The sequence below is a fragment of the Hoeflea sp. TYP-13 genome (assembly GCF_040932035.1).
In the GTDB taxonomy this organism is placed as follows: Bacteria; Pseudomonadota; Alphaproteobacteria; order Rhizobiales; family Rhizobiaceae; genus Hoeflea_A.
This window is the reverse complement of the sequence record NZ_JBFRBB010000002.1, coordinates 281,731-397,073: the sequence shown is the minus strand read 5'-3', so window position 1 is coordinate 397,073 and position 115,343 is coordinate 281,731. Positions and strand designations below refer to the sequence as shown.

Sequence of the window (115,343 nt, the reverse complement as noted above, 5' to 3'; positions counted from 1 at the left end):
CGATGCCTGCTTCTTCGATTATCGTGCGTAGTTCGTCGAGGGATTTGAGGTGGCCATTTTCCGACAGGGAAAAGACCGGAATGTTGCGGGCGCCCGGCATATGGCCGGATCGCATGCCCTCGCGCGGCTCGGCTTCCGCGCCGGTAAAGCGGCCTGAACCGCGTGCATCGGCAATCTGGCTCGAGCCACTGCCGACAATCCGCTGCATTTCGTCCAGCCGGACAACGGCGTTTTCATCGAATGCGGGTTCGAACCGACCGGCTGCATAGTCCGGGAGGTCGGTCGTCACGGGGCGTCCGGAGTGCTTCCAGTCATCAATGCCGCCGTCGAGCACATAAACATGCTTGGCGCCCATCACACGCAGCATCCACCAAACGCGCGGAGCCGTGAACATGCCAAGACCGTCACATACGACAATGGTGTCCTCTGTGGATATTCCGAGCCCCGAAACGTGTTCGGCAAAGACAGCTGGGCTCGGCAAGGCATGCGGCAAATTCACGCCGGGTTCGACAACAGCATCCTGATCGAAGAATACAGCGCCGGGGATATGACCTTCCGCATATTCAGCCTTTGCGTCGCGCTGCTGCGCCGGCAGATACCAGGATGCGTCGACTATTCTGAGATGTTCCTGACCGATCTGCTGCTCCAGCCAGTCGGCTGAAACAACGAATGCGCTTTTCTTTGCCATGATCCCTTCGCGTTTCTCAACCGGGCAATTCGCCGAAGCGAATGCGGAACCGGCGGTTCTCGCGTCCCTTTTTTTCTATCTTGCCAATATGGATTGCGCCGACTTCACCCGTTTCCGTGACATGCGTTCCGCCGCATGGCTGACTGTCGACAGAGCCGGCATCGCCGATGCAGACAAGCCTTATGCGGCCGCTGCCGCGTGGCGGGCGAACATTCTTCGATTTGACGAGACCCGGGTTGGCTTCGAGCTCGGCTTCATCGATCCATTGCGTAAAAACCGGATGGTTGCCGTGGACAAGTTCCATCAGCTTTTCGCTGATCGTCGCCTTGTCGACAGCTTCGCTCATATCGAAATCGATGCGGCTTTCATTTTCACCAACCGAGGCGCCGGTAATGGGGTAGGGGCATGCGACGGTCAGAAGGTGGCAGGCCGTGTGCATGCGCATAAGGCGGTAGCGCCGCGCCCAGTCAATGTGGAGTGCCAGTCTTTCACCGATTTCAGGCACGGCCTGCTCGTTGGCAGGGACGTGGACAATTTCGGCCTTCGACTGACCGTTGACTGTTGCAGCGACTTCGATTTTCGATCCGTCTTCCCGCTCAAAAAACCCGACATCACCCGGCTGTCCGCCGGATGTTGCGTAAAAACAGGTCTGATCGAGCAGGATACCACCGCGATCGTTGATGGCCGTCACCTGGCCTTCGGCCGTCGAAAGATAGGCATCGTCGAGAAATAGCTGCTGTGTTTCCTGCAAGGTTCAGACCTCTTCGTAGGGCACCGAAATGTCGGGGGTCCTTTCCATCCATTCCGGCACGGGCAGTTCTTTTGAACGCAGGAAATCCGGATTGAACAGCTTGGACTGGTAGCGGTTTCCATAGTCGCAAAGCACCGTCACGATAGTATGGCCGGGACCCATGTCCTTTGCCATGCGAACGGCGCCGGCAATGTTGATTCCGGTCGATCCGCCGAGGCACATGCCTTCCTCTTCGATCAGGTCGTAAATGTATGGAAATGCTTCGGCATCAGGTACCTGATAAGCAAAATCCGGTGTGAATCCTTCAAGATTTGCGGTGATGCGACCCTGGCCGATACCTTCGGTGATCGAGCTGCCTTCGGCTTTCAATTCGCCGTTCTTGTAGTGGTTGTACAGCGCCGCGCCTTCGGGATCGGCGATGCCGATCTTGATGCCGGCATTCTTTTCTCTGAGGCCTGCGGCAACACCGGCAAGCGTGCCGCCGGAGCCAACGGCGCAGATGAACCCGTCGACCTTGCCGTCGGTATCGTGCCAGATCTCGGGCGCGGTGGTTTCAATATGAGCCTGCCGGTTGACGACATTGTCGAACTGGTTCGCCCAGATCGCGCCGTTCGGGTCTTCCCTTGCGATCTGTTCGGCCAGGCGACCTGAAAGACGGACGTAATTGTTTGGATTGCGGTAGGGAACCGCCGGCACCTGGACCAGCTCCGCACCGAGCAGGCGCAGGGCGTCCTTCTTTTCTTCACTCTGCGTTTCCGGAATGACGATGACCGTGCGGTATCCGAGCGCCTTGGCCACCATCGACAATCCGATACCCGTATTGCCCGCCGTTCCTTCGACAATGACGCCGCCCGGATTAAGCAGCCCCTTTTTCTCGGCGTCGCGTACGATGAACAAAGCCGCGCGGTCCTTGACCGACTGACCGGGATTGAGAAACTCGGCCTTGCCCAAAATGGTGCAGCCAGTCAGTTCCGATGCTTTTTTGAGTTTGATCAGCGGTGTGTTGCCGATGCCATCCAGTACAGATTGTAATACGGTCATGCGTAAGCCTCGATTATGTTGCTGCAACAGTATTTTGCCGGTTGTGGATTATCAACACGGGGTGAGGCAAGAAATGGTGTTTGTTTCCTTGGCGCATATGAAAAATAGATTTTCATCGCGCCAATTCAATGTGTTTACGGCGTCGACCGTTACCGCTGATAGATTATCTGCCGTACATTGATGTTCTCGGCACGAAACCCGGCCTCGCAATAGTGCAGATAGAACTCCCACAGCTTCTTGAAACGGTCGTCAAAACCCATCGGCCGGATGGTGGGCCATGCGTCCCAGAAGCGGTTGCACCATTCCGACAGCGTCCGCGCATAATCCTGCGCAAACGCACGGTGCCCGGCCAGCTTCAGGTTGGCCCTGTGACCGAGATCTTCGAGAATCTCCAGGGTGGGCAGCATGCCGCCCGGGAATACGTATCGCTGGATGAAATCCGGATTCCTGCGGTAGTTTTCATAGGCGTCTTCGTGGATCGTTATGATTTGAAGACCGGCCCGTCCGCCTGGCTTGAGGCAGGTGCTTAACTTGTCGAAATAGCCGGGCCAGTATTTTTCGCCAACCGCTTCGAACATTTCGATCGATGCTATGTGGTCGTATACGCCGCGCTCTTCCCGGTAGTCCTGGAACTTCAGTTCCACCCTGTCGGAAAGGCCGGCATCGTGTATGCGCTTTCCGGCATAGTCGAGCTGTTCTCGGCTTATTGTCAGCCCTGTGACCCGGGCGCCAATTTCGCCCGCCGCATATTCGGCAAAACCGCCCCAGCCGCAACCGATTTCCAGCACGTGGCTTTCGGGCGTTATGCCGATGGCATCGGCAAGAGCCTTGTATTTGGCTTTTTGACCGCTCTGCAGATCATTGGCTCCGGTCTGGAAGAGCGCGGACGAATAGGTCATGCTCGGATCGAGCCATTTTTCGTAAAACGCGTTGCCGAGGTCATAATGGGCGGCAATGTTCTTTCTGGCCTGAGACTTCGTGTTCGACCGGAAGAGATGGCGGAGCCGCTCGACAATGCTGGCAAGACCGCGTGCGCCGCTTGCCAGATGTCCGGCAATATCCGTGTTCACCAGAAAGAGCTCCAGGAAAGTCGGAATATCCGGGCTTTCCCAATCGCCGTCCATATAGGTCTCGGCGACGCCGATCGTGCCGCGGCGGAAGGCACTGTATGGCAGGTTCCAATTGTGCAGGATCAAATCGGCCTGGGGACCGGATTCCGGCCCCTCGATCCGTATGCGACGACCATCCGGCAGCATCAGGTTCAGTGCTCCGCGCCGCATTCTGGAAAGTGAGCGCAAGACGAGCTGTGCCTTGAATGGAAGTCCGTGCAGCTGGCTGGCAACATTGCCGGCGGAAATCAGTTCGACATCGTTACGATCGATATTATTCTGGTCAGTCCCGGTCATACCCATGCCTCCCAATGCATCTTATTGCACTGCTTGTCCCCTCATGTGATACCGCGCTGGGCGAGCGGCCACGTGTCTATTGTTCATGCAGATTCAATTATATGCAAGAGGCCAAAGGGACTGCTGGCGTGTTCTTGTGGTTGCATTGGGGATCAAACATGCTCAACCGGCCGGAGAATCTGCTTCACCGGCTAAGAAGCGATCAAGGGATTGCTTGCCGCTATACCCTCAGCTTACATGAGGCGGCCGCATTTCGTGTATCGCAGCACGGACCCGGCGCCAGTTTTCGGCGTCCTCCGTCTTGCCTTTCAGTTCAAGGTCGTTCGCCCTTTGGGCGGCTTCTGCTTCAGCCTTATCGCCATGCGCATCCAACAGTTGCCGCGCATGCTCGACAATCTTCGTTGCTTTCATCGTCTCCTCCGTCGCAAAGAGGTCATGATCGATGGAGCCGGCCTCCGGCTTCTTGATGCAATGTCCGGAGAACGAACTCCTGGCTCTACTGTTCAGAATATTAGGGCAGCACGGTGGACGTTACCAGTTGCGGAGGCCATTCTGTGATAAATGGCCGCATGGGTATGTCCGATTTCTGCAGGCTGCGACGCTGAGGAAATAGATCCAATGCCGGATTATGGTGCCGGTGGTGTTTTGTAAAACAGAGCTTTGCGTACATCGTACAGATCGTGGAAGAACTTCAGATCGAGCGCCTTTTTCAGGAAGGCGACACCCGATGATCCGCCGGTGCCCGGCTGCATGCCGATAACACGTTCTACCGCCGTCATATGATCGAATCGCCAGCGCTGGAACAACGTTTCGACATCCATCAGCTTTTCAGCGAGGCAATAAAGATCCCAGTATTTGCGGGTGTTGCGGTATACCTCTTCCCAGATTGCGACGATACGCGGATCTCCCGAATAGGGCTCGCGGAAATCACGGTTGAGAAGCTCCGCCGGCACACCGAAACCCTGACGCGACAGCAGCCGGATAACCTCATCATAGACCGAAGGTTCTTCGAGCGCTTTTTCAAGGAGTGCCATAACGTCCGGATCGTGCTGATGCACGCGCATTGTCGATGCATCCTTATTGCCGAGGATGAACTCGATCTGGCGGTAGCCGTAGCTTTGGAAGCCAGAAGAGTTGCCGAGGGCGTCCCGAAACAGCATGTAATCCGCCGGGGTCATTGTGAGCAGTGTTTCCCAGGACGTGATCAGTTGTTTCTGGATTGCCTTGATGCGGTCCGCATTCTTGATGGCCGGGCCGATTTCATCATTGATGAGATGGTCGCGGAACTGAATGATCTGGTAGTGCATCAACTTCAGCCAGAGCTCGCTGACCTGGTGGATCATGAGAAAGAGAAGCTCATCCGGCTGTGGCGGATCCTGAAATGTCTTCTGCAGATTGAGCAGTATTTTGAGCTGCAGGAAGTCTCCGTAACTGTTGCTTTCGCCATCCGAAAAATCAGTGACAACCGATTCTTCCACGTCGCGCTTCAAAGGCCGCTCGCCTGGTTTTCGTTCAGTCAATTTGTTTTCTCCAAACTGTGTGAGCGCCATGACCACCACGCAAAACTCAAGCTGGACCTTACGAAGAATTAATGCGGATTTCACGGTTTTTCCGCCGCATCGGCCGGCAGTCATCTGGAAGGGAAGTAAACGCGCACCTACGTCTGATCCGGTGCCGGAACAATCCGGCTGATGTTCGGAGTTTACATGATGAAATCGACATTCCTTGCCGCTGGAGTTCTTTTGCTCTTGGCACAGCCGGCGCTGGCGGACCGCCCAGTCACCGAAATGGAGCGGGCCAGCATACTCGCCGCCATTGCGCCTTTCGGATGCACGGCGACCAAGATGGAATTTGATTCCGACGACAATCGCTTTGAAGTCGATGATGCCGACTGCGGAGATCGCCGGGATTTCGATCTCGAACTGAATACCGCATTCGAGATTGTCGGAGGGGAGCGGCCGGTCACCAATGAAGAGCAGGCACGAATCGACGCTGCACTGGCACGCGCGGGGTGCAGTGGCGGCATCGCCGAGTTCGACTACGATGATGCGCGCTTCGAGATCGACAAGGCCCAATGCGGTGGTCAATTGTTCGAGATTGACCTCAACCGTGACTTCCAGATCGTAAAGAAGAACCTGGACGACTGAGACTATTCGCGCAACGGTGCGTGAATATTGAAAGTAATCAATCGCTTATATGAAAAAGTGGCTCCCCGGGCCGGATTCGAACCAGCGACCAATTGATTAACAGTCAACTGCTCTACCACTGAGCTACCGGGGAACGGTCCACAATGTGGTGTGGAGGGCGTATAGAAAAGAAATTCGCAGTTGCCAAGACATTTTGTCAAAAAAATTTTGCCGTCTTGCGCAAAGAACCCCAAATGGCAAAAGGAAGTATCTGTGTAGCCATCTGAAAACCGCGGCAATTGCGCGGAAATGAGGTGTAAATGGGGCTTATACGATCCGACCGCGAGACAGACAGCGAACCGCCGGTTCGTGTGCTGAAAATCGGCTCGCACATGATCAAGCTGCCGCGGAGCCAGCTGCTGCGGATGGGGCTTGGCGGGCTACTGGTGGTCGGAGGCATACTCGGGTTTTTGCCGGTGCTCGGTTTCTGGATGATTCCGCTTGGACTGCTTATTCTTTCGCATGACCTTCCTATGGTGCGTCGCTGGAGGCGCAAGCTTGCTGTACGTTTCGGTCAACGCGGAAGAAAGAAGTAGGCAGGCCGCACCTGCCGGGCAATTCAGTTCTTCGACACGACGACACCTGTTACAATCTCGCGGCGGGGACCGTGGAGATGCAAATGGAACTGCGACTGCTTAAAACGGATATTACAGCGCTCGAAGTTGATGCCATTGTCAATGCAGCCAACTCATCGCTGCTCGGTGGCGGCGGTGTGGATGGCGCCATTCACCGTAAAGGCGGCTCAGCCATTTTAAAAGAATGCCGAGCCATCATCAGCCGAATCGGCCAGTGCGCACCCGGCAGTGCCGTCATCACAACGGCCGGCGAACTTCCCGCCAGATATGTCATCCACACTGTCGGCCCGGTTTGGAACGGCGGAGCCAGCGATGAGTCGCGCATATTGGCCCGTTGCTATACCTCCAGTCTGCAGCTGTGCATCGACAACGGCATCCGCACCGTTGCATTTCCCAATATCAGCACGGGAATTTACGGCTATCCCAAGCAGCAGGCAGCAACAACGGCCCTTCAAGCGATCAGGGAATTTAACGCCAGCGGTATGATCGACGAGGTATTGCTTGCCTGTTTTGACAATGAAAACCACGAGATCTACCGGAAGCTGATGTGAGGGGCTGTGGCGCCTGTTGGTGCGACCACCGGCATAGGTGATCGCACTGATGATTCGGTGGATCTGCAAGGGGTCACTTTTCGGCAACCTTATGATGGAAAATCAATCGAAATTCCTTTGCGCCTCTTGCGCATCGTCACGTTTCAATTTAAGTGCGGGCGTCGATCGAGCAATTCGATCCTTTGGGGCCTCGTGGCGGAATGGTTACGCAGAGGACTGCAAATCCTTCTATCCCGGTTCGATTCCGGGCGAGGCCTCCAAAAAACAAGCGCTTAGCCGAAAAATTTGTTTGCGATATGCCAGGTCGGTGCGCCTCTTTCTGAGCCGACTGCCCATCCAATTCCGTGCCGCTTCATGGCCGATCCCGCAATGCTGATCGGTTGAATGCGTACTCCAGGAGCGCCGTGGAATTTGAAGATTTCGGCAAGGCACCGGACGCTGGATCGCGCATTGACCACGCCGGTCACTCCGCGCTGACGAATGACGACTGAATTTGTATCGAATCGGATATTGTTAACCGAGTGGGGAACGGTGCCGGCGCGAGGCGGTCATACCTTTATTTGAAGACGGTGTGCCGAAGTGCCGGGACGCCAAAAATTGTGTCCTAAAGGGCACGGTTGTGGGCCAATTGCCAAAATGGGCCGATGCGCCATTTCGTCGCTTGAATACTGCAGCCCGGCGCATTAAGACGCAGGACAGTTAAACCGGAGAGGTTGCATGACCATCGATTTTGAGCTGGCGCGAACCAAAATGGTGGACAATCAGATTCGTACGACGGATGTGACGTCCCACCCTGTGCTCGAGGCATTTTTGTCGGTCGCGCGAGAGGATTTCGTTCCGGGCGATGTGCGGGCACTGGCGTATATTGACGATGATATCCGGATTTCAGATGGCGGCGACGGACAGATCGACCGTTATCTTATGGAGCCGTCGCCGCTTGCGAAACTGCTACAGCTGGCCGACGTCAAAAAGAGCGATGTTGTCCTCGAGATCGGCTGCGGTACGGGTTACGTGTCGGCGCTTCTGTCGCTGCTGGCGGATTCGGTGGTCGCGCTCGAATCGGACACGGCGCTCGCCGAACAGGCCGGTGAAACACTTTCTAAACTTGGCTACGATAATGTAGCGGTCGTGACCGGCACACTCGCTGACGGCTTCAAGCCGGAGGCGCCTTACGATGTGATATTCATCGGTGGTGCGGTCGAGGAACTACCGCATGGCCTTTTCGACCAGCTGCGCAATGGTGGCAGGCTGGTCGTCGTTGAGGGCCATGGCAATGCCTCCAAGGCCAATCTTTATGTGCGGGATGGGGGCAATACATCGGCACGGCGTGGGTTTAACACCTCCGTCAAACCTCTGCCGGGCTTCGAAAAGGAGGCGGCGTTCGAGTTTTGAACACAAATACCGATCGCCACTGTGGTTTATGAGTAACAGAACACGTTATAGTTGGAGTGAATCGCGCCGAAGCATTGTATCCGGTGGGTAAATTCTTAAAATCAGCGTGTATCATGAGAGGGTATGGCCGCGCTAAATCATGCGGCCGCTTGAGGGGATGACCGAATTGTCCAGATTGCGTAGAACACTGTTGCTGACTGCGACCATGACTGTTGCAGCGATCGTACCCCTAACGGCCTCAGCCGAAACCATTCTCGGTGCCATGGCAAAGGCCTACGAAAACAACCCGGATCTCAATGCTGCCCGTGCCGGTTTGCGCGCAACGGACGAAGGTGTTGCGATTGCCAAATCCGGATACAGGCCCACAGTCTCGGCAACGGCCAGTTTGTCGGCAACATCCACCGAAATCGGAGGATTGCCGATAACGACCAACAGCCAGGACGGTTCCGTTGGCGTGTCTTTTACACAGTCGTTGTTTGACGGGTTCCAGACTCGCAATAATGTACGCGCAGCGGAAGCCAACGTTTTCGGCGGGCGACAGAACCTTCTCAACACGGAAATGACCATACTGCTTTCCGCGGCGCAGATTTACGCCAATGTCGTCCGCGATGCGCAGATCGTTCGGGTCCGCCGTCAGAACCTTGAGTTCTTGCGCGAACAGCGCAATGCCGCTCAGGCGCGGTTCGATGTCGGAGAGGGTACACGGACCGACATAGCGCTCGCGCAGGCGCAACTGGAATCAGCCCGCGCATCGCTTTTGTCCGCCCAGGCACAATACAAATCGAGTGTGGCTGTTTATGTGCAGATCATTGGCCAGGCGCCAAAAAATCTGAAAAGGCCCAGCCCGACACGCAAATCGATGCCATCATCATCTGCGCTTGCCGTCCAAATCGGCCTGCGTGAACATCCGAACATTCTGAGCTCTCAGTATACGGTTGATGCGGCCGGCTTCAATGTGAAAGCCCTGGAAGGGGCATTGCTGCCGAGTGTGTCGCTGACGGGGTCGGTTACCCACGCTGATGGCGGAACAACAGCAAGCACCGTTGCGGCAAACTTTACAGTGCCGATCTATCAGGCGGGAGCGGCTTCCGCGCGGGTCCGCCAGGCAAAGGAATCGCTCGGCCAGGCGAGAATACAGGTCGATTCGGCGCGGCGGGAAGTGGAACAGAACATCGTAACCGACTGGGCTCAACTTGAAGCCTCCAACGCTTCCATCGCAGCCAACGTTGCGCAGGTCGAAGCCGCCCAACTGGCGCTGAAAGGTGTTGTTGAAGAACGCAAGGTCGGTCAGGCAACGCAGCTTGACGTTCTGGAAACACAGTCGAATGTTCTATCCGCACAGGAAAGTCTGGCTCAGTCGCAGCGCGATGCCGTTGTCGCAAGCTACAGCCTGCTCAGCTCCATGGGTCGGCTGACGGTTCCCCGGCTTGGGCTGAGGGTTTCGCAATACCGTCCGGGACTTCACTACAAGGCCGTCAAGGACAAGTGGTTCGGGCTGAGAACAGTCGACGGCCGCTAGACAATACGCGAATTTCATACGGGCGCGGCTTCATCGATAAGCCGCGCCCGTTTTCTATTATCCTGTGAACCACAACCGGCAATTTTATGCGCGGGATTCTCATCTGCAATTCAATAGCATACACTTAACGTGTGATTCGGGTTTGACCACGGTGTGATCCGGATCCTGATGCGGCAGATTTCGAGGAACGGTATGGCACAGGCAAATGTGGCACGTGAGCCGAGTATGGAAGAGATATTGGCTTCCATTCGAAAAATCATAGAGAGCAATGACGACCCGGAAGCCGGGGACAGAGCAGATGCAATGTCAGCGGCGCAAGAAGATATCCCGGACGACGACCGGAACGAGGACGAGCCCCCGCTGACGGTCATCAAAGCAGCTAACGAGCAGGAGGCACCGGAGGCAACAGGCGCTTCGGGTGGTCTTTCCGCCTTTGCGGCCGGGGCGCCCAAAAAACCAACTCCTGAATCGTTGCAGGCAAGTCCCAGCCCGTTTGCACCGCCGTCCTATAGTGGTGAAGCGGGCACTTCCCGTCACGGCGCCGGCGCTGCAGATGCAACAGAGAAGCCGGTTTCGCTGGCCAGGTTTGCAGCTGAAGCCGAGTCGACATCAAAAGCAGCGATTGAAGAGGACGCCGAAGAGAAATCGGATGACGGTGTTATTGAAATTGCCGCTGAGGCAAAGTCCGGCAACAAGGTGAGGCCGGACCTCGTGAGCGGCAAACCGGAAGCTGATGTTCTTCATGTGCCGGGCAAACCCGGGCCGGATATCGATGCGGACAGGAGTGATGACCCGATGGCCACGCCCATGGAAAACGATCTTTCCGACGGGGAAGAGGCGCGCGCACTGATTTCCCCGGAGGCCGGCGCGAAGGTTGCAGCTTCGTTCGACAACCTCAATCATGCGTTGGTGAGCGGGCCCAACCGTTCTTTTGACGAAATCGCTGAGGACATGCTGCGCCCCATGCTGCAGCAATGGTTGGACGACAACCTGCCGACGCTCGTCGAACGTCTTGTGCGTGAGGAAATCGAGCGCGTTGCCCGTGGACGCTGACGAATAGAGCGCATCAAAACCCGTTCCCTGCATTTCAAACCCGGCCAGTAATTCAACTGGTCGGGGATTTGGCTTGAATGGCGCGGACAGTGAGGGTACACCGCACTGCGATAAACCCTTACTAGTGGCCGGATGAATGCTTGAAAAAAACTACAACGCTGCACAAAGCGAGCCGATAATTGCCAAGCGCTGGGAAGAAGCCGGCGCGTTTAAAGCCGGAGCAGGGGCAAAGGACGGCGCCGACTCATTTAGTATCGTCATCCCGCCACCCAATGTGACCGGCTCGCTGCACATGGGGCACGCGCTCAACAACACTCTGCAGGATATCCTTGTGCGCTTCGAGCGCATGCGCGGCAAGGATGTTCTGTGGCAACCCGGTATGGACCACGCGGGCATTGCCACACAGATGGTTGTGGAGCGCAAGCTCATGGAGATGCAGCAGCACCGCCGTGATATGGGGCGGGACAAATTCATCGAAAAGGTCTGGGAGTGGAAGGACGAGTCCGGCGGCGCGATCTTCAATCAGCTTCGCCGTCTTGGCGCATCCTGTGACTGGTCGCGCGAGCGCTTCACCATGGACGATGGCTTGTCCAAGGCGGTGCTTGAGGTCTTTGTCACCCTCTACAAGGAAGGGCTGATCTACAAAGACAAAAGGCTGGTGAACTGGGACCCGAAACTGCTCACCGCGATTTCCGACCTTGAAGTCGAGCAGGTCGATACAAAAGGCAATCTTTGGCATTTCCGCTATCCGTTGGAGGAAGGCGTCAGCTACGAACACCCCGTTGCCTTTGACGAGGATGGCAAACCCACCGAGTGGGAAACACGAAACTATCTGATTGTCGCGACGACGCGGCCCGAAACCATGCTTGGCGATACGGGCGTTGCGGTTCACCCGGACGACGCACGCTACGCTGCGATCGTCGGCAAGCATGTGATTTTGCCGTTGGTCGGGCGCCGTATTCCGATTGTCGCCGACGAGTATCCGGATCCAGAGGCAGGAACCGGGGCCGTCAAGATGACGCCCGCCCATGACTTCAACGATTTCGAAGTCGGCAAACGTGCGGGATTGCGTGCCGTCAACATCATGACCCGCGACGGTCATATTACGCTGAAAGGCAACGAGGATTTCCTCGAAGGTCTGCCGCAGAGCGACGCGCTTGCCACGACATTGGAAGATTATGATGGCGGCGAGCGGTTTGCCGTCCGCAAGAAGATCGTTGCGCGCATGGAGGAACTGGGCCTTCTGGACAAGGTCGAGGAGCATCGACACATGGTGCCCCATGGCGATCGTGGCGGCGTTCCGATCGAACCGTTCCTGACGGATCAGTGGTACGTCAATGCGGAAGTGCTGGCGCAGCCGGCGATCGCTTCTGTACGCGAAGGCCGCACGAACTTTGTGCCGAAGAACTGGGAAAAGACCTATTTCGAGTGGATGGAGAACATCCAGCCCTGGTGCATTTCCAGGCAGCTTTGGTGGGGACATCAGATTCCGGCATGGTATGGCCCCGACGGAACGGTGTTTGTCGAGCGTACGGAAGATGAAGCAAAAGCTGCTGCCGAATCACATTACGGCGAGCCGGCGGAACTGGTGCGCGACGAGGACGTTCTCGACACCTGGTTCTCTTCGGCGCTCTGGCCGTTTTCAACGCTTGGCTGGCCGGAAAAGACGCCGGAACTTGAACATTATTATCAGACCGACGTTCTGGTCACCGGCTTCGATATCATCTTCTTCTGGGTCGCGCGGATGATGATGATGGGCTTGCATTTCATGAAGGACGACAATGGAACGCCCATCGAACCGTTCCACACGGTCTATGTCCACGCGCTTGTCCGCGACAAGCACGGTGCGAAAATGTCCAAGTCGAAGGGCAATGTGATCGATCCGCTGGAACTGATCGACGAATATGGTGCTGACGCACTGCGCTTTACGCTTGCCATCATGGCAGCGCAGGGCCGCGACGTTAAGCTGGACCCACAGCGCGTTGCCGGCTACCGGAATTTTGGAACCAAGCTCTGGAACGCCGCGCGCTTTGCCGAAATGAACGGAGTTGCCCATCAGGATGATTTCGATCCTCTGGGTGTGGATCTGACGATCAACCGGTGGATTTTGACCGAGCTTGCCCGGACTATTCACGAGGTTACGGCGGGCATTGAAAGCTACCGGTTCAACGAGGCGTCGGCTGCAGCGTACCGTTTCGTCTGGAACCAGTTCTGCGACTGGTATCTGGAATTGCTTAAGCCGGTCTTCAACGGCGAGGATGACGCTGCCAAAAAGGAAGCTCAGGGCTGTGCGGCCTATGTGCTCGATGAAATCTACAAACTCCTGCATCCGTTCATGCCGTTCATGACCGAGGAGCTTTGGGATCAGACGCCCGGCCGCAAGGGGCTGCTGTGTCATGCCGCCTGGCCGACACCGGGTTACCTGGATGAAGAAGCAGCTGACGAGATCAACTGGCTTGTTGAGCTCGTGTCCGGACTTCGGTCCGTACGTGCGGAAATGAACGTGCCGCCGTCCGCTGTGGCGCCGCTGGTCGTTGTCGGGGCGGGGGATGAAACCTGCGTTCGTCTGCTGCGTCATGATCCGGCTATCAAGCGGTTGGCACGGGTTGAGGATATCGTTCTGGAACAGGACGCACCCAAGGGCTGCGCACAGATCGTTGTCCGCGAAGCAACTTATTGTTTGCCGCTGGGTGCGCTGATCGATCTTGTTGCCGAAAAAGCCAGGCTCGAAAAGGCACTTGGCAAGATTACGGCGGACTATGAAAAGATCGGCAAAAAGCTGCAGAATGAGAAGTTCGTTGCCAATGCCCGTCCGGATGTGGTTCAGGCGGAGCGGGAAAAATTGGGTGATCTTAAAAGCCAAATGGAAAAGCTCACCGCTGCAATCGAACGCGTTGAGGAAGCCGGTTAGATTTCAACCATTTGGCGAAACACGAAATGTTGAGAGGTCAGGCCCCGTTCTGACCTCTTTTTTTTGTCATAATTGGCCTAGGTGAATGCAAGTTGTGACGAATTGGCAACACTTTTTTTGCAAAGGTTTGCTATGACCGCAGTAGATGCTCGTTGCCAATTTCCCGCCACAAACCGGGAGCATCCGTGAACGCCGCGGGTGTGAACGGGCTGGTAGGTTCACGCAACGCTTTTTGAGGACCCTGATGGACGCCAAGACAATCGATAAATCCAGACTTCCGAGCCGTTATACAACGGTTGGTCCGGCACGCGCGCCGCACCGTTCGTATCTATATGCGATGGGATTGTCGTCTAAGGAAATTGCCCAGCCGCTGGTCGGCGTGGCAAGCTGCTGGAATGAAGCAGCGCCCTGCAACATCTCGCTGATGCGGCAGGCCCAGGTTGTCAAAAAAGGCGTTGCCGCCGCCAATGGCACGCCACGCGAATTTTGCACGATTACGGTTACCGATGGCATTGCCATGGGTCACCAGGGCATGAAGTCCTCGCTAGTTTCACGCGATGTGATTGCAGATTCCGTCGAGTTGACCATGCGCGGCCATTGCTACGACGCTTTGATCGGACTGGCGGGTTGCGACAAATCGCTGCCTGGAATGATGATGTCCATGGTGCGTCTCAACGTGCCCTCCATATTCATTTATGGCGGCTCCATTTTGCCGGGTACCTTCAAGGGGCGGCAAATCACGGTTCAGGACGTGTTCGAAGCTGTTGGCCAGCACTCGGTAGGCAATATGTCGGACGATGATCTTGCCGAAATCGAACAGGTGGCCTGTCCCTCGGCCGGTTCTTGCGGTGCACAGTTTACGGCCAACACAATGGCCACGGTCGCAGAGGCGATTGGCCTCGCGCTGCCCTATTCCTGCGGCGCGCCTGCGCCCTACGAAATTCGCGACCGTTTCTGTTACGCGTCAGGCGAAAAGATCATGGAATTGATCGCCCGTAATGTAAGGCCTCGCGATATCGTGACGCGTAAAGCCCTGGAAAATGCCGCCACAGTGGTTTCCGCCACCGGCGGGTCGACCAATGCGGCGCTTCATCTTCCGGCAATTGCGCATGAGTGCGGGATCGAATTCGATCTGTTTGATGTCGCTGAAATATTTGAGAAGACGCCCTATATCGCGGATCTCAAGCCGGGCGGCAAATATGTCGCCAAGGATATGTTCGAAGCCGGCGGCATCCCGCTGCTGATGAAGACGCTGCTTGAGCACGGATATCTGCACGGCGATTGCATGACTGTTACTGGCCGCACAATTGCCGAAAACATGGAATATGTCGAATGGAACGACCAGCAGGATGTGGTGAGGCCCGCGAGTGATCCGATCACGAAGACTGGTGGTGTTGTTGGGTTGAAAGGCAATCTTGCCCCAGAAGGTGCGATCGTAAAGGTCGCGGGCATGGCCAATCAGACCTTTTCCGGACCGGCACGTTGTTTCGATTCGGAAGAAGAATGTTTCGAGGCGGTGACGAACCGCGATTACAAGGAAGGCGAAGTCCTCGTCATTCGCTATGAAGGTCCGAAGGGTGGCCCCGGCATGCGCGAAATGCTTGCCACGACGGCTGCTCTATACGGTCAGGGAGTTGGCGACAAAGTCGCGCTGATCACAGATGGACGCTTCTCAGGCGCGACACGAGGATTTTGCATCGGGCATGTTGGACCGGAAGCTGCCGTTGGCGGTCCGATCGGTTTGCTGAAAAACGGTGACATCATCGAGATCGATGCCGTTGAAGGAACCATAAATGTCCGCTTGAGCGACGCAGAGCTGGCCGAACGGCGTGAAGCCTGGCAGCCGCGCGAAACGGACTACACATCAGGTGTTTTGTGGAAATACGCCCAGACAGTGGGAACCGCACAAAAAGGGGCGGTAACCCATCCGGGCGGAGCAGAAGAAAAACAGTGTTATGCAGATATCTAGTTTGATGGTAGGGCGCGTATTAGCCTGCATGCTGGCCATGACGATCGGTTCGGCGGGATCCGCATTTGCGTTTGATCCTGACGCTGGCGTTAACGAGAAATCGGGTCCGCTTGTCTTGTTCAAATTCGGCTTCTCGGCCTATAAGAACGGCCACAAGGATGACGCTGTCGAGGCCTACCGCCATGCCGCCGAGCAGGGACACCCCGGTGCCCGCTGGGCACTTGCGAACATGTATGCAGCCGGGGACGGTGTGGTTGAAGACGACTACGCCGCCTTCAAGATCTACGACCGTATCGCCCGTGAGGGTGTGGAGCCCGGTTCGAGCGAAACCGGTTACTTCGTCAATGCGCTGGTGTCGCTCGCAAGTTACTATCAGCGTGGCATTCCCGACAGCCCGGTCAAGGCAGACCCGGTCCAGGCAAGGCAGCTTTATTTCCAGGCCGCTTCCGCATTCGGAATTCCGGAAGCACAGTTTCAGCTCGGCCGCATGATGCTGGTGGGCGAGGGCGGCAGCAGCGACCTTCGCCAGGCCAAGAAATGGCTGAACCGGGCACGTAAATCCGGTCATCCCGGCGCTGCAGCGTTGTTTGGTGACACGATCTTCCAGGAAGGCCATACCGTTCGCGGGCTTGCCTATCTGACGGTCGCACTTGAACGCGCAAGCATCAATGACCGCGTGTGGATCAGGTCGATCCAGGAACAGGCATTTTCCGTTGCCGAAGAGGCTGACCGGCGCACGGCAATCGCTTTGGCGCAGGATATGCTGTCCAAGGGCAAGAACTGATCCAGGCAGTCGCTGCCTGGGCAGTGATCGATATCCAAAATTTGATGAATTTCAAAGGCCTAGAGCAGCGGGTTTTGCTGTTCTTCTGACCAGTTGCCTGCAGACGGACAGCCGTCCTGCAGGCGCTTCCACGATGTATTGTTCAAAACCCGTTCGCAGCGCGCCAGAAACTGTTTTCCCGATGCCGTCTTGATACAAAAGAGCTTGCCGAGAGCAACACGCTGGCCGTTGGCGACGCAATTGCAGTTCTCGGTCTCTCCGGCAATCGCGGGTGTGGCCGACATAATGGTTGCGAGCAATATCGCGCATCCGGCAATTGGTGCGAGGCGCTGGCGAAAAGTCCCAACGGTGCCAGCCGGACGATTCGAGCTGCAGTGTTCAGACATATGATCATGATGCACGCGTTCGCCGGCAACCGCAAGCGACCGCCGTTTTTTCTGGTTTCAATTGTTTTTGATGCAGCTAAGGACGTATTTCGGTGTCAGGCGGCTTGCGACCCTGCTACGGCTTCAAAGTCCAGTTCGACAATCGCCGGCACGTGATCGGACGGTTTTTCCCAACCGCGCACGTATTTTTCGATATCGGCGGATATCAACCTGTCGGCTGCTTCCGGCGACAGAAGCAGGTGATCGATGCGAATGCCGTTGTTTTTCGGCCAGGCGCCTGCCTGATAATCCCAGAAAGAGTAGACTTTATCGGCGTCGGTGGTGTTGCGGACGGCTTCCGTAAAGCCGAGATTTTCAAGGCGGCGGAATGCCGACCGCGTCTCCTCACGAAACAGCGCATCACCCTCCCAGACCGCCGGATCGTGACAGTCGAAGGGTTCTGGAATGACATTGTAGTCTCCGGCAAGAATCAGTGGTTCTTCCAGTGAAAGCCGATCGGATGCCCATCTCTCGAGGCGTTCCATCCATTTTATTTTGTACGGGAACTTCTCAGTATCTACCGGATTTCCGTTAGGCAGATAGAGCGAAACGACACGCAATACGCCACCATTGACGGAATAAACGCCCTCAATGAACCGCGCCTGCTCGTCCGGTTCGTCCGATGGCGCCAATAAAGGTAGGCCGCGATTGACCTCATCGGGCGCCATTTTTGAAACCAGCGCGACGCCGTTAAAGCCCTTCTGTCCGTGTGTTTCCACATGGTAGCCTGCTGCTTCGATCGCCTCGCGCGGGAAATTCTCGTCGACCGACTTTATTTCCTGCAGGCAGGCAATATCGGGCTGACTTTCCGACAGCCAGCTGACGAGGTTATCAAGGCGTGCCTTGATACCGTTGATGTTCCAGCTGGCTATTTTCATGAAAAATCCGTCAGATGGTGAAACTGGTGCCGCAACCGCATGATGCGATGGCATTGGGATTATTGATCTGAAAGGACTGTCCCATCAGATTATCGACGAAATCAATCTCCGATCCACCCATATAAACGAGCGAAAGCGAATCGATCAGCACACGCGCATCGCCCTTTTCGAGCACGAAATCGTCGTCTTCGGCCGCGTCCGCCAGGTCAAATTTGTAGGAGAAACCCGAACATCCACCACCTTCGACAGAGACACGCAGGGCGGATTTCCCCTTTTCCGCAGCCAATATGTCCGCAATACGGCTGGCTGCGGCGTCGGAAAGCGTCACTTCATTTACTTGCGTCATAGAACCTCCTAGCCGGGTGCAAGGTCCGGAGAGATTTTGATTGAACATAGTTGTCCTATAGGTATGAACAACAGCAAGCCGCGTCAACGGGGAAGGCGGAACAATGACTGTCGATGAAAGCGCGCTCGGTTTCGGCACCGGGGAGCGCGCGGTCTGGGCAAGCGATCCGAAATGCAGCAGAGGGCGGCTCCATCCAGAGCGGCCCAGCCGAACCCGTTCGGAGTTTCAACGCGACCGGGATCGCATAATCCATACGACGGCCTTTCGCAGGCTCAAGCACAAGACACAGGTTTTTGTAGCCCATGAAGGCGATCATTTCAGAACCCGGCTGACCCATACAATCGAGGTGGCGCAGATCGCCCGGGCACTGGCGCGGGCGCTCAGGCTTGATGAGGACCTGGCAGAAGGCGTGGCTCTCGTTCATGATTTCGGCCATACGCCGTTTGGCCACACCGGAGAAGACGCGCTGGACGAATTGCTGAAGGAGTTCGGCGGCTTCGACCACAACGCGCAATCCTTGCGGATCGTCACACAGCTGGAGCGCCGGTATGCAACATTTGACGGGCTCAATCTGACCTGGGAAAGCCTTGAAGGGCTGGTCAAACACAACGGTCCTTTGACCGACAGTGCCGGTGAGGGCCTGCACGGACCGGTTCCACGGCCCATCGTCGATTATTGCGCACTCCAGGACCTGCAGCTTGCGACCTACGCAAGCCTGGAGGCACAGGTCGCAGCCATTGCGGACGATATTGCCTACAACACACATGACATTGACGATGGTTTGCGCGGCGGGTTGCTGAGTCTGGAAATGCTGGAGGATGTTCCATTCCTGCGCGATCTGTTGAGCGATGTGCGCAAACGCTATCCGGATCTTGAGGAAAGCCGCATGATCCATGAGATCATGCGCCGGCAGATAACGCTCATGGTGGAGGATGTCATATCAGTCGCGCAAGAGAATCTCGCCCGGGTGCGGCCACAAAGCGCGGATGAGGTGAGGGCGGCTGACGCCGCATTTGCGCAGTTTTCACCGTCTCTGAAGGAGGCGGACAAGAGCATCAAGGCTTTTCTCTACGCGAATATGTACAGACATTCCGAGGTCATGCTGGTCCGCGAACAGGCTGCCAATATCGTGCGCGATCTCTTCAACGCCTACATGGACAAGCCGGCGCTGATGGGCGGTCACTGGACGGAGGGTGTCGAAAGCCTGGACCGCAGCGGAACTGCGCGCCGTGTTGCCGACTATCTGGCCGGCATGACGGACACTTTTGCCATAAAACAGCACCGCGCATTGTTTGACCGCACACCCGAATTGCGATAGTCAGCGGCCAACTCTTGCCGGTTGATTACGGTGTTATTTCCGCATATCGGCGCTTCCCGGATGGAATAAATGAATCTTTTCAAAGACTTTGAAGGGCGCGTTCTGAACGCACTTGAGGCCCTGGATAGAATCCAGGAAAAAAGGGACACAATCAGCCTGACACGCGTTGCGGTGGAGCCGCCGCGCGACCCCAGCCACGGGGATGTTGCAACCAATGCCGCAATGGTGCTTGCCAAGTCTCTGGGCACGAACCCGCGTGCGCTGGCCGATGAAATTTCCGTCGTTCTGGAGAAAGACGCAGACATAGACAGCGTCTCGGTGGCCGGTCCCGGTTTCATCAACATGAAGCTGTCCGCGGCCTATTGGCAACGCACGCTCGCGGAGATGATCGCAGCAGGCGAAACCTATGGACGCAGTGATCTCGGCGGCAACCGCAAGGTCAATGTCGAATATGTATCGGCCAATCCCACAGGGCCAATGCATGTCGGACACTGCCGCGGCGCCGTCGTTGGCGATTCACTTGCCAACCTGCTTTCGTTCGTTGGTTACGATGTGACAAAGGAATATTACATCAACGATGCCGGCGCGCAGATCGACATTCTGGCCCGGTCCGTGTTTTTGCGTTATCGCGAGGCCCTTGGCGAGGAAATCTCCGAAATTCCGGCCGGTCTTTACCCGGGCGACTACCTTGTTCCGGTCGGCAAGGCACTGGTTGACGAGTTCGGGTCCAAGCTGCGCGGCATGACGGAAGCCGCGTGGCTGCCGATCGTCAAGGAGCGTGCCATCGATGCCATGATGGAGGTGATCCGTGGCGATCTGGCCGCGCTCAATGTCGAGCATGAGATATTCTTTTCCGAACGCGAATTGCACGACAACGGCGCCAAGGCAATTCGAGAGGCGATCAACGACCTTACCTTCAAGGGTTATGTCTACAAGGGAAAACTGCCGCCGCCAAAGGGGCAGAAACCGGAAGAATGGGAAGACCGCGAGCAGACGCTGTTCAAGTCTACCGATGTGGGCGATGACATCGACAGGCCGCTGATCAAGTCCGACGGTTCATACACCTATTTCGCGGCAGATGTTGCTTATTTCCACGATAAGTTCGAGCGCGGATTTGAAGAGATGATCTATGTGCTTGGGGCCGATCATGGCGGTTACGTAAAGCGCATGGAGGCCGTTGCCAAAGCCGTATCGGAAGACAAATCGAAACTTACCGTGCTTTTGTGCCAGTTGGTGAAGCTTTACCGGGACGGCGAGCCGGTGCGTATGTCGAAGCGTTCGGGTGACTTCGTCACGTTGCGCGACGTGGTCGAGGAAGTGGGTCGTGATTCGGTCAGATTCATGATGCTTTACCGCAAAAGCTCTGAACCGCTGGACTTTGATTTTGCAAAAGTGACCGAGCAGTCAAAGGACAATCCGGTGTTCTATGTGCAGTATGCACACGCCCGCTGCCATTCGGTTTTCCGCCAGGCTGCCGAGGCTTTCGCGGATGTTGACCTCGAAAATATCGACTATTCGCAAGCCATCGGCGATCTTATTTGTGATGAAAGTGAAATTCAGCTGGTCGCAAAACTTGCGGAATTCCCCCGGATCGTGGAAAGTGCTGCTGTGGCTCATGAGCCGCACAAAATTGCGTTTTATCTATACGATGTTGCGAGCGCGTTTCACGCTCATTGGAATAGGGGTAAGGAAGCGGCAGAATTACGGTTTATTAACGATACGAAACCAAAATTGAGCATGGCCAGATTGGGGCTAGTGAAAGCTGTTGCTGCGGTGTTAAAGTCTGGGCTGTTAATCACCGGGACCAACGCCCCGGTAGAGATGCGTTGAGCGTCACCTTTTGCCCACAATGTACTGGCATGAGAGTATGCTCAATGCACGCGAGTGGACAGTATGGCCGACAACCGAATTTCTGAAGCACGCCAGCCGGCGGACACGGATCAAAAACACGATGATCCGCTGGCCGAACTGGCGCGTATCGTGGGATTTGAAGAAGAAGGAAACAACACGGCAGATAACGATGCGGAATCCGTTCAGGCGGAGACCGGATTCGATCTTGAAGCCGAGTTGATGCGCGAACTGCAAATCGACGTAAGCGATGACGGCGATCAAGCCGATTCAAATGCCGTGTTTGCAGCAACCGAGCCGGTTGATGAGCAGATCCAGCAAGAGGCTCAGGAGACGGCTTCAAAAATCGCCAATGAGCAGATTATACCGATTCATTCTGATGAGCGCGAAACACCGGCGGCAACCGCAAGTGGCCGTAAATCGGGCGACGCTTGGCCCCATGCGATGCCGGATGCCGCAGCTCAACTGACCAGTCTCGAAGCCGAACTGCAGGCAGCATTTTCAGCCCTTGAGGGCAAGAGCGCCAAGCCGGAACCGGTTGTAGAGCCGGAACTGGTACATGAGCCGAAGCCAGCACTTGAGCCGGAGCCGGCACCTGAGCCAGAGCCCGTTCAGGTTGAGGAAGTGGTGCAGGCTGATGAACCAGTCCAGGTTGAGGAACCAGTCCAGGTCGAAGAACCGGTTCAGGTTGAAGAACCCGTCAGAATGCCGGCGGCATCTGCCGGGCCGATTGATGCCATTGCGGAGAGCGATGAGCTGAAGGAAGCCTACGATAAGCTTCAAAAGGACATTGAGGCGGCAAAACCACAGGATGACGATCTGGGTGATGGAGGCAGCGACCTGACGGACATGCTGCTTGCAGAGATGGCCGAGGTCGAGGCGGAAGCGGCGGAGAATATTCCGGCGGCATCGGAAATTCCATTCGACCCCTCCGGCATTGCCGAGTCGGAAACAGCTCCGGAGACCATGGCTGCACTTGAAGTGCCGGATTACGAACCGGAAGTCGAGGCTGCTCCGCAGCCGCAGGATAACGATTTCGGTCTGCCTCTCGAGGACGAACTTGATGCGCTGAGTTCACCTGAGCCCGTGGCAGAGCCTGTTGAGAATCCGGTTCAGGCCGAGAACTATTCTGCTGCCAGTGTCGGTGCTTCTGACCCAAGTCTTGAGCCGACAGCACTAGACGCGGCCAATGCCGCCTATGCCGGTTCCGTTTCACAGCGGCCTCAGGCGCAGTATGATGACGAACCTGGTTCAGAGGGCTATCACGACGACTACGGGGATGACGATTTTCCCGGCGTAGATGATTTTACGCACGAGGACCTTGCTCCGCCGACGTTCGACGAATTCGAAGATGGCGACAACGAGCGGTCCGGACGCAGAGGTTTGGTTGCCGCGGCGGTCGTGCTGGGCATAGCCGTTGTCGGTGGCGGCGGTTTTTACTGGTGGAACAGCAGTCTTGGAGGCGGCGCTTCCGACGGACCGCTTATCATCGCTGCAAACAACGATCCGGTGAAGATCAAGCCCGAAAACCCGGGCGGAAAAACCGTTCCAAATCAGGATCTTGCCGTTTATGACAAGGTGGCCGGAACTGAGGCTCAGCAGGGGCAGGATCAGAACCTCGTAACAACGACCGAGGAACCGATTGACGTTGTTCAGCGGACACTTGATCCCGACACTCTGCCGCTGGAAGGGCGTGCCAATGCGACCAACGCGGCCGTAAAATCCGAAGAAAGGCTTGCCGCAACAAACACGTTGGATCCGGATCCGTCTGCCGATTCCGGCGCGAGCGGAATCGCTCCGCGCAAAGTGCGAACCCTGGTTGTTAAGCCCGACGGCACGATCGTCGCCCGCGAGGAGCCGGCAACAACTGCTTTGGCTTCCGGAACGTCGACCCTGAAGCCAACCGGTTCAGCCGCAAATTCCGCCACCGGCGCTACAGCCAGCACCGTTGGAACGGCGACATCAACCAACGCTGCTCCCGCTGCAACGACGACTCAGGTGGAAGTGGCTACGGCTTCAAAGACTATTCCCGTCGCTGAGGTTATGCCCAAGGCGGTTGTGCAGACTACCGGCACTGGCAGTGATGCCGGGGCTAGCACGGCGGCACTGCCGCCCATTGACGAAAACCTTCGCAATTCCGGCGCCCTGCCGTTGCCGGAGGCGAAACCTTCAGCTGTTGCGGCCTCGGAGGGCACGACAGTCGTGGCTTCAGCCGATACAAATACGGGCGGCTCGAGCAATGCGGTCGCAGCTCCCGTGCCGTCAACGCGGCCAGCTGAGCAACCTGTCAATATTGTAGAGGCGGTGACCGAGCGCGGGAATCTGGCGGGCGGCACAGCTGCAGCCAACCCGGGCGGTTACATGATGCAGATTTCATCGCAGCCCTCCGAAGAGGCGGCTCGCGCTTCATACCAGAATCTGTCTCAGCGATACGCATCGATCATCGGCGACAAGAACGTCGTTTACGAGCGCGCCGACATCGAAAACCGGGGCGTGTTTTACCGGGTACGGATTCCGGCTGGATCGAAAGATGACGCCAACAGCCTTTGCGCCCGATACAAGGCCGCCGGCGGCAGCTGTTTTGTGGCGCGCCGTTAATCATCAGGCCGCGCAAGAAGAGGACCGTGTCTGACGTATCACTGCGATATGTGTAGTGGGCTATCCTTTGTGAGACAGCGGTGTATGATTCGCCTATGACCGAATCAAAAGCGATGATCCTTGGATGCGGCGGATTAGAGCTAACGGATGAGGAGCGGGCCTTCTATAAGGCCGAACGCCCTTGGGGATTCATCCTGTTCGCACGCAACATCTCCGAACCGAATCAGATTGTCGATCTGGTTGCCGGTCTTCGCGACTGTGTGGGCCGTCCGGACGCGCCGGTTTTGATCGATCAGGAAGGTGGGCGTGTTCAACGCATCAAACCGCCTCTGGTACCTTCCTATCCGCCGGCGCGCGCGATTGGCGAAATTTACAGCAAGAACCCCGACAACGGATTGCGTGCCGCGTGGCTGATGGCCCGCCTGTATGCATTTGACCTGTCCGCATTCGGGATCAACGTCGATTGCCTGCCGGTGCTCGATATTCCCGTTGACGGCGGTCATGACGTCATCGGAAACCGGGCATTTTCGAACGACCCGCACACCGTAACGCGGCTGGGGCGCGAAGCGATCAACGGCCTGACGGCCGGAGGGGTTTTGCCGGTAATGAAGCACATGCCCGGCCACGGGCGCGCCATGGTGGACAGTCATCTAAGCCTGCCCGTCGTCGACGCTGCGCTTGATGAACTGGCGGCCAGCGATTTTGTACCGTTTACAGCCCTTGCCGACGTGCCAATGGCGATGACGGCCCACATTGTGTTTTCCGAACTTGATCCGGATCATCCGGCAACCTCGTCTAAAAAAATCATCAGCGAGATCGTCAGGGGGAAAATCGGGTTTGACGGTCTGCTTATGTCGGATGACGTGTCTATGAAGGCACTTTCTGGGGATTTCGCGTCAAAGACCGATGCAATCTTCGAGGCGGGATGCGATGTAATTCTTCACTGTAATGGTGTCATGGGGGAAATGACCGAAATCTGCGCCCACACGCCGGTGCTGCAGGGGGCTGCAGCCGACCGGGCCGGAAGGGTCGTGTCTCTTTTCACCGATGCCGATGATGCAGACGAAACGACATTGCGGGCCGAGTTTGACAGCCTGGTTGCCGCTAACATGTCGCTTGTCTGAACGCCGAAAGGGTCGCATGCCATGGTAAACGCGTTGCGCGAACAGCAAAAATCCAACGGGGAAAAAGCTCCGATGGACAAGCTGTGGGAGAACGCAGAAACAACGGACCGCGGTTTGAGCGAGCCGGCCCTGGTTGTCGATATCGACGGTTTCGAAGGCCCGCTCGATCTGCTGTTGCATCTTGCCCGCAACCAGAAGGTCGACCTGGCGCGCATTTCGGTGCTGGCACTGGCCGAGCAATATCTTGCATTTGTTGACAGCGCACGCCGGTTGAGGCTGGAGCTTGCGGCTGATTACCTGGTTATGGCGGCCTGGCTGGCCTTTTTGAAATCGAAGCTGCTGATACCTCAAAAAGACGACGGTGATGAGCCGACCGGTGAAGAAATGGCTGCGCAACTGGCGTTTCGCCTGAAGCGGCTTGAGGCCATGCGGGACGTAGCAACACGGCTGGTCAACCGAAACCGCATAGGCCGCGAAATCTTTGTTAGGGGAGACCCGGAACCTGTCGTAATCGAAAGAAAATCGGAGTTTGAAGCAACGCTCTACGATCTGCTCAGCTCCTATGCGGGTCTGCGCCAGCGGCAATCTGTCACTCAGGTTACGATTTCACGGCGGCGGGTGTGGTCGCTGGGCGACGCGCGCGTCATTTTGCAGCGTATGATCGGTGATATGCACGAATGGACTGCTCTCGACCATTTTCTGGTCCGCTATCTCAGCGATCCGGAAGAAAGGGCAACGGCCATTGCCAGCTCATTTGCGGCATCGCTGGAAATGGTCAGAGAGGGCCGTCTGGAAATACGGCAGGAAATTCCCTTTGCGCCACTTTATCTGCGGCGCGGGAAGCGGGATGCGGACCCGGACGGACTAGAGGAGAAGGCGCAAAATGTCTGAAGGAACTCAGGCGCAAATCGTGCCCTTTGACAAGGAGGTGGTTGACGCCTCCGAAAATGACGAGCGCGACGACGCGGCCAAGCGCGAAATGCACGAGGCGGAACGCATTGCCGAAGCGCTGGTTTTTGCATCGGCTGAACCGGTGCCCGAGCGTGTGATAGCGGATAAACTTCCCGAAGGCATGGACGTTCGTGCCGTCATGAAACGGCTTGCCGGTTTCTACAGCCTGCGCGGCGTCAACCTGCTGCGCGTTGATGAACATTGGGCCTTCCGCACGGCCGCCGACCTGTCGTTCCTCATTCACCGGGATCAGACGGATGTACGGAAACTGTCCCGCGCCGCCCTCGAAGTGTTGGCGATCATAGCCTATCACCAGCCGGTCACCCGTGCCGAAATCGAGGAAATCAGGGGTGTTGCCACATCGCGCGGAACACTTGATGTCCTGCTGGAATCGGGGTGGATCAAAATGCGCGGCCGCCGCCGTACGCCGGGACGACCGGTGACCTATGGCACAACACTGGATTTTCTCGATCATTTCGGCCTGGAAGAGTTGCGGGACCTGCCGGGCATGGAAGAACTAAAAGGGGCGGGGCTGTTGTCATCGCGCATCCCCACCAATTTCCAGGTGCCTGTTCCGCCGGCAAATGACGACCTTGCCGACGATGAGGATCCGATTACTGAAATGGATCTGGAAGAGCTGGGGCTCTTGACACCGCTGGGTGAAGAAGACGAGTAGTAGGCTGGCAGAAAGACCAGATTAGAAAGTAACCGGTGACACCAGCCTCCGCACAGTATCGCCCGCAGACAAGTGCCGGCGTAACCTTCGCCGCCGAATTGGCGTTTGAGAATATCAGGCACGACTATCAGGGCCAGTTCACGCTGGACGGCTTGTCATTGCACGCGGCACCTGGCGAAGTGCTGTGCCTGCTCGGACCGTCCGGTTCCGGCAAAACCACGCTTCTTCGTCTGGCAGCCGGGCTCGAAGTCCCGCGGGAAGGGCGCATTCTACTGAACAATCAGGAGATTTCGGGGCCGAGCGTCTTTGTTCCACCGGAGCGCCGTGGTGTCGGCCTGATGTTCCAGGACTTTGCGTTGTTTCCGCATATGAGTGTTTTTGAAAATGTTCGATTTGGATTAAACGCGCTTTCCGAAACGGAATCCAAAAACGAAGCCATGGTCGCGCTCGAGCGGGTCGGACTTGCTCATTATGCGGATCAGTTTCCGCATGCGCTTTCCGGCGGCGAACAGCAAAGAGTTGCACTTGCCCGCGCCCTTTCACCACGTCCGTCCGTCTTGCTGATGGATGAGCCGTTTTCCGGGCTGGATTCGCGTCTCAAGGACACCGTACGCGATGAGACGCTTGCCATATTGAGAGAAACCCGGGCAACGGCTCTCATGGTGACGCACGATGCGGAAGAGGCCATGCGAATGGCTGATCGCATTGCGCTGCTCAAGGAGGGCAAGCTGGTACAGGCCGGAACTGCGGAAGACCTCTATTATCGCCCGGTCGATCTTTTTACTGCTGCTTTTTTTTCCGAGCTCAATGTCTTCGACAGTATCGTGCAATCCGGCGTTGTCGAAACGCCGCTGGGAACGTTCAAGGCCGGTAAGGCGCGCGACGGCGACAAATTGGTTGTCGCGGTCAGGCTGCCAAGCGTCGAAGTCAGTGAAAAGGGTGGTGACATACCGGCCCGCATTGTTTTCAGGCGTTTTCTGGGTGTTGTTGAACAGCTTGGGCTCGCTGTACCGGGTACCGAACAGGTAATTCAGGCCCGTATTCGGGCAGGACTACTGAAGTCAGGATTGCGCGACGTGATGCTTTGCGTTAACGAGCATGACATAATGATGTTTGAAAGTAGGTAGAAACGACCTACATCAAGATGATGAGATCCTCAGGGAGACGCAGGTATGGGTAGTTTTAGCATTTGGCACTGGTTGATCGTGTTGGTCGTGGTGCTGTTGCTGTTTGGCCGTGGCAAGATTCCGGAACTTATGGGTGACGTTGCAAAGGGCATCAAGAATTTCCGGAAGGGAATGGGTGAAGACGACGCCGCAGACGCCGCCGATACTGCCAAGACGGTTGAACACAAGGCGGATGAAAAAACGGAAAAGAGCTGACCGGGGGCCAGCGGCGATATAATCTGTTTTTGTCACATGCATGTTGACCGCAGCGAACGCTGCGGGGAGGCGCATCTATGTTGGATCTAGGCTGGCCGGAGCTTCTGGTCGTAGCGCTTGTGCTGATCATTGTTGTCGGGCCCAAGGACCTGCCTGCAATGCTGCGTGCGTTTGGACGCACGACCCGCAAGCTGCGCTCCATGGCCGGAGAGTTCCGCAGCCAGTTCGATGAAGCGTTGAAGGAGGCAGAGCTTGACGACGTCAAGGATGTTCTCAACGAGGCAAGGCAGCTTAATCCAACAAATATTCTGAAAGATGTCGTCGATCCGATCAGGGATGCGGGCAAGGACATCAAATCCGACCTGGACAAGGCAATGAAGGAGCCGTCAAAGGAAACTTCGTTACCGGATGCAGCTGCGAGTGCGACAACACCGTCGAAAACTGAGCCGGCCGTAAAGAAAGCCAACCCCGCAAAACCGGCGGCTAAATCAACCCGCAAAACAACAGCGGGGTCGGTTTCAAATGGCAAGCCGGCCTCATCTACGACTGAAAAGAAAGCCGGTTCGCGAAAGAGCACTGCCAAGGGTACGACGCGGAAGACCGCTGCCACGAAATCCAATGGCGCTGCCAAATCAGCGGCAGCAAAAAAGACCGCCGCTGCTAAGAAGACTGCCGGCAGCGCTTCAACCGGATCCAAGTCCACAACGCCGAAATCGACCAAAACCAGTGGAGATACTGCGTGACCACAGAGGAACTGGACGATACGGCGCAGCCTTTGCTGGCCCATCTGATTGAGCTGCGCCAGCGCCTTCTGTGGGCGGTCGGCGGCTTTTTCATAGCATTCCTTGTTTGTTTTTTCTTTGCCAAGCAGCTGTTTAACCTGCTGGTCGTTCCGTTTTCCTGGGCAGTTGAATGGGCGGGTCTTGAGGGCCGGCAGATTGAGCTGATCTACACCGCGCCGCAGGAGTTCTTCTTTACCCAGATCAAAATTGCCATGTTCGGCGGACTGGTCATCGCTTTTCCGTTGATCGCGGCGCAGGTCTACAAATTCGTTGCGCCGGGTCTCTACAAGAATGAGCGTTCGGCATTTTTGCCGTTCCTGATTGCCTCGCCGCTGTTGTTCCTTCTGGGCGGCGCGCTCGTCTATCTGTTCTTTACGCCAATGGTGTTGTGGTTCTTTCTCGCCATGGAGCAGCCCGCCGAGGGCGGCAAGGTCGCGATTGAACTTTTGCCCAAGGTGTCGGAATATCTCGATCTGATCATGACGCTGATCTTTGCGTTCGGTCTTGTCTTCCAGTTGCCGGTGGTCACAACATTGCTTGCCCGCGTCGGGCTGGTTACCGCGGACGGGCTGGCGTCGAAGCGCAAATACGCAATTGTTGCCGCCTTTGTTGCCGCTGCAATCCTTACCCCGCCGGACCCTGCAAGCCAGATCGGCCTTGCACTTCCGACTATCCTTCTCTACGAGATTGCAATCTATGCAGCTCGACTCGTGGAAAGACGGCGCGCCGAGAGCCAGACTTCTGATGATGATGAAGATTCGTCGGAAGAGGACAGCGCATCCTCGGAAACGTCATCCCCATAGTGTCGAAGATCCGGTAAAAACACGACCGGTTTCGTCTGCAGGTTTTATTAATCTCGCTCTAGAGCTGGGCAACGACAATGCTTGATATCAAATGGATACGGGAAAATGCCGCGGCGCTTGATGCAGCCCTTGCAAAGCGTGGTGCGGATGCGGCGGCTGCCGAACTGATCAAACTCGATGAGGACCGCCGTCAGCACGTTCAAAGTCTCCAGGATATGCAGTCGCGCCGGAACGCGGCGTCAAAGGAAATCGGCGCGGCCATGGGGCGCAAGGACCTTGAGACAGCTGAAAGCCTGAAGGCCGAAGTTGCCCAGCTCAAAGGCGCCTTGCAGGCTTCCGAGGAAGAGGTGAGGGTGCTCGACGCGAAGCTGGAAGAAGCACTGGCCGCCATTCCTAATGTTCCACTCGACGATGTCCCGACCGGTGCCGACGAAGACGACAACGAACTGGTTCGTCTCGAGGGCGAAAAGCCCGGTTGGAACCACAAGGCCCTGGAGCATTTCGACATCGGTGAAGCGCTCGAACTGATGGATTTCGAGGCGGCCTCACGCATAGCCGGAAGCCGCTTTGTGGTGCTGCGCGGACAGCTTGCCCGACTTGAGCGCGCTCTGGGCCAGTTCATGCTGGACCTGCATACGAATGAGCACGGCTACACCGAAGTCGTGCCGCCCATGCTGGTGCGGGACGAAGCCGTATTTGGAACAGGGCAGCTGCCGAAATTTGCCGAAGACCTGTTCCGCACGACCGACGGGCGCTGGATGATCCCGACGGCGGAGGTGCCGCTCACGAATCTGGTTCGGGAGGAAATTCTCGACCACGACAGGCTGCCGCTGCGGTTTACGGCGCTGACGCCATGTTTCAGATCGGAGGCGGGATCAGCGGGCCGCGATACGCGCGGAATGTTGCGCCAGCACCAGTTCAACAAGGTGGAGCTCGTGTCGATCACGGACAGGGAAAACTCGCTCGACGAGCTTGAGCGCATGACAGCTTGTGCCGAGGAGGTTCTCAAGCGGCTCGGTCTGCATTACCGCGTCATGACGCTTTGCACCGGCGATATGGGGTTTGGCGCCCGCAAGACCTATGACCTGGAAGCCTGGTTGCCCGGCCAGAATACCTATCGGGAGATATCCTCCTGTTCTGTCTGCGGCGATTTTCAGGCCCGCCGGATGAACGCCCGCTACCGCCATGCCGGCGAAAAGGGCGTGCAATTCGTTCATACGCTGAACGGGTCGGGTGTTGCCGTCGGCCGCGCATTGATCGCTGTTATGGAAAATTATCTCAACGAGGACGGATCGGTCACAATACCCGAAGCGCTCTTGCCCTATATGGGCGGCATAACGCGTATTGAGCGGGCCGGGTAGCCGTGCGTCAAAAGGAAAGACGGTTTCACGATGCGCATATTGCTGACCAATGACGACGGGATCAATGCCGAAGGTCTGGCGGTGCTCGAGCGCGTTGCGCGGACGCTTTCCGATGATATCTGGGTCGTTGCGCCTGAAACCGATCAAAGTGGCCTTGCCCATTCACTGACCCTTTCCGAACCGCTCAGATTGCGGGAGGTCTCCGAGCGCCACTACGCATTGCGCGGAACGCCCACTGACTGTGTGATCATGGCTGTCAGAGATCTGATGGAAACGCCGCCGGACCTTGTCCTGTCAGGCGTAAACGCCGGCGTGAATATTGCTGATGGTATCACCTATTCCGGTACGGTTGCCGGTGCCATCGAGGGAACGCTTCTGGGGATCAGGTCCATTGCGCTCAGCCAGGGTTATAGCTGGTCTGAAGGGCGCATCGTCCCGTGGGAGACAACTGAGGCTCTGGCGCCGGAGCTGCTCGACAAGCTTATCGGGATCGATCTGCCGGACGGGTCGTTTCTGAACGTGAATTTTCCGTACTGCCGCCCGGACGAGACCGAGGGCGTTGTTGTCACATCGCAGGGTAAAGTCGTTCACGGTATCGACCTTGACAGGCGAGAGGACGGGCGAGGCTTTCCGTATTACTGGCTGCGGTTTTCCTATCGGACACCCGAACATGTGGAAGGCACGGACCTGGCTGCGCTTGCCACAAACAAGATCTCGGTCACACCGCTGAAACTGGATATGACCGATTATTCGATCCAGCAGCGTGTTGCGGAGGCGCTTGCTTGAACGGCGGACTTAACGAGAAGGAAGGTTTCGCGGCACTTGTCCTGAGACTGCGTGCCGAAGGGATTTCGGACAAGCAGCTCCTGATGGCGGTAGAAAATACGCCGCGGAGCCTGTTCACGCCGCCCGCCTATGCGGATGCCGCCTATTCTAGACGCACCGTTCCGATCGACTGCGGGGAATTTATGGAAGGCGCAGATCTGAGTTTGAAGATGCTGCACCATCTTCTGCTTCAACCGGGGCAGCGGGTGCTTGAAATCGGTACCGGCTCCGGATTTACGGCAGCGGTCATGTCGCGCATCGCCGAACGCGTGGTCACCGTCGATCGCTACAAAACACTGTCGAAACTGGCCGCACAGAGGTTCGCCCATCTGGGGCTGACAAATATCGTGGTCGGCTCCGGGGACGGTCAGAGCCACTCGTCGCAGGACGGCACATTTGACCGCATCCTGGTGACTGCCGCCTTCAGGGACATGCCACGCGCATTTGCAGAACGCCTTGTTTCCGGCGGCAAGATGATTGCCGCCATTGGCGAAGCGGAAGAACCGCAAATGCTTGTCCGGTTAACAAAGATCGGCAGCCGCTTCGAGCGCGAGGACCTTTTTCCGGTCCGCTTTCAGCCGCTTTTGTCGGGTGGTGCCGCAGTGCTTTGAACATTAGCCGGCGAGGGGTGCAACGGCTTAATATTACAGCGTTTCGGCAGGACAATCATGTCTCCGAAAAACTGTATATTTTTTAATGTTTTGCTTAACTCGCCAGTAACCTTAACACGTTTAAATGGGCTCACTTTGTTTTGCGTATGTGAGCTCGTATGATGCGTTTCAGGCTATCTGCCATCACCTCCAAATCCGCCGCCAAATTGGCAAGTGCGGTCTGTCTGGCAAGTCTTGCGGCAGGCTGCAGTTCGGGTGTCACCCGCTTTGATCATGGGTTGTTTACGGGCTCAGTGCCGGAGCCGGTGGAAAATGCACCGGCGTCCGCGGCGCCGCAAAGGACCGCGCCGGCTGCGAATGCTTCGGCTCTTGCACAGCCCTATCCGGGCGATGTGAGTGCCAGCGCCGCGCCGTCGGTGACGTATGACAGAACTTATACCGGTTCCATCGCCTCATCTTCACCGGCACTCGCACAGTCATATCCGGGTTCTCCCCAGACCGTTGCTCTGGCGCAGCCGTCGCGTAACTATTCCTCGCAGCAGACTGCTGTCGTTCGCCAGCCGCTGCGCCGCGCGCCTGTCGTCGAGCCGCCGGTTCAGGATATCGAGCTGGCTCCGGTTCCGGTTGTGACGCAGGTGGTTCCAACCGCCCGGCCAACCTCTGTAGCAATGACAGTTCCTGTGCCGGTTCAGAAGATTCCGACGCCATATTCGGCAACCCGCAGGCCGGTTCGTACCGCTTCCTATGCACCGCCTCGCTCGGCAATCATAGGCAGCGTCGTGCCGCCAACTGATCCCATTATCACCGGCACAACACCGACCAGCGCAGCCGCCCGCAGATCGACACATTCCGCTGATGGCTGGACGACGACCGGCGGAACCCGTGTGACGGTTGGTCATGGTGAAACACTCTACAATCTGTCGCGCCGATATGGCGTTCCTGCACGGGAAATCATGAAAGCCAACAATATCGCCGATCCCTCCAAGGTCGGTGCGGGGCAGGTCGTGATTATTCCGACCTATGTCTATTCCCGAAAGGCACCGATTTCAGCGCCTGACAACAATCCGAAAACGCGTGCGGCTCGCGCCAGCACGGGCTACCAGGGTGAAGCCCGTCCAGATAATGTGCCCGTTCCGGCACAGGCTCCGAACCGTCAGGTAGCGGTCCTGCCGACGGTACCAACAGCCAAACCGGCTGCGCCGTCTCAAAGCACAACAAGCACAGCCTCGCCCGTTCGCGCTGCCAATGCCGGGTCCACCTATACGGTGCAGTCGGGTGATTCCCTAAGCCGCATTGCTGCTCGTGCAGGCGTTACGGTATCCTCCCTCAAAGCGGCGAACGGTTTGACAAATTCGACAATTCGCGTCGGTCAGACATTGCGTATTCCAAATTCCCGCAACGATGTGGACACAGTTCAAACGGCGAGCGTTCCGCCAATACCGAAATCAAAACAGAGATCCTCAACTAGTGTCTCGGCCCAGGTATCCAGGCCGGCGACCGCGGTTGACGCCAGGACGCCAAAGACCACAGGGATCGACAAATTGCGCTGGCCGGCACGCGGTCAGGTCATGACAACATTTGGCGCGAATGATGACGGTGTGCGCAATGATGGCATCGATATTTCGCTGCCCAAGGGCACGCCGGTAAAGGCAGCTGAAAACGGCATTGTCATTTATGCGGGAAGCGGGCTGAAAGAATACGGCAAGACTGTCCTGGTGCGGCATGGCAATGGCCTTGTCAGCGTCTACGGGCACGCCAGTGAACTCATCGTCCAGCGGGGTGACAATGTCAGCCGGGGCCAGGTGGTTGCACTGTCGGGTATGAGCGGTCAGGCAAGCCGTCCAAAGCTGCACTTCGAGATCAGGAAAGACGCCAAGCCCGTCGATCCTCTGACATATCTCGAATAGGGACTTCCAGTCTCAGCAGAAAAAACCGGGCCCGTGCGTTCCCTTCGGGTCCGGTTTTATGTTTTGCAATCCTAAATCGACAGATTTCCGAGTTTTTTGCCTTTGTCCCCGCTGTGGACTGGCAGGATCGGAGATGGTATTTGGACCCAATGGCCGTGCGTGATGGGCGCTGTTCGGTAAAATAAACCCACGATTATAGCAGTATATTAGAAACTGTGTTGATGCCCATGAATTTATTACGCTTTTTGTAAGTATCGTTTCAGATCATCACCATATCCCCTTTCAATTTATCCCGTGCGGTCGAATCGTGCGGTTCAAAGGCAAGGGACCTCGGATTTCGATGAAGATCCCCCACAAAATATTTGGTATCGCCGCCCTGGTATTTCTGATCATGGGCTCGTCGATCGTCTTTTCCACGTACAAGCTCTACCAGGTGAGCAAGGAAGTGACGGACCTCGCCGAGGTGTTCATTCCGCTGTCAGACAAGATTGCCGAAATCGACCTGCAGATTGCCCAGCAGGGAATCCATGTCGAGCGGCTGGAAAAACACCTTACGAGCATCAAGCTGATCGATGAGGAATTGAAGGAACTGGCTGCCGGTATCGAGCCCGAACATTTGAGCTCTGGTGCTGAGACAAAAGATGAGAAAAAGACCCGCCTTGAAAGCGAACGAACTGAACTGAAAAAGATCGTTGCCGAGGAGGAAGAGGATTTCGAGACGCGTGAGGCACAGGTCGACGCAGCCATCAAAGAGGCGGAGCGTCTCGTTGTTGATGCCGTTACGCGCACAAATACCCTGGACGGGAAAAACACGCTGAACGCGCTTTTGCCGCATCTGCAGTCCGTTGATCAGCAGCATTCAAATCTTCACGGGAAACTCGGATTGCTGATTGAAGCGTTCAAGCAGGACAGTTCGATGCGGTTCGAGCTGGAAAAACTGATTGAAAAAGAAGAAGACCAGCTGACTGAATATATGCGGCAAACGTGGGAAAAGATCGCGCACTTTACCGAGAGCGCGGCCCTAAAAGCAGAAGAGCATGAACGCCAGGCGCTGACGATCAACATTGTCCTTGCGGCAATATCCGGTGTGGCGGCGCTGCTGCTTTCCAGCGTGGTTATCAAGGGTATGCTGAAACCTCTGCGGCAATTGATTGCCGGCACCGGTGAAGTGGAAGCGGGCGACCTGTCATGCGAACTCAGGGCGCTGACCAAGGATGAGATCGGCGACCTGACCCGCAGCTTCAACGGCATGGTTGTCGGATTGCGCAAGACCGAGGAGATCAAGGATAAATTCGGCCAGTACGTCGATCCCCGGGTTGTATCGGGATTGATCGGCGACACAAATTCGGAGCTGGTCAATGGCGAAAAGAAAGTGGTTTCCGTTTTCTTCGCCGATATTGCCAATTTTACCGGGATATCCGAGCGCTTTACGCCTGGCGGTCTGGTTACGCTGCTCAACCGCTATCTCGCTATGATGTCTGATCCGATCATCAAGAACCACGGGCTGATCGACAAATATATCGGCGATGCAATCATGGCGTTCTGGACGACACCATTTTGCAAGGACGGCAAACAGGCATCCCTTGCTGTTGCTGCAGCGCTCCAGGATGCCGCGCTTGTTGGCGCCTTGCGTGACGAGCTTCCGGATCTCACCGGATTACGGAGGGATCTGCCCGACTTCAATATGCGGATCGGCATTGCGACGGGCGATGCGGTTGTCGGATCGATCGGATCGGAAAAGACCAAAAACTTCACGGTCATCGGCGACACAGTCAATCTCGGGTCGCGGCTTGAGGGCGCAAACAAGGTCTACGGAACCGACATTCTGGTCTGCAGCCGCACCTGTGAAATGGCGTCGGGCGATTTTGCCTTCCGAAAGATCGACAACCTTATCGTTGCAGGCAAATCGGAGCCGGTGTCGATTTATGAGCCGCTTGGGCATGTTTCAGCGCTGACCGACGCCGAGATCGCGCTCCGCGACCGGTTCGAGGGAGCGCTGGAGGCGTTTCGCCTGGGAGACTGGGCACAATCCGAAGCGGAGTTCATGGCCTGCAAACAGATGAATGGCAGCGACACCGCAACCGATACCTATCTGGAAAGGCTGGCTATCATCCACCGTGAAGGTGCCCCGGAAAACTGGCAGGGCGTTTGGCAGCTCGACAGCAAGTGATCAGGTGTCGTTGAACCGCTTGCCTAAACGGCCACCGAGATCCTGGATGAATTGCCAGGCGACACGGCCGGAGCGGGCGCCGCGTGTTGTCGCCCATTCGAGCGCCTCGGCGCGCAGCTCCTCTTCGCCGATTTTCAAGCCGAAGTGTTTGGCATAGCCGGCGACCATTTCCAGATATTCATCCTGACTGCATTTGTGAAAACCGAGCCACAGGCCGAAACGGTCAGACAGGGAGACCTTTTCCTCAACGGCTTCTGACGGGTTGATAGCCGTCGAGCGCTCGTTTTCCATCATGTCCCGCGGCAGCAGGTGACGCCTGTTGGATGTGGCGTAGAAGACAACATTTTCCGCGCGACCTTCCAGGCCGCCCTCGAGAGCTGCCTTGAGCGATTTATAGGTCGTATCATCGTGATCGAAGGAAAGGTCGTCGCAAAACAGGATGAAACGCTCCTGACGATCCCTTAGGAGGCTCATGAGTTGCGGCAGGCTGTCTATATCCTCGCGGTGAATTTCGACAAGTTTCAACGGGTGTGCGTTGTCTTGCCCATCGGATGCGATGGCTGCATGCGTTGCCTTGACCAGAGACGATTTGCCCATTCCGCGCGCGCCCCACAAAAGCACGTTGTTTGCCGGAAGGCCGTCAGCGAAACGCTGTGTATTGTCGTGCAGGATATCGCGCACCCGGTCGACACCGCGAATGAGGCTGATGTCGATGCGATTTGGTTTTGCGACCGGCTGAAGACACGACGTGGATGGCTCCCAAATGAAACAATCGGCGGCCGTGAAATCGTTGTTTGCCTGTTTCGGGCCGGACAGCGATTCCACTGCGGAGGTGAGCCGCTGGATTTCTTTCAGCAGGTTTTGCAGCAGTGTATCGCTCACGACTTATCCTTTTGTTTTCGGCCTTTAAATGTGCGGTAGCACGAAGGAGCGGACACGAAAAGGGGCGTCTGATTGCGTCGGCAGTTGCAATACCGGTCCTGACACTATATCTGGCACTCCAAAGGGCCGGTTGTTGCCGCCTTAATGTCCGTTAGGTGATTGATTCCCAAAAGGAGCTACTCAATGTTTGTAACACCGGCTTATGCCCAGGCTGCTGGCGGAGGTGGCGGCGACATTCTCGTGTCGATAATGCCGTTCATCCTTATCTTCGTGATCATGTATTTCCTGATCATCCGGCCGCAGCGCCAACAGCAGAAAAAACGCCAGGAAATGCTGGGCAATATCCGCCGCGGCGATCAGGTCGTTACGGGCGGCGGTATCACCGGTAAGGTTACAAAGGTTGTCGATGACAACGAAGTCGAAGTCGAAATTGCCGAAGGCCTGAAAGTCAGGGTCATGCGCGCCATGCTTGCTGACGTTAAAGTGAAAGGCGAGCCGGTGAAAGAAACGGCGCAAAAGAAGTAAAATGCGGTTGTGGCGGCCCTTGAATCGCCGCCATGTGCTGATTAAACGGCAATTTCCGACTGCCCGATGAACTGAGAACAAAATGCTGTATTTTTCCCGCTGGAAAACCACACTGATCTGGCTCGCGATCCTGGCCAGCGTCGTCTTTGCTGCGCCTAATCTGCTGTCGCAGCAGCAACTGGCAGCGCTTCCGGACTGGATGCCGAAAAAGCAGCTTACGCTCGGCCTCGATCTGCAGGGCGGCTCCCACATTCTTTTGCGTGTCGAGCGCGAAGACATCGAAAAGGAGCGTCTGGAAACGGTCGTCGACGACATGCGGCGGCTGCTGCGCGACGAGGGTATCGGCTATACCGGCCTTTCCGGAAACGGATTGGTGGCGCAGGTCAGAATTCGCGATGCGGCCAATGTCGACCGCGCCAAGGAGGTGCTCGGCGAACTGACGCAGCTCGTTAACGCCGGTCTTTTGAGCGGTGGCACGATCCGCGAGGCAACGCTCGATGAGCCGCAGCCCGGCCTGTTGCAGCTTACGCTGACGGATGAAGGCATTGATCACCGCATTTCGTCTGCCGTGTCCCAGTCGATTGAAGTGGTGCGGCGAAGGGTTGATGAGCTGGGAACAACCGAGCCGGTTATCCAGCGCCAGGGTGCAGACCGTATCCTTGTGCAGGTGCCGGGTTTTGACGATCCTGAGCGGTTGAAGCTTATTATCAACCAGACGGCCAAGCTAACCTTTCATCTTGTCGACCGCACCATGTCGGCGGAGGAAGCCCTGAACGGGCGGCCGCCGATTGGGTCCGCGATTTTTGAATCCAGCGATGATCCGCCCATTCCCTATTTGCTGAAGAGCCGTGCCATTATCTCCGGCGACAGCCTCGTGGATGCGCAGGCCGGATTCGATCAGCGCACAAACGAACCGATTGTCACATTTCGCTTTGATACCGCCGGCGCCCAGCGGTTCGGTCAGGTCACGCAGCAAAATGTCGGTTATCCGTTTGCCATCGTGCTTGACGACGTGGTCATAACCGCGCCCGTCATCAATGAGCCGATCCTTGGTGGTTCCGGCCAGATCTCCGGCAATTTCACGGTGGAGTCGGCCAACGATCTTGCTGTATTGCTGCGCGCCGGCGCGCTGCCTGCAACGCTGACCGTCATTGAAGAGCGGACAGTGGGGCCAGGTCTAGGCGCCGACTCGATTGCGGCAGGTGAAACCGCCGGTATTATCGGTGCGATCCTGGTCGTTGCTTTCATATTCGCCGCTTACGGTTTCCTGGGCATTATCGCCAATCTGGCACTGATCTTCAATGTGACCATGATCATCGCGGTCCTGACCGTGATCGGTGCGACGCTGACCCTGCCGGGCATTGCCGGTATCGTTCTGACTGTCGGTATGGCGGTCGACTCCAACGTTCTGATCTATGAGCGCATAAGAGAAGAACGGCGAGGCGGGCGTTCGCTGATCCAGGCAATCGATGCGGGTTTCCAGCGCGCCTTCGGTACCATCCTCGACGCCAATATCACCACGCTGATTGCAGCCGTCATTCTGTTTTATCTCGGCTCCGGCCCTGTACGCGGATTTGCGGTAACGCTTGCCATCGGTATCGTCACCACGGTCTTTACCGCATTCACCGTAACACGCTGGATGATCGCCGAATGGGTGCGCCGACGCCGTCCCAAGGCTCTCCCCAAGGGGTTGCTTACCAATCTCTTCGGCAACGCCCATTACAAGTTCATGTGGCTTCGCAAGGCAGCATTTTCGCTCTCTGCCGCAGCCGCCCTTGGTTCACTGGTGCTCTTTGGCACAGTCGGCATGAATTACGGCATCGACTTTACCGGTGGCTCGGTTGTCGAGATCGAGGCAAAATCCGGAACTGCCGATATCGGCGACGTACGCGGCCGGCTGTCCAACCTCAATCTTGGCGATATCCAGGTTCAGGAATTCGGCTCTCCCGAACATGTGCTCATCAGGGTGCAGTCACAGGAAGCCGGGGAAAATGCCGAACAGACCGCGGTTGCCAAGGTCCGTGCCGATCTCGAGAGCGACTACAACATCGTGCGTGTGGAAGCCGTTGGCCCGGTTGTGTCGGGCGAGCTTGCACGGGCGGGTTCGATTGCACTTTTGGCATCGCTGTTCGCTATCCTCATCTACATCTGGTTCCGGTTCGAGTGGCAGTTTGCGCTGGGCGCGATTATTGCGACCGTCAACGATGTGGTGCTGACGATCGGCATGTTTGCGATCACACAGATCGAATTCAACCTGTCGAGTATCGCGGCCGTGCTGACCATTATCGGCTACTCACTCAACGATACGGTCGTGGTCTATGACCGGGTCAGGGAAAACCTGCGGCGATACAAGAAGATGGCGTTGCCAGACCTGCTTGATCTTTCTGTCAACCAGATGCTGTCGCGTACCGTCCTGACGTCCGTGACCACGCTTCTTGCACTTCTTGCGCTCTATATATTCGGCGGTGAAGTGATCAGTTCCTTCACCTTCGCCATGATCTTCGGCGTTCTGATAGGCACATTCTCGTCGACGTTCATTGCGGCGCCCGTCCTTATCCTTTTCAAGCTGCGTGGCGAGAGCTTCCAGGCCGGTATCGGCAAGGATGAAGGCAAGGACAAAACGGAAGACAAGGGGCCTGCGCCAGACGTGGCGTAGGGGTTGAGCGATGCGCAAAGGTATTGAGATACGCAATGCGCATTTTCCCGATCGCGCTCCGATAGATGCCTACGGCGACGGCGGATTTCGGTTTGCCGACATGTCGCATCGCGGCTCGCTGCTTTGCCTGCCATCCGGCATATACGGCTGGGACGTTACGGAAGACAGCCCACTTGAAATCAGCCTCTTTTCCAAGGTGTTTGACGAGGCGAAGGATATTGAGGTCCTGCTTGTCGGCACGGGCATTGACATCCGCCCCTTGCCGCAGGAACTCAAAATCCGACTGCGCGATGTTCAAATTATCTCGGATCCGATGAATACCGGTGCAGCGGTACGCACCTACAATGTGATGCTGGCGGAATCGCGCGCCGTTGCGGCCGCTCTCATAGCCGTTTGAGCTTCACCCGTGGCTGAAGCTCTGGATTCCATATACGATATCTGCCTGTCGGCGCTGCGCGAGGGTGACCGTGACCGATATCTGTGCGCTCTGCTGACACCGGATCATGCCAGAGGTGCAGTATCGGCGCTTTACGCCTTCAATCTCGAGATCGCCCGGGTCCGTGACAATATTACCGAACCGATGATGGGGGAGGTGCGTCTGCAGTGGTGGCGGGATCTATTCGATGGCAATGCGCATGGTGAGGCGCATGCCAATCCTATTGCCGCCGCAGTCATGGAAACGGTCGAGCGGTACGATCTTTCGCCGGTGCCGTTCCGGAACATGATCGATGCCCGTCAATTTGACCTTTACGACGACCCGATGCCCGACAGGAACGCATTCGAGGGATATGCCGGCGAAACCGCCTCAGCACTTATCCAGCTCGGCGCAAACGTGCTTTCTGCTGATGGCGCATTACAGACTGCCAATGCGGCAGGTCATGCCGGTGTCGCCCAGCTTGCTGCCGGAACGCTATTGCTTCTGCCGGTACACCGGGCAAGGGGACAGGTTTATGTGCCCGCCGATATTCTAGCGGCATGCGGGCTGGATAGGGAGGCGTTTCTGGGCGGTGAAAAACGCGATGCCATAAACCAGGCGATATCCGGATTTGTGGCGCTTGGCCGCGAGCATCTTGCCGCCGCCCGGGCGAACATCGAAACGATAGTGCCCGAGTGTCTTCCCGCATTCCTGCCGGTGGCCGTTGCCGGGCAGGTGTTTGACCGGGCTGAAAAGCTCGGTGCGGGCCTTATGGATCAGCCGTTGCAGGTTCCCCAGTGGAGGAGGCAGTGGCGCTTCTGGCGTGCGGCAAACCGCGGGTCGATCTGACGCAATTGTCATTCCCGGGCGGGGGACGCATAATCTGCCTGATTTCGATCAGGAGTCGGGATAAAGGCATTGCCGGAGGGGGTCTGGCTATTTTTGGCGGTTATCGTCGCAGGCGGCGTTCTGTTCGTCTATCTGCGATGGCGGCGACGCAGTGCTGTCCCATCAGGCGCGATCGAGGATGCCGGCTCCGCCATACTTGTTTTTTCCCAGGCTTACCCGGAACTGCCCATCCGAGACGTGATCATCACAAAAGACAAGGAGTGTGCCTTTCTGAGACTTGCCGATGGCAAGGTCGGCTTTGTGCAGCAATCGGCACGCCATGCCTCCGCAAGGCTGCTGGAGCCGGAATCAATGACAATCGGACAGTCGGCCGGTGATGAGACGATCAGCGTCAATTTTCCGGGTTCAGGACATGCGGACGGACAGTTCGTTTTCGATACTGTTCACGATGCCGCCGAGGTTTCCCTGTGGCTTTGCGGTGAATTTGCATCCGTTGCATCGGACCAGCCTGAAGACGACGATGAGGGCGGGTCAGATCGCCAGTGATTTTTCCGATAACAGATCCGCAAAGACGGCTTCCTTTTTGGCCATCGATGCCTGCACGGCCTTCATGAGGTCTTCTGCCCGCAGCATGCCCGCATTCCAGGTGGCCATATAGTCCAAACCATCCGCAACGCCGTGGTCGCGACTATAGGAAAGGTTGCGCTTGACACCGGCAATCGCAAGTGGCGATTTGGCGCAAATCTGTTCGGCGAGCGCGAATGTATCCGCCATCAACTGTTCGCGCGTTTCACACACCCGGCTGAGCAGACCGAGGCGCAAGGCCTCTTCGGCGCTAAAGCGTCTCCCGGTATAGGCAAGCTCGGCAACGATCGCCGGTGAAACCAGTTTGGGCAGTCTTTGCAGCGTGCCGACATCGGCAGTCATGCCGATATTGATTTCTTCTATAGAGAAATAGGCGTCGCTGCTTGCAAGGCGCATATCGCATGCTGAGATCATGTCGATGCCGCCGCCGATGCAGGCGCCGTGAATGGCGGCGATCACGGGAAACCGTGCCTGTTCAATAGCCGTGAAAGCGTCCTGGAGCTGCATGATCTTCTTGCGCAGCGCGTAAGCTGCACGACCCGGCTCCTGTTCGAAAAGCGCCGCGATCGATCCGAAGGCCGCGAGATCCATGCCGCCGGTGAAGTGCTTTCCTTTGCCGCTCAAAACGACCGCCCGCACGGCTTCGTCCGTATCCAGTTCGCTAAGCAGCCGCGGCAGTTCGGTCCAGAAATCCGGCGTCATGCCGTTGGCCTTTTCGGGCCGGTTCATCGAAAGCTGGACAACGGGGCCATGACGGGTGATCAGGAAGAAGGACGAAGAAAGCTCGGACAAGGGTGATCTCCTATTCGGCGGCGGCGGTATGATTTTCAACACCCAGCCATTTGCTGCAATCGGCAAGCGCGCGTGCGGCTATTGCATGTTTCTTGGCAAGTGCCTTTTCCTTGCCCCGGAAACGCTTGACGCCCTCGGGCTTGACGATCTCGACCGGCGGGAACAGGCCGAAATTGACATTCATGGGCTGGAACGACCGTTTGCCGGGCTCGTCGTCATAGGAAAGGTGGCCGCCCGTGATGTGGCAGAGCAACGCGCCGAAGGCCGTGGTCTGCGGCGGCAGCGACGGCTGCTCTCCTAGGATTTCCGCGGAAGCGAAGCGACCGGTCAGAAGGCCGATAGCGGCTGATTCGACATAGCCCTCACAACCGGTGATCTGACCTGCAAAGCGCATGCCGGATCGGGTTTTGAGCTGCAACGATGCATCGAGCAGCTGCGGCGAGTTGATATAGGTGTTGCGGTGCAGACCGCCGAGCCGGGCAAATTCCGCCTGTTCGAGACCCGGGATCATCTGGAAGATGTCCTTCTGGACGCCGTATTTCAGCTTTGTCTGGAAACCGACCATGTTGTAGAGCGTGCCGAGCGCGTTGTCCTGGCGCAGCTGCACGACGGCATAGGGCTTGACGCCGGGATTGTGCGCATTGGTCAGGCCCATCGGCTTCATGGGCCCGTGGCGCAGCGTTTCGCGGCCGCGCTCTGCCATGATCTCGATCGGCAGGCAGCCGTCGAAATAAGGTGTGCCTTCCCATTCCTTGAATTCGGTTTTTTCACCTTCGATGAGGGCGTCGATGAAGGCGTTGTACTGTGCCTCGTCCATCGGGCAGTTTATGTAGTCCTTGCCGGTGCCGCCGGGGCCTACCTTGTCGTAACGCGACTGAAACCAGCAGGTATCCATGTCGATGCTGTCGAAATGGAGGATTGGCGCAATGGCATCGAAAAAGGCGAGGGCCTCCGCACCTGTCGCTTCCTGAATGGCGCTTGCCAGGGAGGGCGCGGTCAACGGTCCGGTGGCGATGATGGACTGCTTCCAGTCCTCAGGCGGCAAACCGGTGATTTCGGCGCGGTCGATCGTAATCAACGGGTGTCTTTCGAGTGCTTCCGTGACCGCATCCGAAAACCCGTCACGGTCGACGGCCAGCGCGCTGCCTGCCGGAACCTGATGCTTGTCTGCGCTTGCCATGATGAGCGAACCGGCCAGGCGCATTTCCTGGTGCAGAACGCCAACCGCGTTTGCATTGTGATCGTCGGAACGGAAGGAGTTTGAGCAGACGAGTTCGGCCAGACCGTCGGTCTTGTGGGCATCCGTGCCACGGACCGGGCGCATCTCATGCAGGATGGCCGGAACGCCCATATTGGCCGCCTGCCATGCGGCTTCAGACCCGGCAAGGCCGCCGCCAATGATGTGAAGAGGTTTATCTGCTTTTTTCATGCTGGCGCTTTTAACACTTCCGCGGACTTCGTCCAATCAATTGAAGCACTGCATGGCGGTGTCGTGAACGCCGGAAACGACAAAGGCGCTGAACTTGTTCCGCATCTCTGGTGAAACGCTTTTAGAACCCGTTCAGCGCCCTTTATGAGGACCGCTTTTTGATTTTATCAATGTTCAGCAGCCTGCCGAGCGTAGTCGTCGATCGAGTGACGGTTTACGCCGATATCGTCCAGGACACTGTCCGGGAGATTGCGAAGCTGGTTGACTGTGCGGCGGTATTTACGCCAGGTCTGGTAGTCTTTGAGGATGCTCATTTTCTTTCTCCTACCTCAAGTGTTGCGATAATCGCTATGTAGACATTTTTGCCGGTTGAGTTAGTCCTGTTTGATCAGGGCAGCCATGCAATTTCTGCATTTCAGATTTCATGGAATCGGCCAGGATTTCCAGTCGCGCAACGGCGCTCCTGGCAGGCCGGAAACACGCTCTCCAAAAAATAACGCCCACCGGGGGAGGAGGTCCGGTGGGCGCTATTGCGAGGCCGACGGTGTTTGGGAGGAGGAGAACCCGCCGGCCGTTTCCCCGGATCAAGGGAGGAGGTTTGATCCGGTGACTGCTTATTCGAATTAGTTGCCGCGACGTGCGACGAACGGAATGTCTCCGCGGGAGATGCCGATATCGTTCAGCTCACGATCGGACATACGGTACAGCTCGTTGCAGGTGTTGCGATACTTGCGCCAGCTGTTGAATGACTGCTTCAAAGATGCCATTTTTTTTATCCTTCACGATGTGGGGGGCGACGTTTTCGCCGCGCTTCGTTTCTGAACCCAATATAGGTACGGTCGAAAAATTTGTGCAGTGCAATATTCGCACATGCGGTATGCAATTTATGCAGGGCCTTAACCTTGAAATCCGAAAAGCGGCAATACGCGCTCAGGAACGCAAAAAAATAGCGCCCGCTGGGGGAGGAGGTCCAGCGAGCGCCATTTTACGAGACTGACAGCTGGGAGGAGGAGTGCTGTCAGTCAATTCGTCGGGACATTGGGAGGAGGAGTATGTCCCGGCGAAACTTTATAATCTTTTGTTTACAACGACCGGCGGGCGACTTCTTCAATCTCGCCGCGTTTGATACCAAGGTCGGCAAGCTCACGATCACCAAGACGCTGCAGTGCGTCGCGTGTCCGATTGTATGCACGCCATTTGCTGTATGTAAGCATCATGTTCATGATTTCAAACCTCGCTTCGTTGGCATCGCCAATTGCGTTATCAACTTGACCTCAATATAGATGAAACGATTGAATTTGTGCAGCGCAATATAAGCATGGGAGATATGCTCTATGTGCATGGCTTGCCATGCAAAAAAGCCGTTTGAATGAAGGTTCAATAAATTACGCCATCAGGCAGCATAAAGACCGTCCAATGGCTTGGCGCAAGACACCGGACCGGCACAGGACATCCAACAGGATCTGAATTGAAGGAAGATTGTGGTGCGGGTGAAGGGACTCGAACCCCCACGCCTCTCGGCGCCAGAACCTAAATCTGGTGCGTCTACCAGTTCCGCCACACCCGCACATTCAGGAGACGGTCGTTTGCCATATGCACAGGCTGCGGGTCAAGCGGTATTGTCGCCGTCGTTCAGCGCTCACATCCATTGCGGTTACGTCCGGGGCACGAATAGGACCTTTCACGTTCGAGAATGTGCAAGTGTGAGCCGTCTGCTATAATGCAGCGGTCGCACGCGCGCTGATCGGCGTTGCCAAAAGACATCAAAAATCGGCTCCTTGAACCGGCCAACCGGCGGTTTTGCATTGCGGGCCGGCAACCAATTTGCTATTGCGCGGCGAACGCCCGTTGGCGGCAACTGCTGTTTGCGCGACTGATCCCCAAGATTCAGTCTGCGCAGAGTGGAAAAAGTCAATAAAAACAATGGTGCTTTGCCTGAAATGCCTTGGCAAGGGCACTGTGACAGATCGCTGCCACACTTGGCAGGCAATAAGGCATCGCTGTGATCGGTCGCGGCGGCCAGGAAATTGAAGGTTTGAAAATGCAGGTTACAGAAACGCTGTCCGAGGGACTTAAGCGCGAAATCAAGATCGTGGTTCCGGCAAAGGACATGGAATCGCGCATGAACGAGCGTCTGATCGATGCAAAGGACAAGGTCCGCCTCAACGGCTTCCGTCCCGGCAAGGTGCCGATGTCCCACATGCGCAAGGTCTACGGCAAATCGATCATGGCGGAACTCGTCAATGAAATGATCAACGAGAAGCCGACGGAAATCCTGTCCGAGCGGGGCGAAAAATCCGCCACCCGTCCGCAGATCACTATGACGGAAGACGAAGCCGAGGCCAACGAGATCCTCGACGCCAAGGCCGATTTCGAATTTTCCATGTCCTATGAGGTGATCCCGAACTTCGAGGTCAAGGACGTCGACAAGATCAAGCTCGAGCGCCAGCTTGTCGAAATCAGCGACGAAGAGGTCGAAGAGCAAGTCAAGCGCGTTGCCGACAGCGCCCGCACCTACGAGACCAAGAAGGGCAAGGCCGCCGACGGCGACCGCGTTACCATGGATTATCTCGGCAAAGTTGACGGCGAGCCATTCGAGGGCGGTGCAGACAACGATTCCAACCTGGTCCTTGGTTCGGGGACATTCATCCCGGGCTTTGAGGATCAGCTGGTCGGAGTGAAGGCCGGTGACGAAAAAACCATCACCGTGACCTTCCCGGAAGAATACCAGGCCGCGCATCTTGCCGGCAAGGAAGCCACCTTCGACGTCACGGTCAAGGAAGTCGCAAAGCCGGGCGAACTGGTCATCGACGACGAACTGGCCAAGACACTTGGCCTGGAATCGGCCGAGCGTCTGCGCGAAGTTGTTCGTGAACAGATCGAAAGCCAGTACGGCCAGTACACGCGCCAGAAGATCAAACGCCAGATTCTCGACGCGCTTGACGAACAGTACAAGATCGAAACGCCGGAAGGCCTTCTCGAGGTCGAGTTCAACAATATCTGGGGCCAGATCACCGCTGATCTCGAACAGAACGGCAAGACCTTCGAGGACGAAGACACAACGGAAGAAGCAGCACGCGAAGACTATCGCAAGCTGGCTGAACGCCGCGTCCGTCTCGGCCTTGTCCTTTCCCAGATCGGTGAAAAGGCTGAACTCTCCGTCACGGACGAGGAAATGCAGCGTGCCGTTTACGACCAGGTTCGTCAGTATCCGGGTCAGGAACAGCAGATCATGGAATATTTCCAGAAGACACCGGATGCCGTTGCACAGCTGCGTGCTCCGATCTTCGAGGAAAAGGTCATCGACTACATCATTGGCGAAGCCAAAGTCACCGACAAGACCGTCAGCAAGGATGAGCTGATGGCCGATGACGAGGAAGAAGCCCCGGCAGAGAAAAAGGCCGCGCCGAAGAAAAAAGCCGCTGCCAAAAAGGCGGCTCCGAAGAAGAAGGCTGCGCCCAAGAAAAAGGCCGACGCTGAATAAGCCGGTCGCACACTACAATCCGAAAGAGGCCGCATTTTTTGCGGCCTTTTTTGTGCCCGGCGATCAGATGAGCGCCAGGCCCTTAAGGCTTGCGTGACCGGCCCTGCCAATGATGATGTGATCGTGTACAGCGATGTCGAGCGGTGAAGCCGCTTCAATGATCTTGTGGGTCATTTCCACATCGGCACGCGACGGTGTCGGGTCGCCAGACGGATGATTGTGCACCAGGATAATCGCCGTTGCCGAAAGTTCCAGCGCACGGCGCACCACCTCGCGCGGATAGACGGGCGTGTGATCGACCGTTCCGCTTTGCTGGACCTCGTCTGCGATCAGCGTGTTCTTCTTGTCGAGAAAAAGAATACGGAACTGCTCGCGCCGCTCATACGCCATTGCTGTCTTGCAATATTCGACAACGGCCGACCACGATGCCAGGACCGGACGGTTGATAATGTCCGTCCTGAGCATGCGCTGGGTGAGGGCGGCGATCACCTTGATGTCGCCCGCTACCGTTTCGCCGATGCCTTGAACTTCGCAAAGCAAATTGACCGGCGCTCCCATGATCTCCGATATGGATCCGAACCGGTCGAGCAGCGCCTTTGCGATCGGCTTGGTATCACGTCGCGGAATGAGACGAAACAGCAGCAGTTCCAGCAATTCATAGTCGGCCAGCGCTTCCGGGCCGGCATTTTGGAACCGCTCTCTCAACCTTTCCCGGTGCCCGTGATGATGGGCGCTGTTTTCGGTCTCAGACAGGGGCGGATCTCCTGGTTGCCTCAAACATCGAGGCCGGGTGCGAACAGGCCTGCCGGCGAGAGAGTGAATATCTCGCATCCGTCTGCGGTTACGCCGACGGAATGTTCGTATTGGGCTGTCAGTGAACGGTCACGCGTCACGGCAGTCCAGCCGTCCGACAGAACCTTCACATGCGGCTTTCCGAGATTGATCATCGGCTCGATGGTGAAGATCATGCCTTCGCGCAGTTCGATGCCTTCATGGGCGCGGCCGTAGTGCAGAATGTTCGGAACATCGTGAAAGAGCTGGCCGAGACCGTGGCCACAGAAATCGCGGACGACCGAGCAGCGCTCGGATTCGGCATAGCGCTGGATCGCCTCACCAATGGCACCCGTTCGGGCGCCGGGCTTCACCGCCGCAATACCCCGCATCAGCGATTCGTGAGTGACTTCCATCAGGCGCTGCGCAGCGCGCTTCACCTGGCCGACCGGATACATGCGGCTGGAATCGCCGTGCCAGCCGTCAAGCACGTAGGTCACGTCGATGTTGACGATGTCACCTTCGCGCAAGGGCTTGGTGCTCGGAAAACCATGGCAGACGACATGGTTGAGCGAGGTACAGCACGAATGCGTATAACCGCGGTAGTTGAGTGTTGCGGGAACCGCTCCGTGATCCATGCCGAATTCGAATACGAACTTGTCGATTGCGGCCGTAGTGGTGCCCGGCTGAACACGGGATACGAGTTCATCAAGGCATCGTGCCGTTAATTGGCCCGCCTTGCGCATGCCGGCAAATCCTTCCGGGCCGTGCAACTTGACCTGACCGTTGTTTTTCTTTGGCGCGGCAATCGCGTCGATGTAGCTAACCAATTGTTTTCCTCACAAGCCCGGTTCGTCTATCGGAATGAGCCGGTCGAAGCGGATTTCCTGCGGTGTGATGTGGCATCGAACGGCCAGCGCTTCAACCCCGCGTGCGATGGCCCTGTCAAAGGCCTTTCCGTAATTGCTATCGAGATCGCGGCAGATTTTCAATCTCTCGCAATCGGATCGCTGCACAAGATAAACCATGACGGCACGATTTCCACCTTCAACCATGTCGCCGAGCTCGTCCAGGTGCTTGGCCCCGCGTTTCGTCGGGCTGTCCGGAAACTCGGCCAGATCCGGCTCCCGGATGAAGTGCACGTTCTTGACCTCGACATAGGCGGGCGGGCGGGTTTCATCCGTGAGCAGGATGTCGATGCGCGAGTTCTTGCCGTATTTCTGTTCGCGTTTCAGGCCGCTGTAACCGGCCAGCGGTCCGATGGCGCCGTCATGTATGGATTCTTCGACAATCTTGTTCGGAAGGCCGGTATTTATGCCGACGGTTACCCCGCCAACTTCGACAAGCTCAAGCGCATGGCGGTATTTGCGTGTCGGGCTGTCATGCTCCGACATCCAGACCCGCGAACCGGGATCGGTCAGGCCAAGCATCGAACCGGTGTTCGGACAGGAGCCGGTGATGGTCTCACCGTTGTCCAGTTCGGCATCGAACAGGAACCGTTTGTAGCGCTTGATCAGGGTTGCGGAGGTGAGGGGCGACGGAAATTTCATGCGCCCCTCTTAGAACAATGCTTTCCGCGATGGAACAGTTAGAGCCTGAATGGGTTCTAAAGTCACACGCGAACGCGCACGAAGCTTCCGGGCGCATCTTCGATGGAGTTCAGCTTGCCGCCGCCAGGTTCACGCGCTTCCACCATCTCGTCGTCCTGTTTCCTGATCCAGGCATGCCAATGCGGCCACCAGGAACCGGGATGCTCTTTGGCCTTTTCGACCCATTTGTCGAAATCACCCACCGGCTTGCCACCGGTCCAGTACTGATATTTCTTCTTTTCAGGTGGATTGACGACGCCGGCGATGTGGCCGGAGCCTGACATGACATAGGTCACCTTGCCGCCGAAGGAGCGGCAGCCGACGAATACGGACTTGGCCGGTGCGATGTGATCTTCCCTGGCAGCGAGGTTATAGACCGGGATCTTGACGTCCTTGAGGGTGACCTTCTTGCCGCCCAGCACCATCCGGTCATGTGACAGGTTGTTTTCGAGGTAGCAGTTGCGAAGATAGTAGGAGTGGTTGGCCGCCGGCATGCGGGTGGCGTCCGAATTCCAGTACAGAAGGTCGAAGGGCATCGGTTCCTTGCCCTTCAGGTAGTTGTTGACCACATAGGGCCAGATAAGTTCCGAGGCGCGAAGCATGTTGAAGGCGGTCGCCATCTTGGAGCCGTCGAGATATCCGTGCTCCTTCATGTTTTCTTCGATTGAGTCGATGTTTTCCTCGTCGGCAAAAACCATCAGGTCACCGGCATTCACGAAATCGACCTGGGTTGTGAAGAACGTCGCGGAGGCGACTCTGTTGTCGCCCTCCTGCGCAAAGAGCGCGAGGGTCGCTGCCAGCAGTGTTCCGCCGACGCAATAGCCGATCGCGTTGACCTCGTCCTCACCGGTTACTTTTTCGATCGTGTCGAGTGCAAAACCGATGCCCTCCCGGGCATAAGCTCCCCAATCCTTCTTCGCATGGCGCTCGTCCGGATTGACCCAGGAGATGACAAACACCGTGTGGCCCTGTTCGACGGCCCATTTGATGAAGGACTTTTGCGGATTAAGATCAAGGATGTAGAATTTGTTGATCCATGGCGGACAGATCAGCAGGGGACGTTTGAGGACCTTGTCTGTTGCCGGAGCATATTGAATCACCTGGCAAATATCGCTCTGGGAGACGACCTTGCCGGGCGTCATTGCAAGGTTCTCACCGACGGCAAACTTGCTGTAGTCGGACTGGCGCAAACGCAGGTCGCCGCGGCCGGCCTTGATGTCTTCAGCCAGCATGCGCATGCCGCGTACGAGATTTTCACCGCTTTCGGCAACGGTCTCCTTGTAGACCTCGGGATTGGTGAGCACGAAATTGGTCGGCGAAAGTGCACTGGTGATCTGCTTGACATAGAATTCCGCCTTGTGACGGGTGTGTGGATCCAGACCGTCAGCATCCTTTACCAGTTTGTCAGCCCAGTCCGCAGTCACCCAATAGGCCTGGCGCAGAAAGCTGAAAAATGCGTTGTTTTGCCAGTCCTCGTCTGAAAATCGCCTGTCGCCGATATGACCGGCCGCCGGGTCTTCCGCTTTTTCTCCCGAAATTTTACGCATGGAGTTCGACCAGATATCGAAATAGCTGGTGAGGAGATGGGTTTGTGCCTCGATGGTGCGCCTCGGATCCGACAGCCAGTATTCCGAGAGCTTTGAGAAGGTCTTGACCATGTCGGTGGCGGGGCCGGCGAGGCTGTCTTTCTTTTCGCCCGTTTCGCGCGGGGTAACCCAGGCGGATGCTGCCTTGCCGAGTTCCTCGACCATGTGCGCCATATTGCGCGCCATGGCTTCGGGGTCCTTAACGACAAAGGGTTCGATTGCAGCCAGATTCGTTATGTCTTCAAAACCACCGTTGCCGGATTCAGGCTTTTGCTGCGCCTTGGCATCTTCCTGCTTGGTGGTTTTGGTGCTTTCCTTCTTAGCGGCAGGGGCACGCTTGGCATTGCTATTGCCCTTACGGGCTTTTTTTTCCGCCACGGATACCTCCCCAAGGCTTACCTGATCCATGTCGACATTCAATGGATTGCAGGACATCTTTATTATGCAAATAGGACAATAATATTATAGACCTAAATTGCTGTTAAATGGTGTACTTTAGATGAAAGCGGAATGATGCAAACGGGGCATGGGATCATGAAAATCGGCTTCGGGGTTACGGCTGCAGGTTTGCTCGCAGTGCTGGCCATCCTGACAGGTTGTGTTTCCGCCTCGCTGGAGGATGCCGCTCCAACGGCCACTTCGCAGCCAGAACCTGCAAGTACGGGAACAACTCCCGAAAATACGGGGACAACGGTGGCCGGTGCCGATGGTGCACCGGAGGACAAGGAGGTGCGCGACAACTCCTTCGTGGAAACGGGTGCCAGGCGCAATGACAGCTTTCCGACATTCGCAATTTCACCCAGGGGAGCGACCGAACAGCTCAGTGAAGAAGAAAAGCAGGCCCTGCTGAACGAAATGCGGGTGTTGCGAGCCGCCCAGCAACGCGGAGGCAACTCCTCTGCCGGTTATTCCGCCCGGTACAATGAGCTCAAAGAGATCGCCCGCACTCACGGAATCGAGACCCAAAAGGAAATCGAGGAATAGCGTCGCAAATTTTCGGTCATTCCGTCCGTCCCGGATAATCCGGCAACAGCGCAACGCGCCGCGAACATTCCGGTGATTTATTGCAATTTGTGCCATAATGGGCGCATAAGCAGGAACCAGCCCCAATTCGAAACCGAGAAAGTTATGGAAGAATTTCACAAAGTCCGACGTCTGCCGCCCTATGTCTTCGAACAGGTGAACCGCCTGAAGGCGAGCGCGCGAGCGGCCGGCGCGGACATTATCGATCTCGGAATGGGAAACCCGGACCTGCCGACCCCTCAGTCGATCGTCGACAAGCTATGCGAGGTCGTACAGGACCCGCGCACGCACCGCTATTCCACATCCAGAGGAATTCCAGGCCTCAGAAAAGCGCAGGCGCGCTATTATGAGCGCCGCTTCGGAGTGAAGCTTGATCCCGATACCCAGGTGGTCGCGACACTCGGGTCCAAGGAAGGCTTTGCCAATATGGCGCAGGCGATTACGGCGCCAGGCGACGTCGTGCTTTGCCCAAACCCGACCTATCCGATCCACGCCTTTGGCTTCATCATGTCAGGCGGTGTCATACGTTCGATGACCGTCAAACCGGACGACAGTTTCTTTTATTCGCTGGAACGCGCAGTGCGGCACTCCATTCCCAAACCGCTGGCACTGATATTGAACTATCCGTCCAACCCCACAGCGCATGTCGCCGATCTTGATTTCTACAAGGACGTGGTCGCGTTCGCCCGCAAGCACGACATCATCATCCTGTCGGATCTTGCCTATGCCGAGGTCTATTATGATGACGCGCCGCCGGCTTCTGTTCTGGAGGTTCCAGGTGCAGTTGATGTGGCCGTGGAATTCACGTCCATGTCGAAGACTTTTTCCATGCCCGGCTGGAGAATGGGATTTGCGGTCGGTAACGAACGGCTGATCGCCGCACTGTCGCGCGTCAAGTCGTATCTGGACTACGGGGCGTTTACACCGATCCAGGTTGCGGCGACGACAGCGCTCAACGGTGACGGCTCCGAGATCGAAATGGTGCGCGAAACCTATAAGCGCCGCCGTGATGTCATGGTGGAATCATTTGCCAATGCCGGCTGGGAAGTGCCGGCGCCGCAGGCGACGATGTTTGCCTGGGCACCACTTCCCGAGCGGTTCAGGGAGATCGGCTCGCTGGAATTTTCAAAGTTGCTGATCGAGAAGGCGGAAGTGGCCGTGGCGCCGGGTGTCGGCTTTGGTGAATACGGAGACGACTATGTGCGCATTGCTCTGGTGGAGAATGAGCACCGCATTCGGCAGGCGGCTCGCAACATCAAACGTTTTCTTGCTTCGGCCGACGAAAGCATGCAAAACGTCGTCCAGCTGAACACACGGCGTTAGCCGAAAGAACTTCAACCATCCGCGTGCCGGGCCTGTGGCCCTCCGGCACGGCATTTGAACAACTGGATCATGAAATGGCACATGCCCTGAAAATCGGCATTGCGGGTCTTGGCACTGTCGGTGCGTCGCTTGCCCGCATTCTGTCGACCCGACACAACAAGCTGGCGGATATCTGCGGCAGGCCGATCGATATAGTGGCCGTCAGTGCGCGCGACGCAAACAAGGACCGCGGCGTCGATCTTTCCGGTGCGCAGTTCTATTCAGATCCCGTTCAAATGGCCAAGGAAGCCGAAATCGACGTCTTTGTCGAGTTGATCGGTGGCGAGGACGATCCTGCGCTCAGCGCAGTGCGAACCGCACTGTCGCGAGGCTGTCATGCCGTGACCGCCAACAAGGCGCTGCTCGCGCGTCATGGTGTGGAGCTGGCGCGCATTGCGGAAGAAAAGGGCGTGCTGCTGAACTTCGAGGCCGCCGTCGCCGGCGGAATACCGGTTATCAAGGCAATGCGGGAATCGCTGACGGGCAACAGCATTTCAAGGGTCTTTGGTATCCTGAACGGAACCTGCAACTATATCCTCACGGAGATGGAGCGCGTCGGCCTGTCATTCGAGGATTGCCTGAAGGAAGCGCAGCGCCTTGGTTATGCGGAAGCCGATCCGACCTTCGACGTTGAAGGCAACGATACGGCGCACAAGCTTGCTCTTTTGACCAGTCTTGCATTCGGCACGCAGATTTCGCCTGACGATATCTACCTGGAAGGTATCTCGAACATATCAATCGAGGACATCCGTGCCGCAGACGATCTCGGATTTCGCATCAAGCTGCTCGGCGTTGCGCAGAAGACCGATTCAGGCATCGAGCAGCGGGTTCACCCGACCATGGTGCCTAAAAACTCGGTTATCGCGCAGGTCGACGGCGTCACAAATGCAGTGGCGATCGATGCCGATGTCCTGGGCGAACTGATGATGTCCGGGCCGGGTGCAGGCGGCGATGCGACTGCGTCCGCCGTTATGGGCGATATCGCTGATATTGCAAAAGCCCAGCCGGGACACCAGTACGGGCCTGTCCTTGGCCGCCCCGCCATCCATCTGGAGCCCTATGTCAGAGCGCGCATGCGCAGCCACGAGGGCGGCTATTTCATCCGTCTGACCGTGGAAGACAAGACGGGTGTCTTTGCCAGCCTTGCAAGGCACATGTCGGACAATGACATTTCGCTGGAATCCATTGTTCAGCGCCCAGGGCAAAACGGCTCAAACGGCAATGGCGACAAAAAAACCGTCATTCTCGTCACCCACGCCACGATGGAGGCTTCGGTGCGCCAGGCTGTTCAATCGATTTCAGATGACGGCTATCTTCTTGATAAGCCCCAGGTTATCCGTATCGAACGCCCGGAAGGGGGCTGAGGTCCTACCACAATTCGCGGGAATGCAGCAGATGACCGGAAACGGTTTTCAGCAGGCTGAGCGCAACCTCATTGTCGTGTTCGAGGACATCCAGAAAGGCCTGTTTGCTGATGCATAGGCCTTTAATGTCGCTCAAGGCCTGCAGATCGAACTCGCGGTCCTGTTCGAGGATAACCGAAAGATCACCAATGATGCGCCCCGGTTCGATGGTTGTGATCCGAATTGCTCTGTGATCATTTGATTCCGGCAGCCACAATTCCGCAGAGCCGGCGGTGAATGTGTAGGCCCCGTCAGTCGGGTCGCCCGCTCTGAAAATATAGTCACCCTTTTTGAACGATACCCAATGGGAACCGTGAGCAAGCAGCCGCAATTGCCTGCGGTCGAGGCCGGCAAAAAGTGCGGTCCGTGAAAGCACGTGGAGCTTTTCAACCAGGTTGGCTGATCCCGGCGATTTGCCGGTATCGACATCATCGGGCTGCTCTGGCGGAGAGCCGGCTTCGATCAGCCTGCCGTTCCGCAGTTCATAGAAGGCATCATATTGCTGCGGATTGCGGAATCTGGATTCAAGCACGATGATTGTGGCACCCGGCAGCAGAGCCCTTGCATTGCGTTTCATCTCGCTTCGCTTGATTTCTTCGTTGCCGGAGAAAATGTGGTCGAGAATGAGGACATCGGGCCGCCTGATTGCCGCGCGGATGAAGTCGATGTGCTCGCGGGCAATTTGAGGCATGTTGGCGCCGCTGATGCCCGCCTCGGCGTGAATGTTGAGGGTCATGATGTCGCCGCGGAGATCTTCCTTGTCCAAAGCAGTGCCGATAATTCTCAGCAACCCTATCGGAACCCCGCCGACAATACGTGAAACGCGCCCGAACAGGATGTTCTCGAGCACCGAAAGGTTCGGACAATAGCTGTTGCGATCCAGCGGTGCATAAAAATCTCTGGCCCGATTGTAGAGTTGATAGCTGAAATCGCGCCGCACCTGCAGGATTTTCTGCTTCAAGGTTTCCGGAAAGACGTCGGCAAACTGCTCCGCGGTAATTGTGAATGGCAGTGTTGTTACAGCCATGCGTTCTTCGTCCGAAAGCGACAGCCAGCCGTCCTTGCTCTGCTTGCGGTAGATCTTTACGAGGTTTTCAAAGAAATCCGGGCTGAGCGATGCCGTACGCTGGAACATCGGATGTTCGGCGCCGACACTCGAAAAGACCTGCACCAGCATGGTCATCAGTTCAATCGCAAGTTGACGCAGGTCTTCCTGTAGATCGAGTTCCTGAAGGGTCTGCAGGAATGCGGGGTTTTCGATGATCTGAGTGTCTACCGCGTCGTCATTGCGAATGGAAAACAGCATGTTTTCGCTGACCGTAAGGCCGGGGTTGAAGCGGGAGCGGTCAAAAAAATAGACGTATTTCGCAAATTCGGGTGACCTGAACTTGTCGTGTAGCCTCTTTCTCAATTTAATGAGTTTCGTTGTCAGTTCGGGGTAGTCCTGCTGGCTGATTTTGGCTTCAAGACCACGGTTCATCAGCAAATCGTCCAGCCCGACGGCGCGGATGATCTCAAGCCACCAGTTGCGAAGTTCGGTACGCGATGCAACGCCGGCAAGCTCCGGGTTGAGCCAGTCTGTGTCTATCGGATCGGCGCTGTTTCCGACCCTGCGGGATTCTTCAATTTCGGCGATTGTCTGATCCGACAGATGGTCGAGTTCGACGGGTGCGGGCATGAGCGGCATCTGCAAATTTTCGCCCACCGTGCCGCTGAAGATGTGGGAGCCGCCGCCAGCAGTGGCTATGCGGGCGGCGATTGTTTCCTGGTGCAGTTTGGACAGGTCCTTTCCGGCAATCGTGATGTTTCCCGTCGCGGTGACAACTGACCGGGTCAGCGCCTGGACAAACGCGCGCCGCGCGAATGAATTGTCGCTTTGTATTGCGATAAGCGAGCCCTGTTTGATGTCCAGATTGATGTGGTCGAGGATCGGAATGCCGTACTGATCCATGATCGTGACGTTCTTCATGGAAATCGGACCCTTGAGATCGGGATGACCGGCAGGGTGCCCGTAAAACAGCTCTTCATCGATCATGTCGGGCGGTGTGAACTGTTCGGTGATTGTCACGTAGCGCAAACTGACGTCCTGGATCTGGCTGTAATAGGCAAGAAGTTCGCGCCATGGCGACATCAGGTCCTTGTGCGAGGCAAGGGCCGCGGCAAGGGCGCCGACGGTCAACTGTCCCTTGACCACCAGATATCCGCCGATTGAAAGGAACAGGAACGGCGTTAGCTGGTTCATGAAATTGTTGAGGAATTTCATGAAAAATTTGCGGTTATATATTTCCAGCCGAATATAGAAAATCCGGCCTAACCGTTTGGAAAAATCGGCAAGGGCGTGGCCAAGCCCGTTGTTGTTGCGCAGTTCCTCGACACCGGTGACGCTTTCGCCGATACGGTCCGAAAGGGATCGCACGACGAGGATGCGTTTCTTGTTGAGCTGATTGATGTGGCGTTGCAACTTCGGAATAATATAGGCCTGCAACGGGATCATTACGATTGCTGCAACGCCAAGCCACACATTTTGCACAAAAAGAAAGGCTGCAACCGTCAGCATCTGGCCAGCGGCAAAGACCGGCCTTGAAACGGCGTCTCCCATCATTGAGCCCATCGGCTCGGTTTCGGCTGTCACCATCGAAATCAGCGCACCTTGAGAGGTTCGCCGGAAATGGGGCAGGGGAAAACGCAAAATTCGCGATATCAACTGGTAGCGAAAACGCCGCAGCAGCCGCTCCGAAACGGTGCCTTTGAATATGTTGGTGCGCATCTTCAGCACACCGGAAACGATGACAGTCAGCAGGAAGGCGCCACACAGAACCCCCATATATTCGAACTGCCCGAGGGAAAAACCGAAATACTCGACAGGAAACGCGCTTGAACCGATCGCCTCGTTGATAATCTGCTTCGGCAATTCCAGCGATAAATAGAGGATGGGGAAGGATATAACGGTGAGAATCAGCAGTATGATCTGCTGCCTGGCACTGTATTTCCATATATATGATAGCAGGGATGGCGACATGGGTTTCCATGGAGGATGCGGCGGGAAACTACAACTGGTGATTCCGTCACATCATCTCAATATCCCTCGCTCTGAATTGTCTGTTCACCCGTCTTCAATAGCTTATTTTTCCGGCTTCATAAATTCGCGGGACGCATAGTTTCAGCCGTGCAATCCTGTTTCAGCATCGTGGTATCGCGTTTCGCTGACACACACTAATCGATTTAGTGGTGAGCAAGTTGGAAAGATGGACAAAATTGCTTCTGATTTATTCAGACTGACGTTGCAAACATCCACCTCATCGGGCTATCAGGGCCGCAACTACAACTATGGGATCATCAGAAATGACGGCCAAAAAAGACGGCGAAAGCGGTCTCGATCGCATCCTGACACTGGAGATTGTGCGGGTGACGGAAAGGGCGGCTGTGGCCGCTGCGCACCTCCGCGGACGCGGTGACGAAAAGGAGGCCGATCAGGTGGCTGTTGACGCAATGCGTCAGGAGCTCAACAAGCTGCCCATCGATGGCCGCGTGGTCATCGGCGAAGGCGAGCGGGATGAGGCGCCGATGCTTTATATCGGCGAAGAGGTCGGGATCGGCAAGGGACCGGAAGTCGACATCGCCCTCGATCCGCTGGAAGGCACGACGATCTGTGCAAAGAACCTTCCGAATTCGCTGGCTGTCATCGCAGTTGCCGAAAAAGACAGCCTGCTTTACGCGCCGGATGTCTACATGGAGAAGATTGCCATCGGACCGGGATTCCCCGCAGGCACCGTTTCGCTGGACGCCACTCCGACCGACAACATCACGGCTGTCGCAAAGGCAAAGGGTGTTCCGGTTGGCGAAGTCACGGCGTGTATTTTGGACCGGCCGCGCCATGCCCGCATGATCGAAGAGGTACGCGCCACCGGCGCCGCTATCCGGCTGATCGGTGATGGCGATGTAGCCGGGGTCATCCACACGACCGATCCCGATGAAACCGGCATCGACATCTATATGGGCATTGGCGGCGCGCCTGAGGGCGTGTTGGCAGCCGCCGCTCTGCGCTGTATCGGCGGCCAGATGGAAGGCCGGTTGCAGCTCAACACGGAAGAAAAGATCGCCCGCGCCAGGACCATGGGGATCGAAGATCCCAACAAGGTCTACTCAATGGATGAAATGGCCAGCGGCGATGTCGTCTTTGCGGCGACCGGCGTGACCGACGGCAACATGCTGAGCGGCGTCAAATTCGCCCGCGATGCGATCGTCACGCATACAATCGTCATGCGTTCTTCTTCGCGCACCGTGCGCGAGATCAAGGCGAGGCACCAGGACCTCGGCAAATTCGACTGACCTGTGGACGATGCCTGCGTGGCGGGCGCGGGCCTTCTGTCACCGCTTAATTTGACCTAATGTCAGGTTGGAATGGAGTGGACGGGTGGACGCCAGCACAAAGAGCCGCGAGCCGGCTTTCCTCGATGTAGAGACATCGCTGTCGCAGCAGCGCTGGGTGCAGCGGCTTGACCCGGCGGGTCTGAACCGGGCGCTGGCGATTGCGCAGTCGCTTGGCGTTTCCGACCTGGTTTCGCGCGTGCTTGCCGGCCGCGGCGTGACAGCGGAAGATGCGGAGATTTTTCTGGACCCGACATTGCGGGACCTGATGCCCGATCCGACGAGCCTGCAGGATATGGATGCGGCGGCAGCGCGCCTGGCCGATGCCATCGCCGCCCAACAGCGCGTTGCTGTGTTCGGTGACTATGATGTCGATGGTGCGGCTTCGTCTTCGCTGGTCAAACGCTTCCTCGACCATTTTGGCATCGAATGTGAAATATATATTCCCGACCGGGTCTTCGAAGGTTACGGGCCAAATCCGGCGGCCATGGATGCACTGATCGACAATGGCGCAGGATTGATCCTGACGGTCGATTGCGGCTCCACCAGCCATGCTGCACTCGAACATGCGCGTGGGCGCGGTATCGACGTGGTCGTGGTCGATCACCACCAGATCGGTGACGATCATCCGCCTTGCGTGGCGCTGGTCAATCCCAACCGCGAAGACGATCTGTCGGGGCAGGGGCACCTGTGTGCCGCCGGGCTGGTTTTCCTTCTTCTGGTGGCGACATTGCGCGAATTGCGCAAGCGGGGTGACAGCCGTGCAGGCTCTCTCGACCTTATGGCGATGCTTGATTTGGTGGCGCTGGCGACGGTTTGCGATGTCGTGCCGCTTAAAGGTTTAAACCGGGCCTATGTCGTCAAGGGCCTGCTTGCCGTGCGCCATATGGGAAATCCGGGCCTGGCCGCTCTGATGAAAGTGGCCGGGGTGGACGGCCCCGTTTCGCCCTATCATCTGGGTTATCTCATCGGGCCGCGCATCAATGCCGGCGGACGTATTGGCGATGCGGCCCTTGGAAGCCGGCTGCTTACCCTCTCGGACAGTGCGCAGGCGCAGGAGATTGCCGAAACACTGAACAGGCTGAATGGCGAGCGGCAGGCGCTGGAGCGCACCATGCTGGCCGAAGCCGAGGCGGAAGCACTGGCCGAATTTGGAACGGGCGAGGGGCCCGCAGTGGTCGTTACGGCCGGGGAGGGCTGGCATCCCGGAATTGTCGGCATTGTCGCTGCACGTCTCAAGGAAAAGTTTCGACGGCCGGCCTTTGCCATCGCCATGGATCCCTCCGGAAAAGGCACCGGATCAGGCAGGTCTATCTCCGGTTTTGACATGGGGCACATGGTGCGTGATGCGGTCACGGCGGGGCTCGCGACAAAGGGCGGCGGTCATGCCATGGCGGCAGGCCTCAGTGTCGAACGTGCCCAGCTCGGCGCGTTGCGGGCCTATTTCGAAGAATGTGCGGCACCGCTCGTCGGAGCGCTTCGCGCTAACCAGTCATTGAAGATTGACGGTGCGCTGGCTGCAAGCGGTGCGACACTCGAACTGATGGGACAGATCGAAAGGGCCGGACCCTATGGCGCAGGCCACCCACAACCCGTTTTGGCCTTGCCCGACCACCAACTCACCGATGCGAGGATCGTTGGCGCCGACCACGTCAAATTGCGGCTGGCCGATGCTACCGGATCGCAGGTCGACGCCATCGCTTTCCGTGCTGCAGAAACGGCCCTCGGTGCGGCTCTGCTGGACGGCAGGGGACAGCGTTTCCATTTTGCCGGCACGCTGTCGGTCAATCACTGGCAGGGACGGCAAAGGGTTCAGGTCCGGGTGATGGATGCGGCCCGGCCCGGGTAATGAGCTCGGCCGGACGTATCAGAATCCCGTCAGGCCGGTTCTGACACATTCTCAGGCTCACCAATTGCAATGACAATCGCGCCGCGGCGCTCTTCCGTCTCGACCAGACGATGCGCTTCGGCTGCGCGGTCCATGGGAAACACCTGATCGACAATCGGGCGAATTGTCCGTGCTTCGATCATTTCCTTGAGGGCCTCCAGTTCTTCGATGCGCTCCTTGGCAAACGCAAAACTGGCCTTCCTTTTAGTGAAAACATTCGTCAGCAGCGTGCGAAACATGACCGACATACGGGGATTGCCCGTGAAGTAGCGGCCCTGATCGGTGAGCGATTGCATGCAGGCCCGGTAGGAGCTGCGCGGAACCATGTCGAATATGACATCGTATTTTTCTCCGCTGCTGCCAAAATCCTGCCGTTGATAATCGATGAAGTGGTCTGCGCCAAGACCGCGCAGGAACGGCTCCTTGATTGCCTTGTCGACGGCGGTGACTTCGGCGCCCATTGATTTTGCGATCTGCACGGCGTGGGCGCCGATGCTGCCGCCGGCGCCATTAATCAACACCTTCTCACCCGGCTTGAGTTCCGCCAGCCGCATGAAGTGAATCGCATTCAATCCGCCGAGCGGAACAGCCGCAGCCTCTTCAAAGCTCATATTGCCGGGTTTGGCGACCATCGTGCTGTCCGCAGGAAGGTTGACATATTCTCCATAGGCTCCAAACCGAAGCCCGGTCGCGCCGAACACCTGCATGCCCGTGGCAAACTGTGTGACGTTTTTCCCGACAGCCAAAATTTCGCCGGAGAAATAACCGCCGAGAACCTGTTTCCTCGGCCTGGTGATGCCGATTGCCAGACGCAATGGCAGCCAAAACCAGTTGACTGAAAATCTGAAACTGCGCAATTCGCAGTCAGACTTCGTCGCCTCGGCAGCCCGCACCCGGATAAACACCTCGTCGTCACCGGCCTCGGGAATTTCCACATCGGACAGCCGAAGCACATCCGGCGGTCCGTAGTTCGAATAGGTTATGGCTTTCAATGGAGTGTGGCTCCCAGGGTCGCTGATCTCATTGATGTCACTGAATTTGAATGGACGCTTCTGGGTCCATCGTTGGAACCATCAGGAGTGAAGGTATGGACGATTTTTCAAATTACCACTCATGGATCGCATTTTTTCCGCGTCACGCAACGGACGCGGTGAATATTCCGGGCTTGCACGGGCTGCAGGCGTAATGGAATGGCGCGGTCGAATTGAGGAATTTGGATTTGTACGAAAGGAACCGTGGCACGCCCTAGGGGAATCGAACCCCTCTTTCCAGAATGAAAATCTGGCGTCCTAACCGATAGACGAAGGGCGCGTGGTGGGCGTTATATAGTCAGGTCTTCGGATTCCCGCAAGCGGGAATTTTGGTTTTTTAAAAAAAATATGACGGTGGAAATTTACGCCGAAAAAACAGGGCTTCAGCGCCGCTTGCAGCGCCAGTTCCAGTCCCGTCTTGTGCCTATGTCGATGTGCACGGATTTGGTGTGGCAATAGGTTCCGACACCACCGCGGCCATCTACCGTGCGCAGATATTTGGCCAGGTTCCACTTGGATACGCCGGGCACCTGAATGTCGGCCGCCTCGCAGGTTGTGTGGCGTGAGGCCCGCACGCCGCCGGCGCGGCGATTGCGTTTGGACGAGCGGTAGCCCGACGTGATGATGACATCGCGGCCGTAGTGGCGGCGGACGCTTGCGAGAAGGCGTACCAGCTCCGGTTTCAGACAGGCAGTGTTGACCTTGTCATGCTGGCGGCGCAGGCCGTTCGGCACGAGGCGCGCCAGGCCCGCGGCGGAGGCTACCTGTATCGGCTCGGATGTATCGGCGGAAGTGCGCTGGCCGAACCCGAAGAGGTTGCCGAGGCGCACGCCCGGCAGCTTGTCTTCACCGCCCCTTTCACGGATGACCGGTTTGGCGCTGTTGGAAACCGCGCCCTGCGAAAGGTGTCTTTGATCCGGTTCGTCATTGATGTCCACAATCGCAGTGGACGGGCGTGGCTTGCCAAACGAGAAAAGCCGCGCCAGCCGGCTTGGCGTTTTCTTCTTGGCGGCCGGATTTGTGGCAATCCCGGTTTCGGCGTCTTCGGATATGGTGTCAGCGTCCGATGCATCGGCGGCGGCATTTTCTGTTTGCGGAGAAAGGACCTGCGAGCGGGGAACGGGGATTGGAGCGGCGTAGCTCGTCGTTATCGTCGATCCGGTATCCAACGCTTCGACCGAGCTGCTTTCGGCGTTCGCAATTTCTGCCGGCGGCGTCGGGTCCGCATCGGATTCAAAAGATCCGGCGTAGCCGGTCGTAGGGAAATCGGCCGTTTCTCCGACATCGGCCTGGGGCAAGAGCCCAAAGCTCGCATCGTCTGACGAAGATACGCAGCCGGCAAGCAACAGCGCCGAAGCAACTGCAATCAACGGTCTCGCAAGACCTTTGCAGCCCGGCAGATTACGTGAACGGATTGCCCCCAATGCGCCAGTGCCCCCACCAAAATCGAAGACCGCGAAACGGTCTTTCCTGCCGCAGAGGCTGGTGTTCAGCGAATGCGGCAAATCCCACAATGTGACAGATGTACGCCAATTGCGGCAGAAGCATGATCCGCCACAACCCTTGCGCCAAACTTGTCCGTATTACCAGCTACCGGTGTTGCCCATCGATGCCCAGGGCTCCTGGGCGGTTTGCGCTCCGCCGCGCTGGAGAAGCTCGATGGAGATGCCGTCCGGAGAGCGCACGAATGCCATGCGGCCGTCGCGGGGAGGGCGGTTTATGGTGACGCCGTTGTCCATGAGCGATTGGCAGAGTTCATAAATATCGTCCACCTCGAAGGCCAGATGGCCGAAATTGCGACCGCCCTGATAGTCTTCGCTGTCCCAGTTGTAAGTCAGCTCCAACAGAGGCGCGCTGTTCTTCTCGCCAGCCTCGGTGTCCTGAGAAGCCGCCAGAAAAATGAGCGTGAACCGGCCTGCTTCGCTTTCAATTCTGCGGATTTCCACAAGGCCGAGTTTGTTGCAGTAAAAGTCCAGTGATTCGTCAACGTCGCGAACGCGAACCATTGTATGTAGATAACGCATTGATCTTTCCATGATTTTCAATCTGACGGCAAAATAGAGCAGCGAGCCGCGGAGACAAGGGAGCTGAGATTTTAGGGCAAGAGCAAACTAATGCTTGCATCACCTTACGTTACCAATGTTATCCTTATGTAAAGAATCAGTCATTGATTTTTTGGGTTTGCGTATTTGAGAGGCTGGGGTGAATGGGGGACAAATCTCCAAGCAAGGGTGAGGCAACCCAGGCTGCATTGTCCGGCGAAGCCGTGGATCTGATTGAGATTTCCGGCGTCATAAAATGGTTTGACGTCGCTAAAGGATTTGGTTTCATCGTTCCCGACAATGGCATGCCCGATGTTTTGCTGCACGTGACCTGCCTGCGCAGAGACGGTTACCAAACGGCTCTGGAGGGAACCAGGGTCGTCTGCGAAATCCAAAAGAGAGACCGCGGTTATCAGGCCTTCAGGATCCTGTCGATGGATCAATCGACGGCGGTTCATCCTTCGCAGCTTCCGCCGGTGCGTACCCATGTGCAGGTGACGCCGACGAGCGGGCTGGAGCGGGCCCTCGTCAAATGGTTCAACCGGTCGAAGGGGTTCGGGTTCCTGACCCGGGGCGACGGTACTGAAGACATCTTCATTCACATGGAAACGCTGCGGCGCTACGGGCTGACGGAGTTGCGGCCCGGGCAGGTTGTGCTGGTACGCTTCGGCGAGGGTGAAAAGGGGCTTATGGCCGCTGAGATCCACCCGGACATTGACGCGACATTTCCGAAGTCGCACTGATCAATTTTACGACAATTGAAGCTCGGCGGTTGCACGGCGGCAAGGCCTGTTGCAGTTTGCGGCAATGACAAACCAACACATTTCACCATTCATGCAGATCAGGGTGCGCGTGCTCGCCGCTTTGCTGATTTTGCTATTCAGCGCGGGCCTTGCGGCTGCCACGTCCGAATTTAACAGGCTGGACATCGTCACCCGCACGGGAACGCATAGCTTTTTCGTGGAACTGGCGCTGACCGATCAGGATCGGGCCACCGGTCTCATGCATAGAGAGAAGATGGACGAGAATGCCGGCATGCTGTTTCGCTTCGACAGCGTCCAGCCCGTGCTGATGTGGATGAAGAACACACTGCTTCCGCTGGACATGATTTTCATACGGCCTGACGGAACCGTTGCGGATATTCATTACAACGCTGTTCCGCATTCCGAACAGATCATCCGGTCGAGCGAACCGGTGCTGTATGTCCTGGAAGTCAATGCAGGCGTTGCCGGCAAGATTGACCTGCGACGCGGAGACCAGATCATCCATCCGATTATCGGAGATGAATAGGGAGCCAGCCCGGAGGCAAGCGAACCCGCGAATTTATCCAGCGCCGCATTTTTACGTTGCTGTTTCCGGGTTGCTGAAGGCGTCACTTTCATTAAGGCGGCGGCGCAAGTCGTCGGGGATAGGCTTCGGCTTTTGTGTTTCAAAGTTGAAGTGAACCCAGGTGGCCCTGGATCTGGCGACGACCCGGTCGCCTTGCTCCGCTTCCTGGGCGAATATGATGGAGCTTGAACCGAGGCGTTCGATTGCCGTTGAAATCCCTACGTCACCGCCGAGGAATATCTGCCCGACCACGTCGATTTCCGAGCGGGCCATGATCAGGCACCAGTTTTCCCGGGCAAGGCCCGGCGTGAAAATTTCATAGATGGGACGACGGGCTTCATCGAACCAGACGGACAGCACCGTGTTGTTTATGTGGCCCAGAGCATCGGTTTCGGAGATTCGGGGAACGATTTTGGTGTGAAACATGGCAGCTCCTGAATTCTTGGAGCGCTCAAGCCTATCTGATTGGAGCCTGCGGACGAGAGGCGAACGGGACTTTTTTCCGGGGCGTTCGGCCATTTTTCCGCTGACCAGCCGGTCCTGCGGAAACAGCTCAGATTATCCCGGCGATGTGGCGACCCCGGCAGGACTCGAACCTGCAACCTATTGATTAGAAGTCAATTGCTCTATCCAGTTGAGCTACGGGGCCGTTGGACACCGCTAACCGGGATATGCCTGCGTGGTCAGTGCGTCCAGGGCTGGCGTCGGTCGTAGCGGAAATTGTCTGCGTAGGCCACCCGTCTCCGCTTCGGATCGTGCGGCTCGATTACGCGAAAGGCGATGTTGTTTCGCTTGGCGTAGCTGACCGCTTCTTCGCGGGTCTCGAAACTCAGCCTGAGCTGCTGTTTCATGTCGCTTGACGATGTGTACCCCATGATCGGATCGATCGTGCGGGGAACCTCCTGGTCGTATTCCAGAACCCAAAGATGGGTCTTGGCCTTGCCAGATTGCATGGCTGTTTTCGCCGGGCGATAGATTTTCGCAGACATGGCCAGCAGCTCCCGTTTCCGTCCTGAACGCGATCGCAAAGGCGATGCGCCTGTCATGGTCGGAGCGGCAGGATTCGAACCTGCGACCCTCTGGTCCCAAACCAGATGCGCTACCAGGCTGCGCTACGCTCCGTCGACAATGCGACGGGAGATACACGCTTCGCAGCCCGCCTGCAACATGCTTTTTACTGAATTGGCTTCTATTTTTCCGTTGGTTGCGCATTGCAGAGTTTGGCGGCCCAAATGGCTGGTGCACTGTGGTGAAATGTTGCCTAGCGAAACACCCTCAGGATGCGCAGAAGATTGAGAACCTGGAACAATGACGCGGCGACATATGTGTAAGCCGCGGCCTTGAGGACCGATCGTACCGCAGGCAGATCTTCATCCGGCAGATATTTACCCTGTACCATGATCGGAAAGGCACGGCGGAAACTGGCGTCCAGCTCCACCGGCAGCATCACCAGATAGGCCGCCACACGGATTAATCCGATCAACACCACGGCCAGAATGCCAAAAAGAAGAAATCGCGGCGATAGCGCCGCGCCACCGATGGCAGACAGGCCGAGGATGAGGATTGAGCCGAAACGATCGGTCAGATTGGCTGTTGCCACCAGCCTGTGACACCATTTGAGCGGACCGTAACCGTCGCGGTCCTGCAAGGCATGGCCGACTTCGTGCGCGGCAACGGCAACGGCGGTCACCGACCGGCCATCATGAAGTTCCTGCGTCAGCCGGACGGACTTGGCCTCAGCATCATAGTGATCGCCTGCCGGTGTGATTTCGACGCTCACATTGTCGAGGCCGTGATGATCAAGCAGGTGGCGTGCAAATTCGCCGCCGGTTCCCGGATAGTCCTGGCGATCGCCCGCATGGGCGCGCATGACGTGCCGCACCCACAGGGTCGGTCCGAAGGCAAGGCCCATCAATAGAACAAGTGCTGCAATCCAAAGCATCAATACCAAACCAAGCCGCAACGCGGGTTCGGCCGTTCAGGCCGAAGCAGCGCCTATGCAATTAACATATGTCGCCACCGTCTTGTCATCAATCGTATGTCCGCGACAGATGCACGGTTGAACATAGAGCAGACTGGTATATGTTCATGTTATGTTCTTTGTGTTTGGATGAAGCCATGCAGCTTGGTTATGTGATTTTGTATGTCCCTGACGTGGCGCAGGCGATGGCTTTCTATGAGGATGCCTTCGGCCTGTCAGTTCGCTTTGTCGATGACAGCGGCACCTATGGGGAAATGGCCACGGGCGCAACGAAGCTTGCCTTTGCGTCGGAGGAACTGGCAGCGAGCCACGGGTTCGATTTTGAACCGCAGTCGCCCGGCCGCAGGCCCGCGGCATTCGAAATCGCCTTTGTAACACAGGATGTTCAGGCCGGTTTCGCAAAGGCGATCGGAAACGGCGCCCGCGCACTGACTGAGCCAAAGCTCATGTCCTGGGGGCAATGGGTGAGCTATGTCGCGGACCTTAACGGGTATACCGTCGAGATCTGCTCACCCACCGGTGCAGAGGAATAGGCTTCGAGGAGTTGGCAAACCATGGATAATGAAGCAATTCACGACATGTTCGAAGGGCTTGGTCCGGTGACGATCAAGCGCATGTTTGGCGGCAAAGGTATTTATCATCAGGGCCGCATCCTGGCTCTCGAGGTCGATGGCGAGATTCTGCTCAAGGCGGACAAGGAAAGCGCCGGCACATTTGCGGAGGCCGGCTCTTCCCAGTGGGTTTATACCGGCAAGAACAAGCCGGTCAAAATGCCGTACTGGTCGATACCGGACGAGGCGCTCGACGATCCTGACGAGATGAAGAAGTGGGTGTTTCTGGCCTATGAGGCGGCGCTGCGTTCCAAATAGATCCGGAATGCCCGACGCAGCGCGCTACTGCTTTGAGCCGATCATCATGAACGCAGGGATATCGTCGCCGAAACCGATCGGCGTCGGCTTGTCGTCCGTGTCCGAACGCTTGCGGCCGCGCCGGTTCTCGTTGTCGTTTGTGGCGGCCTTCTTTTTCTTCCGTGCAGATGCAGCCGGTTTTTCCTGATCTTCGCTATCGCGGCCGGCACGCGGTTTGCGGTCGTTGTCGGCGGCTGTTTTCGCGCCACGCCGCGACTTTGCCTTCGGCTTGTCGGCGGCTTCCTCATCGGACTTGACAGACGACATGTCGCCTTCGTGCCATTCAATGGTCTGGCCGATCAGCTTTTCGATCGCGTCGACAAATTTGGCGTCGCGTTTGGTAACCAGGGTGAATGAGGCGCCTGACCGTCCAGCCCGGCCGGTCCGGCCGATGCGGTGTACATAGTCTTCGGCATGGATCGGGACGTCGAAATTGAAGACGTGGCTCACATCCGGAATGTCTAGACCACGGGCCGCGACGTCTGATGCGACCAACAGCTGCAGATTTCCGTCCTTGAAATTCTGCAGCATGGCCATGCGGGAGCGCTGGTCCATGTCGCCGTGCAGAGCACCGGCGTTGAATTCATGCCGTTCCAGGGACCGGAACAGATCCGAGACGTCGCGTTTGCGATTGCAGAAGATGATCGCGTTCTTGAGATCCTTCTGCTCGCGGATCAGGTCGCGCAGGGCGGCGCGTTTTTCAAAGTCCTTGCCGCCTGAAGCAACCAGCCGCTGCGTCACGGTCTTTGCCGTTGTCGACGGTGGAGCGACTTTGATTTCCTCAGGGTTTTGAAGGAACCGGTCAGCGAGTGTCTGGATTTCCGGTGGCATCGTCGCCGAGAAAAACAGGGTTTGCCGTGTAAACGGAATGAGTTTCGCAATGCGCTCGATGTCGGGAATAAAACCCATATCGAGCATGCGATCGGCCTCGTCGATGACAAAAATCTCGACACCGGTCAAAAGCAGCTTGCCGCGCTCGAAATGGTCGAGAAGGCGCCCGGGCGTTGCGATCAGAACATCGGCGCCGCGCTCAAGCTTGCGATCCTGTTCGTCAAAGGATACGCCGCCGATCAGAAGGGCAATGTTCAGTTTGTGATACTTGCCGTATTTGACAAAATTTTCTTCCACCTGTGCAGCGAGTTCGCGCGTCGGCTCAAGGATCAGTGTCCTGGGCATGCGTGCACGCGCACGGCCTTTCTCAAGCCGTGTGAGCATGGGAAGAACGAAAGAGGCTGTCTTGCCGGTGCCGGTCTGCGCTATGCCGAGAAGGTCACGATGGGCGAGCGCGGGCGGGATAGCGCCGACCTGAATTGGTGTCGGTGTTGTGTATCCAGCGTCTTCTACCGCTGAAAGCACCTTTTGACTTAAGCCAAGATCAGAAAATGTTGCCAAAGGGGAAGTCGTTTCCGTTGTAAGAGCTATTAACCGTGGGAGTATAGATACACTCCGCCACCATGCGCCCCGACTAGTCCGATCATTCCATTAAGTCAAGGAAATCACGGAATTTACTCTGGTTCTATAGAAAATGTGGGGGATTTGTGGCAATCAGGGTTAATAATGCGGCTGTACACATAACATTTCCGTGTAGCTGCAAGTTGCCGAAATTTTCAGGTTCTGACCGGATGGAATTCAGATTAAACTGCAGGACCGGGGGCGCCGTACGAGCACCACACGACATCCGTGAAATTCAAATCCGCCTCAAAGATAGGATTGGAGTTTTTTGCCGGCGGCGAGAAACCGTTGCGGGTTTACCGCCTTGTCATTAAGTCGGATTTCATAGTGCAGGTGCGGGCCGGTCGAGCGTCCCGTGCTTCCCGCCGCCCCGATTTTATTGCCAACGGTAACCTTGTCGCCCACTTTGACGTGGATACGTGAAAGGTGGGCGTAGCGTGTTGTGATCCCGTTGCCATGATCGATCTCGACCATTTTGCCGTAACCGCCCTTGCGTTTGGCGGTGATCACCGTGCCGGCCCCCGTGGAAAATACCGCCTGCCCGTAGGCGGTCTTGAAATCGATGCCGGCGTGATGCGCGAAGCGTTTCAGGAAGGGGTCGCGGCGTTTGCCGAATTTGCTGCTTATCTGATGGTTCGGCACAGGATTGGCCACAGGCATTTGCCGGGCCAGCATCTTGGCTTGTTCAAGTGAGTCGAGTGCCGCTCCGAGATCGTTCAGTGAAGCATCGAATGCGGCAGGGTTTTCGGCGCTGATAAACGGGCCGCCAATGCCGGCATTCAGTCCAGCGGTAATGCCGGTATTCTGTAAAATGGAACGAATGGTTTCAGCGGTCTGATACGCATTTGATGTAAGGGACTGGACTTTCCGAAACTGTTCCTGCTCGATTGTCTTCAGGGAAAACAGAACATTGTCGAATACATCGCCTGGCTTTGTTTTCGGCTCTGCCTCAACTGCCGCGTAGGAAAGCTGGCTGGTTCTGAGCGGCAATTCCTCTGTGGTGAGCGCCAGTTGCTGCTTGACCCGGCCGGTCTTGGCATTTGCCTGCTGCTGGTTGTCGGCAGGCACACTGCCCGACGGTCGGGCGCGTGGTATGGGAACGCGTGCCGGAACGATTTCGACCACATCCGCGCGTTTTAGCAGACTGTCCAGCCGTCCGTGCCTGGTTCTCAATTTTGCCTGCTGCTCCATCAGGCGCGTCATCTTGTCATCCATCATCTGCTGATCGAGAAGCTGGCGACTTGTGATTCGGTCGACCTGGGAGCGCAGGGAAGCGATCCGATCCTCATAGGCATGTTGAATACGCGCCTGGCGCGCCATGGCGGCGCCAATCAGGTCGTCGCGCAGCACAAGATAGGTCGTGCCCAAAAGATAACCGATGGCGATGACCGCCAGAAAGCTGGCAGCAATGCCGAACATCCAAGGACGGATGGTCCAATGCCGGACGTCATCGCCGCTAGCCAGGATAATCGTGTGTTGCTTGGAGCGTTTGCCGAAGACGCGGCTTACGGAACTGTGCGACACCATGGCCCCCAATTATTCAACTGCCGAAACAGGTGCCATTAGACTCCGTTAAGGTTAACAAAGATTTGAGTTGCGGCGTTTTGGAGTCCACTATCAGTAAAACGAAGTATTCCTTGTAAAAAACCGACAACTTCAATGAAGTCCAAAGTGTCAGCAAATAAAATTGCGCAAGTGGGGGCTCTCAAATTTCACTGGGACAAGAGTTAGGAGGCGTTGGCTGAAGAGAGACTGCGATAGAAAGACGGCGTCAGGCCCGCCTCGGCTCTGGCGATGTCATTAAAGGGTGCCTTCAGTTGTCCGCGGAAATTGGCGCGCACCAGCTGACGGAACGTTTCTTCCGGGTTCTTGCGTTGCCGGTGGCACAGGAATCGAAACCATTTTGCTCCAATCGCAACGTGCTTTTTCTCGTCATTGTAAATGATGTCCAAAATCGCCGCGCTTTCGGTGTCGCCCGATTCGATCATCCTGGCCTGCAGGGAAGGGGTCACGTCCAATCCCCGGGCTTCGAGAATCAGGGGCACCACGGCAAGGCGGGCGGTCAGATCGTTTCTGGTGTCATGGGCGGCCTGCCAGAGGCCGTCATGGGCGGGCAGGTCGCCATATGCGGCGCCAAGCGATCTCAATCGCTCCCGGATAAGATTGAAGTGCTTGGCCTCTTCAAAGGCAACTTGCATCCAACCGTCAAAAAAAGACAGTGGAATTGGCTCGCTCGCAAAGCGCGCGACGATATCCAGGGCCAGATCGATTGCGTTCAGTTCGATGTGAGCCAGCGCATGCAACAATGCAATGCGGCCTTCGGCGGAGTTCAAGTTGCGCTTCTTGACCATTCTGGGTGGTAGCAACTGCGGTTTGTCTGGACGCCCGGGCCGATCGGCAATGGGCGAATCGAGTGGTGAGCGAAGCGACAGCGTTCGTGAAAACCACCGCCGTGCCACCTCCTGTGTGACCTCGGTTTTGACATCCAGATCAGTTGCCGCAACTGCCCGGTTGGCACCTTCGCGCAGGGTCTCCAAACGCAATATTGTGTTTTTCTCCATGGCCATATCCGGAGGATACCTTTGCAGGCAATCAGCCGACGACCGTTTTAAGGACGTCTTCCGCGTGACCGGGCACTTTTACCTTGCGCCAGATTTTTTCGATTTTTCCCTGCTCGTTGATTAGGAATGTGGAGCGTTCAACACCCATGTACTTTCTTCCGTACATGCTCTTTTCCACCCATACACCGTAGGCTTCGAGCGTCGATTTATCCTCATCGGAGGCGAGGGGGACAGTCAGTTCGTACTTGGCGATGAACTTGTCGTGCTTTTTGACGCTGTCCGGCGACATGCCGAGAAGCGCCGCTCCGGCTTCGGTAAACTGCTCCTGCAATTCGGTAAAGTCGCGCGCTTCGGCGGTGCATCCGCTGGTATCGTCCTTGGGGTAGAAAAACAGCACAAGTTTTTGCCCGGAATAATCCGATAGCGCCACGGTTTCGCCACCATCTCGCGGCAGTGCGAAGTCCGGTGCTTTCATTCCCTCTGCGAGTGCCGTCATGTGCCCCTCTCCAATGCATTGAATCTGTTGATACGGTCGCCGTGCTATATATAGTTGAATGTAGAATCGTCCAATTCCCGCGATCAGGTATTTCGGGGATGGATGTTGCGCCTCATTGTGGCAACGGAACCCCTATTCAATGACGGAAAACAATGGCGGTCGAAAGAGAAACAGGCAGCAAGATTCTGTTGCACTGCATTCTATGCCGTCGGCCAATGCAGAAGACCCGATCATAGTGCACACGCCATGGGGTTACGGGTTCTTGCACATGTCTGCAAGGGGTTTTGCTTTCCTCACGGCATTGCTTCTTCTCATTGTTCTGGGCGGCTTCGTGCTGCTGCAGAGTGGAGCCTTCGACGGTCCGCTGACGAGCAGAGCGCAAACGCTTTTGCAGGATGCTGCTGGTGAGCGTTTCACGGCGTCCGTAAGCAGCGCGGGCATTCGACTGGCAAAGCGGGGGCTGGTTGCCCTGGAAGCCCATGATGTCGGATTGAAAGTCGCACAAGGCGGCGGTGAGGTGGTCCGTGCGCAACGGGTAAGGATAGCACTGCAGATTCCGCCGCTTTTGTCCGGCCAACTGAAAATTTCGCACATTGAAGTCTATGGCGGATTCATCAATGCCGGTCTTTTGCGCAAGACCGTGTCGGCGGATGCGGTCCAAAGTGAACAGCGGGCGTTCGAAGTCGCAAACCTTGAGAAGATAACCGATGGCGCCTTCAAATCGATCGCGACACTGTCCGATGCATTGGGTGAGAGGGGCACTCGCTGGATCTTTCTGACCGACACCACAATCACCGGCATCGGCATGGCGAACCAATCGGATGGCTCGGGCGGTACGGTCAAAATTCAATCCGCTGAAATATCCGAAGGCGATGATTCGGGTTTGAATATCAAAGCGCAGCTTGAATATGCCGAGCAGGACATACGCATGGAAGCGGAAGCGATTCCTGATGAAGATCAGGAAGGCCGCATGAAGCTGACGGCGTCCGTCACTGGTGTTCATGTCGGCAAGATGATCAAGGAGATTACACAAAACCCCCGTCGAAAGTTCCGCATGGAGAGCAATGTGGAGATTGACCTTTCGGCGCTCGAAGGCGGAGGCGGCAAGAGTTCCGAACTACAGGCCGAGCTGCACTTTTCCGCCGGCGAGCTTTTCATGGACGGAATTGCAGCGCAGGTGGAGCCAAGTTCAATCAAGCTTGCATTCGAGCCGGAGCGCAAGTCTCTGGAGATAAAACCGTCAAAATTGAAGATCGGTAAATCCAACTACAGTTTCAACGGCGGTATCATCGATCTGCAGAACCTACCCGGACAAAGCGAACGGGGATTTGCAATCGACCTGCTTATCGATGAGGCAACGGTCGCTCCGACCGATTCCTCAGAGCCCCCGGTCAAGGTCGCCATGAAGGCATTTGGCCGTCTGGTGAGCGCCGAGAAGAGGTTGTATGTCGACGACTTTATCGTTACGGGCCAGGCCGGCACGATGTTTTCGTCAGCCAGCATACAATTCTCTGACACCAGTCCCGAAGTCAGCTTTGTCGCCAACATTGAAAAGATGGATACGACAACCGTCAAACAGCTATGGCCTTACTGGATTGCCAAAATGGCACGCCGTTGGGTTCACGAAAACCTGTTTGGCGGAACTGTCACTGACGGCGCAATTCGCGTTTTCATTCCGGAAGGACGCATGGCATCCGGTTTGCCGGACTCTCTCAACCTGAACGGTGATCAGCTCCAAATTGATTTCAATATCAGCGATGCGCGTTTCGATGTTGCCGGGGATATCCCGCCGGTCAGGGGCGCCACTGGGCTGCTCAGTCTCCGTGGAAAGCATCTGGAGCTAAAGATCGACAAGGGAACCTCGTATTTTCCGACCGGCCGGAGTGTCGGCATTTCGGACGGGCTTTTCATTATAGATCATACCGATGCAAATCCGCTGATGGCGGAGTTGGACATAGATGTTTCCGGCGATGCCTCGGCTGTTGCAGAGCTCATTTCGTACCGGCCGATCAGCGCGTTGCAGCAAACGCCATACAAGGCTGAGGATTTCGAGGGTGAGGTCTCCTCCAAGGTCCAGGTTACATTCGGGCTCATTCAGGACCAGAACCCGCCGAGCCCGAATTGGGAGGTCGAACTTGATCTCAAGGGCGTCAGTATCGGTCCGAAGATTGACGGCGTGAAAGTCACCGATGCCAAGGGAAAGATGCACGTTGATACCGAGACCATAAAGATAGACGCGGAAGCCGATCTCAACGGTATGCAGGCAAATCTTGATTTTACCGAGCCGCTGGACCGAAAAAGCGACCTGCCTTCCGACCGCGTCGTCAAGTTTTACGTTACCGAAGCTGATCGCGCGCAATTTGCTCCGCAACTGAATGAATTTGTAAAAGGGACCATCTTCCTAACAGCGAAGCTGGAGGGCGACGGCCGGCAGGTCGTCGACGCCGACTTTACGGAAGCCAAGCTGATCCTGCCCTGGATTGGCTGGTCCAAGGGCAAGGGAATAAAAGCGACAGCCAGCTTTGAAATGATCCCAAAGGAAGCTGCCGAGGTGGTTGCAACGGCGGCGGCTGCATCCTCCGATGAACCGGAGGAAAAAGGGCTTGGTCTGCCAGCCGCCTTCCACATCAATAATTTCGATCTCAAGGGAGAGGGGTTTTCCGCACTCGGAAATCTCGAGTTTGCAAATGGCGAGGTCGTCAATGCGGATATCAGCCGGGCTTCCCTCAGCCGTAGTGACAATTTTGTGGTTAAGCTGACAAGGAAAGGCAAAGCCTACATCGTCAATGTCTCCGGTCGTGCCATTGATTTGAGGTCCTCGGTCAAACATCTTCTGAGCGAATCCGAAGCTGCAGAGATCGGTGCCGATACGTCGAGGGTGGAGTTGAAAGTACGCGCAGATGAAGCCCATGGCTTCAACGGTGAAATCCTTCACGGGTTTGCTCTCGACTATTCCGGGCAGGGAGAGACCATATTGGGGCTTGACCTGAAGGCGAAAACAACGTCCGGCGGGGTCATCGATGCGGTCGGCAAACATGGCGGTTCCGGTCTTGTACTGACATTCAACAGCAACGATGCTGGCTCATTCGTTCGCTTTACCGATGTCTATGCAAAAATTCACGGCGGAACCCTGGATGTGCAATTGGCGAAATCCGGCACAGGTCCGTATATCGGCACGGTGGACCTGCGCAATTTCAGCGTCATCAATGACGAGCACCTGAAATCGCTTGTTTCCTCTAATCCAAGCGGCGGTGAAAGCCTCAATCAGGCTGTGCGCCGTGATATTGATGTGAGCCGCGCGCAGTTCCAGCACGCATTTGCGCGTGTTGACAAAGGAAAAGGCTATCTTCGTGTCAGCGACGGTATCGCACGAGGCCCGGAGGTGGGATTTGCCTTCCAGGGTACGATCTTCGACGCCAAGGATGACATGAATATAACCGGCACATTCATGCCGGCGTACGGGCTTAACAGGATATTCGGAGAAATCCCGCTGCTTGGGGTGATCTTAGGCAATGGACGTGACAGGGGCTTGATCGGCATCACATTCCGTCTGACCGGAAAACTTCAGGATCCGATACTTACCATCAACCCCATATCCATCATTGCTCCGGGGATATTCAGATCGATCTTCCAGTTCCGCAATGATGGTGCGACCACGGTCAGAAAACCGAGTTCCTTCGACAATGATGCCGAGACCCGGTGAGGCACCTGTGGCTTCAGACGGGCCGCACCAGCATGTGTTTCTTCTTACCCAGGGACAGTTTGACGACACCGTCATCGGTAAGGTCCGCACTTCCTACGACACGCCGTTCGTCGGTGACCTGCGTGTCGTTTACGCGGACGGCACCCCCCTTGACGTGACGACGGGCCTCGCCGTTCGAACCGGCAAGTCCGGCGGTCACGAACAGGCTCAAAAGACCAACGCCGTCGTTCAACTCCGATGCGGCAATTTCAACTGAAGGCAGATTCTCGGCCAGGGCACCTTCTTCGAAGGTCTTGCGGGCTGTTTCGGCTGCCTCTTCTGCCGCTGCGCGGCCATGCAGGATGGCCGTCACCTCGGTGGCAAGGATTTTTTTAACCTCATTGATTTCCGATCCGCCAAGCGCTTCAAGTCGCGCAATTTCGTCCATCGGAAGCGTTGTGTAGAGCTTGAGGAAACGAGCGACATCCGCATCCTCTGTGTTGCGCCAGTACTGCCAGAAATCATAAACGCTCAAAAGGTCTGCGTTCAGCCATACCGCACCGCTGGCGGATTTGCCCATCTTCGCACCCGAGGAGGTTGTCAGAAGCGGCGAAGTGACGGCGTATAGCTGAGGCGTGCCGAGGCGGTGACCGAGATCAATTCCGTTGATGATGTTGCCCCACTGGTCGGATCCGCCCATCTGCAGTTTGCAGCCGTAGCGTTTGTTCAGTTCGACAAAATCGTAAGCCTGAAGGATCATGTAGTTGAATTCGAGGAATGACAGGGATTGCTCTCTATCGAGTCGCAACTTGACGGAATCGAAACTCAGCATCCGGTTAACCGAAAAGTGCCGGCCGACATCGCGAAGGAATTCAACATAGTTGATGCCCATCAGCCAGTCGGCGTTGTTGACCATGATGGCGTCTGTCTTGCCATCGCCGAAATTCAGGTATTGGGAAAAATTCTCTCTTATGCCTGCTAGATTCTCATCGATCTTTTCAGGCGTCATCAACTGCCGCGCTTCGTCCTTGAAGCTCGGATCGCCGATCATGCCTGTTCCGCCACCCATCAATGCGATCGGTTTGTGGCCGGTTTTTTGGAACCAGTGAAGCATCATGATCTGTATGAGCGAACCGGCATGCAGGCTCGATGCGGTCGGGTCGAACCCAATATAGGCCGTGACCGTTTCCTTCTGCAGCAGTGAATCGAGGCCGCTGTCATCCGATGTCTGATGGATGAAACCGCGCTCGCTGAGCGTATGAAGAAAGTCGGACTTGAAGGCGGACATTGTTGTTCTTTCCCTGCGCATCCTGATATCGGATGCAAATAGTGCTATCGGTTTGGCCGGGCGTTTATCACCCTTTGCCGGAGATTTCACGCCATTTGTTTGAATGGGACGCATTGAGGGTTGTGATGGCAGGCAGTGACGAGGGTTTAGGCATTGTGACCGCAATCGGTCTGATGAGTGGCACATCGATGGACGGTATCGATGTGGCGCTTATCAAAAGCGATGGTGATTCGGTGGTTGAGCGCGGTCCGTTTCTGACCATACCCTACAGGCCGGAATTCCGCCGCAGGCTGGCCGCAGTGCTGGAAACCGCTTCCGGAATAACGTCACGGAACGAACGTCCAGGCGACCTCGGCGACGTCGAGCGTGAACTCACGCAGCTTCATGCCGATGCGGTCCTTGCTTTCACGGAACGATGCGGGATTGATCCGGATACGGTTGATCTGATCGGGTTTCATGGACAGACGGTACTTCACAGACCGGAGAAGAAACTGACCGTGCAGATCGGCGATGGCCAGGCGCTTGCTGCAAACCTCAATATACCCGTTGTCTACGATATGCGCGCAGCTGATATGGAAGCCGGTGGAGAGGGCGCTCCGCTTGCGCCTGCCTATCACGGCGCATTGGCGGGCAAAGTGGCGCGGGAAGGTGCTACTGCCTTCGTCAATATCGGCGGCATTTCGAATATCACCTGCGTGACCCAAGACGGAGAACTCCACGCATTCGACACAGGTCCGGGAAACACTTTGATCGATCAGTGGGTTGAAACAAAAGCCGGCATCCCGTTCGATCAGGGCGGTGCGATCGCGAGCGAGGGCGGCATATTGCGTTCTATGGTGGATGAATATCTGCGTGCCGATTTTTTCAGCAACAAAGACCGCAGGTCGCTCGACCGCAACGATTTCCGTCCGCCCGAACCGGACAGCGCTACGCTCGAGGACGGCGCCAGAAGCCTTGCCCGCCTTACGGCGGAGGCCATCGTCAAGTCATCGGAGACGCTGCCTCAGTCGCCTGACACGTGGATCGTTTGCGGTGGCGGGCGCAATAACCGTGTCATCATGGAAGACCTGGCGGAGATTGTCGGCGCAAAGGGCGGCACGGTGATTGCCGCCGAGGAAGCCGGATTGAATGGCGATGCGATGGAGGCGGAAGCCTGGGCCTATCTTGCAATTCGTTCACGCCGCGGATTGCCGCTCAGCTGGCCCGGCACGACCGGTTGCCGCCAGCCGACGACCGGCGGAGTGCTGGCACAACCATCATCTGCAAAATCATCGCGCTGAGATACGGCTATTCCCGAACAAGCCGAAAACCGACGAGGATATGCTTGATCGTATCAGGCCGGCTGTGTCTGGCGGCGGGGCGACATACGCCGCATCCTTTGTCGTCCCACGATCCGCCCTTGACGATGTGCCTGTTGTCGCCGGCAGGGGTTGAGGTCCACTCAAAGACCTGACCCGCGGCATCCAGCAGGCCGTAGGGACTTGCGCCTGCCGGAAACGAGCCGACCGGCACCGTCGAAAACGGACCGGTGTCATGGCTGTTGAGGAGGCCGGGGTCGAACTTGTCGCCCCAGGGAAAATATGCACCCTCCGGACCGCGAGCGGCCTTTTCCCATTCGGCCTCTGTTGGCAGACGCCAGTTTTCGCCCGTCTTTTGGCTCAACCAGTTTGCATAGGCCTGCGCGTCGCCATAGCTGACCATGACGACAGGATGGTTTTGCCTGCCGGCAGGAGCATCCGCAGATTTCCAGATATACGGAACCGCCCGGGGAAAGGGATGAATCAGGCCGTAGCCGTCCCATTCCTTTTGAGTGACCGAAGGAGGTCGATGGCCGGTCTCTCTTAGGAAGACCGAGTAGGCTTCGTTGGTGATTGGCGTTTTTGAAATACGGAATGCGCCAAGATCGACGGTCCGTTGCGGCTCGCGGTCATACCAGCCGCGTTCGCGTGTGACGCTGTGGCCGTAGGCGGCCTCGTCAAGTTGATAGGCGGTTTCGCGCTCGCTGGCGTCGGACCCCATGATGAATGGGCCGGCGGGCACGTCTATCAGATCCGGGGCTGCAAATCCGTTTTGCGAGAGAGCGGACGGTGTCGCCAATAAAGTAGCGCAAACAGCAAAAAGCGCGGCCCGTATTTTTGGTGACTGCCGCGCTTTTCGTCTCATCGGTTGCTCCGATTGCCTTAACGGATGCGTTTGGGCGCCGGTTCGGGAACCAGTTCACCATTGAGCCGGCGATCGAGATAATCCGAGCACTCCTCGATCAGCTCATCAACCTGGCCGTTGAAGAAGTGGTTGGCGCCGGACATGATCTTCTGGGTGATCATGATGCCCTTTTGGGTTTTCAGTTTTTCAACAAGGCCCTGCACATCTTTTTCCGGCGCGACGCGGTCCGCGTCGCCGTGGATGATCAGGCCGGAGGAGGGGCAGGGGGCCAGGAACGCGAAATCGTAGATGTTGGGCTGCGGTGCGATTGACATGAACCCCTCGATTTCAGGGCGCCGCATCAGGAGCTGCATACCGATCCAGGAACCAAAGGAGTATCCTGCAACCCAGCAGCTCTTGCTGTCTGGATGAAGGCTCTGGATCCAATCCAACGCGGCAGCCGCATCCGATAGCTCACCGGTGCCGTGGTCGAATGTGCCCTGGCTGCGGCCGATGGAACGGAAATTAAAGCGCAGCGTGGTAAATCCTCGCTGCTGAAACATATAAAAGAGCTGGTAGACAATCTGGTTGTTCATGGTGCCGCCGAACTGCGGGTGCGGGTGCAGAACGATGGCAATCGGCGCATTCTTTTCCTTGGCTGGCTGATAACGGCCTTCCAGCCGTCCGGCGGGACCGTTGAAAATGACTTCAGGCATTGTTTCTCCGGGTCAAATTCGAGTAATGGCGAAACCGGGCTTGCTGGTTCGGGCAAAGGCGCTGTTCCACCAACTCAACTAGACAGGTTCGAATTGGTTTTTGTTTATCCTTCCGGATATAACGAAGTGTCATAAGCCATTGGTATCTGAAATTTCAAGGAAAATGAGGCATTGCCGGTTCATCCGGCACAGCAGCCATATGAACAAGTCACGCATATATATGGATTATAATGCCACAGCTCCGCTGTTGCCGGTCGCCCGCGCCGCCATGAGCGACGCCCTGGATCTGCCCGGCAATCCGTCATCGGTTCACGCCGAAGGCCGCGCCGCACGGGCAGTTGTCAATACCGCCCGACGCCAGGTTGCGGCACTTTGCGGGGCCGACGCCGCCGGCGTCATCTTTACCAGCGGTGCCACCGAAGCTGCCGCGACCGTGCTGACGCCGCATTTCAAAATGGGTAAAGCCGATCTTGCAATCGGCCATCTTTATGTGTCGGCAGTCGAGCATCCGTGCGTGCTCAACGGCGGACGTTTCGATGCGGATCACGTGACAAAACTGGAGGTCGATGAAAACGGTGTGGTCGACCTTGAAGGTTTGCGCAACCATTTGACCACGCATGATCAATCAATCGGCCTGCCGATGGTGGCCATTCAATTGGCAAATAATGAGACCGGTGTGCTTCAGCCGGTAACCGAAGCCGCCCAGATAACCAAAGAGCATGGAGGTATCCTCGTTGTCGATGCGGTACAGGCCGCCGGCAGGTTGCCGATCGACATGGGTGACCTTGGTGCGGATTTCCTGTTGCTGTCGTCGCACAAGATGGGCGGTCCCAAAGGGGTTGGCGCGGTTATATGTGCGGGCGAGGTGATGATGCCGTTGCCGCTGATACCGGGCGGCGGACAAGAAAAGGGGCACAGGTCCGGCACCGAAAATCCGGCGGCTATTGCAGGTTTTGGGGCGGCAGCAGCATTTGTGTCGACTGATCTTGCCGCGCGTTCTGACGGCATCAGGCAGATGCGCGACGAACTTGAAGCCGGCATACTTGCGTGTGCTCCCGACTGTATTATCCACGGCGCTGAATCACCGCGCCTCGTCAACACGACATTCTTCTCGCTTCCGGGCCTCAAGGCGGAGACGGCTCAGATTGCGTTCGATCTCGAGGGGGTGGCGGTTTCGGCGGGCTCTGCCTGTTCATCGGGCAAGGTGGGACCGAGCCATGTCCTTGCGGCGATGGGACAGGATGCGGATCTCGGTGGGATTCGCGTCAGCATCGGCGCCGAATCGACGCAGGGTGAAATCCGCCGGTTTCTGGAGGTTTTTGCAAAAATCAACGAAAAACGTGAGAAAAATAGGCAAGAAAACGGAGCGCTAGTCTAGAAAAGTTTTAAATTTCGGATTACAAGCTGCTGCACGTGGTGGAAATATGATTTCTGACACACTAAATTCGGTCTAGCAAAGCCTCATGGCCACGCCGGACAATATATATGACGTTGACAACTGCCGGACCTTGAACCCGGCGAGATTGGAGAGCGCCAATGCCTGCGGTGCAGGAGACGATCGATCAGGTTCGCCAGATCGATGTGGACCAGTATAAATACGGTTTCGAAACTCTCATCGAAATGGACAAGGCCCCCAAGGGTCTGAATGAAGACATTATCCGCTTCATCTCGGCTAAGAAGGATGAGCCGGAATGGATGCTCGAATGGCGTCTTGATGCTTATCGCCGCTGGCTGACGATGGAAGAGCCGAGCTGGGCGCGCGTTGAATATCCGCAGATCGACTTCAACGATCTCTACTATTATGCCGCCCCTAAAAACCAGACCGGCCCGAAGACCATTGACGAGGTCGACCCCGAGCTGCTGGCCACCTATGAGAAACTCGGCATCCCACTGCGCGAGCAGGAAATACTGGCCGGCGTCCAGCAGTCCAAAGTGGCTGTGGATGCGGTTTTCGATTCGGTATCGGTAGTTACGACGTTCAAGGAAGAGCTGGCAAAGGCCGGCGTTATCTTCATGTCGATTTCCGAAGCCATTCGCGAACATCCCGAACTCGTCCGCAAATATCTCGGTTCGGTTGTTCCGGTCAGCGACAATTTCTACGCCACGCTGAATTCGGCGGTCTTCACCGACGGCTCGTTCGTGTTCGTGCCGAAGGGTGTTCGCTGCCCGATGGAGCTTTCGACCTATTTCCGTATCAACGAAAAGAACACCGGACAGTTCGAGCGCACGCTGATCATCTGCGAGGACGGAGCATATGTATCCTATCTTGAGGGATGCACGGCACCGCAGCGCGACGAAAACCAGCTTCACGCGGCCGTTGTCGAACTTGTGGCTCTGGATGATGCCGAAATCAAATATTCGACCGTTCAGAACTGGTATCCCGGCGACAGCGAAGGCAAGGGCGGCATCTACAACTTCGTGACAAAGCGTGGCGACTGCCGCGGCGCCAACTCGAAGATTTCATGGACCCAGGTCGAGACCGGATCCGCCATCACCTGGAAATATCCGTCATGCATCCTGCGTGGCGACAACTCGCGCGGCGAATTTTACTCGATCGCGGTGTCCAATGGCCGTCAGCAGATCGACAGTGGCACCAAGATGCTTCATCTGGGCAAGAACACGTCAAGCCGGATCATCTCGAAGGGTATTTCCGCGGGACACTCCAACAACACGTACCGTGGCCAGGTCTCTGCGCATCGGCGCGCAGCGAATGCTCGCAATTTCACACAGTGCGATTCCCTGCTGATTGGCAATAATTGCGGCGCGCACACCGTGCCTTACATCGAGGCCAAGAACGCCACCGCCCAGTTTGAGCATGAGGCGACGACGTCGAAGATATCCGAGGATCAGCTGTTCTACTGCATGCAGCGGGGCATTCCCGAGGAAGAGGCTATCGCCCTGATCGTCAATGGCTTTGTCAAGGAAGTCATTCAGGAATTGCCGATGGAATTTGCCGTCGAAGCACAAAAACTCATTGGAATTAGCCTGGAAGGAAGCGTCGGCTAAAGCGCGCAAGCGCAGAGCCGCGCAATACAATTGGACCTGGCCCATCAAAGAATTTGGACTGACAGAAATGCTTGAAATCAAAAACCTGCACGCGCGTATCGCCGAAGACGGAACCGAGATCATCCGCGGTCTCAATCTGACCGTGAAAAAGGGTGAAGTGGCCGCCATCATGGGACCGAACGGATCGGGTAAATCGACCCTGTCCTATATCCTGACCGGACGCGACGACTATGAGGTGACGGAAGGCGACATTTTGTACAACGGCGAAAGCATCCTTGAGATGGACACCGCCGAGCGCGCTGCCGCCGGATTGTTTCTGGCGTTCCAGTATCCGGTTGAAATCCCGGGTGTTGCCACGATGCAGTTCCTGAAGGTTGCGATGAACGAACAGCGCAAGGCACGCGGCGAAGAGGAACTGACGACGCCGGAATTCATCCGCCGGGTCCGCGAGGCGGCCGGCGAACTCAAGATCGACATGGACATGCTCAAACGTCCGCTGAATGTTGGCTTTTCTGGCGGTGAAAAGAAGCGTGCCGAGATCCTGCAGATGTCGCTTCTGGAGCCGACGCTCTGTGTGCTCGACGAAACGGATTCGGGCCTCGACATCGATGCGTTGAAAATCGTGTCGGAAGGTGTGAATGCACTTCGTTCGCCTGACCGCGCGATTGTGGTGATTACGCACTATCAGCGCCTTCTTGAGCACATCATCCCGGACAGCGTACATGTTCTCTACAAGGGACAGGTGATCAAATCCGGTGACAAAGAGCTGGCTCTTGAGCTCGAAAACAACGGCTATACCAATATCATCAAGGACGCGGCCTGAGGGCGCGGGGCTGAAAAGGTTTTGTGATGAATATGCAAAGCAAGCGACCGATAACAGCCGCGGAACAGGCGCTCGTTGACAGTTTTGTCGGCAAGCTTGGCAGCTTGCCGGGCAATGGAGCGATAACCGCAATTCGCGACGACTTCATTGAAGATATCAAACAGAACGGTTTGCCAACACGGCGTGTTGAAGCCTGGCACTATACCGACCTGCGCAATCTCCTGAAAAAGATACCGGATGGCGACGGTGAGGCCGGATCGGGAGCGGTTGAGCCGCTTGTCGCCGGGTCCGGTGTGGTTTCCGTGCTGGATGGCCGCGCCGATGACGTGGATGCACCCGACGGTGTGAGCGCCGGTTTCTACCGCGATGCGCTGAGCGAGGGTATAGCCGCCCAGCGCATGGTGTTGCAAAGCACCGACGATCTGATCGGCCGCCTCAACGGAGCATTTGCAAATGACGGCATCAGCCTTACCGTCAATGATGGTTTGAACCTAACCGATCCGCTTGAAATACAAGTGGTTCAGGGCGGTGGACAGTCTCATTCCCGGTTCCCGGTTACAATTGGGAGGGGAGCCACCGGCACCTTTATCGAGCGCCATATTTCGCAAGGTGATGATGCAACACTGGCCTCTTCGATTACCGATCTTCATGTCGGCGACGATGCCGATATCGTGTGGGTCATCAGTCAGGAACGGGGCCTTTCGGACACCCATTTCGGGCAGATCAACATCGAACTCGGCACCAATGCCAAGCTGACGCTGTTTGTTGCCAATGCCGGCGGAAAGCTTGTGCGGCAGGAAATACATATCTCCGCAAGCGGCGAAAATTCCGAACTGGTGCTTCGTGGCGTCAACCTGCTTGGTGGCGACAGCCACACCGACGTGACGATGACGCTCGACCATCTGGTGCCGAACTGCGTTTCCACAGAGACATTCCGCAATGTGGTTTTCGACCGTGCCCGTGGTGTGTTCCAGGGCCAGATCAAAGTGGCCCAGATCGCGCAGAAAACCGACGCGCGTATGGCATGCAACACATTGCTTTTGTCGGATGAAGGCGATTTTTCATCGAAGCCGGAGCTGGAGATTTTCGCCGATGACGTGCAATGCGCACACGGTGCGACGGTAACCGATATCGACGAGAACCATCTCTTTTACATGAAAGCGCGCGGTATCCGCGAGAGGAAAGCACGCGCCATGCTGGTCAAGGCTTTTATTGCTGAAATCGTGGAAGAACTGGACGATGAGGCGCTGATCGAGGCGCTGGAGAACCGGTTCGAGAACTGGTTGGACGCCCATGGATGATACGACACAGGCAATCGTCGGACGCACCGACCAATATGATGTTGAAGCCATCCGCCGGGATTTTCCGATTCTATCGCGGACGGTCTACGGCAAACCGCTGGTCTATCTCGATAATGGCGCCTCGGCACAGAAGCCACAGGCCGTAATTGACACGGTTTCCGGGACCTATTCGAATGAATATGCCAATGTTCATCGTGGACTGCATTTTTTGTCGAATGCAGCAACTGATGCCTATGAGGCCGCGCGGGAAAAGGTTCGTAGTTTCATCAACGCAGGATCGGTGGATGAGGTCGTTTTTACCAAGTCGACCACCGAGGCCATCAACACGGTCGCCTATGGCTACGGCATGCCGGAGATCGGCGAGGGCGACGAGATCGTGCTCAGCCTGATGGAGCACCATTCCAACATTGTTCCCTGGCATTTCATCCGCGAACGGCAGGGCGCCAAGCTCAAATGGATTCCGGTCGACGACAACGGTGAATTCCATATCGCTGATTTTGAAGCGCAACTGACGGAGCGCACCAAACTGATCGCCATCACGCATATGTCGAATGTGCTGGGTACGGTGGTTCCGGTCAAGGAGATCTGCCGCATTGCCCATGAGCGTGGCATCCCGGTTTTGGTTGACGGCAGCCAGGCGGCTGTCCACATGCCGGTTGATGTGCGTGACATCGACTGCGATTGGTACGTCTTTACCGGACACAAGGTTTATGGCCCGTCGGGTATCGGGGTGCTCTACGGCAAAAAACAGATGCTCGAAAAGATGCGCCCGTTCCAGGGCGGCGGTGAGATGATCCTGGACGTCAGCGAGGACGTGATCACCTACAATGATCCGCCGCACCGCTTCGAGGCCGGAACCCCGCCTATCGTGCAGGCTATTGGATTGGGTGCGGCGCTCGACTATATGGAGAGTGTGGGCAGGGAAAGAATAGCAGCCCACGAAGCGGATCTTTGCGCCTATGCGCATGAAAAGCTTGGACAAATCAATTCCCTGCGCATTTTTGGCAATGCACCGGGCAAGGGCGCGATCATTTCCTTCGAAATCGAGGGAATCCATGCCCACGACATTTCCATGGTTATTGACCGCTCGGGCGTGGCGGTTCGTGCCGGAACGCATTGCGCACAGCCATTGCTGCGGCGTTTTGGTGTAACATCGACGTGCCGAGCCTCATTCGGCATGTACAACACACGCGCCGAGGTTGATGCGCTTTATGATGCATTGCTGAAGGCACGGATTTTTTTCGCCTGAGGCTTTGCGAGATCGGGATTGGATCAATGAGTGACGACGTACAGACCAGCGGAAGCACGGATAACGGAGGCCACACCGCCTCAACCATTCCGCGTGACGAACTTGCGCGGCTGACCGATGATATCATCGCCGCCATCAAGACGGTCTATGATCCGGAAATTCCGGCGGATATCTATGAGCTTGGTCTGATCTACCGCATCGATATCGAGGATGACCGGGGCGTCAAGATCGATATGACGCTGACCGCGCCGGGATGCCCGGTTGCCGGTGAAATGCCCGGATGGGTTCAAAATGCCGTCAGCACGGTGGAAGGTGTTTCGGGTGTAGAGGTGAACATGACCTTTGATCCGCCGTGGACACCGGACCGGATGTCGGAAGAAGCGCAGATTGCCGTCGGCTGGTATTGATTGAAGATTTACCGGTCGGCGCTATCCTATGAACATAAGCCAGCCCGAGTGGCTTTGGAGACAGAACATGGGCCAGTTTGAAGTCATGACATTGACGGACAAGGCTGCCGATCGCGTCAGGAGCCTTGTTGCAGCTGCCAGTGAACCGGCCGTAGGTTTGCGGATCGGCATCAAGAAAGGCGGCTGTGCGGGTATGGAATACACGGTCGATCTGGTTACCGAGGCCAACGACAAGGACGATGTCGTCGAATTGGACGACGCACGCGTTTATGTTGCGCCTGAGGCTGTCCTCTTCCTGCTCGGCACCGAGATGGATTTTGAAACCACGAAGCTGCGCTCGGGATTCGTTTTCAACAACCCGAACCAGACCTCGGCATGTGGCTGCGGCGAGTCGGTGGAACTGAAACCTGCCGATCTCAAGGCGTTGGCCGACAAGGGCGATGCGGTCGTTCGCGCTGATAACTGAGCGCGCAGATCCACCCAAAGTTCCCGTTGCATCCCGCAATAAACAAAGACCCCGCGGTTTCACCGACGGGGTCTTTTATTGCCTTGGCCTCACGGGGTTCTGACAGCGTTATTTCCACTTGGAAAGCCAGCGGCTTATGGTGGTGTAGGCCCGATTCAACCATCCTTTGCCGGCCCGACGAGGGGCCATGTAATCATTGATATTGTCGAATCCCGGTGGGCAGTTTTCGCCATATCTTGCATATTTCTGTCTCATAGCAGGTACTCCCTGTTGATGAATCAGATGTTGGGATTGATTGTGGTCGACGCCTGTCCGTTGCATTACATCGGCGTAATGTTGGGCTCTGACAGGTCACATTGTCGTGAGCCGGACTGGCAATGCGCACAGGCCGTGTTTCGCTTGCTGCAGTCGCATGATGTCTCATCTTTCGGACATGTCGGCCGAACCAGGTAAAGTCACGGAGACAACTGCAGAGAGCACGTGAGTTGCAATAGCAGGCGCGGATATGCCAGATTCAACGGCATGTCTGATGCGGGTAGTCATTGTATCAATTACGATTTTGGCAATCCATGACCGGCATTGTTGCAGAGGGGCGTCTAATTTCGATTCTTCCTGGAGGAGATCAGATGATTGAGATCAGACAGGCATTGGCGAAGGAGTCGCGGCAGCTAGCGCATATAGGCATACTGGCATGGGAGGATGCGGTCAGGAATTGGGACGGGGATGCCTCGAAGGTTCGGGAAAATGCACACGCGGCCTACCATGATTTCACCACCAAGTGCTGGGACCGGATTGTGACTGCCCTGATGCAGGGTACGATTGTTGGGTGGGGTGCTCGCGAAGCACTCGATTTCAGAATTTCGGATTTGTGGATCAATCCGGAGCATTATCGCAAGGGTGTTGGTACTGTGCTGCTCAAATCGCTGGAGGAGGGGGCTGTTCAAGCCGGCTTTGATCACACGGAGCTGGAGACCCTTGCCCGCAACACCAATGCCATCGAATTCTACAAACGTTTCGGCTACAGGGTTACGTCGTTATCGGTCAAGTATTCGCCCAGCCTTCAACAAGACATTGAAAAGGTGACGATGCGTAAAGAATTATCGGGCATTGTAGAAGCCTGAATTTTAACTGTGCTACCAGAGCCACGGAAAGTATATGAGCGTTAAGACGGTCGCGTTGATTGCCCATGATGCCTGCAAGGACAAAATGGTGGAATGGGTAGGCAAACACAGACAAGTGCTTGGAGGCATGTCAATCGTTGCGACCGGAACGACGGGCGGACGTATCGCCGATGCACATCCCGATTTGTCGGTCAGCCCGCTCAAAAGCGGGCCGCTTGGAGGAGATCAGCAAATCGGCGCGATGATTGCGGACGGACGGCTAGAGGGCCTTGTCTTTTTCGTCGATCCGCTCTCGCCGATGCCTCATGATGTCGATGTAAAGGCGCTAACCCGTCTTGCCATTGTCTATGACCTTCCCATGGCTTGCAGCCCGTCCACGGCAGACGCGGTGCTTCACTATCTGGCGGCTGATTAGGATGCGTGATGACATGCTGGATGAAGAACCGGCTGGGGGCCGGACCCAAGTGACGGTGGAACTCATCGAGGATGCTGCCGAGCGGCTTCATGGCCTTGCCGTCCGTACGCCTCTGCTGGAATCCACTCAGCTTAACGAGGCGCTGGGTATGCGCATTCTGTTCAAACCGGAGTGTTTGCAGCGAACGGGCTCGTTCAAATTTCGCGGTGCCTATACAAAGCTGTCGCGTCTTCCCATGGAGAGGCGTCATGCAGGTGTCGTTGCATACTCATCCGGAAATCACGCGCAGGGGGTTGCGGCTGCTGCCGGTCTCCTTGGCATTCCGGCGACTATTCTCATGCCGAGTGATGCCCCAACCATCAAGATCGAGAACACCCGCGACTATGGTGCGGAGGTGGTGTTTTTCGAACGCAACAAGGATGACCGGCAAGCGCTGGCCGAACGGATGGCCAGTGAGCGCGGAGCATCCATCGTTGCACCGTTTGATGATGTCGACGTCATCTCCGGCCAGGGGACCGTAGGGCTCGAGATTACACGTCAGGCCGATTACATGAATATCAGCGTTGACGACATTCTGTGTCCGGTGGGAGGCGGTGGGTTGTTGTCAGGGCTTTCCACCGCAGTCAAAGCGCATATGCCGCTGACGCGCATCTGGTGTGCTGAGCCTGAAGGCTATGATGATGTCATCCAGTCACTGGCCGCCGATCAGCTCGTTTCCGTGACGGTGGGTGCGCCGACCATCTGCGATGCGATCGTGACACCGCAGCCCGGCTGGATCACCTTCGATATCATCAAACGGTTTGTCTCGGGCGGCTTCAGCGTTTCCGACCGTGAGGTTATGGACGCAATGGCGGTGCTCTTCGACCGCATGAAGCTGGTGGCTGAACCCGGAGGCTGTGCTGCCCTGGCCGCCCTCTTGCAACAGCGCCGGCAATTTGCTGGCAGAACCGTTGTCGTTGTTGTTTCCGGTGGCAATGTCGACCGTGCCGACTTCAGCCGCATTCTGAGCGAAGCCTCGGCACTTGAAAATGTTCTGCGCGCCTGAAGGCAAATCAACCATTGCCGCCGGTGGTCTGAAACAAATATCTCGTGGCAGAGGCCGAAAAGAAGCTTGAATAGGCCGACTTTCCTGAATCGGATGGTTCTATTTGTGCGCTTCTGCCTCTAAGGTCCAAAAACCGAGATGAAGCACGTCAGATTCGAACACAATGCACGATCAGACCGTCCAATCCGCGGCCGGGGAACACACACCCGACCGCCACGAGATTTACGATGAAGACGGCGTAATTCGCGCCGACTACGTCGCACGGGTTGGTGCGGCCATTGCTGACCGGGACGTTCTGTTTCTCAAAAATCAGGTTTCAAGCCTGCACGAATCCGAACTTGGCGATCTGATTGAATCCCTGCAACCCGAACAACGGCACGCCATCGTCCGGCTGATGGGGGACGATTTCGATTTCACCGCACTGACGGAAGTCGACGAAGCCATCCGCCGCGAGATTGTCGAAGACCTGCCGAATGAAAAGGTGGCTGAGGGTCTTGGTGAGCTCGATTCTGATGACGCGGTCTATATTCTTGAAGACCTTGACGAGGCCGACCAGAAAGACATCCTGGAAAAGCTTCCGTTTACCGAGCGCATCCGGTTGCGCCGTTCGCTGGACTATCCGGACGATACGGCCGGGCGCCGCATGCAGACCGAGTTCGTCGCCGTGCCGCCATTTTGGAGCGTCGGTCAGACCATCGACTATATGCGCGAGGAAGATGACCTGCCGGACTCCTTTGCGCAGATCTTCGTTATTGATCCAACTTTCCGTTTGCTGGGAGCCGTCGACCTCGACCGCATTTTGCGCAGCAAGCGGGAAATCAAGATCGAAACGATCATGCATGAGACGAGCCATCCTATCCCGGCGGAGATGGACCAGGAAGAAGCCGCGCAACTTGTTGAACAATATGACCTTTTGTCAGCCGCAGTCGTCGATGAAAACGACCGCCTGGTCGGTGTTCTCACGATTGACGATGTCGTCGATGTGATCCAGGAAGAGGCTGAAGAAGACATTATGCGCCTCGGTGGTGTCGGTGACGAAGAGCTTTCTGATGCCGTGGCAGCGACCGTGCGGTCGCGCTTTCCGTGGCTGATGGTCAATCTGGGTACGGCTGTCCTCGCATCACTGGTTATCGGCCTTTTCGACGCCACGATTGAGCAGATGGTAGCGCTCGCGGTATTGATGCCCATTGTGGCATCCATGGGGGGCAATGCCGGCACACAAACACTCACCGTCACGGTCCGGGCGCTGGCAACGAAGGATATCGATATCTACAATGCGGGGCGGATCATCCGCCGTGAGGTTGCCGTCGGTTTCATCAACGGCGTTCTGTTTGCCTTTGTCGTCGCATTGCTGGCTTATGCATGGTTCGGTAACGGACAGCTTGGGCTCGTTATCGGGATGGCCATGGTGATTAACATGCTGGCTGCAGGTCTCGCCGGTATCTTACTGCCACTGTTGCTCGACAAGCTGAACATTGATCCGGCAATAGCCTCTGCGGTCTTCGTCACCACCGTGACCGATGTGGTCGGCTTTTTTGCTTTCCTCGGCCTGGCCGGATGGTGGTTCGGGTTGCTTGGCGGGTAGATATCGCAACCGTGATGCCTTGGACAACTGCCACCAGTTTCATTTATGTTCCAAATAATTGACTTTTACGTAAAAGAAAGTCAAAATTCATAAACACCGCAATTACAGGAATCAATGTGCGCAAGTATTATACCATTACTGAGTTGACGCGCGAATTCGGCGTGTCCACGCGTACTTTGCGCTTCTACGAGGATGAAGGCCTTATCCAGCCTGACCGCCGTGGCCGTACACGGCTGTTCAGGGCTTCCGACCGGCATCTAATCAAGGAAATCCTGCGTGGCCGCCGCCTCGGTTTCACTATTGCAGAAATCCGTGAGATCATTGACATCTACAAAGGGCCGCCCGGCGAACTTGGCCAGCTTGAACTGATGATGAAACGCGTCAAGGAAAAGCGCGAGCAGCTCAATCAGAAGCGGCAGGATATTGAGGACACACTTGCGGAGCTCGACAATGTCGATGAAGCATGTCTTGCCCGTTTGGCGGAACTGCGCGTCGGAACCTGATTCCCAGAGCCGAGATCTGAATCGGATTACAGCCACCGCCTTACGCGGCGGCAATAGGATTCATACTCTGCCCCAAAAACCGCAAGCAAATGCAGCTCTTCCCGATCTATGGCGAATTTCTGAATGCCGATCGCAGCCAAGGCTGCGAATATCAAAAACCATGCGTTTGCCAGGATCAGACCAAGCGCCAGAAGTAACAGGACATTTCCGAGATAGATCGGATTGCGGCTGAAACCGAACGGACCGGCAGTGACCAGTTGGGTGGACTTCCTGGTTGGCATGACCGTCGTGTGCGCTGCGCGAAGCGTTGAGATGGACCAGATATCCACGGCAACAACCAAAACAAGCAGTGCAACGCCTGCAATGCGGAATGCCGGTCCATGAAAAAACGGCAATTCAATAAACATGCCTGCGGATACGGAAAGCAGCACTGCCGCAAGGGCGATGATTGGCGGCCAGGGTATGTTATTCGGCTTTGCCCGATACGCGTTCATTCCGCCCTGGTTTCCTCGAATGCTGATGCAGTACATGTATTGACTATCTCATTTATCCCGGCGTCCTGTTCACCGGATGATTGGGATTTTCGTGCCGCATCAATCAGGTCAGCCCTGACAAGCTCATTTATGGTGCAGTCACAGAACCGACTACAGAATTCAGCGGGATTGTTCTGAACGCAGGTGTGGTTGCAACTCCTGATATTACTTGCGATGGGATCGGCGGCGGGTGCAGGAAAGACCAGACTTGCTAGGTAAACCAGGCTGATCAGCACCGGTTGATGCAGCAGATAGAAGGCAAGACTGTGGCGACCGGCGAATGCCAGCGGCCGGCCAGCCCGGTTTTCACCGCGATAGATTGACGCAAGCCACGCAAACAACCCCATCTGCTGTCCGGCCTTCGCCGCTCCGATACCGAGCAGAACCGCACCGAACCATGGAAAAATGGGGACAAAATCATTGGACAAAATCTGCTGTGTCGACAGGCCCAGCCACAGGAGCGCCCCCTGATTGAAAAACGGTGAAGCGATATATGGGCCAGCAAAGAGGATGACGGCGGCGGTGAGGGCCGTCAGAACCACGGGAAGCCGCAGAAAGACCAGTCCCAGCACGCTGGAAACCGCAATACAGTGAAGGATACCGAAAAAGATGTATCTGTCCGGCATGGCATAAAAAGTCAGCGCCGTGATTGCGGCGGCTGCGGCAACGATCATCGCAAGCCGTATCGCAAATGGACGCCAGCGTATCGCCCTGCCGTGGCCAAGCACGAGGCTGACACCGACCAGGAAGAGAAAGCTGCCCGCGATGCTGCGTGCAAAAAACTTCCAGCCGCCAAATGCCGTCATGCCTGACGGCGCGTATCCGAAGAACTCCAGGTCCCATGCAAAATGGTAAATAGCCATCGCCAGAAGAGCGAGGCCCCTGGCGACATCGACAAGGACGACACGCTGTTTGGCGGGAATGGGATGGGTCAAGTCAGTCATGGGCAACCGCTTCTGTCTGGTTCTTTTTCGGCCCTAACCTGGAAATGAAGAGGCCGCACACCACAAGTGCCAGCGCCAGCACAATGCGAAGGGACAGTGGCTCACCAAGTAACCAGACGCCGAGGAATATGCCGAAAACGGGGATTAGGTTGAGGCCGATCGCAAATGTGGAGTAACCGATCTTGCGAATGAGATAAAACCGCAGCAGATAGGCAAATCCGGTTGGCAAGAGACCGAGATAGACGAGTGCGAACATACCTTCGCCGGAAATGTCCAAGGTCGGTGCACCGTCGGCCACAAGGGCAATGGCAATCAGGGCAAAGCTGGAAACGCCAAGTGCGAGGCAGGCGAGCCTTCCAGGAGGGATATCGATTTTGCGAATGAGCAGTCCGGCGGCGACATAACACATGGAGCCCATGAAGCAGGCCAGTTGAGCCAGAAGATTGGATCGGCCGAGACCGGAGAGGGCGTCCACGCCGACGATAGTCAGAACCCCGCAAAACCCCAGTGCAACGCCCATAGCCTTCATAGGTGTAAGCTTGTCGTCGTTCGTAAAGACATGGCTCCCGATGAGGGCGAAGAAGGGGCCGGTTCCCATCAGCAGCGACGTTATTCCCGCGTCAATGGAAAGTTCTGCCCACGAGATCAGCAAAAAGGGAATTACGACATAGAGAAACGACATGCCGATGAACAACAGCCACATCTTTGGCTGTGAGGGGAAGATGAAACCTTTCCACAGCGCATAGGGCAGCAGGACCAGAAACCCGATCGTGACTCGGATTGCTGCCAGCCAATATGGGCCGGTTTCAACGACGGCAACCTTGATTGCTGTAAATGCCGAAGCCCAGATCAGCGCAGCCAGCGCCACCAGAAGAAGGTCTGCGACGGTTGCGTGTTGGATCCTGTTCAAGCGACACCTGTTGCCGGAGTGAATGAATGCCGGAATTGCCCCACGCGCTGATATCAGTGTTCACTCGCACGTTGAACAAGATGACAGTGACCTGCGCCTTCGCTCCGTTCGGCATCGACGACAGCGGGAAACTGGAACGCCGTAGCTCAGATGTCAACGCCAGACATCAAGGCTCGGCGCGCTGCAGAAAAATACTGTCTGCGAACCAGCACGATCATCACCAGCGCGGTGGAAATTAAAAACACCACCGGGCCGATGAACCAGCCGATATAGCCGAGTGAAATGAAGATCGCGCGGAAACCTGCGTTAAAATGTTTGCCGGCCAGAATATTGATTTCCACGGCCCGCCGAACGGCGAGCTGGGCGTGTTCCCTGTTCTTTTCGACCTCATCGACCATTGGAATGCAGCCGATGAGGATCTGACAGTAGTTGAATAGCCTGTAGGACCAGCCAAACTTGAAAAAGGAATAGGCAAATATGATGAGCAAGCCGGCAACCTTGAGCTCAAATGCATCACGTTCTGCCGGTACGCTCAAGGGGATACCCGACAGGACTCCCAAAACCTGATCTGTGGCGCCAAGCAGGGCAAAACAGCCTCCAATTGCAAATAGCGCGGTCGATGCAAAGAAACCGGTGCCCTGTTGAAGCCCGGCAAGGATGCTTGTGTCGATCATTTTGAGGTCACGGCACAGGCAGTTCTCTAGCCAGCGGGCTCTGTGAATGTTCATGGCCTGGCTTAAACTCACAGGCATGAAGCCGTGTTTTCGGTCGATGGACCAGGCAAACAGAACCCAGCCGACAAAGCAGACAAACACAGCGATGAAATCCAAATGACTCATGTCATAGATGTGTCATGAGTCGCACTGATGGACCAAATGCGGACCATGAAATTGCCTGTTAAAGTGCATTTTTGCCACGAAATGCACAAAAATGCGCCGCATGGCGGATGCCTCAGGCCGGGTGAACCAACTGATATAATTAATAAAGTGTGAATCGGGTATAGGAAATCTGCCACGAAACCGCCATTTTTGCAGTTGCGAAGACGAAACCGTTCGTCTAGAAGACTGCCCCACCACGGGGCGAAAAATTTTACCGGTGGTTATGATGAGGCATCTTTCGGAGCCAATATGGAAGATACAGTCCAAAAATCTTGCTGGGGCGTAACCGCCCGTGCAGTGATTGGGTTTGTGAGCTTGCTGGCATTGATCTACCTTTTCGGTGGTCTCTGAGCCACATCTACACAGCTAAAATTATTCAAAACAGCGCGGGAGTTTCCCGCGCTGTTTTGTTTTGTGCGAATATCGGGGCAAGTGTCGCGGGCGATAAAAACTATGTCGGGGTTCAGGTCCAAAAAAACGTGCGGCCAGCCTACATTGTAGAAAACAAAACCGACATAATGGAATTGCAGGGATATGTTTCTATCCGTATTCGACGTTTTCAAGATCGGCGTCGGCCCGTCAAGCTCCCATACAATGGGACCGATGGTGGCTGCCGGGCGCTTTTTGGCCGATATTCTGCATGGTGACTGGCCACGGCCATCGGGCTACCGGGTTGCCCGGCTAGAGGTTAGCTTGCACGGCTCGCTGGCCTTTACGGGAATTGGCCATGGAACGGGCCGGGCCGTTGTCCTGGGATTGACGGGGCATCAACCCGATACCGTCGATCCGGATGCGATGGACGGGATCATCAAGCAGGTCGAGACTGACCGGAAGGTCGCGCCCAAAGGCCATCCGACATATGATTTCGATCCTGAAACCGATCTGATATTCGATCGCAAGCAACCGCTGCCGGGCCATGCCAACGGAATGACCTTTAGTGCCTATGACGGCGATGACCGTCTGCTGTTGCGGCGGATTTACTACTCCATCGGCGGCGGCTTCGTCGTGACGGATCTGGAATTGGAGGCTTTGAAGAATGCGGCCGAAACGCCAGTGGAAAATGGCGTGCCGTATCCGTTTCACAATGCAGCGGAAATGTTGTTGATGGCACAGAAGTCCGGCCTGTCCATTGCAGCGATGAAGCGGGCGAATGAGGAAACGCACCATTCGCACGAGGCTCTCGACAAGGGGCTGGCGGCGATCTGGTCTGCGATGAGCGGGTGTATCGACCGAGGCCTGAAGGGTGAAGGCGTCATGCCGGGTGGTTTGAATGTGCGCCGTCGAGCCGGGTCAATTCACGAAAGGCTGAAAGACGAATGGAAGCAAAACAAGGCCAATCCACTTCTCGCCAATGACTGGCTGAGCGTTTATGCCATGGCGGTGAATGAAGAGAACGCCGCGGGCGGACGTATTGTAACAGCACCGACCAACGGCGCTGCCGGCGTCATCCCGGCGACAATTCGCTACTATATGCAATTCCATGATGGCGCCGACCACAATGGTGTTGAAGACTTTCTGCTGACGGCCGCGGCGATCGGCGGCATCATAAAACACAACGCCTCGATATCCGGCGCAGAAGTAGGATGTCAGGGTGAAGTGGGTTCTGCTTCGGCCATGGCAGCCGCCGGACTTGCGGCGGTGCTGGGCGGTACACCCGAGCAGGTTGAAAATGCTGCGGAAATAGCACTGGAACATCATCTTGGCATGACCTGCGACCCCGTTGCCGGTCTCGTTCAGGTACCGTGCATCGAGCGCAACGCACTCGGAGCAGTGAAAGCGGTTACGGCAGCCTCGCTTGCGCTTAAGGGTGACGGAAAGCACTTTGTGCCACTTGACGCATGCGTTGAAACGATGCGTCAGACGGGTCTCGACATGAACGAACGCTATAAGGAAACAAGCGAAGGCGGACTTGCCGTAAACGTCGTCGAGTGCTGAACGGCAATTTTCACGCTGTGGACACGGAACAGAAGTTTCTTGACCTTGCAGATGAGACCGTTACCTCAGTACCATGACCCTCAATCTGGTAAAATTGTGTGTCGGAGTGGATGCTGTTGAAGATCTGCAAGCGTCGATAGACTTCGGCCTTGCGGACAAGAAAAGCCGCGATCTGGAGGAAATCCAGTATCACACGACGCGCATGGTGCCGAAACGCCTCGATGAGCTTTTGGACGGAGGCTCGCTCTATTGGGTCATCAAGGGCAATATCCAGGTGCGTCAGCACATCGAGGAAATCAGGCCCTTTACCGATGCATCGGGAATATCGCGCTGTCGCATCGTTCTCGAACCGCGGCTGATCCTGACGGAATGGCAGCCGCGCCGGGCGTTTCAGGGATGGCGTTATCTTCCGTCCAAGGATGCGCCGTCCGATATGTCCTCCAGGGGCGCGGGCATCCTTTCGCTGCCGCCGGAGCTGAGGCGGGAACTGGCCGATCTCGGGCTTCTGTAACGGTGCTAAATCCCCCAACTGCCTAACCACATTGCAAAAAACATTCGCTTCGGCGCGGCGCATTGTCCGCGACCGGTTCAATTTGCCTGCAGGTTGCACTAAATTTGTAGTTGGAGGGAGTATAGCGGCTGCTTTGCGGTCCAGTTCCAAGGAGCATCTTATGTCAGGTCGCGACATTACGGACAAGAAGAGCTCGAAGGAGGTTGTATCCGAGAGTGATGCACAGTCCTCCAGCCGGGATATAGCAGACTTCCTGAACGCGGCGCGGTCGGTCACGATACCGGCCGGCTCCGACAGCGGCAGGCTGATATTTGCACTCGATGCCACGATGAGCCGACAGCCGACCTGGGACGCGGCATGCATGCTGCAGGGTGAGATGTTCAACGCGGTCGGCCGTGCTGGCGGCCTGAATGTGCAACTCGTCTATTTCCGTGGTTTCGGTGAGTGCCGCGCGTCCAAATGGGTCGGCGATACCGGTCAGCTGCGCGACCTCATGGTTCGTATCGATTGCCGTGGCGGCCACACACAGATCGCCAAGGTTCTGAAACACGCACGTGACGAAACGGTGCGAAAACCCGTCAGCGCCATGGTCTATATCGGTGACGCCATGGAGGAGAATATCGACAAGCTGTGCCAACTGGCCGGCGAACTCGGGATGCGAAAGGTGCCGTGTTTCATGTTCCAGGAGGGCGGTGATGCGGCGGCGCAAACCGCGTTTCGGGAAATTGCGCGTCTGTCGGGCGGTGCCTATTTGCGATTTGACGGAAGTGCCGCAAGCGCGCTGCTCAACCTTCTCAAGGCGGTTGCGGTCTACGCATCGGGCGGAATGCCGGCCCTGCAAAAAGACAAAAGCCGGGAATCGCGTCTGCTCCTGGAACAGCTCTCCGGAGGGAAGGGCGGAAAGTAAGTGTTTATACTGTTTTACATTGTCCTGGTGGGTTTGCTGCTGGCCGGCTTTGCGGTGTTGTTTTTGCGCATGGACGCAAAACGCCTTGCTGTGGTGCTGCGCTACTTTGTTCCGGTATTGCTGACCATATTCGGGGTGATTTTCACCCTTCTGGGGCGCACAAGCATTTCGCTTGGGCTGTTTGGCCTTGCCGCTGCATTGTTTGGCCGGGCGCGCGCCAGGTCGCGCAGTACACGCTCAGCCAGACAGACCTCACGCGTGAGAACCGCTGCACTGGAGATGGAACTTGACCTCGACACCGGCGCCATGAACGGGCTCGTTCTGGCTGGAAAATTTGAGGGCAGGGAACTCGATGCGTTGAACGAAGCCGAACTGCGTTCGCTTTACACAGAACTTCGGGAGGACCCGGAAAGCATCCAGGTGTTAGAGGCGTATCTTGACCGCCGTGAGCCCACTTGGCGAGACGGCTTTGATGCGGACGCTGACGAGGGGCTGGGAGCTGCGCCAGCTTCGGGCGCCATGACACAGGAGGAGGCCTACGAGATCCTTGGTCTTTCTGCTGGTGCGTCCGAGGCGGAAATCCGCGAGGCGCATCGCCGCCTGATGAAACGCGTTCATCCCGATACTGGCGGCTCTGTTTTTCTGGCGGCCCGCATTAACGAAGCCAAAGATGTGCTCCTGCGTCGACATTAGATATTCCCCAATACTAAATACAAACTCGAGGATGTGGCGATCAGTTACCACGCCACATGGCTAGTTCACTTTCATTGCTGCGTCGCCCAGCAGCCATATCCCTTGTTCTTGAGCGCCTTACAGGCCTTCCAGGCGTGTGACTTGCCGTCAAAGCCGGCAAATCTGGCACGATGAAGCTGTTCGCCGTTGCGTTGTGTGATGACCGTAAACGGCTGGGCTTTGGCGATCATGCCGCCGGTTTTCGCCTTGGCCTCAGCCAGAAGCTGCTCTGCGCTTTCACGCGTGGGGGCAGCACCTATCTGAATGACCCAGCCGGACGGCATGCCCGTGCTGGCCGTCACGACGGCGTCAACGCCGGCATTTGAGGATGCATTCTTTTGCGGTGCCCGCTCGACCGGGGCATTCGGGCGCGGAACGGGTGCAACAACGGCGCGCTGTTTTTTCAAACGGTCTATCAGGGCATCCTTTCCGACGACCGGCCGGTCAAGCGGAATGGGAAATGCGGAGGACTTTTGCGGTTTTGCATAGGCCAGCGCGACCCGAACGTCGCTTACATCGCGGAATTTAGGCACGGGCCCTTTTTTCGGCAAAGCGATCTTTGTGGCCGCTGACGGCGCCTTGGCAATCAGATTGGCTTTGCCCTTTCGCGATGCCTTCGGCAGGTAGCGGGCAATCAGGTTGCGCATATGCTTGTTGCGGCTTGCACCGGTTTTACCGCCCATAACAACGGCAACGATGCTGCGGCCATCCTTGCGGACCGAACTTACCAGATTGAAGCCAGAAGCGCGTGTGTAACCGGTCTTGATGCCGTCCACGCCCTTGACGGATCCAAGCAGACGGTTGTGGTTCCCGTAGCGGGACTTGCCATATTTGAATGTGCGCGTCGAAAAGTAGTGATAGTGCTGCGGAAAATGTTCGCGCAGGGCAATACCCAGGCGCGACATGTCCCTTGCCGTTGTCTTTTGTCTGGAATTCGGCAGACCGTGCGCATTGCGGAAAGTGGTCTTCTTCATTCCCAGCGCCTGCGCTTTTGCAGTCATTTTCTTCGCGAAACCGCTTTCCGAGCCGCCCAGATGTTCGGCTACCGCGGTCGATACGTCATTCGCGGATTTGGTGACGAGCGCATAAATGGCCTGTTCGACCGAAATCGTCTGCCCCGAGCGCAGGCCGAGCTTGGACGGGGGTTCGGCGGCGGCGTTCTTCGACACGCGAATGCGGGTCTTCTTGGAGATGCGTCCGCTTTCCAGGGCTTCAAACACAAGATAAAGGGTCATCATCTTGGTGAGCGAGGCGGGATAGCGTAGCGAGTCGGCGCTGGATGCGTAAAGCGTCTTGCCGGTTTTGGCGTCAATGACGATGCCGGCATATTTGGCGTTGGCTGCAGCACCGCCCGTAGCCAGGACAATCAGCAGGCCGGAGGCGGCCACAATTTTCAGGATGTCGTGAAAGAAACTTTTGAATTGGGCAATACATCTGCCGCTGAGGAAAGCCGTGTACACTTGACTGGTCCAATCACATTACGCAACGCACTTACAGGCTGGTTGATCAAAACCCTTTGACCACCAATTTGGAAAAAGTGTAGGCAAACAGCGTTACCAATCCGTTTATGGTTGCTGAATTCTTTCAGTATGGTTTGCGAACGAGGTTAATCGCGCGGGGGAATTCAATTGCTGCGACGCACAAAAATCATTGACAATCTGCTGCGGTGCACATAAAATCCGGACGTAATCGGATCACAGTTCCGGCTTACCGATGCGTTCAGACCTCCCCACCCAACGATAGGACATCGAAATGTTTTCCTTTGATGAGGCCAACAAATACGGCAAGGATGCCATGGAAAATATGCTCAAGAGCTACTCCGCTCTTGCACAGGGCATGCAGACCCTGACAACCGAAGCCACCGACTACTCGAAAAAGTCGTATGAAGACGGTGCTGCTGTCGTCGAGCAGCTCTTTAGCGCCAAGACCCCTGAAAAAGCTCTCGAAATCCAGAGCGATTACGCTAAGGCCAGCTATGAAGGTTTTGTCGCCCAGGCAACCAAGATGAGCGAAATCTACGCTGACCTGGCCCGCAAGGCATATGAGCCTTACGAAGCGGCTGTCTCCAAGCCGGCTCCGGCGCCGGCCGCCAAAAAGGGTTCCTGATAAAAACCCGTCAGCGCAATAAACCGATCAGACGAAACCCGGCGGCCCGAGGCAGTCGGGTTTTTTGCTGCCCTCATTTAGGCGCTTTTCGGGCGGCTGTGAAAAATCTCTTTGCCGGACCTCTGTCCCGGCGAGATTTCATCCCTATCTAAGACTAAGAAACACACCATGCACTGAGCCGCCGTCCGGGGCTTAAAATCGCACACTTTGGCATTAGATTAGGGTAGACTGGAAAACAAATCAGGACTGTATCAAAATCGGTATGGAACCAGTTGAGTCAGGATCAGGAAAAAATGGCATTCAGGCCTGTTTGGGCAAATATGAGCGGTGATGACGACAAGGACGGTGACGACAAGGGAACCGGCAATGGCGTATCCGTCATCACACGCACCAAGAAGAAACTTAAAAAGCCGAGTCTCTACCGCGTGCTGCTTCTGAACGATGACTACACGCCCATGGAGTTTGTAGTTCATGTGCTGGAGCGTTTTTTTCAAAAGGACCGGGAGGCCGCAACACGAATAATGCTGCATGTTCACAATCACGGTGTAGGGGAGTGCGGGGTCTTTACATACGAGGTGGCCGAAACCAAAGTTACACAAGTGATGGATTTTTCGCGCCAGAACCAGCACCCATTGCAATGCGTGATGGAAAAGAAATGAGGATTTAAACGTGCCGACATTTTCTACCAGCCTTGAAAAGGCGCTGCATCAGGCACTGACATTTGCCAACGATCGCCATCATGAGTATGCGACGCTGGAGCATTTGTTGCTGGCGCTGATGGACGACTCCGATGCGGCGGCCGTCATGCGGGCCTGCGGAGTTGATCTGGATGCCCTGCGGTCGACGGTGACCGAATATATCGACAATGAACTACATAACCTTGTCACCGGCTACGATGAGGATTCAAAACCGACATCCGGATTTCAACGTGTCATTCAGCGCGCGGTAATCCATGTTCAATCGTCCGGTCGTGACGAGGTGACGGGAGCCAACGTGCTCGTTGCGATCTTCGCCGAGCGCGAAAGCCACGCTGCCTATTTCCTGCAGGAACAGGAAATGACGCGCTACGATGCGGTCAATTTCATTTCCCACGGAATTGCTAAGCGACCAGGTGTTTCGGAAAGCCGGCCGGTGCGCGGTGCCGAAGACTCCGATTCTGATGCCTCATCAGCACCATCGGAAAACGAGGACAGTGCGAAGCCGAAAAACCAGGACGCACTGAGTGCCTATTGCATCAACCTCAATCAGAAGGCCGCGGACGGCAAGGTCGATCCTCTGATCGGCCGGGAGCAAGAGGTCAATCGCACAATCCAGGTGCTCTGCCGCCGTTCGAAGAACAATCCGCTTTATGTCGGCGATCCCGGCGTCGGCAAAACGGCCATCGCCGAGGGGCTGGCACGCCGCATTATCAACAACGAAGTGCCGGAGGTGCTTCTCGATTCGACCATCTATGCGCTCGACATGGGCGCCTTGCTGGCCGGTACGCGCTACCGCGGCGATTTCGAAGAGCGGCTGAAGCAAGTGGTCAAGGAGCTCGAGGAGATGGAAGGCGCGGTGCTCTTCATCGATGAGATCCACACGGTCATTGGCGCGGGCGCGACATCGGGTGGTGCGATGGATGCATCGAACCTTTTGAAGCCGGCACTGTCATCCGGAACTATCCGCTGCATCGGTTCGACCACATACAAGGAGTTCCGTCAGTTCTTCGAGAAGGACAGGGCGCTTGTACGCCGCTTCCAGAAGATCGATGTGAATGAGCCCAGCATCGACGACGCTGTGGAGATCCTCAAGGGGCTGAAGCCCTATTACGAGGACTATCACAAGGTCAAATACAGCAATGACGCAATCACCTCCGCCGTGGAGCTGTCGGCACGTTACATCAACGACCGCAAGCTGCCCGACAAGGCGATCGACGTGATCGACGAGACCGGTGCGTCACAGATGCTGGTTGAAGAAAGCAAACGCCGCAAGACGATTACGGAGAAGGAAATCGAAGCCACGGTTGCGACCATGGCACGCATTCCTCCGAAATCCGTGTCCAAGGACGACAAGCAGGTTCTTGCCAATCTCGACAAGGAACTGCGCAGGGTCGTTTACGGCCAGGACCAGGCAATCGAAACACTGGCATCGGCAATCAAGCTGGCACGTGCCGGTTTGCGCGAGCCGGACAAGCCGATCGGCAGCTACCTGTTCTCCGGCCCGACCGGTGTGGGCAAGACCGAGGTCGCAAGGCAGCTCGCCAGTTCGCTGGGCGTCGAACTGCTGCGCTTCGATATGTCCGAATATATGGAGCGCCACACGGTCTCGAGACTGCTGGGCGCACCGCCCGGATATGTCGGCTTTGATCAGGGCGGACTTTTGACGGATGGTGTCGACCAGCATCCGCATTGCGTGCTGCTTCTCGACGAAATCGAAAAGGCCCATCCGGACCTGTTCAATATCCTGTTGCAGGTGATGGACCATGGCAAGCTGACAGACCACAATGGCAAGCAGATCGATTTCCGCAATGTCATTTTGATCATGACAACCAATGCAGGCGCGGCCGACCTTGCTAAACCCGCCATCGGTTTCGGTTCTTCGAAGCGCGAAGGCGACGACATGGAGGCGATCAACCGCATGTTCTCGCCGGAGTTCCGCAACCGGCTGGACGCGGTCATTCCGTTCGGTTCGCTGCCGACACCTGTTGTGCATCAGGTTGTTCAGAAATTCGTCATGCAGCTTGAGGCGCAATTGGCCGAGCGCGGAGTCACTTTTGACCTTTCGAAGGAAGCTGTCGCGTGGCTGGCCGACAAGGGCTACGACGAACGCATGGGTGCAAGACCGCTTGCGCGGGTTATACAGGAGCACGTCAAGAAGAAGCTTGCGGATGAGGTACTGTTCGGCAAGTTGAAAAAGGGTGGCACCGTCAAGGTGACGGTCGAGAAAAAGGAAGACGGCAAGCCCGGGCTTAAGCTCGAAGCCATTCCTGACAAGACGCCGGCAAAACCGCGCAAGGAACCCGCCGCAAAGCGCAAAACACAGGCGGCGAAACCGAAGGCCGACGCGGTCGCTGACACTGATACCAAGCCGAATGCCGGCAATGGCGACACGGAGGTTAAGGACAAACCGGAACCCTCCAAGGCGCGCGGCAGTGCGGTGCCCAAGGTTCCGCGGAAAAAGTAGAGTATGACGTTTGAACTGCGCGATCGCCTTATGGAAGGCGATCGCCGGGTTGTCGGTGCGGCCGGAGCGGTGGCCGATCAGGTCAGGCAAGATGCGACGCTGCTGCCTGAACTCATTGCCCTTCTCGATGACGGTGATAAAGCCGTTGTCGCGCATGCGGCCCATGCGCTGATGCAGCTCGCCGCGGATGAACCCGCACGGTTCGATCCGTTTGCTGACGGTCTGCTTGATCGTCTGGAGACCCTGAACCAGTGGGAAATCGGCGAGCAATTGCCAAAGATCCTCGTTCGTACGGCGCTGACAAACGTGCAGGTTCAACGGTTGGCCGGTATCCTTAAATCAAATACAAATGCCAAATCAAACATTGTGGCCGCATGTTCTCTGCAAGGGATTGTCGATCTGGCTTGTGATCGGCGCATAGATCCGGCGATCGCTGTAAAATGCCTGGAAACGGCGCTGGCATCAGATCGAAAGGCCTTGGCTGCCAGGGCCCGGCAATTGCAGAAATTCGTATCAAGGCTCTGATTTCGGTACTTGGAGCGCTTTTCAATCCAGCATCCTGTGTCTAACAAGGTGGCATGAGTACGCAACCATCGTTTCGCCAACGGCCCTGGTTCCTTCTGGGGATGCGCGGCATATTTTCTATTCCGGCCCTTGTTCTGACCAGCGCTGTCGTCGGGTTCTGCGGTTTTGCCTATGAGGCCGGAATATCGTACGGGCAGGCAGTGTTCATGATGGGGATCATATGGGCTTTACCGGCGCAGTTCGTGCTTATCGGTGCGATACTGGCGGGTGCATCGTTGCCGGCCGCTGCGCTTGCCGTGACCCTGTCATCCATGCGGCTGATGCCGATGGTTGCCGCACTTGTTCCTGAAATACGGACAAAATCCACGCCGACCTGGGTGCTGCTTGTCGTCTCCCATTTCGTCGCGGTGACATCTTGGGTATTTACGATGGAACGGCTGGACCGGGTTCCGAGGGAAGGAAGGGTCGCCTTTTTTACAGGATTCGGCCTGACGCTGACGACAGTTAATATTGTCGTTGTTTCGGTGTCATATGGGGTAATCAGCCATCTGCCAGCCATGATTGGCGGAGCGCTGTTCTTTCTTACGCCGATTTACTTTTTGACCTCTATCTGGGCGTCCGCCCGGGGCCTTGAGGTGTATCTCGCAATGGTCATCGGTCTTGTGCTCGGGCCGGCATTCCACATGGCGGACGAGGAGTTGGGGCTGCTTTACGCGGGCATTATTGGCGGCACGTTGGCCTTCTTCCTTGAACGTTTGATTGCCGCAAGGCGAAGAGCCAAAAGTGCAGTCTGACGGCATGATGGAAACTTTATGGCCATACCTGTTCATTGCAATTGCCGGCTGGCTGGCGACGGATATATGGCGCTGGCTCGGTGTGTTGCTGGGCAACCGCATATCTGAGGACTCGGTGTGGCTAATTTGGGTGCGGTCAGTCGCAACGGCTCTCGTTGCAGCGGTTGTGGCACGCCTGATCCTGTTTCCGACCGGCGTGCTCGAGGCAACGCCGGTGAGCCTTCGGATTGCGGCTGTCGCAACAGGATTTGTGGTGTTCCTGATTGCCCGTCAGAAAATCTTTGCCGGTATTTTGACTGCAGAAGCCGTACTGCTCGGCGGCATCTACCTGATGCAGATATGACGGTCCGTCAGACGAGCACTTCGCTCAGACGCTTGATGTCCTCGAGCTTGGACCGGGCTTCTTCATAGCCCCGGTCTATGGCTTCGGCCGCCCGGTGAAATTCGGAAAGGCCGATATCGGAAAGGCGGGGCATCAATAGGACGTCCGGCGGATCGCCCGCCAGTCTGGCGCGCGAAATGCGATCCTGGATAATGTTGTATGCCTCCACCATGACATTTGTCATGCCGATGCGCGCGGATTTCTTGCGCTGTGCCCGCGTTGTTTTCTCGGGCGTTTCGACAGGTTCCTCGGAGGCGGCGTGTTTGACAACAGCAGACCTTCCATAAAGATCGTAATGCAGGTTGACGGCAACGACCAGGGGCGCCTCATGGGCACGGCACACTGAAACCGGAACCGGATTGACGAGAGCACCGTCAACGAGTGTCCGGCCGTTGCATTGAACCGGCTCGAAAATTCCGGGCAAGGCATAGGATGCGTGAATAGCCGTTGTAAGTGAGCCGCTGTGTATCCAGATCTCATGACCGGTTGCAATTTCGGTCGCGACGGCTGTAAAGGGGCGTTCAAGATGTTCGATATCGATGTCGGCAAGATGCTCACGCATGCGCTTGCTTAGCCGCATGCCACCGAATAGTCCGCTGCCGCCAATAGCAAAATCCAGGAGCCCGACAATCCGCCGCATGGTCAAGCTGCGGGCAAAATCTTCCAGTTCATCGAGCTTGCCGGCAAGATAGCAGCCGCCGACGAGCGCGCCGATTGACGTTCCAGCCACCATGCCGATTTGAATTCCGGCTTCGTCCAGGGCTCGCAAAACGCCAATGTGCGACCAGCCGCGGGCTGCGCCGCCGCCAAGTGCCAAAGCGATTTTTGCTTCCGGTGTTTTGTCCAACAAGACAATCAACTCCTGAACATATTAGGCGCAACCACCTAGCAGTACTGGTTCGCTGCGCATACCAATATTCAACGCCATATTTATTTAAGTTTGGTGAAATTGGCATGCTATAGCAACCAACATCAATATACTTTTGCTTACAAGGATTTGAATCGTGGTGAGTTTTGGGTGCTGACTTGTGAATGTGCGCGTCCGCAGACGCGCTCATTCAGTAGACTTCGTCAGGATCAAATCGGGGCCGTTCATCGTCCATCACAAGACTGATCTTGCCGTTTTCGGCTACGACCCGACGGAAAAAGCAGCTTCTGCGTCCGGTGTGACAGGTGGCATCATGGCCTGCAACGCTTACCTTGAGCCAAATCGCATCCTGATCACAATCTGTTCGGATTTCATGCACGGTCTGCAAGTTTCCGGAGCTCTCCCCCTTTTTCCAGAGCGAGGCACGGGAGCGACTGTAGTAATGGGCGATTCCCGTAGAGATCGTGAGGGCGAGCGCCTCTGCATTCATGTGCGCCAGCATCAGGACGGTGCCATCTGCTATATCGGTAACGACGGCGGTGACCAAACCGCTGGCATCGAAACGCGGTGTCAGCTGATCGCCCTCTTCGAGTGCAGCCTTGTCTGACGGCGCAGGCGGGAAGGGCGCACGCAGGTCAATTTCATCAGGCATGTTTGCTAGTCCCGGCCGCGCAGCATCGACATGAAGCGCGCCTGTTCCTGCGGTTGGGTCTTGAACAGGCCGGTAAATGTCGACGTCAATGTGGTCGAACCGATCTTCTGCACACCGCGCATGACCATGCACATATGCTCGGCTTCGATCATCACCGCCACACCGCGGGGCTTGAGCGTGGAATCGATAGCCTCTGCGATCTGCGCAGTGAGGGCTTCCTGCGTCTGCAGCCGCTTGCCGAAAACGTCAACGACACGGGCGATTTTCGACAGTCCGACAACACGGCCTGCCGGCAGGTATCCGACATGCGCCTTGCCCATGACAGGCACCATATGGTGCTCGCAGTGGGAATAGAACGGGATATCCTTGACAAGGACGAGCTCGTCATAGCCGGACACTTCCTCGAATGTCCGCCCGAGAATCTCTTCAACGGAATGGCCGTAACCGGAAAACAGCTCCTGATAGGCCTTTGCCACCCGCTTTGGTGTATCAAGCAGCCCTTCGCGCGCCGGATCTTCACCAATCCAGCGAAGCAGGACCTCTACAGCAGCCTTTGCTTCATCTTCCGTCGGCCGTTCGACTTTGCTGTCCGCATCGTCGTTCATGCCATTTGGAAAATTCTTTATAATGGCGTCCATCGTCACATTCATCTCCGTGACCGTAACGTACGGTCTTGCTCGTTCGGACCATCCGCCTCTGGCCGAAACTCGGATTTAACCGGGCACGGGGTCTTTGGCAAGGTTCCGGGGCCTTCAAGGCACGGTTTCCTCATCATCGGTGCGACACAACACTTGCAATGGTGTCGCCAGCTACCAAAATAGGGTATAGAAGTCGCAAAAGCCAACGAAATGGCGACGTTATGGCGTCGGTTTTCGTTTTTTTGCCCGACTGGTTGACACATTTTTCCGGGATCAATGCATGATCGACGACGTCTACAACGCCAAAATCCTTGAATTCGCAGGCAATATTCCCCGCATCGGAGCACTCGAAGACGCAGATGCCAGTGCACGTGCGCATTCAAAATTGTGTGGCTCGACCGTCAAGGTCTGGCTGAAGCTTGACGGCGACACGGTCAGCGATTTTGCCCATGAGGTGAAGGCCTGTGCGCTGGGCCAGGCTTCGTCATCAATAATGGCGAACAATATTATCGGTGCCTCGACCTCGGAACTTCGCAATGTCCGCCAGCAGATGATCGCGATGCTGAAAGAAAACGGGCCGCCTCCGAACGGGCGGTTTTCGGATCTGCAGTTCCTCGAGCCGGTACGCGATTATAAGGCCCGTCATGCCTCTACGCTGCTAACGTTCGATGCCGTTGTCGACGCCATCAATCAGATTGAGGAACAGCGCGGGGCCGGCGCTGCCGCCTGAGGCCCAAAATGTGCTCTCAAAACCAGTCAGACCAGTCCCGCGCCGTTTCCGGCAGGCGAGGCCGCAATTATAATGGCCCCTTCCGTAAAACGCCGGGCAGATTGCTTGGGATGGGGATTGTCCGGATTTACCAGCTGACACTGTCCGGGTTTGTAGGCAACAATTGCAGGCATTTGCCGACCTGTTCCGAATTCGGCTACGAAGCGATTGCGCGCCACGGGCTTTGGGCGGGCGGATGGATGACGTTTTTCCGGGTCATCCGCTGCGGTCCGGGCGGAACGCACGGATTCGACCCGGTACCTGACGCGCCGCCCGAGGACGCTCACTGGTTTACGCCGTGGCGGTATTTTCTGCGCCGTGGCGATACTGGCTAAAACCTCGGCTTTAAAGCCCTTCCGCATTGCAAAATTTGCCTATGCAAGCTAAAAGGCGCGCGCTTGGCCAAAGCCTTGCATGATCAACCACCCGCATTCGTTGGCGGGACTGGACAGGAGACGACAAAGTGGCTGATTCCATATCGCTCGACAATTCCGTATCTCTCAAATTTCCGGACGACTCGACCCGCGAATACGCCGGTGGCACCAGTGGGCGCGAGGTAGCTGAAAGCATTTCCAAATCGCTGGCAAAAAAGGCTGTTGCAATTGCCATTGACGGCGAAGTCCGCGATCTTTCCGATCCGATTGCCGATGGTGCTGTTGAAATCCTCACCCGGGACGACCAGCGCGCGTTGGAACTGATCCGCCACGATGCGGCCCACGTGATGGCTGAAGCGGTCCAGGAGCTGTATCCCGGCACGCAGGTCACGATTGGTCCGGTCATCGATAACGGCTTTTATTACGATTTTGCCCGCGACGAGCCGTTCACGCCTGAAGACCTGCCGAAGATCGAAAAAAAGATGCGGGAGATCATTGCCCGCAAAAAGCCGTTTACCAAAGACGTGTGGTCGCGCGACAAGGCGCGCGAGACCTTTGCCGATATGGGCGAAGCCTACAAGGTTGAGCTGGTCGACGCGATCCCGGAAGGTGAAGATGTCAAGATATACCGGCAGGGCGACTGGTTCGATCTGTGCCGCGGCCCTCATATGGCTTCAACCGGGCAAATCGGCAGTGCTTTCAAACTGATGTCGGTGGCCGGCGCCTATTGGCGCGGCGATTCAAACAATGCGATGCTGACCCGCATCTACGGCACTGCTTGGGCAGACCAGAAACAGCTTGATGCCTATCTGCATATGCTTGCTGAAGCCGAAAAACGCGACCATCGCCGTCTCGGCCGAGAAATGGATCTTTTCCATTTCCAGGAAGAGGGGCCGGGCGTGGTCTTCTGGCATGCCAAGGGCTGGCGGATGTTCCAGAATCTCGTCAATTACATGCGCCGGCGCCTGGATGAGCATGGCTATGACGAGGTGAATGCGCCGCAGGTGCTGGACAAGGCCCTTTGGGAAACGTCCGGTCACTGGGACTGGTATCGCGAGAACATGTTCGTCACCCAAACCGAAGATGACCGGGTTTTCGCACTCAAGCCAATGAACTGCCCGGGGCATGTTCAGATATTCAAAAACGGCCTTAAGAGTTACAGGGAACTTCCTGTAAAACTTGCGGAATTCGGCGCAGTGCATCGGTACGAGCCGTCGGGCGCGCTGCATGGCCTCATGCGTGTGCGGGCGTTTACGCAGGACGATGCGCATGTCTTTTGCACCGAAGAGCAGCTTCGCGCCGAATGCCTGCGTATCAATGATCTGATCCTGACGACCTATGCCGACTTCGGATTTGACGAAATCACCGTCAAACTGGCAACCCGTCCGGAAAAGAGGGTTGGCACGGACGAAATGTGGGATCACGCCGAGGAGGTTCTGAGCGACATTCTCGGGCAGATCGAACGCGAGTCCGAAGGGCGCATCAAAACCGGCGTGAACGAAGGCGAGGGAACGTTTTACGGTCCCAAATTCGAATATGTCCTGCGGGATGCGATCGGCCGTGAGTGGCAGTGCGGCACCACCCAGGTGGACTTCAACCTGCCGGAACGCTTTGGAGCGTTTTACATCGACAGCGATTCTGAAAAGAAGCAGCCGGTGATGGTCCACCGCGCGATCTGCGGTTCGATGGAACGCTTCCTCGGCATCTTGATCGAGAACTACGCCGGTAACATGCCGCTCTGGTTCGCGCCGGTTCAGGTTGTTGTGGCAACCATCACCTCCGAAGCGGATGACTACGCACTTGAAGTAGCGGCGGCGTTGAAAAAGGCCGGCCTGCAGGTGGAGACTGACCTTCGTAACGAGAAGATCAACTACAAGGTCAGGGAGCACTCTGTAACCAAGGTTCCGGTCATTCTCGTATGCGGTATGCGCGAAGCGGAAGAGCGAAGTGTCAACATGCGCCGGCTTGGAAGCCGCGATCAGACCTCAATGACGCTTGAGGAGGCCGTTGCCGCCCTTTCCGACGAGGCAACGCCGCCCGATCAGCGCACCGACTAGTGCTGTGGATCTGAAGTTCGTCACGCGTGTGCTGCATAATGACGAACTTCAGGTTCAGGATACTAATTGCCTGATTGCAGCCGGGTCATGTTCCATTCGATGGACTGAGCGAACGGTGTCCAGCGGCCGACAGGCACACCGGCTGCACGCAAGGCATGCCCGGTCCAGGCGTTGCAGCCGTAAAAGGCGCTGAAGCGCGGTCGGGCCCGGTAGAAGACATCGCCAAATCCCTGGGTTATGCCTGTCAGCAGTTCCGCATTGCCGGCGCCATTTGTCTTGAATGTTTCAGCAATAAACCGGACGAGCCGGCGATATTGGGCGTCGTCGAGCTCCAGGCGATAGATGCCGTCGCCATAGGGCGTTCCTGCGACCGGCAGAACATGCATCACCGACCGGTCGAACAGCAACGCCTTGAAAACGATCCCGGCTGTAAGATCGGAAAGCGCCAGCAGGCTTGTATATGCTGTCTGTGACCCCCAGCCGATGACAAGGTACTGTGTGTTCTGCAATCCGCCCGGCAGGTCCGCCTCCGAAACCGGTATTCCATTCGGCGGCCGGCCATTAAGAACCGGAATGGCGATATCGCTGTGGAAACCGTTGGACAGAACGTAAACGGTAATTTGACCGCCCGAGGCTGTGTTTTCGTCGGGACTGGCGGTCCAGACCGTGCCGGTTACCGCGGCGCCGAGATAAATGGCGAGGATGGCGAGTACCGCAAGCACACACAGGACAACCGTTTTGGTCGCCGCACGTACGAAAGCGGGAATTTTTCTGGCACGGTCATTCATATATTTGGTTCATCTGCCGCAGTGATATCACAAAATCGTATTTGAGACTGGGGACAACTTGGAAGTCCAGTCAGAATTACAGCCCTTGTGCCGTGCTTGTCTGCCGAAGTTTAACCCGGGAGACACCCGGAGAGACCGAGTGTTCCCGCGGATCAGATTGTCGGCCGGTCGGAAACGGGCCAGGCGACACCGGCAAATGGTATACCGCCCGTCCCGACGACCATCTCCAAAGTGTCCTATTGGTTCGCAAGCCGCCGGCTGAACTCATCATTAAAGAAAGAAATGATCTGAGCATAGGTGCCGTTCTCGATAATCCTGTCGAGGCCGACATTGAACTCATCGAGATACCGGTTCGATTCGGTGTTAGTCGCGTAGGCAAGGAGATGGAGTGTGCCGGTCACCGAAAAGTCGGACATTTTGACATTGTCGCTGATTCCCATCTCATGGGCGACAGCGTCGCCGACAAAGCGATTCAGAGCAACATAGTCGGCTTTACCCTCCAGGAGGCGCTGAAAACAGTCCTGCGGTGAATTGCCCACGACCAGGTGTTCTATGGAGAATCCTGCTTCAACCATGTCGAATGTCGAGTAGCCCTTCGGCCTGCAGATCCTCCTCTTCTTGACGTCTTCCAAGGACGTGTCGTTCAGGTCAGATCGGCCTGCCTCCACAAAAAAGGCCTGTGTGGTATTGGCAATCGGCTCAGATTTGCTGTACTCGCAGCGAATTTGCATGGGTTCCGGAAGGCGATCGCAGGACTTCCAGAAATCCATGTTCGGCATGGCCCATGGAAAGGTCATCTGATAGCGGTCCTTCTTGACCAGGCTTTTGACCTGTGCGTTCCAGTCATCGATAATGTCGATCTCGACATTGGCGCCGATGTCAGATGCGTCG

Annotated in this window: 108 protein-coding genes, 6 tRNA genes and 1 pseudogene (2 of these 115 only partly in view); 67 read left to right on the top strand and 48 right to left on the bottom strand. The window is 56.5% G+C overall.

Features of this window, described 5'->3' with window-relative positions:
* From sseA to ABVT35_RS12195, 6 genes are all read right to left on the bottom strand, one after another.
* Positions 1-688, bottom strand: partial view of a 3-mercaptopyruvate sulfurtransferase gene (sseA, locus tag ABVT35_RS12220; RefSeq protein WP_368466744.1) — the 5' portion only. The gene continues 164 nt to the left of window position 1, outside the view; only the first 688 of its 852 coding nucleotides appear in the window; the start codon lies at positions 686-688; its stop codon lies off the left edge, out of view.
* Between the two features lie 16 nt (positions 689-704).
* Positions 705-1,439, bottom strand: coding sequence for an alanyl-tRNA editing protein (locus tag ABVT35_RS12215; protein ID WP_368466743.1), 735 nt, complete (start codon positions 1,437-1,439; stop codon positions 705-707).
* A 3-nt stretch (positions 1,440-1,442) separates the two neighbouring features.
* Complete coding sequence (locus ABVT35_RS12210; protein ID WP_368466742.1) at positions 1,443-2,480, bottom strand: cysteine synthase A; 1,038 nt, start codon at positions 2,478-2,480, stop codon at positions 1,443-1,445.
* Positions 2,481-2,629: 149 nt separating this feature from the next.
* The gene (locus ABVT35_RS12205) at positions 2,630-3,886 is read right to left on the bottom strand and encodes a class I SAM-dependent methyltransferase (RefSeq protein WP_368466741.1); all 1,257 of its coding nucleotides are present in this window, start codon (positions 3,884-3,886) and stop codon (positions 2,630-2,632) included.
* A gap of 228 nt (positions 3,887-4,114) precedes the next feature.
* On the bottom strand, positions 4,115-4,297 hold the full coding sequence (locus ABVT35_RS12200) for a hypothetical protein (RefSeq protein WP_368466739.1): 183 nt from the start codon (positions 4,295-4,297) through the stop codon (positions 4,115-4,117).
* A gap of 215 nt (positions 4,298-4,512) precedes the next feature.
* Positions 4,513-5,406 (bottom strand): tryptophan 2,3-dioxygenase, encoded by an 894-nt coding sequence (locus ABVT35_RS12195; protein ID WP_368466738.1) that lies wholly within the window; start codon positions 5,404-5,406, stop codon positions 4,513-4,515.
* Positions 5,407-5,592: 186 nt separating this feature from the next.
* Here ABVT35_RS12195 and ABVT35_RS12190 point away from each other — a divergent pair, with 186 nt between their 5' ends.
* Entirely contained in the window at positions 5,593-6,033 is a 441-nt protein-coding gene (locus ABVT35_RS12190; protein ID WP_368466737.1) for a hypothetical protein, read from the top strand.
* Between the two features lie 58 nt (positions 6,034-6,091).
* Here the strand turns inward: ABVT35_RS12190 and ABVT35_RS12185 are convergent.
* Positions 6,092-6,166 (bottom strand) — tRNA-Asn (locus tag ABVT35_RS12185).
* A 238-nt stretch (positions 6,167-6,404) separates the two neighbouring features.
* Between ABVT35_RS12185 and ABVT35_RS12180 the strand changes: the two genes are divergently transcribed.
* From ABVT35_RS12180 to ABVT35_RS12140, 9 genes are all read left to right on the top strand, one after another.
* Positions 6,405-6,608: a hypothetical protein gene (locus ABVT35_RS12180; RefSeq protein WP_368467853.1), complete on the top strand. Its 204-nt coding sequence runs from the start codon at positions 6,405-6,407 to the stop codon at positions 6,606-6,608.
* Positions 6,609-6,691: 83 nt separating this feature from the next.
* Positions 6,692-7,198, top strand: a complete 507-nt coding sequence (locus ABVT35_RS12175; RefSeq protein ID WP_368466736.1) for an O-acetyl-ADP-ribose deacetylase — start codon at positions 6,692-6,694, stop codon at positions 7,196-7,198.
* Positions 7,199-7,384: 186 nt separating this feature from the next.
* Positions 7,385-7,458: transfer RNA gene (locus tag ABVT35_RS12170), tRNA-Cys, on the top strand.
* 463 nt (positions 7,459-7,921) lie between these two features.
* Positions 7,922-8,590, top strand: coding sequence for a protein-L-isoaspartate O-methyltransferase (locus ABVT35_RS12165; protein WP_368467852.1), 669 nt, complete (start codon positions 7,922-7,924; stop codon positions 8,588-8,590).
* Positions 8,591-8,747: 157 nt separating this feature from the next.
* A complete protein-coding gene (locus ABVT35_RS12160) occupies positions 8,748-10,109 on the top strand; it encodes a TolC family outer membrane protein (protein WP_368466735.1) in 1,362 nt (453 codons plus the stop codon).
* Between the two features lie 192 nt (positions 10,110-10,301).
* Positions 10,302-11,162 carry a DUF2497 domain-containing protein gene (locus ABVT35_RS12155; protein WP_368466733.1) on the top strand — a complete coding sequence of 287 codons (861 nt, stop codon included), beginning with the start codon at positions 10,302-10,304 and terminating at the stop codon, positions 11,160-11,162.
* A gap of 136 nt (positions 11,163-11,298) precedes the next feature.
* Positions 11,299-14,073 carry a valine--tRNA ligase gene (locus ABVT35_RS12150; RefSeq protein ID WP_368466732.1) on the top strand — a complete coding sequence of 925 codons (2,775 nt, stop codon included), beginning with the start codon at positions 11,299-11,301 and terminating at the stop codon, positions 14,071-14,073.
* A gap of 244 nt (positions 14,074-14,317) precedes the next feature.
* Positions 14,318-16,042 carry a dihydroxy-acid dehydratase gene (ilvD, locus tag ABVT35_RS12145; protein WP_368466731.1) on the top strand — a complete coding sequence of 575 codons (1,725 nt, stop codon included), beginning with the start codon at positions 14,318-14,320 and terminating at the stop codon, positions 16,040-16,042.
* A 28-nt stretch (positions 16,043-16,070) separates the two neighbouring features.
* Positions 16,071-16,826: a tetratricopeptide repeat protein gene (locus tag ABVT35_RS12140; RefSeq protein WP_368466730.1), complete on the top strand. Its 756-nt coding sequence runs from the start codon at positions 16,071-16,073 to the stop codon at positions 16,824-16,826.
* 59 nt (positions 16,827-16,885) lie between these two features.
* Here ABVT35_RS12140 and ABVT35_RS12135 read toward each other — a convergent pair whose 3' ends face one another.
* The 3 genes from ABVT35_RS12135 to erpA form a co-directional block, all read right to left on the bottom strand.
* Entirely contained in the window at positions 16,886-17,125 is a 240-nt protein-coding gene (locus tag ABVT35_RS12135; protein WP_368466729.1) for a hypothetical protein, read from the bottom strand.
* A 182-nt stretch (positions 17,126-17,307) separates the two neighbouring features.
* Positions 17,308-18,129, bottom strand: coding sequence for an exodeoxyribonuclease III (xth, locus tag ABVT35_RS12130; RefSeq protein WP_368466727.1), 822 nt, complete (start codon positions 18,127-18,129; stop codon positions 17,308-17,310).
* 10 nt (positions 18,130-18,139) lie between these two features.
* Positions 18,140-18,475: an iron-sulfur cluster insertion protein ErpA gene (erpA, locus tag ABVT35_RS12125; protein ID WP_368466726.1), complete on the bottom strand. Its 336-nt coding sequence runs from the start codon at positions 18,473-18,475 to the stop codon at positions 18,140-18,142.
* A gap of 103 nt (positions 18,476-18,578) precedes the next feature.
* On the opposite strand from erpA, the gene ABVT35_RS12120 reads away from it, so the two are divergent.
* The 15 genes from ABVT35_RS12120 (at position 18,579) to ABVT35_RS12050 (ending at position 36,831) form a co-directional block, all read left to right on the top strand.
* Positions 18,579-19,793 (top strand): deoxyguanosinetriphosphate triphosphohydrolase, encoded by a 1,215-nt coding sequence (locus tag ABVT35_RS12120; protein WP_368466725.1) that lies wholly within the window; start codon positions 18,579-18,581, stop codon positions 19,791-19,793.
* A gap of 69 nt (positions 19,794-19,862) precedes the next feature.
* Positions 19,863-21,623, top strand: a complete 1,761-nt coding sequence (gene argS, locus ABVT35_RS12115) for an arginine--tRNA ligase (protein WP_368466724.1) — start codon at positions 19,863-19,865, stop codon at positions 21,621-21,623.
* 63 nt (positions 21,624-21,686) lie between these two features.
* The gene (locus ABVT35_RS12110; RefSeq protein WP_368466723.1) at positions 21,687-24,239 is read left to right on the top strand and encodes an SPOR domain-containing protein; all 2,553 of its coding nucleotides are present in this window, start codon (positions 21,687-21,689) and stop codon (positions 24,237-24,239) included.
* Positions 24,240-24,334: 95 nt separating this feature from the next.
* On the top strand, positions 24,335-25,363 hold the full coding sequence (gene nagZ / locus ABVT35_RS12105; RefSeq protein ID WP_368466722.1) for a beta-N-acetylhexosaminidase: 1,029 nt from the start codon (positions 24,335-24,337) through the stop codon (positions 25,361-25,363).
* 21 nt (positions 25,364-25,384) lie between these two features.
* A complete protein-coding gene (locus ABVT35_RS12100) occupies positions 25,385-26,254 on the top strand; it encodes a ScpA family protein (protein ID WP_368466720.1) in 870 nt (289 codons plus the stop codon).
* 88 nt (positions 26,255-26,342) lie between these two features.
* The gene (scpB, locus tag ABVT35_RS12095) at positions 26,343-26,990 is read left to right on the top strand and encodes an SMC-Scp complex subunit ScpB (protein WP_368467850.1); all 648 of its coding nucleotides are present in this window, start codon (positions 26,343-26,345) and stop codon (positions 26,988-26,990) included.
* Between the two features lie 35 nt (positions 26,991-27,025).
* Positions 27,026-28,117, top strand: coding sequence for an ABC transporter ATP-binding protein (locus tag ABVT35_RS12090; protein ID WP_368466719.1), 1,092 nt, complete (start codon positions 27,026-27,028; stop codon positions 28,115-28,117).
* A 45-nt stretch (positions 28,118-28,162) separates the two neighbouring features.
* Complete coding sequence (locus tag ABVT35_RS12085) at positions 28,163-28,372, top strand: twin-arginine translocase TatA/TatE family subunit (RefSeq protein WP_368466718.1); 210 nt, start codon at positions 28,163-28,165, stop codon at positions 28,370-28,372.
* Positions 28,373-28,449: 77 nt separating this feature from the next.
* Positions 28,450-29,115, top strand: a complete 666-nt coding sequence (tatB, locus tag ABVT35_RS12080) for a Sec-independent protein translocase protein TatB (RefSeq protein WP_368466717.1) — start codon at positions 28,450-28,452, stop codon at positions 29,113-29,115.
* Positions 29,112-29,957: a twin-arginine translocase subunit TatC gene (tatC, locus tag ABVT35_RS12075; RefSeq protein WP_368466716.1), complete on the top strand. Its 846-nt coding sequence runs from the start codon at positions 29,112-29,114 to the stop codon at positions 29,955-29,957. The genes tatB and tatC overlap by 4 nt, the downstream gene beginning before the upstream one ends.
* A 77-nt stretch (positions 29,958-30,034) precedes the next feature.
* Entirely contained in the window at positions 30,035-31,318 is a 1,284-nt protein-coding gene (serS, locus tag ABVT35_RS12070; protein ID WP_368466715.1) for a serine--tRNA ligase, read from the top strand.
* Positions 31,319-31,348: 30 nt separating this feature from the next.
* Entirely contained in the window at positions 31,349-32,104 is a 756-nt protein-coding gene (gene surE, locus ABVT35_RS12065) for a 5'/3'-nucleotidase SurE (protein WP_368466714.1), read from the top strand.
* Positions 32,101-32,754, top strand: coding sequence for a protein-L-isoaspartate(D-aspartate) O-methyltransferase (locus tag ABVT35_RS12060; RefSeq protein WP_368466713.1), 654 nt, complete (start codon positions 32,101-32,103; stop codon positions 32,752-32,754). The genes surE and ABVT35_RS12060 overlap by 4 nt, the downstream gene beginning before the upstream one ends.
* Before the next feature lie 158 nt (positions 32,755-32,912).
* Positions 32,913-34,661, top strand: a complete 1,749-nt coding sequence (locus tag ABVT35_RS12055) for a peptidoglycan DD-metalloendopeptidase family protein (RefSeq protein ID WP_368466712.1) — start codon at positions 32,913-32,915, stop codon at positions 34,659-34,661.
* Between the two features lie 340 nt (positions 34,662-35,001).
* Entirely contained in the window at positions 35,002-36,831 is a 1,830-nt protein-coding gene (locus ABVT35_RS12050; protein ID WP_368466711.1) for an adenylate/guanylate cyclase domain-containing protein, read from the top strand.
* On the opposite strand, the gene ABVT35_RS12045 is transcribed toward ABVT35_RS12050, so the two are convergent.
* Positions 36,832-37,713 carry an ATP-binding protein gene (locus ABVT35_RS12045; RefSeq protein WP_368466710.1) on the bottom strand — a complete coding sequence of 294 codons (882 nt, stop codon included), beginning with the start codon at positions 37,711-37,713 and terminating at the stop codon, positions 36,832-36,834. It lies immediately after the preceding gene.
* Positions 37,714-37,896: 183 nt separating this feature from the next.
* On the opposite strand from ABVT35_RS12045, the gene yajC reads away from it, so the two are divergent.
* The 5 genes from yajC to ABVT35_RS12020 all read left to right on the top strand — a co-directional run bounded on the left by yajC (position 37,897) and on the right by ABVT35_RS12020 (position 42,704).
* A complete protein-coding gene (gene yajC, locus ABVT35_RS12040) occupies positions 37,897-38,238 on the top strand; it encodes a preprotein translocase subunit YajC (RefSeq protein ID WP_368466709.1) in 342 nt (113 codons plus the stop codon).
* 82 nt (positions 38,239-38,320) lie between these two features.
* The gene (gene secDF / locus ABVT35_RS12035; RefSeq protein ID WP_368466708.1) at positions 38,321-40,894 is read left to right on the top strand and encodes a protein translocase subunit SecDF; all 2,574 of its coding nucleotides are present in this window, start codon (positions 38,321-38,323) and stop codon (positions 40,892-40,894) included.
* A 10-nt stretch (positions 40,895-40,904) separates the two neighbouring features.
* Positions 40,905-41,291: an Mth938-like domain-containing protein gene (locus ABVT35_RS12030; protein ID WP_368466706.1), complete on the top strand. Its 387-nt coding sequence runs from the start codon at positions 40,905-40,907 to the stop codon at positions 41,289-41,291.
* A 9-nt stretch (positions 41,292-41,300) separates the two neighbouring features.
* The gene (locus ABVT35_RS12025) at positions 41,301-42,158 is read left to right on the top strand and encodes a phytoene/squalene synthase family protein (protein ID WP_368466705.1); all 858 of its coding nucleotides are present in this window, start codon (positions 41,301-41,303) and stop codon (positions 42,156-42,158) included.
* 69 nt (positions 42,159-42,227) lie between these two features.
* The gene (locus ABVT35_RS12020; protein WP_368466704.1) at positions 42,228-42,704 is read left to right on the top strand and encodes a hypothetical protein; all 477 of its coding nucleotides are present in this window, start codon (positions 42,228-42,230) and stop codon (positions 42,702-42,704) included.
* Here the strand turns inward: ABVT35_RS12020 and ABVT35_RS12015 are convergent.
* From ABVT35_RS12015 to ABVT35_RS11990, 6 genes are all read right to left on the bottom strand, one after another.
* Complete coding sequence (locus ABVT35_RS12015) at positions 42,690-43,535, bottom strand: crotonase/enoyl-CoA hydratase family protein (protein ID WP_368466703.1); 846 nt, start codon at positions 43,533-43,535, stop codon at positions 42,690-42,692. The two genes, ABVT35_RS12020 and ABVT35_RS12015, sit on opposite strands and share 15 nt — an antisense overlap.
* Positions 43,536-43,545: 10 nt before the next feature.
* Positions 43,546-44,964, bottom strand: a complete 1,419-nt coding sequence (gene trmFO, locus ABVT35_RS12010) for a methylenetetrahydrofolate--tRNA-(uracil(54)-C(5))-methyltransferase (FADH(2)-oxidizing) TrmFO (protein WP_368466702.1) — start codon at positions 44,962-44,964, stop codon at positions 43,546-43,548.
* A gap of 167 nt (positions 44,965-45,131) precedes the next feature.
* A complete protein-coding gene (locus tag ABVT35_RS12005; RefSeq protein WP_368466701.1) occupies positions 45,132-45,278 on the bottom strand; it encodes a DUF1127 domain-containing protein in 147 nt (48 codons plus the stop codon).
* A 309-nt stretch (positions 45,279-45,587) separates the two neighbouring features.
* Positions 45,588-45,731, bottom strand: coding sequence for a DUF1127 domain-containing protein (locus tag ABVT35_RS12000; protein WP_368466700.1), 144 nt, complete (start codon positions 45,729-45,731; stop codon positions 45,588-45,590).
* 315 nt (positions 45,732-46,046) lie between these two features.
* The gene (locus ABVT35_RS11995; protein ID WP_368466699.1) at positions 46,047-46,187 is read right to left on the bottom strand and encodes a DUF1127 domain-containing protein; all 141 of its coding nucleotides are present in this window, start codon (positions 46,185-46,187) and stop codon (positions 46,047-46,049) included.
* A 259-nt stretch (positions 46,188-46,446) separates the two neighbouring features.
* Positions 46,447-46,531, bottom strand: a tRNA-Leu gene (locus ABVT35_RS11990).
* A 474-nt stretch (positions 46,532-47,005) separates the two neighbouring features.
* Between ABVT35_RS11990 and tig the strand changes: the two genes are divergently transcribed.
* Positions 47,006-48,448: a trigger factor gene (tig, locus tag ABVT35_RS11985; RefSeq protein WP_368466698.1), complete on the top strand. Its 1,443-nt coding sequence runs from the start codon at positions 47,006-47,008 to the stop codon at positions 48,446-48,448.
* Between the two features lie 63 nt (positions 48,449-48,511).
* On the opposite strand, the gene radC is transcribed toward tig, so the two are convergent.
* The 4 genes from radC to ABVT35_RS11965 form a co-directional block, all read right to left on the bottom strand.
* A complete protein-coding gene (gene radC, locus ABVT35_RS11980; protein WP_368466697.1) occupies positions 48,512-49,279 on the bottom strand; it encodes a DNA repair protein RadC in 768 nt (255 codons plus the stop codon).
* Positions 49,222-50,049 carry a type I methionyl aminopeptidase gene (map, locus tag ABVT35_RS11975; protein WP_368466696.1) on the bottom strand — a complete coding sequence of 276 codons (828 nt, stop codon included), beginning with the start codon at positions 50,047-50,049 and terminating at the stop codon, positions 49,222-49,224. Before map ends, radC begins: the two co-directional genes overlap by 58 nt.
* A 9-nt stretch (positions 50,050-50,058) precedes the next feature.
* Entirely contained in the window at positions 50,059-50,769 is a 711-nt protein-coding gene (gene sfsA, locus ABVT35_RS11970; protein WP_368466695.1) for a DNA/RNA nuclease SfsA, read from the bottom strand.
* Between the two features lie 62 nt (positions 50,770-50,831).
* Positions 50,832-52,631, bottom strand: coding sequence for a PHA/PHB synthase family protein (locus ABVT35_RS11965; RefSeq protein ID WP_368467849.1), 1,800 nt, complete (start codon positions 52,629-52,631; stop codon positions 50,832-50,834).
* A 297-nt stretch (positions 52,632-52,928) separates the two neighbouring features.
* Between ABVT35_RS11965 and ABVT35_RS11960 the strand changes: the two genes are divergently transcribed.
* The 3 genes from ABVT35_RS11960 (at position 52,929) to ABVT35_RS11950 (ending at position 56,143) form a co-directional block, all read left to right on the top strand.
* The gene (locus ABVT35_RS11960; protein WP_368466694.1) at positions 52,929-53,378 is read left to right on the top strand and encodes a hypothetical protein; all 450 of its coding nucleotides are present in this window, start codon (positions 52,929-52,931) and stop codon (positions 53,376-53,378) included.
* A gap of 144 nt (positions 53,379-53,522) precedes the next feature.
* The gene (locus tag ABVT35_RS11955; RefSeq protein WP_368466693.1) at positions 53,523-54,740 is read left to right on the top strand and encodes an LL-diaminopimelate aminotransferase; all 1,218 of its coding nucleotides are present in this window, start codon (positions 53,523-53,525) and stop codon (positions 54,738-54,740) included.
* Positions 54,741-54,814: 74 nt separating this feature from the next.
* The gene (locus ABVT35_RS11950; RefSeq protein ID WP_368466692.1) at positions 54,815-56,143 is read left to right on the top strand and encodes a homoserine dehydrogenase; all 1,329 of its coding nucleotides are present in this window, start codon (positions 54,815-54,817) and stop codon (positions 56,141-56,143) included.
* A gap of 4 nt (positions 56,144-56,147) precedes the next feature.
* Here the strand turns inward: ABVT35_RS11950 and ABVT35_RS11945 are convergent, their stop codons facing one another.
* A complete protein-coding gene (locus ABVT35_RS11945) occupies positions 56,148-59,201 on the bottom strand; it encodes an ABC transporter transmembrane domain-containing protein (protein WP_368466691.1) in 3,054 nt (1,017 codons plus the stop codon).
* Positions 59,202-59,524: 323 nt separating this feature from the next.
* On the opposite strand from ABVT35_RS11945, the gene glpX reads away from it, so the two are divergent.
* Together glpX and recJ are read left to right on the top strand one after the other, a co-directional pair.
* Positions 59,525-60,511, top strand: coding sequence for a class II fructose-bisphosphatase (gene glpX, locus ABVT35_RS11940; RefSeq protein ID WP_368466690.1), 987 nt, complete (start codon positions 59,525-59,527; stop codon positions 60,509-60,511).
* An 85-nt stretch (positions 60,512-60,596) separates the two neighbouring features.
* Positions 60,597-62,399, top strand: coding sequence for a single-stranded-DNA-specific exonuclease RecJ (recJ, locus tag ABVT35_RS11935; protein ID WP_368466689.1), 1,803 nt, complete (start codon positions 60,597-60,599; stop codon positions 62,397-62,399).
* A gap of 29 nt (positions 62,400-62,428) precedes the next feature.
* Here recJ and ABVT35_RS11930 read toward each other — a convergent pair whose 3' ends face one another.
* From ABVT35_RS11930 to gloA, 4 genes are all read right to left on the bottom strand, one after another.
* Entirely contained in the window at positions 62,429-63,430 is a 1,002-nt protein-coding gene (locus tag ABVT35_RS11930) for an NAD(P)-dependent alcohol dehydrogenase (protein WP_368466688.1), read from the bottom strand.
* A gap of 244 nt (positions 63,431-63,674) precedes the next feature.
* Positions 63,675-63,749, bottom strand: a tRNA-Glu gene (locus ABVT35_RS11925).
* A gap of 103 nt (positions 63,750-63,852) precedes the next feature.
* On the bottom strand, positions 63,853-64,839 hold the full coding sequence (locus tag ABVT35_RS11920; protein WP_368466686.1) for a YcbK family protein: 987 nt from the start codon (positions 64,837-64,839) through the stop codon (positions 63,853-63,855).
* Positions 64,840-65,052: 213 nt separating this feature from the next.
* Positions 65,053-65,493, bottom strand: coding sequence for a lactoylglutathione lyase (gene gloA, locus ABVT35_RS11915; protein ID WP_368466685.1), 441 nt, complete (start codon positions 65,491-65,493; stop codon positions 65,053-65,055).
* Positions 65,494-65,675: 182 nt separating this feature from the next.
* Here gloA and ABVT35_RS11910 point away from each other — a divergent pair, with 182 nt between their 5' ends.
* Together ABVT35_RS11910 and ABVT35_RS11905 are read left to right on the top strand one after the other, a co-directional pair.
* Positions 65,676-66,254: a cold-shock protein gene (locus tag ABVT35_RS11910; RefSeq protein ID WP_368466683.1), complete on the top strand. Its 579-nt coding sequence runs from the start codon at positions 65,676-65,678 to the stop codon at positions 66,252-66,254.
* Positions 66,255-66,318: 64 nt separating this feature from the next.
* The gene (locus ABVT35_RS11905; protein ID WP_368466682.1) at positions 66,319-66,801 is read left to right on the top strand and encodes a DUF192 domain-containing protein; all 483 of its coding nucleotides are present in this window, start codon (positions 66,319-66,321) and stop codon (positions 66,799-66,801) included.
* Between the two features lie 51 nt (positions 66,802-66,852).
* On the opposite strand, the gene ABVT35_RS11900 is transcribed toward ABVT35_RS11905, so the two are convergent.
* The 5 genes from ABVT35_RS11900 to ABVT35_RS11880 all read right to left on the bottom strand — a co-directional run bounded on the left by ABVT35_RS11900 (position 66,853) and on the right by ABVT35_RS11880 (position 68,782).
* A complete protein-coding gene (locus tag ABVT35_RS11900) occupies positions 66,853-67,266 on the bottom strand; it encodes an acyl-CoA thioesterase (protein WP_368466681.1) in 414 nt (137 codons plus the stop codon).
* A 146-nt stretch (positions 67,267-67,412) separates the two neighbouring features.
* Positions 67,413-67,489, bottom strand: a tRNA-Arg gene (locus tag ABVT35_RS11895).
* 34 nt (positions 67,490-67,523) lie between these two features.
* Positions 67,524-67,829, bottom strand: coding sequence for an ETC complex I subunit (locus ABVT35_RS11890; protein WP_368466679.1), 306 nt, complete (start codon positions 67,827-67,829; stop codon positions 67,524-67,526).
* Between the two features lie 56 nt (positions 67,830-67,885).
* A tRNA-Pro gene (locus tag ABVT35_RS11885) sits at positions 67,886-67,962 on the bottom strand.
* Between the two features lie 139 nt (positions 67,963-68,101).
* The gene (locus ABVT35_RS11880; RefSeq protein WP_368466678.1) at positions 68,102-68,782 is read right to left on the bottom strand and encodes a zinc metallopeptidase; all 681 of its coding nucleotides are present in this window, start codon (positions 68,780-68,782) and stop codon (positions 68,102-68,104) included.
* Positions 68,783-68,958: 176 nt separating this feature from the next.
* On the opposite strand from ABVT35_RS11880, the gene ABVT35_RS11875 reads away from it, so the two are divergent.
* Both ABVT35_RS11875 and ABVT35_RS11870 read left to right on the top strand, forming a co-directional pair.
* Positions 68,959-69,354, top strand: a complete 396-nt coding sequence (locus ABVT35_RS11875) for a VOC family protein (protein ID WP_368466677.1) — start codon at positions 68,959-68,961, stop codon at positions 69,352-69,354.
* A 21-nt stretch (positions 69,355-69,375) separates the two neighbouring features.
* Complete coding sequence (locus ABVT35_RS11870) at positions 69,376-69,690, top strand: TfoX/Sxy family protein (RefSeq protein WP_368466676.1); 315 nt, start codon at positions 69,376-69,378, stop codon at positions 69,688-69,690.
* 24 nt (positions 69,691-69,714) lie between these two features.
* Here the strand turns inward: ABVT35_RS11870 and ABVT35_RS11865 are convergent, their stop codons facing one another.
* The 4 genes from ABVT35_RS11865 to bcp all read right to left on the bottom strand — a co-directional run bounded on the left by ABVT35_RS11865 (position 69,715) and on the right by bcp (position 74,238).
* Positions 69,715-71,121, bottom strand: coding sequence for a DEAD/DEAH box helicase (locus ABVT35_RS11865; RefSeq protein WP_368466675.1), 1,407 nt, complete (start codon positions 71,119-71,121; stop codon positions 69,715-69,717).
* A gap of 306 nt (positions 71,122-71,427) precedes the next feature.
* Entirely contained in the window at positions 71,428-72,708 is a 1,281-nt protein-coding gene (locus tag ABVT35_RS11860; protein WP_368466674.1) for a M23 family metallopeptidase, read from the bottom strand.
* 200 nt (positions 72,709-72,908) lie between these two features.
* Entirely contained in the window at positions 72,909-73,742 is an 834-nt protein-coding gene (locus ABVT35_RS11855) for a ferritin-like domain-containing protein (RefSeq protein ID WP_368466673.1), read from the bottom strand.
* 31 nt (positions 73,743-73,773) lie between these two features.
* The gene (bcp, locus tag ABVT35_RS11850) at positions 73,774-74,238 is read right to left on the bottom strand and encodes a thioredoxin-dependent thiol peroxidase (protein ID WP_368466672.1); all 465 of its coding nucleotides are present in this window, start codon (positions 74,236-74,238) and stop codon (positions 73,774-73,776) included.
* 268 nt (positions 74,239-74,506) lie between these two features.
* Here bcp and ABVT35_RS11845 point away from each other — a divergent pair, with 268 nt between their 5' ends.
* Entirely contained in the window at positions 74,507-77,941 is a 3,435-nt protein-coding gene (locus ABVT35_RS11845) for a DUF3971 domain-containing protein (RefSeq protein WP_368466671.1), read from the top strand.
* Positions 77,942-77,954: 13 nt separating this feature from the next.
* Here ABVT35_RS11845 and tyrS read toward each other — a convergent pair whose 3' ends face one another.
* A complete protein-coding gene (tyrS, locus tag ABVT35_RS11840) occupies positions 77,955-79,208 on the bottom strand; it encodes a tyrosine--tRNA ligase (RefSeq protein WP_368466670.1) in 1,254 nt (417 codons plus the stop codon).
* Positions 79,209-79,333: 125 nt separating this feature from the next.
* Between tyrS and ABVT35_RS11835 the strand changes: the two genes are divergently transcribed.
* A complete protein-coding gene (locus tag ABVT35_RS11835; RefSeq protein WP_368466669.1) occupies positions 79,334-80,488 on the top strand; it encodes an anhydro-N-acetylmuramic acid kinase in 1,155 nt (384 codons plus the stop codon).
* A gap of 7 nt (positions 80,489-80,495) precedes the next feature.
* Here ABVT35_RS11835 and ABVT35_RS11830 read toward each other — a convergent pair whose 3' ends face one another.
* Positions 80,496-81,371: a formylglycine-generating enzyme family protein gene (locus ABVT35_RS11830; RefSeq protein WP_368466668.1), complete on the bottom strand. Its 876-nt coding sequence runs from the start codon at positions 81,369-81,371 to the stop codon at positions 80,496-80,498.
* Positions 81,372-81,388: 17 nt separating this feature from the next.
* Positions 81,389-82,066: an alpha/beta hydrolase gene (locus tag ABVT35_RS11825; RefSeq protein WP_368466667.1), complete on the bottom strand. Its 678-nt coding sequence runs from the start codon at positions 82,064-82,066 to the stop codon at positions 81,389-81,391.
* Between the two features lie 199 nt (positions 82,067-82,265).
* Between ABVT35_RS11825 and ABVT35_RS11820 the strand changes: the two genes are divergently transcribed.
* From ABVT35_RS11820 to ABVT35_RS11765, 12 genes are all read left to right on the top strand, one after another.
* Positions 82,266-83,444, top strand: a complete 1,179-nt coding sequence (locus tag ABVT35_RS11820) for a cysteine desulfurase family protein (protein ID WP_368466666.1) — start codon at positions 82,266-82,268, stop codon at positions 83,442-83,444.
* Between the two features lie 158 nt (positions 83,445-83,602).
* Complete coding sequence (gene sufB, locus ABVT35_RS11815; protein WP_368466665.1) at positions 83,603-85,072, top strand: Fe-S cluster assembly protein SufB; 1,470 nt, start codon at positions 83,603-83,605, stop codon at positions 85,070-85,072.
* A 67-nt stretch (positions 85,073-85,139) separates the two neighbouring features.
* Positions 85,140-85,895, top strand: coding sequence for a Fe-S cluster assembly ATPase SufC (gene sufC / locus ABVT35_RS11810; RefSeq protein WP_368466664.1), 756 nt, complete (start codon positions 85,140-85,142; stop codon positions 85,893-85,895).
* A 26-nt stretch (positions 85,896-85,921) separates the two neighbouring features.
* A complete protein-coding gene (sufD, locus tag ABVT35_RS11805) occupies positions 85,922-87,196 on the top strand; it encodes a Fe-S cluster assembly protein SufD (RefSeq protein WP_368466663.1) in 1,275 nt (424 codons plus the stop codon).
* Positions 87,189-88,445, top strand: coding sequence for a cysteine desulfurase (locus ABVT35_RS11800; protein ID WP_368466662.1), 1,257 nt, complete (start codon positions 87,189-87,191; stop codon positions 88,443-88,445). The genes sufD and ABVT35_RS11800 overlap by 8 nt, the downstream gene beginning before the upstream one ends.
* Before the next feature lie 26 nt (positions 88,446-88,471).
* Positions 88,472-88,852: an SUF system Fe-S cluster assembly protein gene (locus ABVT35_RS11795; RefSeq protein ID WP_368466661.1), complete on the top strand. Its 381-nt coding sequence runs from the start codon at positions 88,472-88,474 to the stop codon at positions 88,850-88,852.
* Positions 88,853-88,919: 67 nt separating this feature from the next.
* A complete protein-coding gene (gene sufA, locus ABVT35_RS11790; RefSeq protein WP_368466660.1) occupies positions 88,920-89,318 on the top strand; it encodes a Fe-S cluster assembly scaffold SufA in 399 nt (132 codons plus the stop codon).
* A 626-nt stretch (positions 89,319-89,944) separates the two neighbouring features.
* Positions 89,945-90,439, top strand: a complete 495-nt coding sequence (locus tag ABVT35_RS11785) for a GNAT family N-acetyltransferase (RefSeq protein WP_368466659.1) — start codon at positions 89,945-89,947, stop codon at positions 90,437-90,439.
* Between the two features lie 34 nt (positions 90,440-90,473).
* On the top strand, positions 90,474-90,854 hold the full coding sequence (locus ABVT35_RS11780) for a methylglyoxal synthase (protein ID WP_368466658.1): 381 nt from the start codon (positions 90,474-90,476) through the stop codon (positions 90,852-90,854).
* 13 nt (positions 90,855-90,867) lie between these two features.
* Positions 90,868-91,899: a threonine/serine dehydratase gene (locus ABVT35_RS11775; RefSeq protein WP_368467848.1), complete on the top strand. Its 1,032-nt coding sequence runs from the start codon at positions 90,868-90,870 to the stop codon at positions 91,897-91,899.
* Positions 91,900-92,062: 163 nt separating this feature from the next.
* Positions 92,063-93,484, top strand: a complete 1,422-nt coding sequence (gene mgtE, locus ABVT35_RS11770; protein ID WP_368466657.1) for a magnesium transporter — start codon at positions 92,063-92,065, stop codon at positions 93,482-93,484.
* Positions 93,485-93,600: 116 nt separating this feature from the next.
* Positions 93,601-93,987 carry a MerR family DNA-binding transcriptional regulator gene (locus ABVT35_RS11765; RefSeq protein ID WP_368466655.1) on the top strand — a complete coding sequence of 129 codons (387 nt, stop codon included), beginning with the start codon at positions 93,601-93,603 and terminating at the stop codon, positions 93,985-93,987.
* A gap of 26 nt (positions 93,988-94,013) precedes the next feature.
* Here the strand turns inward: ABVT35_RS11765 and ABVT35_RS11760 are convergent, their stop codons facing one another.
* The 4 genes from ABVT35_RS11760 to ABVT35_RS11745 form a co-directional block, all read right to left on the bottom strand.
* Positions 94,014-94,481 (bottom strand): isoprenylcysteine carboxylmethyltransferase family protein, encoded by a 468-nt coding sequence (locus ABVT35_RS11760; protein WP_368466654.1) that lies wholly within the window; start codon positions 94,479-94,481, stop codon positions 94,014-94,016.
* Positions 94,478-95,464 (bottom strand): DUF1624 domain-containing protein, encoded by a 987-nt coding sequence (locus ABVT35_RS11755; RefSeq protein WP_368466653.1) that lies wholly within the window; start codon positions 95,462-95,464, stop codon positions 94,478-94,480. Before ABVT35_RS11755 ends, ABVT35_RS11760 begins: the two co-directional genes overlap by 4 nt.
* On the bottom strand, positions 95,457-96,374 hold the full coding sequence (locus tag ABVT35_RS11750) for a DMT family transporter (RefSeq protein WP_368466652.1): 918 nt from the start codon (positions 96,372-96,374) through the stop codon (positions 95,457-95,459). The genes ABVT35_RS11755 and ABVT35_RS11750 overlap by 8 nt, the downstream gene beginning before the upstream one ends.
* 146 nt (positions 96,375-96,520) lie before the next feature.
* Positions 96,521-97,213 (bottom strand): DUF599 domain-containing protein, encoded by a 693-nt coding sequence (locus tag ABVT35_RS11745; RefSeq protein ID WP_368466651.1) that lies wholly within the window; start codon positions 97,211-97,213, stop codon positions 96,521-96,523.
* A gap of 573 nt (positions 97,214-97,786) precedes the next feature.
* Between ABVT35_RS11745 and ABVT35_RS11740 the strand changes: the two genes are divergently transcribed.
* From ABVT35_RS11740 to ABVT35_RS11725, 4 genes are all read left to right on the top strand, one after another.
* Positions 97,787-99,187: an L-serine ammonia-lyase gene (locus tag ABVT35_RS11740; protein ID WP_368466649.1), complete on the top strand. Its 1,401-nt coding sequence runs from the start codon at positions 97,787-97,789 to the stop codon at positions 99,185-99,187.
* A gap of 73 nt (positions 99,188-99,260) precedes the next feature.
* Positions 99,261-99,698 (top strand): DUF1489 family protein, encoded by a 438-nt coding sequence (locus ABVT35_RS11735; protein ID WP_368466648.1) that lies wholly within the window; start codon positions 99,261-99,263, stop codon positions 99,696-99,698.
* 160 nt (positions 99,699-99,858) lie between these two features.
* Complete coding sequence (locus tag ABVT35_RS11730; RefSeq protein ID WP_368466647.1) at positions 99,859-100,605, top strand: VWA domain-containing protein; 747 nt, start codon at positions 99,859-99,861, stop codon at positions 100,603-100,605.
* Complete coding sequence (locus tag ABVT35_RS11725) at positions 100,606-101,298, top strand: DnaJ domain-containing protein (protein ID WP_368466646.1); 693 nt, start codon at positions 100,606-100,608, stop codon at positions 101,296-101,298.
* A 71-nt stretch (positions 101,299-101,369) separates the two neighbouring features.
* On the opposite strand, the gene ABVT35_RS11720 is transcribed toward ABVT35_RS11725, so the two are convergent.
* Positions 101,370-102,797, bottom strand: coding sequence for a D-alanyl-D-alanine carboxypeptidase (locus tag ABVT35_RS11720; protein WP_368466645.1), 1,428 nt, complete (start codon positions 102,795-102,797; stop codon positions 101,370-101,372).
* A 292-nt stretch (positions 102,798-103,089) separates the two neighbouring features.
* Between ABVT35_RS11720 and ABVT35_RS11715 the strand changes: the two genes are divergently transcribed.
* The 6 genes from ABVT35_RS11715 (at position 103,090) to ABVT35_RS11690 (ending at position 108,267) form a co-directional block, all read left to right on the top strand.
* The gene (locus ABVT35_RS11715) at positions 103,090-103,443 is read left to right on the top strand and encodes a phasin family protein (protein ID WP_368466644.1); all 354 of its coding nucleotides are present in this window, start codon (positions 103,090-103,092) and stop codon (positions 103,441-103,443) included.
* Positions 103,444-103,763: 320 nt separating this feature from the next.
* Positions 103,764-104,102: an ATP-dependent Clp protease adapter ClpS gene (gene clpS, locus ABVT35_RS11710; RefSeq protein WP_368467847.1), complete on the top strand. Its 339-nt coding sequence runs from the start codon at positions 103,764-103,766 to the stop codon at positions 104,100-104,102.
* A 10-nt stretch (positions 104,103-104,112) separates the two neighbouring features.
* Positions 104,113-106,605 (top strand): ATP-dependent Clp protease ATP-binding subunit ClpA, encoded by a 2,493-nt coding sequence (gene clpA, locus ABVT35_RS11705; protein WP_368466643.1) that lies wholly within the window; start codon positions 104,113-104,115, stop codon positions 106,603-106,605.
* Positions 106,606-106,608: 3 nt separating this feature from the next.
* Entirely contained in the window at positions 106,609-107,130 is a 522-nt protein-coding gene (locus ABVT35_RS11700; RefSeq protein WP_368466642.1) for a hypothetical protein, read from the top strand.
* Between the two features lie 53 nt (positions 107,131-107,183).
* The gene (locus tag ABVT35_RS11695) at positions 107,184-107,924 is read left to right on the top strand and encodes an AzlC family ABC transporter permease (protein ID WP_368466641.1); all 741 of its coding nucleotides are present in this window, start codon (positions 107,184-107,186) and stop codon (positions 107,922-107,924) included.
* Positions 107,925-107,928: 4 nt separating this feature from the next.
* Positions 107,929-108,267 (top strand): AzlD domain-containing protein, encoded by a 339-nt coding sequence (locus tag ABVT35_RS11690; protein WP_368466639.1) that lies wholly within the window; start codon positions 107,929-107,931, stop codon positions 108,265-108,267.
* A 7-nt stretch (positions 108,268-108,274) separates the two neighbouring features.
* On the opposite strand, the pseudogene ABVT35_RS11685 reads toward ABVT35_RS11690, so the two are convergent.
* From ABVT35_RS11685 to folE, 3 genes and pseudogenes are all read right to left on the bottom strand, one after another.
* Positions 108,275-109,147: pseudogene (locus ABVT35_RS11685) on the bottom strand (patatin-like phospholipase family protein); the annotation flags it as partial.
* 217 nt (positions 109,148-109,364) lie between these two features.
* On the bottom strand, positions 109,365-109,826 hold the full coding sequence (hisI, locus tag ABVT35_RS11680; RefSeq protein WP_368466638.1) for a phosphoribosyl-AMP cyclohydrolase: 462 nt from the start codon (positions 109,824-109,826) through the stop codon (positions 109,365-109,367).
* Positions 109,827-109,831: 5 nt separating this feature from the next.
* Positions 109,832-110,464 carry a GTP cyclohydrolase I FolE gene (gene folE, locus ABVT35_RS11675; RefSeq protein ID WP_368466637.1) on the bottom strand — a complete coding sequence of 211 codons (633 nt, stop codon included), beginning with the start codon at positions 110,462-110,464 and terminating at the stop codon, positions 109,832-109,834.
* Positions 110,465-110,744: 280 nt separating this feature from the next.
* Here folE and ABVT35_RS11670 point away from each other — a divergent pair, with 280 nt between their 5' ends.
* The 3 genes from ABVT35_RS11670 to thrS all read left to right on the top strand — a co-directional run bounded on the left by ABVT35_RS11670 (position 110,745) and on the right by thrS (position 113,664).
* On the top strand, positions 110,745-111,194 hold the full coding sequence (locus ABVT35_RS11670) for an iron-sulfur cluster assembly scaffold protein (RefSeq protein WP_368466635.1): 450 nt from the start codon (positions 110,745-110,747) through the stop codon (positions 111,192-111,194).
* Between the two features lie 8 nt (positions 111,195-111,202).
* Positions 111,203-111,568 (top strand): membrane protein insertion efficiency factor YidD, encoded by a 366-nt coding sequence (gene yidD, locus ABVT35_RS11665; protein ID WP_368466633.1) that lies wholly within the window; start codon positions 111,203-111,205, stop codon positions 111,566-111,568.
* A 128-nt stretch (positions 111,569-111,696) separates the two neighbouring features.
* A complete protein-coding gene (thrS, locus tag ABVT35_RS11660) occupies positions 111,697-113,664 on the top strand; it encodes a threonine--tRNA ligase (RefSeq protein ID WP_368466631.1) in 1,968 nt (655 codons plus the stop codon).
* A gap of 62 nt (positions 113,665-113,726) precedes the next feature.
* Here the strand turns inward: thrS and ABVT35_RS11655 are convergent, their stop codons facing one another.
* Both ABVT35_RS11655 and ABVT35_RS11650 read right to left on the bottom strand, forming a co-directional pair.
* Entirely contained in the window at positions 113,727-114,452 is a 726-nt protein-coding gene (locus ABVT35_RS11655; protein WP_368466629.1) for a TIGR02117 family protein, read from the bottom strand.
* 236 nt (positions 114,453-114,688) lie between these two features.
* Positions 114,689-115,343, bottom strand: the 3' portion of a protein-coding gene (locus tag ABVT35_RS11650) for a transporter substrate-binding domain-containing protein (RefSeq protein WP_368466627.1). The gene runs 443 nt beyond the window's last position; only the last 655 of its 1,098 coding nucleotides appear in the window; the start codon falls outside the window, past its right edge; it ends in the stop codon at positions 114,689-114,691.

Coding starts and splice junctions, on each gene's coding strand:
- ABVT35_RS12200 (WP_368466739.1), bottom strand. CDS start 4,297: ATGAAAGCAACGAAGATTGTCGAGCATGCGCGGCAACTGTTGGATGCG.
- ABVT35_RS11690 (WP_368466639.1), top strand. CDS start 107,929: ATGATGGAAACTTTATGGCCATACCTGTTCATTGCAATTGCCGGCTGG.
- ABVT35_RS11950 (WP_368466692.1), top strand. CDS start 54,815: ATGGCACATGCCCTGAAAATCGGCATTGCGGGTCTTGGCACTGTCGGT.
- ABVT35_RS12000 (WP_368466700.1), bottom strand. CDS start 45,731: ATGGCATCTTTGAAGCAGTCATTCAACAGCTGGCGCAAGTATCGCAAC.
- radC (WP_368466697.1), bottom strand. CDS start 49,279: ATGCGAGATATTCACTCTCTCGCCGGCAGGCCTGTTCGCACCCGGCCT.
- ABVT35_RS11910 (WP_368466683.1), top strand. CDS start 65,676: ATGGGGGACAAATCTCCAAGCAAGGGTGAGGCAACCCAGGCTGCATTG.
- ABVT35_RS11835 (WP_368466669.1), top strand. CDS start 79,334: ATGGCAGGCAGTGACGAGGGTTTAGGCATTGTGACCGCAATCGGTCTG.
- ABVT35_RS11905 (WP_368466682.1), top strand. CDS start 66,319: ATGACAAACCAACACATTTCACCATTCATGCAGATCAGGGTGCGCGTG.
- tig (WP_368466698.1), top strand. CDS start 47,006: ATGCAGGTTACAGAAACGCTGTCCGAGGGACTTAAGCGCGAAATCAAG.
- ABVT35_RS12160 (WP_368466735.1), top strand. CDS start 8,748: ATGACCGAATTGTCCAGATTGCGTAGAACACTGTTGCTGACTGCGACC.
- surE (WP_368466714.1), top strand. CDS start 31,349: ATGCGCATATTGCTGACCAATGACGACGGGATCAATGCCGAAGGTCTG.
- trmFO (WP_368466702.1), bottom strand. CDS start 44,964: ATGAAAAAAGCAGATAAACCTCTTCACATCATTGGCGGCGGCCTTGCC.
- ABVT35_RS11695 (WP_368466641.1), top strand. CDS start 107,184: ATGAGTACGCAACCATCGTTTCGCCAACGGCCCTGGTTCCTTCTGGGG.
- ABVT35_RS12110 (WP_368466723.1), top strand. CDS start 21,687: ATGGCCGACAACCGAATTTCTGAAGCACGCCAGCCGGCGGACACGGAT.
- erpA (WP_368466726.1), bottom strand. CDS start 18,475: ATGACGCAAGTAAATGAAGTGACGCTTTCCGACGCCGCAGCCAGCCGT.
- ABVT35_RS11945 (WP_368466691.1), bottom strand. CDS start 59,201: ATGTCGCCATCCCTGCTATCATATATATGGAAATACAGTGCCAGGCAG.
- ABVT35_RS11825 (WP_368466667.1), bottom strand. CDS start 82,066: ATGCCTGAAGTCATTTTCAACGGTCCCGCCGGACGGCTGGAAGGCCGT.
- ABVT35_RS11655 (WP_368466629.1), bottom strand. CDS start 114,452: ATGAATGACCGTGCCAGAAAAATTCCCGCTTTCGTACGTGCGGCGACC.
- ABVT35_RS11960 (WP_368466694.1), top strand. CDS start 52,929: ATGAAAATCGGCTTCGGGGTTACGGCTGCAGGTTTGCTCGCAGTGCTG.
- ABVT35_RS12140 (WP_368466730.1), top strand. CDS start 16,071: ATGCTGGCCATGACGATCGGTTCGGCGGGATCCGCATTTGCGTTTGAT.
- glpX (WP_368466690.1), top strand. CDS start 59,525: ATGACGGCCAAAAAAGACGGCGAAAGCGGTCTCGATCGCATCCTGACA.
- ABVT35_RS11995 (WP_368466699.1), bottom strand. CDS start 46,187: ATGAACATGATGCTTACATACAGCAAATGGCGTGCATACAATCGGACA.
- ABVT35_RS12120 (WP_368466725.1), top strand. CDS start 18,579: ATGACTGTCGATGAAAGCGCGCTCGGTTTCGGCACCGGGGAGCGCGCG.
- ABVT35_RS11670 (WP_368466635.1), top strand. CDS start 110,745: ATGATCGACGACGTCTACAACGCCAAAATCCTTGAATTCGCAGGCAAT.
- ABVT35_RS11700 (WP_368466642.1), top strand. CDS start 106,609: ATGACGTTTGAACTGCGCGATCGCCTTATGGAAGGCGATCGCCGGGTT.
- ABVT35_RS12055 (WP_368466712.1), top strand. CDS start 32,913: ATGATGCGTTTCAGGCTATCTGCCATCACCTCCAAATCCGCCGCCAAA.
- sufB (WP_368466665.1), top strand. CDS start 83,603: ATGCCTGCGGTGCAGGAGACGATCGATCAGGTTCGCCAGATCGATGTG.
- ABVT35_RS11830 (WP_368466668.1), bottom strand. CDS start 81,371: ATGAGACGAAAAGCGCGGCAGTCACCAAAAATACGGGCCGCGCTTTTT.
- ABVT35_RS11855 (WP_368466673.1), bottom strand. CDS start 73,742: ATGGAGAAAAACACAATATTGCGTTTGGAGACCCTGCGCGAAGGTGCC.
- ABVT35_RS11955 (WP_368466693.1), top strand. CDS start 53,523: ATGGAAGAATTTCACAAAGTCCGACGTCTGCCGCCCTATGTCTTCGAA.
- yidD (WP_368466633.1), top strand. CDS start 111,203: ATGTGCTCTCAAAACCAGTCAGACCAGTCCCGCGCCGTTTCCGGCAGG.
- ABVT35_RS11880 (WP_368466678.1), bottom strand. CDS start 68,782: ATGCTTTGGATTGCAGCACTTGTTCTATTGATGGGCCTTGCCTTCGGA.
- ABVT35_RS12085 (WP_368466718.1), top strand. CDS start 28,163: ATGGGTAGTTTTAGCATTTGGCACTGGTTGATCGTGTTGGTCGTGGTG.
- tyrS (WP_368466670.1), bottom strand. CDS start 79,208: ATGTCCGCCTTCAAGTCCGACTTTCTTCATACGCTCAGCGAGCGCGGT.
- ABVT35_RS12205 (WP_368466741.1), bottom strand. CDS start 3,886: ATGACCGGGACTGACCAGAATAATATCGATCGTAACGATGTCGAACTG.
- sufA (WP_368466660.1), top strand. CDS start 88,920: ATGGGCCAGTTTGAAGTCATGACATTGACGGACAAGGCTGCCGATCGC.
- ABVT35_RS11860 (WP_368466674.1), bottom strand. CDS start 72,708: ATGGTGTCGCACAGTTCCGTAAGCCGCGTCTTCGGCAAACGCTCCAAG.
- ABVT35_RS11715 (WP_368466644.1), top strand. CDS start 103,090: ATGTTTTCCTTTGATGAGGCCAACAAATACGGCAAGGATGCCATGGAA.
- ABVT35_RS11875 (WP_368466677.1), top strand. CDS start 68,959: ATGCAGCTTGGTTATGTGATTTTGTATGTCCCTGACGTGGCGCAGGCG.
- sufC (WP_368466664.1), top strand. CDS start 85,140: ATGCTTGAAATCAAAAACCTGCACGCGCGTATCGCCGAAGACGGAACC.
- scpB (WP_368467850.1), top strand. CDS start 26,343: ATGCACGAGGCGGAACGCATTGCCGAAGCGCTGGTTTTTGCATCGGCT.
- ABVT35_RS11800 (WP_368466662.1), top strand. CDS start 87,189: ATGGATGATACGACACAGGCAATCGTCGGACGCACCGACCAATATGAT.
- ABVT35_RS12155 (WP_368466733.1), top strand. CDS start 10,302: ATGGCACAGGCAAATGTGGCACGTGAGCCGAGTATGGAAGAGATATTG.
- nagZ (WP_368466722.1), top strand. CDS start 24,335: ATGACCGAATCAAAAGCGATGATCCTTGGATGCGGCGGATTAGAGCTA.
- serS (WP_368466715.1), top strand. CDS start 30,035: ATGCTTGATATCAAATGGATACGGGAAAATGCCGCGGCGCTTGATGCA.
- ABVT35_RS11775 (WP_368467848.1), top strand. CDS start 90,868: ATGCTGGATGAAGAACCGGCTGGGGGCCGGACCCAAGTGACGGTGGAA.
- sfsA (WP_368466695.1), bottom strand. CDS start 50,769: ATGAAATTTCCGTCGCCCCTCACCTCCGCAACCCTGATCAAGCGCTAC.
- hisI (WP_368466638.1), bottom strand. CDS start 109,826: ATGCCTGATGAAATTGACCTGCGTGCGCCCTTCCCGCCTGCGCCGTCA.
- yajC (WP_368466709.1), top strand. CDS start 37,897: ATGTTTGTAACACCGGCTTATGCCCAGGCTGCTGGCGGAGGTGGCGGC.
- ABVT35_RS12005 (WP_368466701.1), bottom strand. CDS start 45,278: ATGAGCATCCTCAAAGACTACCAGACCTGGCGTAAATACCGCCGCACA.
- bcp (WP_368466672.1), bottom strand. CDS start 74,238: ATGACGGCACTCGCAGAGGGAATGAAAGCACCGGACTTCGCACTGCCG.
- xth (WP_368466727.1), bottom strand. CDS start 18,129: ATGAAAATAGCCAGCTGGAACATCAACGGTATCAAGGCACGCCTTGAT.
- ilvD (WP_368466731.1), top strand. CDS start 14,318: ATGGACGCCAAGACAATCGATAAATCCAGACTTCCGAGCCGTTATACA.
- ABVT35_RS11735 (WP_368466648.1), top strand. CDS start 99,261: ATGACCCTCAATCTGGTAAAATTGTGTGTCGGAGTGGATGCTGTTGAA.
- ABVT35_RS11780 (WP_368466658.1), top strand. CDS start 90,474: ATGAGCGTTAAGACGGTCGCGTTGATTGCCCATGATGCCTGCAAGGAC.
- ABVT35_RS12050 (WP_368466711.1), top strand. CDS start 35,002: ATGAAGATCCCCCACAAAATATTTGGTATCGCCGCCCTGGTATTTCTG.
- ABVT35_RS12180 (WP_368467853.1), top strand. CDS start 6,405: ATGATCAAGCTGCCGCGGAGCCAGCTGCTGCGGATGGGGCTTGGCGGG.
- ABVT35_RS11785 (WP_368466659.1), top strand. CDS start 89,945: ATGATTGAGATCAGACAGGCATTGGCGAAGGAGTCGCGGCAGCTAGCG.
- ABVT35_RS12175 (WP_368466736.1), top strand. CDS start 6,692: ATGGAACTGCGACTGCTTAAAACGGATATTACAGCGCTCGAAGTTGAT.
- clpS (WP_368467847.1), top strand. CDS start 103,764: ATGAGCGGTGATGACGACAAGGACGGTGACGACAAGGGAACCGGCAAT.
- sufD (WP_368466663.1), top strand. CDS start 85,922: ATGAATATGCAAAGCAAGCGACCGATAACAGCCGCGGAACAGGCGCTC.
- ABVT35_RS11745 (WP_368466651.1), bottom strand. CDS start 97,213: ATGAGTCATTTGGATTTCATCGCTGTGTTTGTCTGCTTTGTCGGCTGG.
- secDF (WP_368466708.1), top strand. CDS start 38,321: ATGCTGTATTTTTCCCGCTGGAAAACCACACTGATCTGGCTCGCGATC.
- ABVT35_RS11890 (WP_368466679.1), bottom strand. CDS start 67,829: ATGTCTGCGAAAATCTATCGCCCGGCGAAAACAGCCATGCAATCTGGC.
- ABVT35_RS11820 (WP_368466666.1), top strand. CDS start 82,266: ATGAACAAGTCACGCATATATATGGATTATAATGCCACAGCTCCGCTG.
- ABVT35_RS11870 (WP_368466676.1), top strand. CDS start 69,376: ATGGATAATGAAGCAATTCACGACATGTTCGAAGGGCTTGGTCCGGTG.
- folE (WP_368466637.1), bottom strand. CDS start 110,464: ATGGACGCCATTATAAAGAATTTTCCAAATGGCATGAACGACGATGCG.
- ABVT35_RS11795 (WP_368466661.1), top strand. CDS start 88,472: ATGAGTGACGACGTACAGACCAGCGGAAGCACGGATAACGGAGGCCAC.
- argS (WP_368466724.1), top strand. CDS start 19,863: ATGAATCTTTTCAAAGACTTTGAAGGGCGCGTTCTGAACGCACTTGAG.
- gloA (WP_368466685.1), bottom strand. CDS start 65,493: ATGCGTTATCTACATACAATGGTTCGCGTTCGCGACGTTGACGAATCA.
- ABVT35_RS12150 (WP_368466732.1), top strand. CDS start 11,299: ATGCTTGAAAAAAACTACAACGCTGCACAAAGCGAGCCGATAATTGCC.
- ABVT35_RS12100 (WP_368466720.1), top strand. CDS start 25,385: ATGGTAAACGCGTTGCGCGAACAGCAAAAATCCAACGGGGAAAAAGCT.
- mgtE (WP_368466657.1), top strand. CDS start 92,063: ATGCACGATCAGACCGTCCAATCCGCGGCCGGGGAACACACACCCGAC.
- ABVT35_RS12210 (WP_368466742.1), bottom strand. CDS start 2,480: ATGACCGTATTACAATCTGTACTGGATGGCATCGGCAACACACCGCTG.
- ABVT35_RS11755 (WP_368466653.1), bottom strand. CDS start 95,464: ATGACTGACTTGACCCATCCCATTCCCGCCAAACAGCGTGTCGTCCTT.
- ABVT35_RS11730 (WP_368466647.1), top strand. CDS start 99,859: ATGTCAGGTCGCGACATTACGGACAAGAAGAGCTCGAAGGAGGTTGTA.
- ABVT35_RS12190 (WP_368466737.1), top strand. CDS start 5,593: ATGATGAAATCGACATTCCTTGCCGCTGGAGTTCTTTTGCTCTTGGCA.
- tatB (WP_368466717.1), top strand. CDS start 28,450: ATGTTGGATCTAGGCTGGCCGGAGCTTCTGGTCGTAGCGCTTGTGCTG.
- ABVT35_RS11740 (WP_368466649.1), top strand. CDS start 97,787: ATGTTTCTATCCGTATTCGACGTTTTCAAGATCGGCGTCGGCCCGTCA.
- ABVT35_RS11760 (WP_368466654.1), bottom strand. CDS start 94,481: ATGAACGCGTATCGGGCAAAGCCGAATAACATACCCTGGCCGCCAATC.
- ABVT35_RS11900 (WP_368466681.1), bottom strand. CDS start 67,266: ATGTTTCACACCAAAATCGTTCCCCGAATCTCCGAAACCGATGCTCTG.
- ABVT35_RS12030 (WP_368466706.1), top strand. CDS start 40,905: ATGCGCAAAGGTATTGAGATACGCAATGCGCATTTTCCCGATCGCGCT.
- ABVT35_RS11845 (WP_368466671.1), top strand. CDS start 74,507: ATGTCTGCAAGGGGTTTTGCTTTCCTCACGGCATTGCTTCTTCTCATT.